The 114,326-nt window shown below is 72.0% G+C and carries 94 protein-coding genes, 1 tRNA gene and 5 pseudogenes (1 of these 100 running past the window's edge); 53 read left to right on the top strand and 47 right to left on the bottom strand.

Annotated features, from left to right (window positions below; translation table 11 throughout):
- The 3 genes from ACGF2V_RS09790 to metH form a co-directional block, all read right to left on the bottom strand.
- A protein-coding gene (locus tag ACGF2V_RS09790) for an ABC transporter substrate-binding protein (protein WP_362705043.1) crosses the window boundary here: on the bottom strand, positions 1–1,514 show its 5' portion. The gene continues 85 nt to the left of window position 1, outside the view; the window shows 1,514 of its 1,599 coding nt (coding positions 1–1,514); its start codon is at positions 1,512–1,514; its stop codon lies beyond the left edge, outside the window.
- 377 nt (positions 1,515–1,891) lie between these two features.
- Positions 1,892–2,584 (bottom strand): HAD family phosphatase, encoded by a 693-nt coding sequence (locus ACGF2V_RS09785; RefSeq protein WP_362705045.1) that lies wholly within the window; start codon positions 2,582–2,584, stop codon positions 1,892–1,894.
- A 120-nt stretch (positions 2,585–2,704) separates the two neighbouring features.
- Positions 2,705–6,217: a methionine synthase gene (gene metH, locus ACGF2V_RS09780; protein ID WP_362705047.1), complete on the bottom strand. Its 3,513-nt coding sequence runs from the start codon at positions 6,215–6,217 to the stop codon at positions 2,705–2,707.
- Positions 6,218–6,466: 249 nt separating this feature from the next.
- Between metH and ACGF2V_RS09775 the strand changes: the two genes are divergently transcribed.
- The 6 genes from ACGF2V_RS09775 to ACGF2V_RS09750 all read left to right on the top strand — a co-directional run bounded on the left by ACGF2V_RS09775 (position 6,467) and on the right by ACGF2V_RS09750 (position 13,633).
- Entirely contained in the window at positions 6,467–7,231 is a 765-nt protein-coding gene (locus tag ACGF2V_RS09775; RefSeq protein ID WP_362623238.1) for an IclR family transcriptional regulator, read from the top strand.
- A gap of 432 nt (positions 7,232–7,663) precedes the next feature.
- Positions 7,664–8,452 (top strand): MIP/aquaporin family protein, encoded by a 789-nt coding sequence (locus ACGF2V_RS09770; RefSeq protein WP_362623239.1) that lies wholly within the window; start codon positions 7,664–7,666, stop codon positions 8,450–8,452.
- 57 nt (positions 8,453–8,509) lie between these two features.
- A complete protein-coding gene (glpK, locus tag ACGF2V_RS09765) occupies positions 8,510–10,036 on the top strand; it encodes a glycerol kinase GlpK (RefSeq protein ID WP_362705051.1) in 1,527 nt (508 codons plus the stop codon).
- Between the two features lie 5 nt (positions 10,037–10,041).
- Positions 10,042–11,652 (top strand): glycerol-3-phosphate dehydrogenase/oxidase, encoded by a 1,611-nt coding sequence (locus ACGF2V_RS09760; protein ID WP_362705054.1) that lies wholly within the window; start codon positions 10,042–10,044, stop codon positions 11,650–11,652.
- Positions 11,653–11,813: 161 nt separating this feature from the next.
- A complete protein-coding gene (locus tag ACGF2V_RS09755; RefSeq protein ID WP_362705056.1) occupies positions 11,814–12,227 on the top strand; it encodes an LLM class flavin-dependent oxidoreductase in 414 nt (137 codons plus the stop codon).
- A 335-nt stretch (positions 12,228–12,562) separates the two neighbouring features.
- A complete protein-coding gene (locus tag ACGF2V_RS09750) occupies positions 12,563–13,633 on the top strand; it encodes a PAC2 family protein (RefSeq protein WP_362623245.1) in 1,071 nt (356 codons plus the stop codon).
- 177 nt (positions 13,634–13,810) lie between these two features.
- Here the strand turns inward: ACGF2V_RS09750 and mshC are convergent, their stop codons facing one another.
- The 4 genes from mshC to ACGF2V_RS09730 all read right to left on the bottom strand — a co-directional run bounded on the left by mshC (position 13,811) and on the right by ACGF2V_RS09730 (position 17,598).
- Positions 13,811–15,040, bottom strand: coding sequence for a cysteine--1-D-myo-inosityl 2-amino-2-deoxy-alpha-D-glucopyranoside ligase (mshC, locus tag ACGF2V_RS09745; protein WP_362623247.1), 1,230 nt, complete (start codon positions 15,038–15,040; stop codon positions 13,811–13,813).
- Positions 15,041–15,351: 311 nt separating this feature from the next.
- Positions 15,352–16,206 (bottom strand): SCO1664 family protein, encoded by an 855-nt coding sequence (locus ACGF2V_RS09740; RefSeq protein ID WP_362623250.1) that lies wholly within the window; start codon positions 16,204–16,206, stop codon positions 15,352–15,354.
- On the bottom strand, positions 16,170–16,760 hold the full coding sequence (locus ACGF2V_RS09735; protein ID WP_362623253.1) for a DUF3090 domain-containing protein: 591 nt from the start codon (positions 16,758–16,760) through the stop codon (positions 16,170–16,172). Before ACGF2V_RS09735 ends, ACGF2V_RS09740 begins: the two co-directional genes overlap by 37 nt.
- 115 nt (positions 16,761–16,875) lie before the next feature.
- Complete coding sequence (locus tag ACGF2V_RS09730; protein ID WP_362623255.1) at positions 16,876–17,598, bottom strand: histidine phosphatase family protein; 723 nt, start codon at positions 17,596–17,598, stop codon at positions 16,876–16,878.
- 127 nt (positions 17,599–17,725) lie between these two features.
- On the opposite strand from ACGF2V_RS09730, the gene corA reads away from it, so the two are divergent.
- A complete protein-coding gene (gene corA / locus ACGF2V_RS09725; RefSeq protein WP_362623257.1) occupies positions 17,726–18,721 on the top strand; it encodes a magnesium/cobalt transporter CorA in 996 nt (331 codons plus the stop codon).
- A 68-nt stretch (positions 18,722–18,789) separates the two neighbouring features.
- On the opposite strand, the gene ACGF2V_RS09720 is transcribed toward corA, so the two are convergent.
- Both ACGF2V_RS09720 and ACGF2V_RS09715 read right to left on the bottom strand, forming a co-directional pair.
- A complete protein-coding gene (locus ACGF2V_RS09720) occupies positions 18,790–19,578 on the bottom strand; it encodes a ferritin-like domain-containing protein (protein ID WP_362623260.1) in 789 nt (262 codons plus the stop codon).
- A 281-nt stretch (positions 19,579–19,859) separates the two neighbouring features.
- Positions 19,860–20,909: an LLM class F420-dependent oxidoreductase gene (locus ACGF2V_RS09715; protein ID WP_362623261.1), complete on the bottom strand. Its 1,050-nt coding sequence runs from the start codon at positions 20,907–20,909 to the stop codon at positions 19,860–19,862.
- 139 nt (positions 20,910–21,048) lie between these two features.
- Between ACGF2V_RS09715 and ACGF2V_RS09710 the strand changes: the two genes are divergently transcribed.
- Both ACGF2V_RS09710 and ACGF2V_RS09705 read left to right on the top strand, forming a co-directional pair.
- The gene (locus ACGF2V_RS09710) at positions 21,049–22,032 is read left to right on the top strand and encodes an aldo/keto reductase (protein ID WP_362623264.1); all 984 of its coding nucleotides are present in this window, start codon (positions 21,049–21,051) and stop codon (positions 22,030–22,032) included.
- Positions 22,029–24,380 (top strand): helix-hairpin-helix domain-containing protein, encoded by a 2,352-nt coding sequence (locus ACGF2V_RS09705; RefSeq protein WP_362705059.1) that lies wholly within the window; start codon positions 22,029–22,031, stop codon positions 24,378–24,380. The genes ACGF2V_RS09710 and ACGF2V_RS09705 overlap by 4 nt, the downstream gene beginning before the upstream one ends.
- Before the next feature lie 68 nt (positions 24,381–24,448).
- On the opposite strand, the gene ACGF2V_RS09700 is transcribed toward ACGF2V_RS09705, so the two are convergent.
- Positions 24,449–25,108 (bottom strand): hypothetical protein, encoded by a 660-nt coding sequence (locus ACGF2V_RS09700; protein ID WP_362623268.1) that lies wholly within the window; start codon positions 25,106–25,108, stop codon positions 24,449–24,451.
- Positions 25,109–25,155: 47 nt separating this feature from the next.
- Between ACGF2V_RS09700 and ACGF2V_RS09695 the strand changes: the two genes are divergently transcribed.
- Entirely contained in the window at positions 25,156–25,344 is a 189-nt protein-coding gene (locus ACGF2V_RS09695; RefSeq protein ID WP_072484370.1) for a DUF5703 family protein, read from the top strand.
- 57 nt (positions 25,345–25,401) lie between these two features.
- On the opposite strand, the gene ACGF2V_RS09690 is transcribed toward ACGF2V_RS09695, so the two are convergent.
- The 3 genes from ACGF2V_RS09690 to ACGF2V_RS09680 form a co-directional block, all read right to left on the bottom strand.
- Positions 25,402–26,160 carry a chaplin gene (locus ACGF2V_RS09690; RefSeq protein WP_362705061.1) on the bottom strand — a complete coding sequence of 253 codons (759 nt, stop codon included), beginning with the start codon at positions 26,158–26,160 and terminating at the stop codon, positions 25,402–25,404.
- A gap of 140 nt (positions 26,161–26,300) precedes the next feature.
- A complete protein-coding gene (locus ACGF2V_RS09685; RefSeq protein ID WP_362705063.1) occupies positions 26,301–26,534 on the bottom strand; it encodes a chaplin in 234 nt (77 codons plus the stop codon).
- A 186-nt stretch (positions 26,535–26,720) separates the two neighbouring features.
- Positions 26,721–28,046: a M20/M25/M40 family metallo-hydrolase gene (locus ACGF2V_RS09680; RefSeq protein WP_362623276.1), complete on the bottom strand. Its 1,326-nt coding sequence runs from the start codon at positions 28,044–28,046 to the stop codon at positions 26,721–26,723.
- A 180-nt stretch (positions 28,047–28,226) separates the two neighbouring features.
- Here ACGF2V_RS09680 and ACGF2V_RS09675 point away from each other — a divergent pair.
- Positions 28,227–28,314, top strand: a tRNA-Leu gene (locus tag ACGF2V_RS09675).
- 117 nt (positions 28,315–28,431) lie between these two features.
- Here ACGF2V_RS09675 and bla read toward each other — a convergent pair.
- Positions 28,432–29,352, bottom strand: a complete 921-nt coding sequence (gene bla / locus ACGF2V_RS09670) for a class A beta-lactamase (protein WP_362705065.1) — start codon at positions 29,350–29,352, stop codon at positions 28,432–28,434.
- A gap of 309 nt (positions 29,353–29,661) precedes the next feature.
- On the opposite strand from bla, the gene ACGF2V_RS09665 reads away from it, so the two are divergent.
- Positions 29,662–30,597, top strand: coding sequence for a pseudouridine synthase (locus tag ACGF2V_RS09665; RefSeq protein ID WP_362705067.1), 936 nt, complete (start codon positions 29,662–29,664; stop codon positions 30,595–30,597).
- 32 nt (positions 30,598–30,629) lie between these two features.
- Here ACGF2V_RS09665 and ACGF2V_RS09660 read toward each other — a convergent pair whose 3' ends face one another.
- Both ACGF2V_RS09660 and ACGF2V_RS09655 read right to left on the bottom strand, forming a co-directional pair.
- A complete protein-coding gene (locus ACGF2V_RS09660) occupies positions 30,630–31,259 on the bottom strand; it encodes an MBL fold metallo-hydrolase (protein ID WP_362623285.1) in 630 nt (209 codons plus the stop codon).
- Positions 31,259–32,344 carry an S-(hydroxymethyl)mycothiol dehydrogenase gene (locus tag ACGF2V_RS09655; protein ID WP_362623288.1) on the bottom strand — a complete coding sequence of 362 codons (1,086 nt, stop codon included), beginning with the start codon at positions 32,342–32,344 and terminating at the stop codon, positions 31,259–31,261. Before ACGF2V_RS09655 ends, ACGF2V_RS09660 begins: the two co-directional genes overlap by 1 nt.
- A gap of 229 nt (positions 32,345–32,573) precedes the next feature.
- On the opposite strand from ACGF2V_RS09655, the pseudogene ACGF2V_RS09650 reads away from it, so the two are divergent.
- Both ACGF2V_RS09650 and ACGF2V_RS09645 read left to right on the top strand, forming a co-directional pair.
- Positions 32,574–33,472 (top strand): annotated as a pseudogene (locus ACGF2V_RS09650) (multicopper oxidase domain-containing protein); the annotation flags it as partial.
- 81 nt (positions 33,473–33,553) lie between these two features.
- On the top strand, positions 33,554–34,003 hold the full coding sequence (locus ACGF2V_RS09645; RefSeq protein WP_362705071.1) for an ASCH domain-containing protein: 450 nt from the start codon (positions 33,554–33,556) through the stop codon (positions 34,001–34,003).
- A gap of 88 nt (positions 34,004–34,091) precedes the next feature.
- Here the strand turns inward: ACGF2V_RS09645 and ACGF2V_RS09640 are convergent, their stop codons facing one another.
- Together ACGF2V_RS09640 and ACGF2V_RS09635 are read right to left on the bottom strand one after the other, a co-directional pair.
- Positions 34,092–35,303 (bottom strand): carboxylesterase family protein, encoded by a 1,212-nt coding sequence (locus ACGF2V_RS09640; RefSeq protein WP_362705073.1) that lies wholly within the window; start codon positions 35,301–35,303, stop codon positions 34,092–34,094.
- Positions 35,300–36,649, bottom strand: coding sequence for an MFS transporter (locus ACGF2V_RS09635; protein ID WP_362705075.1), 1,350 nt, complete (start codon positions 36,647–36,649; stop codon positions 35,300–35,302). The genes ACGF2V_RS09640 and ACGF2V_RS09635 overlap by 4 nt, the downstream gene beginning before the upstream one ends.
- Positions 36,650–36,940: 291 nt before the next feature.
- Between ACGF2V_RS09635 and ACGF2V_RS09630 the strand changes: the two genes are divergently transcribed.
- From ACGF2V_RS09630 to ACGF2V_RS09605, 6 genes are all read left to right on the top strand, one after another.
- Positions 36,941–38,416 (top strand): 2-hydroxymuconic semialdehyde dehydrogenase, encoded by a 1,476-nt coding sequence (locus ACGF2V_RS09630; protein ID WP_362705077.1) that lies wholly within the window; start codon positions 36,941–36,943, stop codon positions 38,414–38,416.
- 118 nt (positions 38,417–38,534) lie between these two features.
- A complete protein-coding gene (locus tag ACGF2V_RS09625; RefSeq protein WP_389044902.1) occupies positions 38,535–39,296 on the top strand; it encodes a 2-keto-4-pentenoate hydratase in 762 nt (253 codons plus the stop codon).
- Positions 39,296–39,751 carry a RidA family protein gene (locus ACGF2V_RS09620; protein ID WP_362705081.1) on the top strand — a complete coding sequence of 152 codons (456 nt, stop codon included), beginning with the start codon at positions 39,296–39,298 and terminating at the stop codon, positions 39,749–39,751. The genes ACGF2V_RS09625 and ACGF2V_RS09620 overlap by 1 nt, the downstream gene beginning before the upstream one ends.
- A complete protein-coding gene (locus ACGF2V_RS09615) occupies positions 39,748–40,269 on the top strand; it encodes a 3-hydroxyanthranilate 3,4-dioxygenase (protein WP_362623307.1) in 522 nt (173 codons plus the stop codon). The genes ACGF2V_RS09620 and ACGF2V_RS09615 overlap by 4 nt, the downstream gene beginning before the upstream one ends.
- 2 nt (positions 40,270–40,271) lie before the next feature.
- A complete protein-coding gene (locus tag ACGF2V_RS09610) occupies positions 40,272–41,279 on the top strand; it encodes an amidohydrolase family protein (RefSeq protein ID WP_362623310.1) in 1,008 nt (335 codons plus the stop codon).
- A 212-nt stretch (positions 41,280–41,491) separates the two neighbouring features.
- Positions 41,492–43,312 (top strand): acyl-CoA dehydrogenase, encoded by a 1,821-nt coding sequence (locus ACGF2V_RS09605; protein WP_362705084.1) that lies wholly within the window; start codon positions 41,492–41,494, stop codon positions 43,310–43,312.
- Positions 43,313–43,400: 88 nt separating this feature from the next.
- Here ACGF2V_RS09605 and ACGF2V_RS09600 read toward each other — a convergent pair whose 3' ends face one another.
- Entirely contained in the window at positions 43,401–44,342 is a 942-nt protein-coding gene (locus tag ACGF2V_RS09600; protein WP_362623314.1) for a LysR substrate-binding domain-containing protein, read from the bottom strand.
- Positions 44,343–44,571: 229 nt separating this feature from the next.
- Entirely contained in the window at positions 44,572–46,227 is a 1,656-nt protein-coding gene (locus ACGF2V_RS09595) for an FAD-binding dehydrogenase (protein ID WP_362623316.1), read from the bottom strand.
- 432 nt (positions 46,228–46,659) lie between these two features.
- Here ACGF2V_RS09595 and ACGF2V_RS09590 point away from each other — a divergent pair, with 432 nt between their 5' ends.
- The 7 genes and pseudogenes from ACGF2V_RS09590 to ACGF2V_RS09560 all read left to right on the top strand — a co-directional run.
- A complete protein-coding gene (locus tag ACGF2V_RS09590; RefSeq protein ID WP_362623319.1) occupies positions 46,660–47,553 on the top strand; it encodes a DMT family transporter in 894 nt (297 codons plus the stop codon).
- Positions 47,554–47,606: 53 nt separating this feature from the next.
- Positions 47,607–47,700: pseudogene (locus ACGF2V_RS09585) on the top strand (3-alpha-hydroxysteroid dehydrogenase); the annotation flags it as partial.
- Positions 47,701–47,794: 94 nt separating this feature from the next.
- A pseudogene (locus tag ACGF2V_RS09580) lies at positions 47,795–47,908 on the top strand (3-alpha-hydroxysteroid dehydrogenase); the annotation flags it as partial.
- 33 nt (positions 47,909–47,941) lie between these two features.
- On the top strand, positions 47,942–48,538 hold the full coding sequence (locus ACGF2V_RS09575) for an NUDIX domain-containing protein (protein ID WP_362623324.1): 597 nt from the start codon (positions 47,942–47,944) through the stop codon (positions 48,536–48,538).
- A gap of 46 nt (positions 48,539–48,584) precedes the next feature.
- Positions 48,585–48,980 (top strand): DUF202 domain-containing protein, encoded by a 396-nt coding sequence (locus ACGF2V_RS09570; RefSeq protein ID WP_362623327.1) that lies wholly within the window; start codon positions 48,585–48,587, stop codon positions 48,978–48,980.
- Positions 48,977–49,303, top strand: coding sequence for a DUF202 domain-containing protein (locus ACGF2V_RS09565; RefSeq protein WP_362623330.1), 327 nt, complete (start codon positions 48,977–48,979; stop codon positions 49,301–49,303). The genes ACGF2V_RS09570 and ACGF2V_RS09565 overlap by 4 nt, the downstream gene beginning before the upstream one ends.
- Positions 49,304–49,436: 133 nt before the next feature.
- Positions 49,437–49,904: pseudogene (locus ACGF2V_RS09560) on the top strand (acyl-CoA dehydrogenase family protein); the annotation flags it as partial.
- Between the two features lie 54 nt (positions 49,905–49,958).
- Here the strand turns inward: ACGF2V_RS09560 and ACGF2V_RS09555 are convergent.
- The gene (locus tag ACGF2V_RS09555; protein WP_362705087.1) at positions 49,959–54,839 is read right to left on the bottom strand and encodes a HEAT repeat domain-containing protein; all 4,881 of its coding nucleotides are present in this window, start codon (positions 54,837–54,839) and stop codon (positions 49,959–49,961) included.
- A 148-nt stretch (positions 54,840–54,987) separates the two neighbouring features.
- On the bottom strand, positions 54,988–55,590 hold the full coding sequence (locus ACGF2V_RS09550; protein ID WP_362623336.1) for a TetR/AcrR family transcriptional regulator: 603 nt from the start codon (positions 55,588–55,590) through the stop codon (positions 54,988–54,990).
- 719 nt (positions 55,591–56,309) lie between these two features.
- On the opposite strand from ACGF2V_RS09550, the gene ACGF2V_RS09545 reads away from it, so the two are divergent.
- The 3 genes from ACGF2V_RS09545 to ACGF2V_RS09535 all read left to right on the top strand — a co-directional run bounded on the left by ACGF2V_RS09545 (position 56,310) and on the right by ACGF2V_RS09535 (position 58,706).
- Positions 56,310–57,584, top strand: a complete 1,275-nt coding sequence (locus ACGF2V_RS09545) for a DUF1343 domain-containing protein (protein ID WP_362623339.1) — start codon at positions 56,310–56,312, stop codon at positions 57,582–57,584.
- An 88-nt stretch (positions 57,585–57,672) separates the two neighbouring features.
- Positions 57,673–57,876: a hypothetical protein gene (locus tag ACGF2V_RS09540; protein ID WP_362623342.1), complete on the top strand. Its 204-nt coding sequence runs from the start codon at positions 57,673–57,675 to the stop codon at positions 57,874–57,876.
- 218 nt (positions 57,877–58,094) lie between these two features.
- On the top strand, positions 58,095–58,706 hold the full coding sequence (locus ACGF2V_RS09535) for a hypothetical protein (RefSeq protein WP_362705090.1): 612 nt from the start codon (positions 58,095–58,097) through the stop codon (positions 58,704–58,706).
- 221 nt (positions 58,707–58,927) lie between these two features.
- Here ACGF2V_RS09535 and soxR read toward each other — a convergent pair whose 3' ends face one another.
- Complete coding sequence (soxR, locus tag ACGF2V_RS09530) at positions 58,928–59,431, bottom strand: redox-sensitive transcriptional activator SoxR (RefSeq protein WP_362705092.1); 504 nt, start codon at positions 59,429–59,431, stop codon at positions 58,928–58,930.
- Positions 59,432–59,622: 191 nt separating this feature from the next.
- Here soxR and ACGF2V_RS09525 point away from each other — a divergent pair, with 191 nt between their 5' ends.
- Positions 59,623–60,084, top strand: coding sequence for a MaoC family dehydratase (locus ACGF2V_RS09525; protein WP_362705094.1), 462 nt, complete (start codon positions 59,623–59,625; stop codon positions 60,082–60,084).
- A 218-nt stretch (positions 60,085–60,302) separates the two neighbouring features.
- Here the strand turns inward: ACGF2V_RS09525 and ACGF2V_RS09520 are convergent, their stop codons facing one another.
- Positions 60,303–60,926 (bottom strand): TetR/AcrR family transcriptional regulator, encoded by a 624-nt coding sequence (locus tag ACGF2V_RS09520; protein WP_362623353.1) that lies wholly within the window; start codon positions 60,924–60,926, stop codon positions 60,303–60,305.
- Positions 60,927–61,022: 96 nt separating this feature from the next.
- Between ACGF2V_RS09520 and ACGF2V_RS09515 the strand changes: the two are divergent.
- Positions 61,023–61,222, top strand: a pseudogene (locus ACGF2V_RS09515) (ArsR/SmtB family transcription factor); the annotation flags it as partial.
- A gap of 322 nt (positions 61,223–61,544) precedes the next feature.
- On the opposite strand, the gene ACGF2V_RS09510 reads toward ACGF2V_RS09515, so the two are convergent.
- Entirely contained in the window at positions 61,545–63,476 is a 1,932-nt protein-coding gene (locus tag ACGF2V_RS09510; RefSeq protein WP_362705097.1) for an ABC transporter ATP-binding protein, read from the bottom strand.
- A 301-nt stretch (positions 63,477–63,777) separates the two neighbouring features.
- Here ACGF2V_RS09510 and hmgA point away from each other — a divergent pair, with 301 nt between their 5' ends.
- Positions 63,778–65,106, top strand: a complete 1,329-nt coding sequence (gene hmgA / locus ACGF2V_RS09505; protein WP_362623359.1) for a homogentisate 1,2-dioxygenase — start codon at positions 63,778–63,780, stop codon at positions 65,104–65,106.
- Between the two features lie 84 nt (positions 65,107–65,190).
- Positions 65,191–65,958, top strand: coding sequence for a GntR family transcriptional regulator (locus ACGF2V_RS09500; protein WP_362623360.1), 768 nt, complete (start codon positions 65,191–65,193; stop codon positions 65,956–65,958).
- A 138-nt stretch (positions 65,959–66,096) separates the two neighbouring features.
- On the opposite strand, the gene ACGF2V_RS09495 is transcribed toward ACGF2V_RS09500, so the two are convergent.
- Positions 66,097–66,804 (bottom strand): TetR/AcrR family transcriptional regulator, encoded by a 708-nt coding sequence (locus ACGF2V_RS09495; RefSeq protein WP_362705099.1) that lies wholly within the window; start codon positions 66,802–66,804, stop codon positions 66,097–66,099.
- Between the two features lie 65 nt (positions 66,805–66,869).
- Here ACGF2V_RS09495 and ACGF2V_RS09490 point away from each other — a divergent pair, with 65 nt between their 5' ends.
- Positions 66,870–67,847 (top strand): ATP-binding cassette domain-containing protein, encoded by a 978-nt coding sequence (locus ACGF2V_RS09490; RefSeq protein WP_362623364.1) that lies wholly within the window; start codon positions 66,870–66,872, stop codon positions 67,845–67,847.
- Positions 67,844–68,683, top strand: a complete 840-nt coding sequence (locus tag ACGF2V_RS09485; RefSeq protein ID WP_362705101.1) for an ABC transporter permease — start codon at positions 67,844–67,846, stop codon at positions 68,681–68,683. Before ACGF2V_RS09490 ends, ACGF2V_RS09485 begins: the two co-directional genes overlap by 4 nt.
- A 163-nt stretch (positions 68,684–68,846) precedes the next feature.
- On the opposite strand, the gene ACGF2V_RS09480 is transcribed toward ACGF2V_RS09485, so the two are convergent.
- The gene (locus ACGF2V_RS09480) at positions 68,847–69,110 is read right to left on the bottom strand and encodes a hypothetical protein (protein WP_362705104.1); all 264 of its coding nucleotides are present in this window, start codon (positions 69,108–69,110) and stop codon (positions 68,847–68,849) included.
- A 270-nt stretch (positions 69,111–69,380) separates the two neighbouring features.
- Positions 69,381–70,190: an SGNH/GDSL hydrolase family protein gene (locus tag ACGF2V_RS09475; protein ID WP_362705106.1), complete on the bottom strand. Its 810-nt coding sequence runs from the start codon at positions 70,188–70,190 to the stop codon at positions 69,381–69,383.
- A 225-nt stretch (positions 70,191–70,415) separates the two neighbouring features.
- Between ACGF2V_RS09475 and ACGF2V_RS09470 the strand changes: the two genes are divergently transcribed.
- The gene (locus ACGF2V_RS09470) at positions 70,416–71,510 is read left to right on the top strand and encodes a DUF5925 domain-containing protein (RefSeq protein ID WP_389044711.1); all 1,095 of its coding nucleotides are present in this window, start codon (positions 70,416–70,418) and stop codon (positions 71,508–71,510) included.
- Between the two features lie 199 nt (positions 71,511–71,709).
- On the opposite strand, the gene ACGF2V_RS09465 is transcribed toward ACGF2V_RS09470, so the two are convergent.
- On the bottom strand, positions 71,710–72,087 hold the full coding sequence (locus ACGF2V_RS09465; RefSeq protein WP_362705109.1) for a GntR family transcriptional regulator: 378 nt from the start codon (positions 72,085–72,087) through the stop codon (positions 71,710–71,712).
- An 80-nt stretch (positions 72,088–72,167) separates the two neighbouring features.
- Between ACGF2V_RS09465 and ACGF2V_RS09460 the strand changes: the two genes are divergently transcribed.
- The 3 genes from ACGF2V_RS09460 (at position 72,168) to htpG (ending at position 75,735) form a co-directional block, all read left to right on the top strand.
- The gene (locus ACGF2V_RS09460; RefSeq protein ID WP_362623380.1) at positions 72,168–73,088 is read left to right on the top strand and encodes a GNAT family N-acetyltransferase; all 921 of its coding nucleotides are present in this window, start codon (positions 72,168–72,170) and stop codon (positions 73,086–73,088) included.
- Positions 73,069–73,563: a DUF402 domain-containing protein gene (locus ACGF2V_RS09455; protein ID WP_362623382.1), complete on the top strand. Its 495-nt coding sequence runs from the start codon at positions 73,069–73,071 to the stop codon at positions 73,561–73,563. Before ACGF2V_RS09460 ends, ACGF2V_RS09455 begins: the two co-directional genes overlap by 20 nt.
- A 228-nt stretch (positions 73,564–73,791) precedes the next feature.
- On the top strand, positions 73,792–75,735 hold the full coding sequence (gene htpG, locus ACGF2V_RS09450; protein ID WP_362623384.1) for a molecular chaperone HtpG: 1,944 nt from the start codon (positions 73,792–73,794) through the stop codon (positions 75,733–75,735).
- A gap of 91 nt (positions 75,736–75,826) precedes the next feature.
- On the opposite strand, the gene ACGF2V_RS09445 is transcribed toward htpG, so the two are convergent.
- A complete protein-coding gene (locus ACGF2V_RS09445) occupies positions 75,827–77,374 on the bottom strand; it encodes a trifunctional class I SAM-dependent methyltransferase/NUDIX hydrolase/VOC family protein (RefSeq protein ID WP_362623387.1) in 1,548 nt (515 codons plus the stop codon).
- A gap of 9 nt (positions 77,375–77,383) precedes the next feature.
- Between ACGF2V_RS09445 and ACGF2V_RS09440 the strand changes: the two genes are divergently transcribed.
- Positions 77,384–77,581, top strand: a complete 198-nt coding sequence (locus ACGF2V_RS09440) for a hypothetical protein (protein WP_362623440.1) — start codon at positions 77,384–77,386, stop codon at positions 77,579–77,581.
- Between the two features lie 158 nt (positions 77,582–77,739).
- Here ACGF2V_RS09440 and ACGF2V_RS09435 read toward each other — a convergent pair whose 3' ends face one another.
- The 3 genes from ACGF2V_RS09435 to ACGF2V_RS09425 form a co-directional block, all read right to left on the bottom strand.
- Complete coding sequence (locus tag ACGF2V_RS09435) at positions 77,740–78,645, bottom strand: alpha/beta fold hydrolase (RefSeq protein ID WP_362623388.1); 906 nt, start codon at positions 78,643–78,645, stop codon at positions 77,740–77,742.
- 296 nt (positions 78,646–78,941) lie between these two features.
- On the bottom strand, positions 78,942–79,979 hold the full coding sequence (locus ACGF2V_RS09430) for a hypothetical protein (protein WP_362623391.1): 1,038 nt from the start codon (positions 79,977–79,979) through the stop codon (positions 78,942–78,944).
- On the bottom strand, positions 79,976–83,620 hold the full coding sequence (locus tag ACGF2V_RS09425; RefSeq protein ID WP_362705112.1) for a DNA polymerase III subunit alpha: 3,645 nt from the start codon (positions 83,618–83,620) through the stop codon (positions 79,976–79,978). Before ACGF2V_RS09425 ends, ACGF2V_RS09430 begins: the two co-directional genes overlap by 4 nt.
- 194 nt (positions 83,621–83,814) lie before the next feature.
- Here ACGF2V_RS09425 and ACGF2V_RS09420 point away from each other — a divergent pair, with 194 nt between their 5' ends.
- From ACGF2V_RS09420 to ACGF2V_RS09405, 4 genes are all read left to right on the top strand, one after another.
- Positions 83,815–84,861 (top strand): ABC transporter permease, encoded by a 1,047-nt coding sequence (locus tag ACGF2V_RS09420; protein WP_362623396.1) that lies wholly within the window; start codon positions 83,815–83,817, stop codon positions 84,859–84,861.
- A gap of 308 nt (positions 84,862–85,169) precedes the next feature.
- Positions 85,170–85,727: a DUF2243 domain-containing protein gene (locus ACGF2V_RS09415; RefSeq protein WP_362705115.1), complete on the top strand. Its 558-nt coding sequence runs from the start codon at positions 85,170–85,172 to the stop codon at positions 85,725–85,727.
- A complete protein-coding gene (locus tag ACGF2V_RS09410; RefSeq protein ID WP_362705118.1) occupies positions 85,727–86,566 on the top strand; it encodes a cytochrome c oxidase assembly protein in 840 nt (279 codons plus the stop codon). The genes ACGF2V_RS09415 and ACGF2V_RS09410 overlap by 1 nt, the downstream gene beginning before the upstream one ends.
- 162 nt (positions 86,567–86,728) lie before the next feature.
- A complete protein-coding gene (locus ACGF2V_RS09405) occupies positions 86,729–87,244 on the top strand; it encodes a hypothetical protein (protein WP_362623405.1) in 516 nt (171 codons plus the stop codon).
- 45 nt (positions 87,245–87,289) lie between these two features.
- Here ACGF2V_RS09405 and ACGF2V_RS09400 read toward each other — a convergent pair whose 3' ends face one another.
- Positions 87,290–87,682 carry an ATP-binding protein gene (locus tag ACGF2V_RS09400; protein WP_362705121.1) on the bottom strand — a complete coding sequence of 131 codons (393 nt, stop codon included), beginning with the start codon at positions 87,680–87,682 and terminating at the stop codon, positions 87,290–87,292.
- A 307-nt stretch (positions 87,683–87,989) separates the two neighbouring features.
- On the opposite strand from ACGF2V_RS09400, the gene ACGF2V_RS09395 reads away from it, so the two are divergent.
- The 3 genes from ACGF2V_RS09395 to ACGF2V_RS09385 all read left to right on the top strand — a co-directional run bounded on the left by ACGF2V_RS09395 (position 87,990) and on the right by ACGF2V_RS09385 (position 90,067).
- Positions 87,990–88,835, top strand: a complete 846-nt coding sequence (locus tag ACGF2V_RS09395) for a helix-turn-helix transcriptional regulator (protein ID WP_362623409.1) — start codon at positions 87,990–87,992, stop codon at positions 88,833–88,835.
- A complete protein-coding gene (locus ACGF2V_RS09390; protein WP_362623411.1) occupies positions 88,832–89,038 on the top strand; it encodes a DUF397 domain-containing protein in 207 nt (68 codons plus the stop codon). The genes ACGF2V_RS09395 and ACGF2V_RS09390 overlap by 4 nt, the downstream gene beginning before the upstream one ends.
- 153 nt (positions 89,039–89,191) lie before the next feature.
- On the top strand, positions 89,192–90,067 hold the full coding sequence (locus ACGF2V_RS09385) for an alpha/beta fold hydrolase (protein WP_362623413.1): 876 nt from the start codon (positions 89,192–89,194) through the stop codon (positions 90,065–90,067).
- Between the two features lie 47 nt (positions 90,068–90,114).
- On the opposite strand, the gene fxsT is transcribed toward ACGF2V_RS09385, so the two are convergent.
- The 5 genes from fxsT to ACGF2V_RS09360 all read right to left on the bottom strand — a co-directional run bounded on the left by fxsT (position 90,115) and on the right by ACGF2V_RS09360 (position 99,142).
- On the bottom strand, positions 90,115–94,044 hold the full coding sequence (gene fxsT, locus ACGF2V_RS09380; RefSeq protein ID WP_362705124.1) for an FxSxx-COOH system tetratricopeptide repeat protein: 3,930 nt from the start codon (positions 94,042–94,044) through the stop codon (positions 90,115–90,117).
- Entirely contained in the window at positions 94,028–95,386 is a 1,359-nt protein-coding gene (gene fsxC / locus ACGF2V_RS09375) for an FxsC protein (RefSeq protein ID WP_362623418.1), read from the bottom strand. Before fsxC ends, fxsT begins: the two co-directional genes overlap by 17 nt.
- Positions 95,387–95,612: 226 nt before the next feature.
- Positions 95,613–97,898, bottom strand: coding sequence for a radical SAM/SPASM protein FxsBH, inactivated beta-hydroxylase extension form (locus ACGF2V_RS09370; RefSeq protein WP_362623421.1), 2,286 nt, complete (start codon positions 97,896–97,898; stop codon positions 95,613–95,615).
- Positions 97,899–97,928: 30 nt separating this feature from the next.
- On the bottom strand, positions 97,929–98,096 hold the full coding sequence (gene fxsA, locus ACGF2V_RS09365; RefSeq protein WP_362623424.1) for an FxSxx-COOH cyclophane-containing RiPP peptide: 168 nt from the start codon (positions 98,094–98,096) through the stop codon (positions 97,929–97,931).
- A gap of 323 nt (positions 98,097–98,419) precedes the next feature.
- Complete coding sequence (locus ACGF2V_RS09360; protein ID WP_362623426.1) at positions 98,420–99,142, bottom strand: hypothetical protein; 723 nt, start codon at positions 99,140–99,142, stop codon at positions 98,420–98,422.
- 295 nt (positions 99,143–99,437) lie between these two features.
- Between ACGF2V_RS09360 and ACGF2V_RS09355 the strand changes: the two genes are divergently transcribed.
- Entirely contained in the window at positions 99,438–100,361 is a 924-nt protein-coding gene (locus ACGF2V_RS09355; protein ID WP_362705126.1) for a DUF4231 domain-containing protein, read from the top strand.
- A 27-nt stretch (positions 100,362–100,388) separates the two neighbouring features.
- On the opposite strand, the gene ACGF2V_RS09350 is transcribed toward ACGF2V_RS09355, so the two are convergent.
- The gene (locus tag ACGF2V_RS09350; protein ID WP_362705128.1) at positions 100,389–100,868 is read right to left on the bottom strand and encodes a hypothetical protein; all 480 of its coding nucleotides are present in this window, start codon (positions 100,866–100,868) and stop codon (positions 100,389–100,391) included.
- A gap of 265 nt (positions 100,869–101,133) precedes the next feature.
- A complete protein-coding gene (locus ACGF2V_RS09345; RefSeq protein ID WP_389044673.1) occupies positions 101,134–102,387 on the bottom strand; it encodes a DUF5685 family protein in 1,254 nt (417 codons plus the stop codon).
- A gap of 372 nt (positions 102,388–102,759) precedes the next feature.
- Between ACGF2V_RS09345 and ACGF2V_RS09340 the strand changes: the two genes are divergently transcribed.
- Positions 102,760–103,200 (top strand): cell division protein SepF, encoded by a 441-nt coding sequence (locus ACGF2V_RS09340; protein ID WP_362705130.1) that lies wholly within the window; start codon positions 102,760–102,762, stop codon positions 103,198–103,200.
- A 22-nt stretch (positions 103,201–103,222) separates the two neighbouring features.
- Here ACGF2V_RS09340 and ACGF2V_RS09335 read toward each other — a convergent pair whose 3' ends face one another.
- Both ACGF2V_RS09335 and ACGF2V_RS09330 read right to left on the bottom strand, forming a co-directional pair.
- On the bottom strand, positions 103,223–104,434 hold the full coding sequence (locus tag ACGF2V_RS09335) for an acyl-CoA dehydrogenase family protein (protein WP_362705133.1): 1,212 nt from the start codon (positions 104,432–104,434) through the stop codon (positions 103,223–103,225).
- Between the two features lie 157 nt (positions 104,435–104,591).
- Complete coding sequence (locus tag ACGF2V_RS09330) at positions 104,592–106,319, bottom strand: MFS transporter (protein ID WP_362626976.1); 1,728 nt, start codon at positions 106,317–106,319, stop codon at positions 104,592–104,594.
- Between the two features lie 540 nt (positions 106,320–106,859).
- Between ACGF2V_RS09330 and ACGF2V_RS09325 the strand changes: the two genes are divergently transcribed.
- On the top strand, positions 106,860–107,897 hold the full coding sequence (locus ACGF2V_RS09325; protein ID WP_362626978.1) for a phosphatase PAP2 family protein: 1,038 nt from the start codon (positions 106,860–106,862) through the stop codon (positions 107,895–107,897).
- Positions 107,898–108,025: 128 nt separating this feature from the next.
- On the opposite strand, the gene ACGF2V_RS09320 is transcribed toward ACGF2V_RS09325, so the two are convergent.
- The 3 genes from ACGF2V_RS09320 to ACGF2V_RS09310 all read right to left on the bottom strand — a co-directional run bounded on the left by ACGF2V_RS09320 (position 108,026) and on the right by ACGF2V_RS09310 (position 110,977).
- Entirely contained in the window at positions 108,026–108,241 is a 216-nt protein-coding gene (locus ACGF2V_RS09320) for an I78 family peptidase inhibitor (protein WP_362626981.1), read from the bottom strand.
- Positions 108,242–108,731: 490 nt separating this feature from the next.
- Positions 108,732–109,697, bottom strand: coding sequence for a transferase (locus ACGF2V_RS09315; protein ID WP_362705136.1), 966 nt, complete (start codon positions 109,695–109,697; stop codon positions 108,732–108,734).
- Positions 109,694–110,977 (bottom strand): glycosyltransferase family 4 protein, encoded by a 1,284-nt coding sequence (locus ACGF2V_RS09310; protein WP_362626986.1) that lies wholly within the window; start codon positions 110,975–110,977, stop codon positions 109,694–109,696. Before ACGF2V_RS09310 ends, ACGF2V_RS09315 begins: the two co-directional genes overlap by 4 nt.
- A gap of 355 nt (positions 110,978–111,332) precedes the next feature.
- On the opposite strand from ACGF2V_RS09310, the gene ACGF2V_RS09305 reads away from it, so the two are divergent.
- Together ACGF2V_RS09305 and ACGF2V_RS09300 are read left to right on the top strand one after the other, a co-directional pair.
- Positions 111,333–112,133 carry a hypothetical protein gene (locus ACGF2V_RS09305; protein WP_362626989.1) on the top strand — a complete coding sequence of 267 codons (801 nt, stop codon included), beginning with the start codon at positions 111,333–111,335 and terminating at the stop codon, positions 112,131–112,133.
- A 134-nt stretch (positions 112,134–112,267) separates the two neighbouring features.
- Positions 112,268–112,639 (top strand): hypothetical protein, encoded by a 372-nt coding sequence (locus tag ACGF2V_RS09300; protein WP_362705138.1) that lies wholly within the window; start codon positions 112,268–112,270, stop codon positions 112,637–112,639.
- A gap of 64 nt (positions 112,640–112,703) precedes the next feature.
- Here the strand turns inward: ACGF2V_RS09300 and der are convergent, their stop codons facing one another.
- Positions 112,704–114,173 carry a ribosome biogenesis GTPase Der gene (gene der / locus ACGF2V_RS09295; protein WP_362626994.1) on the bottom strand — a complete coding sequence of 490 codons (1,470 nt, stop codon included), beginning with the start codon at positions 114,171–114,173 and terminating at the stop codon, positions 112,704–112,706.
- Positions 114,174–114,326 lie beyond the last annotated feature (153 nt).

The following is a 114,326-nucleotide window of genomic DNA, read 5'->3' as shown; positions in this document are numbered from 1 at the left end:
GAGGCGGCGTACTGCTCGCCCTGCCAGAGAGGCAGGACGGGTACGTCGTCGGCGACGATGTCCTGGAGCCGTCGGAAGGTCTTCGTCGCGGCGCTGCGGTCGGTCTCGCGGCGGGACTGTGGGATGAGCGTGTTCTGCGCCAGGGCCGACTCGTAGGGCGAGTTCAGGAAGTTGTTCCGGTCGAGGAACGGTGCCGTGTAGTTGTCCGGGTCGGGGAAGTCGGGGTACCAGCCGAATCCGTAGACGGCGTAGTCCCCGCGCACCTGCGCGGGCCGGAAATCGGACCAGGCCGTGCCCTTGATGCCGACATCGAACAGACCGGTGTCGTTGAACTGCTTCTGCAGGGCCTTGAACTCTGCTGCGGTGGTGGCGCCGAAGTGGTCGGTCGTGTAGTTCAGCGTGAGCTTCACCGGGGTGTGCACGCCTGCCGCCCGCAGGATCGCCGCGGCCCTCGCGGTGTCGGGTTCGCCGTACTTGCTGTAGAAGGAGTTGGTGTGCGCGGCGATGCCGGAGGGGATCAACGAGTACAGCGGTTCGGCCGTGGTGCCGTACACCTTGTCCGCGATCTCCTCGCGGTCGACGACCTGGGCCATGGCCTGGCGGACCGCCTTGTTCCGCACGGCCGGGTCGTCGGTGTCGAAGCCGAGGCAGCGGATGGCGAGGCCGGGCATCTCGGTGAGCCTGACGTCGTCGTCCGGGTTGTCGAGCAGCCGTCGGGACTGCTCGGGCGACATGGTGCGGGTCATCATGTCGATCTTCTTGTCGCCGAACGCCTTCCCCATCGCGTCCGCGCCCGGGAAGAGGTCCAGTTCGACCCGGTCGTTGCGCACGTGCAGGTCGCCCTTGTAGCGGGGATTCCGGGTGAAGACGACCTTGACCACCCGGTCGTGTTCGACCTGCGGCTTCATGGTGTACGGGCCGGAGCCGTCGACCTGGAAGCCGGTGCGCGGGGACTTCGCCGCGTACTTGTTCCGTGGCACGATGCCGGCGACCGGGGTGGCGAGTTTGTACGGGAAGGTGGCGTCCGGCGCACGGAGGTGGAAGACGATCCCCCGCTCACCCTGCGTCTCAACCGTGTCGATGCCGGCCAGCAGGGCCCCGGGGCCGTTGGCGGCATCGATGGCGGCGACGCGGTCGATGGAGTACTTCACGTCGTCCGGGGTGACGGGGGTGCCGTCGGCGAACGCGAGACCGGGGCGCAGCCTGCAGCGGTAGCTCTCGTTCTGGGTGTCCGTGAAGCCGCAGCTCTCCGCGGCCTCGGGCACCGGCGGGCCGCCACCGTGCGGCACGTGCAGGAGGGACTGCACGGTCTGCCGGAGTACGTTCCACACGCCCGCGTCGTACCCGACGGCGGGGTCGAAGGGCGCGGGGTCGTCCTCGGTGGCGACGAACCGGTCGGTGGTGCCGACGACGATGGCCGCCTGGCCACCATCGTCCTCGGACGCGCCGCACGCGGCGAGCACGGGCGTGAGCACGCACGCGACGGTGGGCAGCACCAGGGCCTTGCGGTTCATTTCGGTCGCTCTCCCTCGTCCGGGCGTTGAGAGAGCGACCTTAGCGGCCCCCGTCGACCATGCCCGGCCGCTGCCGAACGATGCGTGATCGGACGATGATCGGACGGTTACGGAGAATGACGGAGCGCCGATTTCCCGACCCCGAAATCCATCCCTCAGAACCGGATCAAACGGGACAATCCGAAGCGACAAAAGGGGCACTCGGGAGGATCCTGGGAGGCTTGGGTGAGGAATTCGGTGACCAACCTCACGCTCGCGCCTTTCCTCCCCCGTTCGTCCGTCCGGGTTCTCCCATGTGGACACGACAGAAAAAGCACGAACTCCAGCCGAGTTTTTCGATGTCGTTCACAGGAAATCCCGGCTGTCGGTCTTGGCACTCATCCGACCAGGCCGCGGAGGAATGCGAGGTCGACCTCCTCCAGCGAGCGCACGACCACCCGGCCGTTCGCCGGGGCGATCGGCGCGACGGACGGCACGGCGACCACCCGGCAGCCCGCGGCCTCCGCCGCCGCCACCCCGGTCGCGGTGTCCTCGATGACCGCGCAGCGTCCGGGCTCGGCCCCGAAGCCGGAGGCGGCGGTCAGATAGGGCTCCGGGTGCGGCTTGGTGCGGGTGACCTCGTCGCCCGCGATGCTCAGGGCGAAGTGGTGGTGCCCCACCGACTCCAGCACCCGGTCGATGATCCGCCGGTGCGAGGCGGAGACGAGGGCGGTGGGGATGTCGTGCCGGACCAGCTCCGCAAGCAGCCGCCGGGCGCCCGGCATCAGCGGTACGCCGTGGTCCAGGCGCTTCTCGAAGCGTTCGTTGAGCAGCACGGTGAGCTCGGCGATGGTGATGTCCGCGCCGGTCACGTCCATGAGGTAGCCCGCGCTGCGGGTCATCGGCCCGCCGACCACCACGTCGCGCCATGCGTCGTCGAGCTGGTGCCCGAGCTCGGCGAAGACCTCCACCTCGGCCTCCCACCAGAAGCCCTCGGTGTCGACGAGGGTGCCGTCCATGTCGAGCAGGACGGCCTGCAGTGCGGCGCCGTCGGCCGTGCGGGTCATGGACGCGGGGACCGTGCTGGTCATCCGGCACACCTTCCGTGAGGGACGAGAAGGCCGGCCGTCTTTTCCCGTGGGAAGGACGACCGGCCTGCGCTGGACCGACCAGTCTACGACGTGTGCCGCGACCGTGCAGTGAACGGCGCGCTACCGCGCGTTGAAGTACTTCGCCTCCGGGTGATGGATGACGATCGCGTCGGTGGACTGTTCCGGGTGCAGCTGGAACTCCTCCGAGAGGTGCACGCCGATCCTCTCCGGCCGGAGCAGTTCGGCGATCTTGGCCCGGTCCTCCAGGTCGGGGCAGGCTCCGTAGCCCAGGGAGAAGCGCGCGCCCCGGTACTTCAGCGCGAACATGTCCTCGACATCGGCGGGGTCCTCGCCGCCGAAGCCGAGCTCGGAACGGACCCGGGCGTGCCAGTACTCGGCGAGTGCCTCGGCCAGCTGGACGGACAGGCCGTGCAGCTCCAGGTAGTCGCGGTACGAGTCGGCCTCGAACAGCTTGGCGGTCTCGCCGCCGATCCTCGAACCGACGGTGACGACCTGGAGCCCGACCACATCCGTCTCGCCGGACTCCTCGGGGCGGAAGAAGTCCGCGAGGCACAGGCGGCGGCCCCGGCGCTGGCGCGGGAAGGTGAAGCGGGTGCGCTCGGAGCCGTCCTCGTGGAGCAGGATCAGGTCGTCGCCCTTGGAGACGCAGGGGAAGTAGCCGTAGACGACGGCCGCCTCCAGCAGGTTCTCGGTGTGGAGCTTGTCGAGCCAGCCGCGCAGGTGCGGGCGCCCCTCGGTCTCCACCAGTTCCTCGTACGTGGGCCCGTCGCCGACGCGGGCCTGCTTGAGGCCCCACTGGCCCTTGAAGAGCGCGCCCTCGTCCAGCCAGGAGGCGTACTCCTTGAGCTGGATGCCCTTGACGACGCGGGTGCCCCAGAACGGGGGCTCGGGGACCCGGTTGTCGACGGCGACGTCGGAGCGGACGCCCTCCTCGGGGTCGTCTACCTCCAGGACGGCGATGTCGCGCTTGGGCACCCGGCGCTGCTTGAGCTCGGGAAGGACCGCTCCGGGAACGCCCCGCTTGACCGCGATCAGCGCGTCCATCAGACGCAGCCCCTCGAACGCGTCCCGGGCGTAGCGGACCTCGCCCTCGTACAGCTCGTGCAGGTCCTGCTCGACGTAGGCCCGGGTGAGCGCGGCGCCGCCGAGGATCACCGGGTAGGCCGCGGCCAGCTTGCGCTGGTTCAGCTCCTCCAGGTTCTCCTTCATGATCACGGTGGACTTGACCAGGAGGCCGGACATGCCGATGACGTCGGCCTTGTGTTCCTCGGCCGCCTCCAGGATCGCGGAGACAGGCTGCTTGATGCCGAGGTTGACGACGTTGAAGCCGTTGTTGGACAGGATGATGTCGACGAGGTTCTTGCCGATGTCGTGGACGTCGCCGCGCACGGTGGCCAGCACGATGGTGCCCTTGCCCTCGGTGTCCGACTTCTCCATGTGCGGCTCCAGGTAGGCCACCGCCGACTTCATGACCTCGGCGGACTGGAGCACGAACGGCAGCTGCATCTGGCCGGAGCCGAAGAGGTCGCCGACCACCTTCATGCCGTCGAGCAGCGTGTCGTTGACGATGTCGAGCGCGGGCCGGGTGAGCAGGGCCTCGTCGAGGTCGGTCTCCAGGCCGTTCTTCTCGCCGTCGATGATGCGGCGCTTGAGGCGTTCGTCGAGCGGCAGGGCGGCCAGTTCCTCGGCCTTGCCCGCCTTCATCGACTTGGTGCTGACGCCCTCGAAGAGCTCCATGAGCTTCTGCAGGGGGTCGTAGCCCTCGGAGCGGCGGTCGTGGACGAGGTCGAGGGCGACCTTCACCTGCTCCTCGTCGAGGCGCGCGATCGGCAGGATCTTGGAGGCGTGCACGATCGCGGAGTCGAGACCGGCCTTGACGCACTCGTCGAGGAAGACCGAGTTGAGGACGGTGCGGGCGGCCGGGTTGAGCCCGAAGGAGATGTTGGACAGCCCGAGCGTGGTCTGCACCTCGGGGTGACGCTTCTTCAGCTCCCGGATGGCGCCGATGGTGGCGACGCCGTCGCCCCGGCTCTCCTCCTGACCGGTGCAGATGGTGAAGGTGAGGCAGTCGATCAGGATGTCCGACTCGCGGATGCCCCAGTTGCCGGTCAGGTCCGCGATCAGCCGTTCGGCGACGGCGACCTTGTGCTCGACCGTACGGGCCTGGCCCTTCTCGTCGATGGTCAGGGCGATCAGCGCGGCGCCGTGCTCGGCGGCCAGCGCGGCGACCTTGGCGAAGCGCGACTCGGGGCCGTCGCCGTCCTCGTAGTTGACGGAGTTGAGGACGGCCCGGCCGCCGAGCTTCTCCAGGCCCGCGCGCAGCACCGGCACCTCGGTGGAGTCCAGCACGATCGGGAGGGTGGAGGCGGTGGCGAAGCGTCCGGCCAGCTCCTCCATGTCCGCGACACCGTCGCGGCCGACGTAGTCCACGCACAGGTCGAGCATGTGCGCGCCCTCGCGGATCTGGTCGCGCGCCATCTCCACGCAGTCGTCCCAGCGCCCCTCCAGCATCGCCTCGCGGAACTTCTTGGAGCCGTTGGCGTTCGTGCGTTCGCCGATCGCGAGGTACGAGGTGTCCTGACGGAACGGGACGGCCTGGTAGAGGGAGGCGGCGCCCGGCTCGGGGCGGGGGTCGCGCGGGGCGGGGGCGGCACCGCGGACGCGCTCGACGAGCTGCCGCAGGTGCTCGGGGGTCGTCCCGCAGCAGCCGCCCACCAGCGAGAGCCCGTACTCCTGGACGAACGTCTCCTGGGCATCGGCGAGGCCCTCGGGGTCGAGCGGGAAGTGCGCGCCGTCCTTGGTGAGCACCGGCAGACCCGCGTTGGGCATGCAGAGCAGGGGGATGCGGGAGTGACGCGTGAGGTAGCGCAGGTGCTCGCTCATCTCGGCGGGGCCGGTGGAGCAGTTGAGGCCGATCATGTCGACACCCAGCGGCTCCAGCGCGGTGAGCGCGGCGCCGATCTCGGAGCCGAGCAGCATGGTGCCGGTGGTCTCGAACGCCAGGGAGACCAGGATCAGGAGGTCGCTGCCGGTGGCCTCCAGGGCACGCCGCGCGCCCAGCACGGCGGCCTTGGTCTGCAGGAGGTCCTGCGTCGTCTCGATGATGAGCGCGTCCGCACCGCCGGCGATCAAGCCCTCGGCATTGCGCTGGAAGCCGTCGCGCAGCGTCGTGTACGGGGCGTGGCCCAGGGTCGGCAGCTTGGTGCCGGGGCCCATGGAGCCGAGGACCCAGCGCTGCTGTCCCGTGGAGGCGGTGAACTCGTCGGCGACCTCGCGGGCGATGCGGGCGCCGGACTCGGAGAGTTCGTGGATGCGGTCGGCGATGTCGTACTCGCCCAGGGCGGAGGCGTTGGCCCCGAAGGTGTTCGTCTCGACGCAGTCCACACCGACCGCGAAGTACTCCCGGTGCACGGAGCGGACGATGTCGGGGCGCGTGGTGTTCAGGATCTCGTTGCAGCCCTCGAGGTTCTGGAAGTCCTCGAGCGTGGGGTCCTGCGCCTGGAGCATGGTGCCCATGGCACCGTCGGCCACCACCACCCGGGTGGCGAGGGCTTCGCGCAGCGCGTCTGCGCGGCGGCGGCTGTCGGCGGAAGGGGTCGGCAACGAGGCCATGGAGGTGCTCCCTGGGATGCGACGGCTGTCGGCTTTGCGGCTTCGGTGGAAGGCGCACCAGGCCAGCCTAGCCGGGAGGCGGCCGGGGCCGTCACTCCGTCCCACGGAACGGAGGCATGCTGTGCGGGACGGTGTCCGGATCCAGCGGGTGCGGAAGGATACGGCGGGTTCCCTCCGTGATCGAGCGCCGGTCGGCATCGGCCGATAGTGTTCAGCATTGTCGAACCATAGGTGGAGGAGTACGGCGCGATGGCCAAGAACATCCAGTCGCTGGAACGAGCGGCGGCGATGCTGCGCCTGCTGGCGGGCGGCGAGCGGCGGCTGGGACTGTCCGACATCGCCTCCTCGCTGGGCCTGGCCAAGGGGACCGCGCACGGCATCCTGCGCACGCTCCAGCACGAGGGCTTCGTCGAACAGGACGCCACGTCGGGCCGCTATCAGCTGGGCGCCGAACTGCTGCGCCTGGGCAACAGCTATCTGGACGTCCACGAACTGCGGGCCCGCGCGCTCGTCTGGACGGACGACCTGGCCCGCTCCAGCGGCGAGAGCGTCCACCTGGGGGTCCTGCACCAGCAGGGCGTCCTGGTCGTCCACCACGTCTTCCGGCCCGACGACAGCCGCCAGGTCCTGGAGGTCGGCGCCATGCAGCCCCTGCACTCCACAGCCCTGGGCAAGGTGCTCTCGGCCTACGATCCGGTGGCGCACACCGAGGCCATGGAGGCCGAGCGGCAGTCGTTCACTGCGCGGACCGTGACCGACGCGGAGGCGTTCGAGTCGATGCTCGACCTGGTCCGGGCGCGCGGCTGGGCGGCGGACGTGGAGGAGACCTGGGAGGGCGTGGCCGCGGCGGCCGCCCCGATCCACGACCGGCGGCGGATGCCGGTGGGCGCGGTGGCCGTGACGGGCGCGGTGGAGCGGGTCTGCGCGGACGGGGAGCTGCGGCCCGAGCTGATCGCGGCGGTGCGGGACTGCGCGCGGGCGGTCTCCCGGGATCTGGGCGCCGGACGCTTCTGACACGCGGCCCACCGCCGCACGGCACGGACGTTCCCGCCGACGGCCCTTCCCGCGCGGGCACATACCCCCGCCACCGGCCGCTCTCCGCGTCGCCGCCCCATGCCGTGGGCCGGGCTCCGCGGCCTCGCCCCACATCGACCGGACTCCGTCACCGCGTCCGCGCCTCACCGTCGGCCTCGCTCCCTCGCCGTGCCCCCGTCGGCGGACGGGCCGCGAGGGATAACGATCGAGTTTTGCGCCACACAACTCTTGACGACTGAACCACCTGAAGGAAGCATTGCCGTTCACCGGTCGGCATTGTCGAACAACTAACGAAAATAAACGTTATGGTGTGACAGCGCCCTGGGCCGGACAACGCCCTCGCACGAGGGCGCGGACCACCGGAGGGACCCGGGGTTCGGCTTACCTGGACCAAGGACAAAGGAGTCGCGGGTGTCCAGCTCCGACATCTTCATCGGCGAGACCATAGGTACCGCCGTGCTCATCCTCCTCGGCGGTGGTGTGTGCGCCGCCGTCACGCTCAAGCGCTCCAAGGCGCAGAACGCCGGATGGTCGGCGATCACCTTCGGGTGGGGTTTCGCCGTGCTGGCCGGCGCGTACCTGGCCGGGGGCGTGTCCGGCGCGCACCTCAACCCGGCGGTCACGATCGGTCTCGCGATCAAGGGCGGCACCGAGTGGAGCGACGTGCCGCTGTACATCGCCTCCCAGGTGCTCGGCGCGGCGATCGGCGCGGCGCTGGTCTGGCTGACGTACTACGGGCAGTTCCGCGCGCATCTGACGGATCCCGAGATCGTGGGCCGGACGGGTGAAGAGGGCATGGTCGACCAGACCACCGCCCCGAAGGCGGGCCCGGTGCTGGGCATCTTCTCGACCGGCCCCGAGATCCGGCACGTGGCGCAGAACCTGGTCACCGAGATCATCGCGACCGTGGTGCTCGTCCTGGTGATCCTCACCCAGGGGCTCAACGACGACGGCAACGGCCTGGGAACGCTCGGCGGGCTGGTCACCGCCCTGCTCGTGGTCGGCATCGGGCTCTCGCTCGGCGGCCCGACGGGTTACGCGATCAACCCGGCTCGCGACCTCGGTCCGCGTATCGTTCACGCGCTGCTGCCGCTGCCGAACAAGGGCGGATCGGACTGGGGCTACGCATGGATCCCGGTCGTCGGACCGCTCGTCGGCGGCGCGATCGCGGGCGGGCTCTACAACGTCGCCTTCGCCTGATCCATGACGCACAGAGCCCCGACCCTCCAAGACCACACAGACCTCCGGGAGCGCACCGTGACCGACGCACACACCACCGGCCCGTTCATCGCGGCCATCGACCAGGGCACCACCTCCAGCCGCTGCATCGTCTTCGACCGGGACGGCCGGATCGTCTCCGTCGACCAGAAGGAGCACGAGCAGATCTTCCCGAAGCCGGGCTGGGTCGAGCACGACGCGACCGAGATCTGGGAGAACGTCCAGGAGGTCGTCGCCGGTGCCGTCGTCAAGGCGGGCATCACCGCCGCCGACGTGAAGGCGATCGGCATCACCAACCAGCGCGAGACCACGCTGCTCTGGGACAAGAACACCGGTGAGCCCATCCACAACGCCCTGGTCTGGCAGGACACCCGTACCGACGCGCTCTGCAAGGAGCTCGAACGCAACGTGGGCCAGGACCGCTTCCGCCGCGAGACCGGCCTTCCGCTCGCCTCGTACTTCGCGGGCCCCAAGGTGCGCTGGCTGCTGGACAACGTCGAGGGGCTGCGCGAGCGCGCCGAGCGCGGCGACATCCTCTTCGGCACCATGGACTCCTGGGTCATCTGGAACCTGACCGGCGGCACGAACGGCGGCGTCCACGTCACCGACGTCACGAACGCCTCGCGCACCCTCCTGATGAACCTGCACACCATGGCGTGGGACGAGAAGATCCTCGCGTCCATGGAGATCCCGGCGGCCGTGCTGCCCGCGATCCGTTCGTCCGCCGAGGTGTACGGCACCGCGAAGGGCGGCGTCCTGGACGGGGTCCCGGTCGCCTCCGCGCTCGGCGACCAGCAGGCGGCCCTCTTCGGCCAGACCTGTTTCTCCGAGGGCGAGGCGAAGTCCACGTACGGCACCGGCACCTTCATGCTGATGAACACCGGTGAACGGCCCGTCAACTCGTACAACGGACTGCTGACGACCGTCGGGTACCGGATCGGCGACCAGAAGCCGGTCTACGCCCTGGAGGGCTCCATCGCCGTCACCGGTTCGCTCGTCCAGTGGATGCGCGACCAGATGGGGCTGATCAAGTCCGCGGCCGAGATCGAGACCTTGGCGTCCTCGGTCGAGGACAACGGCGGCGCGTACTTCGTTCCCGCCTTCTCGGGCCTGTTCGCCCCGTACTGGCGCTCCGACGCCCGCGGCGTCATCGCCGGCCTGACCCGGTACGTCACCAAGGCGCACATTGCCCGTGCCGTCCTGGAGGCCACCGCCTGGCAGACCCGCGAGATCACCGACGCCATGACCAAGGACTCCGGTGTCGAGCTGGCCGCCCTGAAGGTCGACGGCGGCATGACCTCCAACAACCTGCTGATGCAGACGCTCGCCGACTTCCTGGACGCGCCCGTGGTGCGGCCCATGGTCGCCGAGACGACCTGTCTCGGCGCCGCCTACGCCGCGGGTCTGGCCGTCGGCTTCTGGCCGGACACCGACGCCCTGCGCGCCAACTGGCGCCGGGCCGCCGAATGGACCCCCCGCATGGCCGCGGACACCCGCGACCGCGAGTACAAGAACTGGCTCAAGGCCGTGGAACGGACCATGGGCTGGATCGAGCACGAGGAGTGAGCGACATGACCACCCTGCAGAGCGTCCCGGCCCTCGGGACACACCCGGCCTCCGGCTCCCTCCCGAGCCGTGCCGAGACTCGGGAGCAGCTGTCCAAGGCTGCGTACGACCTCCTGGTGATCGGTGGCGGCATCCTGGGCATCTCCACGGCCTGGCACGCCGCGCAGTCCGGGCTGCGGGTGGCCCTGGTGGACGCCGGCGACTTCGCCGGCGCCACCTCCTCCGCCTCCTCGAAGCTGCTCCACGGCGGTCTGCGCTACCTGCAGACCGGTGCCGTGAAGCTGGTCGCGGAGAACCACTTCGAGCGCCGTGCGGTGTCCCGCGAGGTGGCGCCGCACCTGGCCAATCCGCTCACCTTCTACCTGCCGGTCTACAAGGGCGGCCCGCACGGCGCCGCGGTCCTCGGCGCGGGCGTGTTCGCGTACTCGGCGCTCTCCGCGTTCCGCGACGGGGTCGGGCACGTCATCAGCCCCGAGAAGGCGCAGCGCGACGTGCCGGAGCTGCGCACGGACAACCTGAGGGCCGTGGCGGTCTACGGCGACGGCCAGATGAACGACGCCCGGATGGCGCTGATGACGGTCCGCGCGGCCGTCGACGCGGGCGCCGTGGTCCTGAACCACGCGGCGGTCACCGGGCTGCGGTTCACCAAGGGCCGGGTGACGGGCGCCGATCTGCAAGACCGCCTGGACGGCACGGAGTTCGGCATCGACGCCCGGCTCGTGCTGAACGCCACCGGGCCGTGGGTCGACCACCTGCGCAGGATGGAGGACCCGAACGCGGCGCCGTCGGTGCGCCTGTCGAAGGGCGCGCACCTGGTGCTGAAGCGCACACGCCCGTGGAACGCCGCGCTCGCCACCCCGATCGACAAGTACCGCATCACGTTCGCCCTGCCCTGGGAGGACATGCTGCTGCTCGGTACGACGGACGAGGAGTACGAGGGCGACCCCGCGGATGTCGCGGTCGAGGAGAAGGACATCGCCCAGATCCTCGACGAGGCGGCGTTCTCCATCAAGGACCAGCAACTGTCGCGCGACCTGATCACGTACTCCTTCGCCGGTCTGCGGGTGCTGCCCGGCGGACCGGGCGACACCTCCAAGGCCAAGCGCGAGACGGTCGTCACGGAGGGCCGCGGCGGGATGCTGTCGGTCGCGGGCGGCAAGTGGACGACGTTCCGTCACATCGGCCGCACGGTGATGAACAAGCTGGCCACGCTCCCGGGGCGCCCCCTCGGAAGCGGCATGGAGCCGATATCGCAGCTGCCGAAGAAGCTCCCGCTGCCCGGCATCGCCAACCCGAACGCGGTGGCGCACCGGCTCCTGATCGACGGCGCCGCACCCGGGCCCCGGATGGCGGCCGACACCGCGCGGCACCTCGCCACGCACTACGGTTCGCTCGCCTTCGACATCGCGCGGCTGGCGAACGAGAACCCGGCGCTGGCCGAACGCATCCACCCGGACGCGCCGGAGATCTGGGCGCAGGTCGCCTACGCCCGCGACCACGAGTGGGCCGAGACGGCGGACGACGTGCTGCGCCGCCGGACGACCCTGACGATCCGGGGCCTGGCCACGGACGAGATCCGGGCCGGTGTCGAGTCCATGCTCGACGACCGCGGCTGACGGGACGCGCGCGAGGCGCGCAGGACGCGGACGGGGCGCCCCCACGGCGGGGCCCCGTCCGCGCCGCATCCGCGTCTGCTTCCACGCCCGTGTTCACGTCCACGTCCCCGTCCACGGGACGAACGGCGAACGCGCCACACGACTACCGATACGGGCCCACTATGACGCGCAGTCAGTCGAGGCATGAAGTTCTCGGCGCTTGCCCTCATCGGCCCTGCCCAGCATCCGCCCACCCCTCACCTCCCCTCCATCGCAAAGCGGTTCGAGGAGGTGATCGAGTCCGGGTCGTCGCGCAGCGGCCGGGCTTCGACGCGTACGCGATCGGCGAGCGGCACGCCGGGCCGTTCCGCTCGTCGAGCCCGAGCCCGAGCCCGAGCACGGTGCTCGGCGCGCTCGCCGCCCGCGCCTCCACCCTCCGGCTGACGACCGGTGTCACGGTCGTGGCGATCCTCGATCCGGTGCGGATGGCCGAAGTCTTCGCCACGCCCGACCAGGTGACCAGGAGCCGGACCGAACTGGCCGGCTCGACGGGCTCTCGGGTCCGACGCTCCGGGCGCGGGTCCGACGCGGCCTGACGCAGGAGGACGCGATCGGCCGGACGCTGTACGAGCACCGGGCGATCCTGTCCGCGCTGCGCGAACGGGACGCGGAGGCCGCGCGGTCCGGGCGACGGTGCATGTGGCGGGCGTGGAGCAGTGGTTGCGGTCGACGCCGCGGGAAGCGGGGCGGGGACCGGACCCCGCCCCCTGACACCGGCGGGGCGGGCGAGCGGCCGGACCGGCGCCGCGGACACCCCCTGCCCCGGGACCGTGACGGCGGGTTCACCCGGCCGTGCGCGAGGGCTGCGTCGAAGGTGGCCGGAAGCCGTAAGGTTGTTGCGTACGCAAGGGAACTTCGGAAGGAGGCCTGGGTGATCGAGCTCGAGGGGGTTCCCGAGCTGATCGACCCGGTCATGGTGGCCGCGTTCGAGGGATGGAACGACGCAGGTGACGCCGCCTCCACGGCGGTCGCGCACCTGGACCGGGAGTGGAAGGGAGAGGTGTTCGCGGCGCTGGACGCCGAGGACTACTACGACTTCCAGGTCAACCGGCCCACGATCTGGCTGGACGGCGGTACGCGCAAGGTCACCTGGCCCACCACCCGGCTCTCCGTGGTCCGCGTCGGCGGGGAGCAGCCCCGCGATCTCGTCCTGGTCCGCGGTATCGAGCCGTCCATGCGCTGGCGTTCGTTCTGCAACGAGCTTCTGGGCTTCGCCCACGAGCTGGGCGTGGAGATGGTGGTGATCCTGGGCGCACTGCTCGGAGACACCCCGCACACCCGCCCGGTACCGGTCAGCGGGGTCACCTCCGACCCCGATCTGGCCCGTTCCATGGACCTGGAGGAGACCAGGTACGAGGGCCCGACGGGCATCGTCGGCATCCTTCAGGAGGCGTGCACCCACGCGGGCGTGCCCGCGGTCAGTCTGTGGGCCGCGGTGCCGCACTACGTGTCGCAGCCGCCCAACCCGAAGGCCACCCTCGCGCTGCTCAACCGGCTGGAGGACCTGCTCGGTCTGCGCATCCCGCTGGGCGAACTGCCCGAGGACGCGCGCGCCTGGCAGCTCGGCGTCGACCAACTGGCCGCCGAGGACAGTGAGGTGGCGGAGTACGTGCAGACGCTGGAGGAGGCCCGGGACACCGCGGAGCTTCCGGAGGCGAGCGGCGAGGCCATCGCCCGCGAGTTCGAGCGCTATCTGCGCCGCCGGGACACCGGTCCGGGGCAGGGCCCCGGCGGACACGCCACGGAGAGCGGCGACAGCGCGTATCTGCGCGACACCTCCGGTGGCCGGAACCGTCCGCCGAAACCGACGCGGCCGGAGGGCGACGGCCGGACGTCACCCGGCACGCCGCCCACGAACGGGCCCGCCCGCCCGGGGGCCGTCGGCGACGACGAGGGCGACGACGGCCCGGCCCAGTCCTCGCGGGGCTCTTCCGAGGACTGAGCCGGACGGTGGGGCGACGGGTATCGCCCGGCGCCCCGTCGCCCTCGGCCGCAGCACGGGTGCCGGGCACATGCCCCGGCTTCCGGAACGAGACGGAACCGGCCCCGGACTTCGTCGAGAGGTCCGGGGCCGGTCCGCCGGATGGGGAACATCAGCGGGTCGTTGCCGCGTACGGCGCTACAGCGCGACGCCCAGCAACGCGTCGACGGTGCGCGAGACGAGTCCGGGCGCGCCCTCGTCCGTGCCGCCCTCGGCGTGCTGCCGCTCGGCCCAGCGGTCCACGGCGGCCAGTGCCGCCGGTGCGTCCAGATCGTCGGCGAGGGCGTCCCGGACCTCCTCGACCAGGGCCTCGGCGGACGGTCCGTCGGGCCGGGAAACGGCGGAACGCCAGCGTCCGAGCCGGGCGACCGCTTCGGCGAGCGCCTGATCGGTCCACTCCCAGTCGGACCGGTAGTGGTGCGCGAGCAGGGCGAGACGGATCGCCGCCGGGTCTACGCCGTCCCGGCGGAGCCGTGAGACGAAGACCAGGTTGCCCTTGGACTTGGACATCTTCTCGCCGTCCAGGGCGACCATGCCCGCGTGCACGTACGCCCGGGCGAACGGGTACTCGCCGGTCAGGACCTGGGCGTGCGAGGCGCCCATCTCGTGGTGCGGGAAGGCGAGGTCGGACCCGCCTCCCTGCACGTCGAAGCCCATGCCGAGGTGGTCCAGCGCGATGGCGACGCACTCGATGTGCCAGCCGGGCCGGCCGGGGCCGAGCGAGCCCCCGTCCCAGCTCGGCTCGCCCTCGCGGGCGGCCATCCAGAGCATCGGGTCGAGCGGGTTCTTCTTGCCGGGGCGCTCCGGGTCGCCGCCGCGCTCTGCGGACAACAGCCGCATCGCCTCGGCGTCGAGGCGGGAGACACCTCCGAAGTGCGGGTCGGCCTCGACGGAGAAGTACACGTCGCCGTCGAGTTCGTAGGCGGCACCGGCGTCCCGGAGCCGTTCGACGAGCGGGACGATGCCGGGTATCGCCTCCACCGCGCCGATGTAGTGCTGCGGCGGGAGCATGCGCAGGGCGGTCATGTCCTCGCGGAACAGGACCGTCTCGCGCTCGGCGAGCTCGGTCCAGTCCTGCCCGTCGCGCACGGCCCGCTCCAGCAGCGGGTCGTCCACGTCGGTGACGTTCTGCACGTAGTGGACCTGCCGCTTGGTATCGAGCCACACGCGCTGAACGAGGTCGAACGCGTTGTAGGTCGCCGCATGACCCATGTGGGTCGCGTCGTACGGCGTGATGCCGCAGACGTAGATGCGGGCGACGGGACCGGGGTCGAGAGTGATCCGTCCGCCGGTCGCGGTGTCGTGGATCCGAAGGTCGCGGCCCTTGCCGGGCAGGGCGGGGACCTCAGAAGCGGGCCAGGCATGCATGGCACGAGCCTAACCGGATGCACGTTCCGGATACGAACCGGATACCGGATCCCGACCGAAGAGGCGCTCTTGCGCGATGCGGTCCCGTCTGCTTCGGCCGGGAGGGGAGACGGCGCCGGGGAATGCGCGTGCCCCGGCGAGCGCGGGGGTCCCGCCCGTCGTCCAGCGCGCCGTCGCCGAAACGGCCTGTTCTCCCCGGGTGTCGCACCGGGCGTGCCTCCGCCCCGGGCCGTCCCGCGCGCCACGCACACAGGCACCGGGTCGCCGCCGGCGTCGGCGCCGCCGCTCACACCGCCGGCCCAGGGCACCGGCTACACCGGCGGCCAGGGAATCGAGGGCCACGCCCCGCTCGGTTCCGGGTGCCGCCCCGATGCCCTGAGCCCGGCCACACGCCCCCGCAGTGCCTCGATCTCGGCCGGGGTGATCAGCTCGCCCAGCCGGGTGACGAGCGGGGTCCCGGGAGCCAGGTCCGCGCCCAGCCGGTCCACCGCGTCGACGGCCTCGGCCGTCAGCGGCTCCCCCGCCCAACCCCACAGCAGGGTGCGCAGCTTGTCCTCGGCGTTGAAGGTCACGCCGTGGTCGATGCCGTACAGCCGGCCTCCGGGCGCGGACAGCAGATGACCACCCTTGCGGTCGCCGTTGTTGATCACGGCGTCGAGGACCGCCATCCGCCGCAGCGCCGGGTCGTCCGCGTGCACCAGCAGGGCCGTTCTGCCCTCCCCGACCTCGGCGCGGGCGACGGCCTTCCAGCCCTCGCCGGGCTCGTCGTCCTCGACCAGTGCCAGCAGCGGGCGCCGCCCGTCCGCGGCGTTCCCGTCGCCGTCCGGTCCGGCGTCGATCCACAGCTGGCACATGCCCTCGCCGTACGGCCCGTCCCGGAGCACGGTGGGGGGTATGAGCCCCCAGCCCGTCGCCTCGGAGATCTCATAGGCGGCCACCTCCCGCTGGGCGAGGGTGCCGTCGGGGAAGTCCCACAGCGGCCGTTCCCCGGCCACGGGCTTGTAGACGCAGGCCAGTTCCACGCCGTCGTAGGAGACCGCGCAGTGCAGCACCGCGTTGGACGCCCCGCGGACCTGTCCGCGGACGATGAGCCGGCCCTCGGTGAGCACCGTGACCAGCTCGGCGTCGGTCAGGCTCCGCGACGGTATCCGTTCTGGCGCGGGCACACGTGTCCTTCCGGGTCGAGCGGCAGGCTGCACAGCGGGCAGGGGGGGCGTCCGGCGTTCACGACGTCCAGGGCGCGCTTGGCGAAGGCCCGAGCCTGCGCGCCGCTGAGGCGGACGCGGAGGACCGGCGGACCGTTCTCCTCGTCCTGCAGCAGCCGTTCCTCGGCCTCCGCGAGGTCCTCGTCGGACTCCACGTCCAGTTCGACCAGCGCCTGCGCTTCGACGATCATGCGCTGTTCCTCGCCGTCCCAGGCGAGCGCCATCGTGCCGACCCGGAACTCCTCCTCGACGGGCACGTCGAGGGGGGCGGTGTCGGTGACGTCCTGGGGTGCGACGGCGGGCACCGGCGAGTTCCCGCCGGTCCGCCGCACCACTTCGTCGAGCAGTTCGTCGATGCGCTCGGCGAGTGCGGCGACCTGAGTCTTCTCCAGGGCCACGCTGGTGACGCGGCTGCCCGAGGTTGCCTGCAGGAAGAACGTACGACGTCCAGGCAACCCGACCGTGCCGGCCACGAAGCGGTCCGGGGGGTCATAGAGGAACACCTGACGGGACACGTCCTGTCTCCCTTGAAGATCGGCGGCTGATGGGGAAGGGAATGAGGGATGGCCGGGGCCGCCGGCTGTACCGCTGCGGGCGTCCACGGCGCGTCCACCCTACTGCGCGGAGCGATCACGGCGCCCCGGCGCCGCCGCCGACCTCCGCGTCGGCTTCGGTACCGGCGGCCGGGCGCGTGTCCGGGGCCGTCCCGTCCGTCTGCTCGCGCGGCGCCAGGGGAGCGAGGTCCCCCGTGTCGCCGAGCCGCAGCAGGAACGGCCGCAGGCTCGTGTAGCGGATCGCGGTGACCGAACAGGGGTCCACGTGGATCCGCTGGAAGAGGTCGAGGTGCATGCCGAGCGCGTCGGCGACGAGCGCCTTGATGACGTCGCCGTGCGAGCACATCACATAGGCGGCGTCGTCGCCGTGTTCGGCCCCGATCCGCGCGTTCCAGAACCGTACGGCGTCCACGGCGCGCGCCTGCATGGCGCGCAGGGACTCGCCGCCGGGGAACGCCGCCGCCGAGGGGTGGCGCTGCACGACGCTCATCAGCGGCTCGTCGGCGAGTTCGGCCAGCTTGCGCCCGGACCAGTCGCCGTAGTCGCACTCGTTGATCCGTTCCTCGGTGTGCGCCACCAGGTCCGGCCGGGCGTCGAGCAGCGGGCGCAGTGTCTCCCGGCAGCGCTGGAGGGGGCTGGTGACGGCGGCGGCGAGGGGCAGCGCGGCCAGCCGCCCGGGCAGCGCGGCGGCCTGTGCGGTGCCGCGCTCGTCGAGCGCGACGCCCGAAGAGCGGCCGGCGAGCACCCCGGCCGTGTTGGCGGTGGAGCGTCCATGGCGTACGAGGATCAGGGTGGGCATACGGGCCAGCGTAGGCCGCTGCCGGGTCGCGCGGGGGCGGGCCGGGATGCGCGGGAGTGCGGGGCGGGCCGGGATGCGCGGGAGTGTGGGGCGGGCCGGGATGCGCGGGAGTGTGGGGCAGGGAAGAATGCGCGCCGTGATTGTGGACTGTGCGATCTACCGGGCCGGGCGCCGTACCGAGCGCCCCGCCGACCTCTCCGACGCTCTCGCGGGGGCACGGGCCACCGGGGACGCGTTCCTCTGGATCGGGCTGTACGAGCCGACCGAGCAGGAGATCGAGCGCGTCAGCGACGAGTTCGGGCTCCACCCGCTGGCCGTGGAGGACGCCCTGAGCGCCCACCAGCGGCCCAAGCTGGAGGTGTACGACGACTCGCTGTTCGCGGTCATCAAGCCGGTGGTGTACGAGCACCTGAGCGACACGGTCACCACCGATGAGCTGATGGCCTTCATCGGCGATTCGTTCGTCGTGACGGTCCGGCACGGGGAGGGCGCGCCGCTCGCCGCGGTACGGCGCCGGCTGGAGGCGGAGCCGGAGGTGCTCAGGCACGGGCCGACCGCGGTGCTGTACGCGATCAGCGACGCCGTCGTCGACCACTACATCGAGGTGGCGGGCGAGCTCCAGAACGACCTGGAGGAGCTGGAGACCGAGGTGTTCGCGCCGACCGGCTCCGCGAACACCAAGAACACCGCGTCCCGCATCTACACCTTCAAGCGGCAGCTCATGGAGTTCCGCCGCGCCGCCGGTCCGCTGAGCGCCCCCATGGCCCGCCTGGCGGGCGCGGACGTGCCGTTCGTCCACGAGCACTCGCAACCGTTCTTCCGGGACGTGAGCGACCACCTGACGCGGGCCAACGAGTACGTGGAGGGGCTGGACCGGCTGCTCTCGGACATCCTTTCCGCCCATCTGGCCCAGGTGGGCGTGCGGCAGAACGACGACATGCGCAAGATCTCGGCCTGGGCGGCCATGGCCGCCGTTCCGACCATGGTGGCGGGGATCTACGGCATGAACTTCGAGCACATGCCGGAGCTCGGTCAGGTGTGGGCGTACCCGGCGGTGATCGTGCTGATGGCCGCGGCGGTCCTCGCGCTGCACCGGCTCTTCAAGCGCCGCGGCTGGCTCTGAGGCGCGCCCCGCCGCGCGGGGGGCGCCGGATCACGGGGACACCGGCGCCGAAGAGCGCGGGGCGCCGGTCAGACGGGCTCGGGTTCCCGCGGCGCGGGCCCGCCCAGCGCGTCGCGGCGCTCCGGCTGCTCCAGGCGCACCATGCGCCGCCATCCCACGAGCCGTTCGTAGACGTGGACCAGATGGATCCCCGCCGCCAGCACGGCCGCCCTGGTCCGGGACCAGCCGAGGATGCGGCCCATGTGATCCATCACGGCGAGGCTGACGTCGCGGTACACCCGGATCTCGGCGAGAGCGCACTCGCGCAGGAGGCGCTGGATCGTACGGCCGTGTCCCGCCCCGGCGAGGCGCAGCAGTTCCTCGTGGCAGTACGCCAGGTGGTTGTCCTCGTCGTCCGCGATCACCCGTACCGCGCGGCCGATGTCGGGGTCGTCGGCGAAATGCCTGCGCAGCAGCGCCATCTGCTCGGAGGCGCGCTGCTCGGTGACCCGGCTGTGGGCGAGGTAGGTGATGATGTCGCGCTCGGTGAGCGGTTCCCGGCCCCCCAGCCGTTCGTGGGCGAGGCCGATGCCCCGCCGTTCCAGCAGCATCGTGTAGTCGGTCTCGGGCGGGACCTCGACCGGACGCAGTCCGCGCTTCTTCAGCAGCGCCCCGAAGATCCGTCCGTGCTTGTCCTCGTCGGCGCCGTGCCGGGCGATCCTGGGCGCCAGGGCCCTTTGGCTCTCGGGGACGAGGGCCGCGATCCGGCCGTTCTCCCAGCCGCCCTGGGCCTCGCCGCCGGCCGCGATGGAGCAGAACAGCCGGAACGAGTCGTCCTCGTCGAGAATTTCCTGGAACAGGTTCCTTGCCGAGAGCACCACAGCCACCTCCGTACCCGCGTCGGCCCATCGCCAGTCAAATGCGGGTCGCCCACCCGGGCAACAGGAACGGCCTGCGGCTACGCCGGACGGGCTGCCCGGCCGGTCCGGCGACGATGGCTGAAACCTTTCGCCTCCGGTGGAACGGCGGACCGGGGGGAGTAACCGCGCGCCATCGGGCGCGTTGTTCCGCGTGACGGCCGTGGCGGGGAGACCCCCGAGCCCCCACCACGGCCGCGATGCCTACGGGAGCCCGTGGTCCCGGCGTCCGTGGATCCGCGTCACGCGAGGCCGGACCGCTCCAGCGCCTCCGTGCCGGCCCGCAGCGCCGCGATCCGCTCGTCGAGCGTGAATCCGGCCGGGGCGAGGGTGAGCGTCGTGACGCCCGCGGCGGCGTACGCCTGCATCCGCTCGGCGATCCGCTCGACGGGGCCGAGCAGCGTGGTCCGGTCGATCAGCTCGTGCGGGACGGCGGCGGCGGCGCCGTTCTTGTCGCCGGACAGGTACTTGTCCTGGATCTCGACGGCCTCCCTCTCGTAGCCCATGCGCCGCGCGAGCCGGTTGTAGAAGTTCTGGTCGCGGCTGCCCATGCCACCCACGTACAGCGCGGTGTACGGGCGGAACGTGTCCGCGAGCGCGTCGATGTCGTCGCCGACGGCGAGCGGCAGCGTCGGGCAGACGTCGAAGCCGTCCATGGTCAGCCCGGCCTTCTCCCGCCCCGCCCGCAGGTGCTTGACCGCGGTCTCCTCCAGGTGTTCGGCCGCGGGGAAGATCAGCAGGGCACCGTCGGCGATCTCGCCCGTCTGCTCCAGGTTCTTCGGGCCGATCGCGGCGATGTAGAGCGGAATGTGCTCGCGCTGCGGGTGGACGGTGAGCCGGAGGGGCTTGCCCGGGCCGTCCGGCAGCGGCAGCGTCCAGTGCTGCCCCTCGTACGTCAGCCGTTCCCGGGACATCGCCCGGCGGACGATCTCGACGTACTCCCGGGTGCGGGCCAGGGGCTTGTCGAACGTGACGCCGTACCAGCCCTCGGAGACCTGGGGCCCCGACACGCCGAGGCCGAGCCGGAAGCGGCCTTGGGAGAGCGAGTCGAGGGTGGCGGCGGTCATCGCCGTCATCGCGGGCTGACGGGCCGGGATCTGCATGATCGCGGAGCCCACGTCGATGGATTCGGTCCGGGCGGCCACCCAGGAGAGCACGGTCGGGGCGTCGGAGCCGTACGCCTCGGCCGCCCAACAGACGTCGTAGCCGAGCCGGTCGGCCTCCTGGGCCACGGCGAGGTTGTCGCCGTCCATTCCCGCGCCCCAGTAACCGAGATTGATGCCGAGCCGCATAGCCGCTCCCCTTACTGATCAGTAACGTCTCTCCGTCCCGGACTCTATCGCTCGGTGGCCCGTCGCGGCAGGGGCGACTCGGAGCCGGGTTGTCCACAGCCCTCCGCCCCGTGGGGTCTGACCAGTAATCTCAGCGCCCATGGAGCAGAGGCATCTCGGCCGCACCGGCCTTCGCGTGTCCAGGATCGGGCTCGGCACCCTCACCTGGGGCCGGGACACCGACGAGCACGACGCCGCCGAGCAGCTGAAGGCGTTCTGGGAGGCGGGCGGCACCCTGATCGACACGGCCGACGTGTACGGCGGCGGGGAGGCCGAGTACCTGCTCGGGCGGCTCGCTGACGGCCTGGTACCGCGGCACGAGCTGATCATCGCCACGAAGGCGGGCAGCGTCGCCGATCCGTACCGCAGGTTCAACGGCTCCCGCGGGCATCTGCTGGCGGCCCTGGACGCCTCTTTGGACCGGCTCGGTACCGATCACGTCGACCTGTGGCAGGTCCACGCCTTCGACCCGGCGACCCCGTTGGAGGAGACACTCCAGGCGGTGGACCTGGCGGTGTCCAGCGGCCGCGCCCGGTACGCGGGAGTGTCGAACTTCTGCGGCTGGCAACTGGCGAAGGCGGCGACCTGGCAGCTGGCCTCGCCCGGAATGCGCACCCGGCTGGCGAGCACGCAGATGGAGTACTCCCTGCTGCAGCGGGGCGTCGAGCGTGAGGTGCTGCCCGCCGCCCTCGACCTGGGCGTGGGGCTGCTCCCCTCCTCGCCGCTGGGCCGGGGGGTGCTGACCGGAAAGTACCGGACGGGCACTCCCGCGGACTCGCGCGGCGCCTCGGAACTGCTGGCTCCGTTCGTCGAGCCCTATCTGGACGACGCGGCGGCCCGCGTCGTGGACGCGGTGGCGACGGCGGCGGACGGTCTGGCCACGACGCCGCTCCAAGTGGCGCTCGCCTGGGTGCGGGACCGGCCGGGAGTGGTGGCCCCGATCGTCGGCGCGCGCAACGCGCACCAGCTCACGGAGGCATTGTCAGTGGAGACGCTTAGTCTTCCTGACGAGATCTGCCAGGCGCTCGACGACGTGTCGGCGCCCGTGCACCGCTATCCGGACCAGGACTGGAGCACGCTGTGACCGCGCTTCCCGGGGGAGACACCCCCGGCACCCCGGCCGCCGACGACGCAGGCGCCGTCGCGGACCCCGCCGCCGCTGCCGCCCCGTCCTCGCCACCCGCGCGGGGCGAGGACGGGGCTGCACACGAACAAGCGGCGCCGGTGGATGCCCCCGCCGCCGAGGGGGACGGCGACGGCTCCGCACCCGGCGCGACGGCCGCCGCGCCGGCGTCCCCGGACGGCACACCGTCCGCAGCGCCCTCGGACGAGGGGCCGACGGATGCCCCGGACGGCGACGAGGAGACCCCCGAGGACGGGAAGACCACGGGTGAGCAGGCCGCCGGGGGCGAGGGTGCCGCCGCCCCGCTCTCGGAGGCCGAGGCCGAGCTCGCCGCCCAGCGTGAGCTCAGGGAGCGGATCGAGAAGCGCAAGGCCGACAAGGCGGGCCCCATCCCGGCCGGCGGGAAGCTGAGCGGTACGGCGGCCGATCTGCTGGCCGCCGTACGCGCCGTCGAGAGCGGCGAGACGTCCGCCTCCGCGTTCTTCGACTCGCCCCTGCCCGCCGCCGCGCCCAGGCGGCCCGCTCCCGCCCCCGCGCGCCCCCGGCCGCCCGAGCCGGCGTCGGCACCCCGTGGCCCCTCCCCCCAGGCCGTGGCCGAGGTGGCCGCCGTGCTGGCCGAGGGCGGTGCCCCCGGAGCGCTCGCGGGGCCGACGGCCGAGGCGCTCGGCGCGCAGGCGGCCGGCGTCCTGCGCGAGGACCCGTGGCGGATGATGGCCGTGCCGGGCGTCGGGCCCGAGCAGGCCGACGGGTTCGCCCGGGCCCTCCTGGGTCCCGGCTGCGGTCCGGACGACGAGCGCAGGACCGCCGCCCTGGTCGGGTGGCTGCTGGAGCGGGCCGCGCTCCGGGGGCACACGGCGCTGGAGGCGGCGGCGGTCCGCGCCGCGCTCGCCGAGCACGCCGTGTCCGACCCGGAAGCGGCCGTGCGGCACGCCGTCGCCGCAGGCGTGGTCCTCGTGTTCCAGGAGGACGAGGACGGGAGCCCGGCCGCCGCGGAAGCCGACGAGGGCACGGGAGCGGACCACCCGGACCCGTCCGGGCGGGAACCGGTCAGGGTGCTGCTCGGGCTCGACCGGTACGCGCTCGCCGAGGAGAGCCTGGCCGACGGTCTGGCACGTCTGGTCCACGCCTGCGAGAAGGGCGCGGACTGGACGGAGGCGGCCTCGGCCGCAAGCTCCCCGTCGGCGGCCGAGCTGATCCGCGCGGTCGCGGCCCACGGCGTCGTGGCGCACACCGGCGGTGAGGAGGCCAGGGCCGAACCCGCCGCCCTCCTCACCGCGGCGCGTGCGCTGGGCCTGCGCGTCCTGGGCACCGCGCACAGCGTCGACGGCAGGCGCAGGCTGGCCGAGGCGGTCGGCGATCCGGCGGCGGCCGTCACCCTCGCCGGACTGCTCTCCGGCACGGAGGGCCCCGGACGGGACGGGGAGGGAGCGATCGCCGTCGACCTGCTCGTCGTGCTGGACGCCCCGCAGGTGGACGTCGAGGCCGCCGCGATGCTCGTGGAGTCCCTGGCCGACGGCACCCGGCTGGTGCTGAGCGGCGACCCGGGCGTCCTGGGCTCGGCCGGGGCCGGGCAGGTGTTCGCGGATGTGCTGGCGGCCCGTGCCTGCCCGCAGGTCGTCTCCCGCACACCGGATCCGGGACCGATCGGTGAACTGGTCTCCGGCATCGGCATCGGTGAGCTGAACCAGGTGGCGGCGCCGGGCAGGGAGGTGGTGATCGTCCCCGTGCGCGACGCGGGCGAGGCGGTGCACCGCACCGTGCAACTGGTCGCGGACTCGGTGCCGCGCGCTCTTGGCATCCCCTCGGCCGACACCCAGGTGATCACCGTCGGCCACGGCGGTTCGGCGGGCACCCGCGCGCTGAACGCGGCGCTCAAACAGCGGCTCAACCCCGGCCCTGGACGGTTCGGCGGATTCGACCCGGGCGACCGTGTCGTCCATGTCCCGGCGCCCGGCAGGACCGTGCCCGCCACGGTCGTCTCGGCCGACGCCGAGGGCCTGCACCTGGACCGCACGGGCGAGCGGATCGTCGTCCCCCCGCAGCGGGTGGCGTCGACCGTGCGCCACGGCTGGGCCCTCAGCGCCCACCAGGCGGCCGGAACGCGGTGGCCCGCGGTGGTCGTCGTCCTGCCGGGCGACGCGGCGCAGGGGTTGAGCCGCCCCTGGGTGTACACCGCGTTCGGCCGGGCCGAGCGGCACCTTTCCGTGGTGCACGGCGTGGACCAGGCACTCCCGCGCGCGGTCGCCGAGCCCCCGGCCCGGGACCGCACGACACGACTGCGCGGCCTTCTGGAGGCGGCGGCCCGCTGACCGGGCCGCGCGCCGTCCCGTACCCCGGCCGGAACCGGCCGGGGTACGGACCCGGCCGACGGCACGGGTCAGGAGCTGTCCGTCGCCAGCCCCACCGGTTCCTCGTCGGCGTCGTCCTCGTCGAAGACGGAACTCACGTCGAAGCGGCACACCACGAGGTGCGGATCCGCTTCATCGAACGGCGCGTCGAGCCACTCCCCTGCCTCCGGCAGCTCCTCCGCGGCCGTGACCCAGAGCGTGGAGTCCCCCTCCTCCAGCCCGAACTCGGCGCACCGGGAGGCGATCTCGTCCGGTTCGTACTCCCCGAACAGCACTCCGAGCGCCGCGTGGACGCTGGATCCGACGACTGCGTCGCTCCCGGTGCCCCGGTCGTCGGGATCGAGGCCGGCGATCCGCTGTGCCTGTGCGAACAGCCGCGGCGGCTCCACCACGGCGTAGTCCCGCCGGATCAGAACGCTGAGCGCGCTCGGTTCCTCGGGGCCGGCGTACGGGGGCAAGGAGCCGTCCGCACCCGGGATCTCGAAGGGGGTGACCTCGTCGTAGCGGTCGTAGAGCAGTTCGTCGTAGACCTCGGCGGCGGCGGCCAGTGCGTTGAACGCGTCGTAGACGGCGGGATCATCGTCCCCCGTCCGGCGTTCGACCGCGTCGAGGTGGCGGTCGAGCGCGGCTTTGATGGCTTCGGCGGCGGCGCGTACCTCGGCAGCGGTGGGCTGCGCAGCATCAGACATGGTGCAGACGCTATCCGTACCGGGCCTCTGCCCGCACAATGGATGCGATGCCGGAATACGAATTTGTCGATGTGTACGTACCGCGCGGGGTGTCCCGGAAGGAGACCGCACGCCTGCTGACCGACCATGCCGAGTACGGGCACTGGGAACTGGACCGACTGACGCTGCGCCACGACGGCAGCCGCAGGGTGCGGCTGCGACGGCGGATCATCCGCCAGCTCCGCGCCACTTGGTGAGACGGGGCGGGCCCCACGACCGCGGGGCCCGCCCTTCTCGCTTCGCCTGCCGGTCCGTTACGCGGACAGGCGTGCGCGGCGGTAGAACACCGCCCCCGCACCCGCCAGCAGCAGACCCGCGCCCACCGGGACCAGCAGTCCGGCACCGCCCGCCCCGGTGTGCGCGAGCTGCGGCACGTTCTGTGCCTCGGGCGCGTTCGGCACCTCCTGCGGGCCCGACGTCGGCGGCTTGTGCTCGGTGACCGGCGTCACCGGGGTGACCGGCGTGGCCGGGGTGACCGGGGTGCCGACCGGCGGTGTGACGACGTCCGTGTCGTTCCCGCATTCGTTGCCGAAGGTGGGATTGAGCAGTCCGCCGATGGTGACGCTGTTCCCGCAGACGTTCACGGGGATGTCGATCGGCGCGGAGATGCTGTTCCCGGACAGCACGCCCGACGAACCCTCCGCGACGCCCTGGGCCGTCGCCCCGCCGTCGATCGGGGCCCGGTGCTTGCCCGTTCCCGGGCGGCTCGCCTGGGTGAGGTCGCCGGACACCTGGCTGCCGGAGGCGTGCTTGCCCGAGGAAGCACCCTGCGAACCGTTTCCGCAGGTGTTCCCGAACGCGGGGTTGATCAGTGCCACGACGTCCACGGAGTTGCCGCAGACGTTGACCGGTACGTCGACCGGGATCTGGACGGAATTCCCTGAAAGCACCCCTGAGGAATTCGTCGCGCCGCCGGACGCCCCCGCGTCCGCGTGCGCGTACCCACCGCTCAGCGCGAGCGCGCCGCCCGCTGCCGCCACGGTGATCAGGCCCTTGCGCGTGACCTGTCGCATAACCACTTCCCTGCCTTCTGCCTGCCGGAATACCCCCGCACTCGACCGTGCGGAAGCGGAGTAACCCAGCAGCCCCGGAGCGCATGGCGTGCGCTCCGGGGCCGACCGGGTTCAAACCCTCTCGGGTTGACCCATCAACGTCAGTTGCTGGCGCATTCGTTGCCGAAGGCGGGGTTCAGCAGCCCGGCGGCGGTGATGGTGTTGCCGCACGAGTTGACCGGGGCGTGCACGGGAGCCTGGATGGTGTTGCCCGAGACGATGCCCGCGCTGCCGGCGGCAGTGCCCTGGGCACCGGAGTCCGCGACGGCCATGCCCGCACCCGAGAGCACCAGACCACCGGTCACGGCCGCAGCAGCGACGACCTTCTTGATCATTGTTTCCTCCTAGTTGGCAATGCGGTCCCAGCCGCGGACCGCACCACCTGTAACGAGGACGAGCTAATCGGGCTACGAGCGTATGGTTCCTTTCACTCCTTCCGGTCAAGTGCGCACACGCTGGCGATTCTTGGCGCGAAATGAATCGGAACGGCGGCACACATTGCTGATCGGGGAGTGGTGGGCTCAGCAGTGGTCGATGAACCGGTCGAGCACCCGCACACCGAACTTGAGGCCATCCACCGGCACCCGTTCGTCCACGCCGTGGAACATGCCCGCGAAGTCGAGTTCCGGGGGCAGTTGCAGTGGGGCGAAACCGAAGCACCGGATGCCGAGGTCGTCGAAGGACTTGGCGTCGGTACCGGCCGAGAGCATGTAAGGAACCGCCCGCGCGATCGGATCCTCGGCCTTGAGCGCGACCTGCATCGCGTCGACGAGCACGCCGTCGAAGCCGGTCTCCAGCGCCTTGTCCGCGTGCACGTCCTCCCGCTTCACCCGCGGTCCGAGGATCCGGTCCAGGTCGGCCAGGAACTCCTCCTCGAAGCCCGGCAGGAAGCGGCCGTCGACGTGTGCGACCGCCTGGCCGGGAATCACGTTCACCTTGTAGCCGGCGCCGAGCATGGTGGGAGCCGCGGAGTTGCGCAGCGTGGCGCCGACCATCTTGGCGATGCCGTTGAGCTTCGGAAGCGTGGCCTCCATGTCGTCCGGGTCGAGCGGGACGCCGAGCGCGTCGGACAGCTCGTCGAGGAACGAGCGCACGGTCCTGGTCACCCGGACCGGCCAGTTGTGCCGCCCGAGCCGCCCGACCGCCTCGCACAGCTCGGTGATCGCGTTGTCGTCATTGGTCATCGAGCCGTGCCCGGCCGTGCCGTCCACGGTGAGCCGCATCCAGTGCATGCCCTTCTGGGCCGTCTCGACGAGGTAGAGCCGCAGCTTCTCGTTCACCGTGAACGAGAAGCCGCCGACCTCGCCGATCGCCTCGGTGACGCCTTCGAAGAGGCCGGGATGCTTGTCCACGAGGTACCGGGCCCCGTACGTGCCGCCCGCCTCCTCGTCGGCGACGAAGGCCAGCACGATGTCGCGCGGGGGCTTGCGGCCGCTGCGCAGCCGGTCGCGGACGACCGCGAGGGTCATCGCGTCCATGTCCTTCATGTCGACGGCGCCCCGGCCCCACACGCAGCCGTCCGCCACCTCGCCCGAGAACGGGTGGTGGGTCCAGTCGTGGGCGTTGGCCGGCACCACGTCCGTGTGCCCGTGGATGAGCAGCGCCGGACGGGACGGATCCTCGCCCTCGATCCGGGCCACGGTCGAGGCCCGGCCCTTGTGGGACTCGATGATCTGCGGCTCCAGCCCGACCTCGGCCAGCTTCTGCGCGACGTACTCGGCGGCGCCCCGCTCCCCCGGTCCCGAGTGGTCCCCGTAGTTGCTGGTGTCGATGCGGATCAGCTCACGACAGAGGTCCACGACCTCGTCCTCGCCCGAGACGGTCCGGGCCGTGTTGGTCTCGCTCACACTGCTTCCTTCCACTGTCGCCGTGTCCCTCCGCCCATCCTCCCCCGCACCGTCCGCCCGCCCAAGGCCCCCGCCTCTCGTCGTGCGCCCTTCGCACTCCCCCGGAGTGATCGAGCACCCCCGGATGTTTGCTATTGTTTTCCACGTCGGAACGGGCGAGGCCCGCGAGACAGACACCTGGTCCGGGTGGCGGAATGGCAGACGCGCTAGCTTGAGGTGCTAGTGCCCTTTATCGGGCGTGGGGGTTCAAGTCCCCCCTCGGACACCACTGAAAACCCCAGCTGAGCTGGGGTTTTCTGCTGTTGCGGGCGGTGACGCGGCCCGGCCGCACGGCCCATTGGCCCGGCGCGCCGTCCGCTCGCGCCCCGGGCCCCGGGTTCCCTGGTTACGCGAGCACCTCGGCCAGCAGGGCCGCGGTCCCGGCCACCAGTGCGTTGTCGGCCGGCGCGTCCTCCTCGAACCTGGTCGTCAGGACGGCCATCACGATCGGAGCGTCGCCCGGCGGCCAGGTGATGCCCACGTCGTTGCTGCCGCCGTACCGGCCTCCGCCGGTCTTGTCGGCGACGGTCCAGTCGGCGGGCAGCCCGGCGCGGAACCGCTCGTCGCTGGTCGTGTTGCCGAGCAGCCAGCCGGTGAGACGGTGCCGGTCCGGGGGCGCGAGCACGTCGCCGAGCACGAGGTTCGCGTAGGTGCGCCCGATGGCGCGCGGGGTGGTGGTGTCGGTGACGCGCCACGGTTCCGCCGAGTTCAGCTCGGGCTCCCAGCGGTCGAGCCGGGTCCGGCCGTCCCCTGCCGAACGGCAGAAGCGGGTGATGGCGGTCGGTCCGCCCAGCTCGCGGAGCAGCAGGTTGCCCGCGGCGTTGTCGCTGTGGCGGATGGCGGCGTCGCACAGTTCCTCGACGGTCATGCCATGGGCGAGGTTCTCGTCCTCGCCGGTGATCGGACAATGGCCCGACCGCTCCGCGTACTCCCGGGTGTAGTGGACACGCTCGGCCAGGAACTCGCCGTCGTGGTCGAGGTCGCGCAGCACGGCCGCGGCGGCGAGCGTCTTGAACAGCGAGCACATCGGGAAGCGTTCGTCCGCCCGGTACGCCACCGTCTTCCGCGTGCGTGTGTGGTGGGCGTACACGCCGAGCCGGGCGGTGTGCTTCCGCTCCAGTTCTCTCAGGCGCGAGGCGATGCGGTCGTCGCCGGTCGCGGCGTACGCGGTGCCGCCCAGCACCGGGGGCAGGGCGGCGAAGAGCGCCGCACCGGCGCCGAGGGCGAGTGCGGTGCGGCGGGAGGGGCTTGATCCTGTGGTGTGCAATGCGTTCCCTTCTCAGGTGCTCACGGCATACCTGGGCACGCGGCCGGCCTGCGGAACGGTTCCATCCGGTCGGGTGCGGGGGGTGGTGGGCGCGGGCAGCGCCCCGCGGTACCGCGTGCGCGAAGTCCGACCGGTCGCGTCGACCTTCCTGGGCTGCGCGGGCCCGCTCCCCGTCTCGTGGGGGGCGGGCGCGGTGCCCCGGCGGGCCGGGGCGGGCGGGGATACTGTGCGGGCACCCAAGGACGAGGACACGACGAGGACGCGAGGAGTTGCTGCCATGCGTACGGCCGTACCGGACGGCGCACCCCGGTGAGGGGGCGCGCGAAGCCGCCGCCCGCGCCGTTGCCCCAGCGGGACGGGATCGATCCGGTCCGGGTGCGGCTTCCGGAGGACCCGGACGGGCGGTGGGAGACGGTCGGGGACCATCTGCGGGCGCGGTTCGCGGGCGCGATCGGGGCGGCGCGGGTGGACGCCATGTTCGCCGAGGGGCGGTTCGTGTCCGTACGCGGCGCGGTGTCCGCCGACGAGCCGTACGCCGCCGGGCGGTACCTCTGGTTCCACCGGGACTTCGCGCCGGAGGAGCCGGTGCCGTTCCCGGTCGGGGTCGTCCATCGCGACGCGCATCTCGTCGTCGCCGACAAGCCGCATTTCCTGGCGACGACGCCGCGCGGGCGCCATGTCACCGAGACGGCGGTGGCCCGGCTGCGCCGCGAGCTGGAGCTCCCCGCGCTGCAGCCCGCGCACCGGCTGGACCGGCTGACCGCGGGACTGGTCCTCTTCGTCGTGCGGCCCGAGGAGCGGGGCGCCTACCAGACGTTGTTCCGGGACCGTCTGGTGCGCAAGGAGTACGAGGCGGTGGCGCGGTACGACCCCGGTCTGCCGCTCCCCCGGACCGTGCGCAGCCGGATCGTGAAGGAGCGCGGGGTCGTCGCCGCGCGCGAGGAGCCGGGCGAGCCGAACAGCGAGAGCCGCGTCGAGCTGCTGGAGCACCGGGCGGGTCTCGGCCGCTACCGGCTGCTGCCCGCCACCGGGCGCACCCATCAGCTGCGGGTCCACATGAACGGGCTGGGGCTGCCGCTGGTCAACGACCCGGTCTATCCGGTGGTCGAGGCGGAGGGCGCGGCCGACGACTGGTCGCGTCCGCTTCAACTTCTCGCCCGCGTAATGGAGTTCACCGATCCGGTCACCGGCGAGCCGCGCCGCTTCGAGAGCGGGCTGCGGCTCTCCGCGTGGCCGGACCGGTGAGCGGCGACCCGGCCCCGTGTGCCGCCGTGGCCTCAGTGGCCGCGGGCGATCCACTCGTCGAGGTGCGGGGCCTCCGCGCCGATGGCCGTGGAGTCGCCGTGCCCGGTGCGGACGGTGGTCTCCGGGGGCAGGGCGAGCAGCCGCTCCCGGATCGACTCGATGATCGTCGGGAAGTCGGAGAAGGAGCGTCCGGTGGCTCCCGGCCCGCCCTGGAAGAGCGTGTCGCCGGTGAAGACGGTGCCCAGCCCGGGGGCGTACAGGCAGACGGCTCCGGGCGCGTGGCCCGGGGTGTGCAGGACCGTGAGCGTCGTGCCGGCGATCCTCAGTTCCTGCCCGTCGGTCAGTTCGCCGTCCGGGTCGCGGTCCGGGTGGGTGCGCTTCCACAGCGGCAGGTCGTCGGGGTGCAGCAGGATCGGTGCGCCGGTGGCGGCGGCGAGGGCCGGGGCCGCGTCGATGTGGTCGTTGTGCGCGTGCGTGCACACGATGGCGCGCAGGGCACGGCCGTTCAGCGCGGTCTCGATGGCGTCGGCGTCGTGGGCGGCGTCGATGACGATCGCCTCGGTGTCGTCGCCGACGATCCAGACGTTGTTGTCGACGTTCCACTCCCCGCCGTCGAGGGCGAAGATGCCGGAGGTGACGAGGTGGTCGATGCGGGCGGCCATCACAGGATCACCACCGAGCGCAGCACGTCGCCCTCGTGCATCCGGGCGAACGCCTGCTCCACGTCGCCGAGTCCGATGGTCTCGGTGACGAACGCGCCGAGGTCGATGCGGCCCTGCTGGTGCAGATCGACGAGCATCGGGAAGTCGCGCGAGGGCAGACAGTCGCCGTACCAGGAGGACTTGAGCGAGCCGCCGCGGCCGAAGACGTCGAGCAGCGGCAGTTCCAGACGCATCTCCGGGGTGGGGACGCCGACCAGGACGACGGTGCCCGCGAGGTCGCGGGCGTAGAACGCCTGCTGGTACGTCTCGGGGCGGCCGACCGCCTCGATGACGACGTCCGCGCCGTTGCCGTCGGTCAGCGAGCGGATCGCCTCGACCGGGTCGGTGGAGCGGGAGTCGACGGTGTGAGTGGCACCCATCGACTTCGCCGTCTCCAGCTTGCGGTCGTCGACGTCCACGGCGATGATCCTCGCCGCTCCGGCCAGCCGGGCGCCGACGATCGCCGCGTCGCCGACACCGCCGCAGCCGATCACGGCGACCGAGTCGCCGCGACCGACCTGGCCGGTGTTGAGGGCTGCGCCGATGCCCGCCATGACGCCGCAGCCGAGCAGCCCGGCGACGGCCGGGGAGACCTCCGGGTCGACCTTGGTGCACTGACCGGCGGCGACCAGGGTCTTCTCGGCGAACGCGCCGATGCCGAGGGCCGGGGACAGTTCCGTGCCGTCGAGCAGGGTCATCTTCTGCTTCGCATTGTGGGTGTCGAAGCAGTACCAGGGGCGCCCGCGCAGACACGCGCGGCACTGGCCGCACACCGCGCGCCAGTTCAGGATGACGAAGTCACCGGGCGCGACGTCCGTGACGCCCTCGCCGACGGACTCGACCACACCGGACGCCTCGTGTCCGAGGAGGAACGGGAACTCGTCGTTGATGCCGCCCTGCTTGTAGTGCAGATCGGTGTGGCAGACGCCGCACGCCTGGATCTTCACCACGGCCTCGCCGGGGCCCGGGTCCGGGATCACGATCGTCTCGACCCGTACCGGCTCGTTCTTCCCCGGTGCGATGACCCCTTGCACCTGCTGCGACATACCGCGGTCTCCTGTTTCCGTCATTTCGTGAAGATCGAACGCGAACAACCGTACGCCCCGAAAGGGTGTCACGACGGCGCGCCGCGTTGGCGCGAAATGGCCGCCGCCCACCCGGTGGGATGCATCGGTTCCGGTCAGATGGGGCGGAGCGGTGAACGCTGTCGCCCTCTCCGGGGCCTTCGATACAGAGGAGCCACGGGGGAAATACCTGCGGGTGCAGCAGTCCCACGAGGTGCGGCGCGGGGAACGGATCAGGATCGCTTGGACCAACCGGGTGCCCCGGGGGAGCGCGTACCCGGTGACCGCCGCGGAGGTCGGTCCGGTGGGGCCGGGCGAGACGGCCCCGCACAACCGGCCGGGACACGACGGCGTCGAGCCGGACGCGGACGTCGCCGCGCTGCCCGCCTGGACGGTGACCCATCTGCACGGCGCGCAGACCGGCGGCGGGAACGACGGCTGGGCGGACGACGCCGTCGGCTTCGGCGACGCTCAGCTGTCGGAGTACCCGAACGACCACCACGCCGCCCACTGGTGGTACCACGACCACGCCATGAACATCACCCGGTGGAACGCGTACGCCGGGCTCGTCGGCACGTACCTGGTCCGGGACGACGAGGAGGACGCGCTCGGCCCGCTGTCGGGCGAGCGGGAGGCGCCGCTGATCCTCGCCGACCGCAATCTGGACACCGACGAGGGCGGACGGCCGAACGGGCGGCTGCTGCACAAGACGACCGTGGTCGTGGCGGCCCAACCGGAGACCGGGAAACCGGTGTCGCTGCCGTTCCTGGGCCCGTACACGACGGTCAACGGCCGCATCTGGCCGCACTTCGACGTGGACGGCGCCTGGGTCGCGGCACCCGCTCGCCCGTGGCGTTCGACCACGGCACCAGGATCCCGGTGCCGGCGAACGAGCAGGGCTGGAAGGACGTCTTCCGTGTGCCGCAGGGGCAGTCGGTGAAGGTGCTCGGCAATTTCGACGGCGGGTACGGGCGGTTCATGTACCACTGCCACCTGCTGGAGCACGAGGACATGGGCATGATGCGACCGTTCGTCGTGATGCCGCCGGAGGCGCTGAAGTTCGACCACGGCGCCGGGCACGGCGGCCACGGCCGGGGGCACGACCGCTGACCCGGCCGCGACCCGCGGCCCCCGCGCGACCAGGCGCGCCGTCCGGCACCGGGTCCATGAGCGCGTGTCAGACTGGGGCCCATGCCGAACCGTGAACCCCTCAAGCCCTTTCTGCTGGCCGTCCCCGGCCCGCTGCGCGACCGGCTCGTGCGGGCGGTGCTCGACGGCGTGAAGGTGTCGACGACCGGGCTGCTCGCCGAGTACGAGGCGGAGAAGGAGGAGCTGCCGCCGGTCGGTGAGCGGTCCGCACTGATCGACTCGGACGGCCGTGAAATCGCGGTGCTGGAGGTGACGGACGTACGGGTGCGGCGCCTCGGCGACATCGATCTGCCGCACGTGGTCGACGAGGGCGAGGGCCACGCCTCGGTGGCCGAGTGGCGCGCGGACCACGAGAGGTTCTGGCACGGCGCGGAGATGCGCGAGGCGCTCGGCGACCCGGGGTTCACCGTGGACGACGACACCTTGGTCGTCGCCGAACGGTTCCGGGTCGTCGAGCTGTCGGCCCCCGTGGCGGGCGCGGCGCAGCGGTAGGGCGGCCGGACCGCGCCCACCGCCCCGCGGCCGCGACTCCGGCCCGCCCCCGGGACCGGTCCGGAACCGGGACCGGTCCTTCGGCGGGTCAGGAGATCTTCCGGCAGGCCAGGGGCGGCAAAACGGTCCCGGGGCGGCCGGTGCGGGCGAAGCCGGTCCAGGCGGCGCGCATCGCCCGGCCCAGTTCGTCCACCTCGTCCCAGCCGGTGTCCCCCAGCATCGGGGAGTTCCGCCAGGCGGCCCGGGTGCCCAGGAGCAGGGGCAGTTCCAGGCAATGGGTGGCGCCGTACGGCGAGCCGGCCGGACGCCAGTCCAGCCGGTAGGCATGGACCCGGGCCCCGGCGCGCACCAGGCGCTGTCCGAGGGCGGTCAGCGGTGCCTCGTACATCCGGCGCGTCGGTCCGGCCGGGTCGCCGTCCTCGTTCGGTTCGTCGGGGAAGGCGGTCATGTCGTCCGCGTTCCAGCCGTACAGGACGTCCATGCCCCGTACCCCCGCGTCGAGTTCCGCGCCGAGCGTCCGGACCGGTCCGAATGGTGGCTCCAGGGTGGAGCCGGAACGGGCGCGGTGGGCGAGGGCGGTGTCCCGTTGCGCGGCGAGCAGGGCGGCGGGGGCGGCGGTGCGCGGGTCGGCGCCGGGGGCGTGGACCGCGAGCCGTTCGACGAAGAGGCGTCCGAGTGCGGCCGCCTCCTCACGGGAGCGGGTCGTGATCGCCAGGGGGGCGCTCTGCAGGATCGCGCGGCGGAACAGCCCGCGGGCCTCGGGCAGTTCCATCAGCAGCCGGATGGAGAGGGCCCCGGCGGACTGCCCGAAGACGGTGACGTTCGCGCGGTCGCCGCCGTACCCTGCGATGTGCCGGTGCACCCACCGGAGCGCTTCGAGCTGGTCGTACAGGCCCAGGTCGCCCTCGCAGAGCCCGTCGAGGCAGAGGTAACCGAGCGCCCCCAGCCGGTAGTTGACGGACACCACGACGACGTCGCCCTCGGCGGCGAGCGCACCGCCGTCGTACCAGTCCATGAGGCCGCCGCCGCTGCTGAATCCGCCGCCGTGGAACCAGACCAGCACCGGCCGCGCCCGGTCGTCGCGGGTGGGTGTGGTGACCGTGAGATGCAGGCAGTCCTCGCCCTGCGGGCGCGGGTCGAGCGGGGGACCCATGACTGCGTCGAGCCTGGACGGCGGCTGCGGGCAGATCTCGCCGCTCGGCGGGCGGGTGTCGTGCCCGGCCGCCGGCCGCGGCCGGCGAAACCGCTCGGCCACGGCGTAGCGGACCGGGCCCGACCGGTAGACCCCGGCACCGGTCACGCGGCGCCGCCCGACAGCGACTCGGCCGGGACCCGCGCCCGTTCCGGCGCCCCTTCCGGCACCAGGCGGAACAGGGCTACGGCACCCGCCAGGCTCACGGAGCAGATCGCGACGAGGTACCAGGTCACCCCGGTCGAGGAGCCGCCCGAGTTGAGAAGCGCCGTCGAGATCATGGGGGCGAGACCGCCGCCGAGGATCGCGCCTGCCTGGAGGATGAGCGAGGTGCCCGAGTAGCGGACGTTGACGGGGAAGGTGTCGACGATGATGCTGCCCTGCACGCAGTGGGTGACCGGGATGATCAGGCCCATGCCGAGCAGCGCCACCACCGCGAGCGCGGAGTTCCCCGTGTTCAGCAGCGGGAAGAAGGCGACGCACCAGACGAGGATGGCGACGGATCCGCCGATGAACATCGTGCGCCGTCCGTGCCGGTCGGCGATCTTCGTCCACACCGGGATGGTCGCGAACCACAGGGCGGCGGCGACGGTGACGCTCACGATGAGGAACTGCTTGTCGTAGTCGAGGTGCTGGGAGCCGTACGACAGGGTGAAGACCATGAACACGTAGGCGACGGCCGAGTTCGCCACGACGGCGAACAGGGTCAGGGCCAGCCGGGGCAGGCCGACCTTGAAGGACTCGGCCAGGGGGAACCTGACCACCTCGTCGCGGGCACGCGCACGGTCGAAGGACGGGGACTCGGTCACCCGCAGCCGGATCAGCAGTCCCACGGCGACGAGCACGAAGCTGAGCAGGAACGGGACGCGCCATCCCCATGAGGTGAAGGCGCGGTCGCCGACGAGCGCGTTGGTGGTGAGGAAGACGACGTTGGCCAGGACCAGTCCGCCAGGCGTACCCATCTGCGGGAATCCGGCGTACAGGTTCTTCTTGCCCCGCGGTGCGTGTTCCATCGACATCAGTGTCGCTCCGGCGCCCTCGCCGCCGAGTCCGATGCCCTGGACGATGCGCAGGGCGACCAGGAGGACCGGGGCCCAGAAGCCGATGGTGTCGTAGTTCGGGATGGCGCCGATGAGGGTGGATCCGATGCCCATCAGGACGAGGGAGACGACCAGCGTCGCCTTGCGGCCGATGCGGTCCCCGTAGTGGCCGAAGACGAGTCCGCCGAGGGGGCGGGCGATGAAGCCGACGGCGAAGGTGCTGAACGCGGCGAGGGTGCCGGCGGCGGGGCTGAGCGACGGGAAGAACTGCTGGTTGAAGATGAGTGCCGCGGCCGTGCCGTAGAGAAAGAAGTCGTACCACTCCAGCGTCGTGCCCGCGAGCGTGGCGAGGGCGGTTCTGCCGGCGGTGGCTCGGGCTTCGCCCGGGTTTTCTTCGCGAGGTGAAGTGTTCACGGGGTGACCTATCACTTGGATGGCGGGCTGGGGCGGTTCGCTCCGGACAGCCGCTACGACGGCCTGGCTTCACCCGTCGTTAACGGTGGATCCTGATGCCCCTGAGACATGACGCACAAATAACCAATTGGGGACTCGGCATACCCGTTCGGGTATAGCGGAAGCGACCACACCGGCCCGGGCGCGACGACTCGACCACCTGCCGGCCACTGGGCCGGTATATCGATTCCGCTATAACTCCCCACAGGACGTGCATTTGTACGGCATGGCAGCGGCGATCACAGTGGGAGCATGACGGCAGAGACTGGGCGGTGGATCCGCAACTTCGTCGCCGGGCAGTTCGTGGAGCCCGACGAGAACCGCAGCTTCGAAAAGACCGACCCCGCCACCGGCCGGGCGTTCGCCCGGGTGCACGAGGCGGACCGGGAGCTCGTGGACCGTGCCGTGACGGCGGCCCGCCGTGCCCTGCACGACGGGTGGGCGTCCACACCGGTGCGCGAGCGCACGGCGCTGTTGCGGCGGGCGGCGGACCGGATCGAGGAGCGGTTCGAGGAGTTCGTCGCCGCGGAGATCGCGGACACCGGCAAGCCGGTCGTGCAAGCGCGGGAGCTGGACGTCGCACGCGCGCTGACGAACTTCCGTACGTTCGCCGACGTGGTGGCCGCCGCCGGGCAGGAGTCCTTCCTCACCGATCTGGCCGGCGGGCGCCGAGCGCTGAACTACGCGGTCCGCAAGCCGCTCGGCGTCGTCGGCGTCGTCGTCCCGTGGAACCTGCCCCTCCTGCTGCTGACGTGGAAGGTCGCCCCGGCCCTGGCCTGTGGCAACGCCGTCGTCGTCAAGCCCAGCGAGGAGACGCCGGCCACCGCCACGCTGTTGGCCGAGGTGCTCGCGGAGGTCGGGCTGCCGGCCGGGGTGTACAACGTGGTGCACGGTTTCGGGGGCGGCTCCGCCGGTGAGTACCTGACCTCGCACCCGGGGATCGACGGCGTGACCTTCACCGGCTCGTCCGCGACCGGCTCGCACGTCATGCGGACCGTCGCGCCCCGGGTCCGCCCGGTGTCGTTCGAGCTCGGAGGGAAGAACGCCGCCGTCGTCTTCGACGACGTGGACATCGACGAGGCGCTGGCCGGGCTGACCAGGTCGGTCTTCACCAACACCGGCCAGGTCTGCCTGTGCACCGAGCGGGTCTACGTCCAGCGCGGGATCTTCGACGACATCGCCCAGGGGCTCGCCGAGCGGGCCCGGGGCCTGCGGCTGGGCGACCCGCTGGACGGGTCGACGACCACCGGCCCGCTGATCTCACAGAGCCACCGGGAGAAGGTGCTGGGCTACTTCGAACTGGCCGAGCGGGACGGGGCGAAGGTGCTCACGGGTGGTGGAGTGCCCGAGCTCGGCCCCCGTCTGGCGGGCGGTTCCTGGATCGAGCCGACGCTGTGGACGGGCCTGGCCAACGCGCACCGGGCGGTGCGCGAGGAGATCTTCGGCCCGGTGGCCGCCCTGATCCCCTTCGACACGGAGGAGGAGGCGATCGCCCTGGCCAACGACACGGACTACGGCCTCGCGGCCTCGGTGTGGACCAACGACCTGCGGCGCGGGCACCGGGTGGCGCAGGCGATGAACGTCGGCATGGCCTGGGTCAACACCTGGTTCCTGCGCGATCTGCGCTCCCCGTTCGGCGGCACGGGGCTCTCGGGCATCGGCCGCGAGGGCGGCGCGTCCTCCCTGCACTTCTACACCGAGCCGACGAACGTGTGCGTGCAGCTGTGACCGGTCGACGTGGCCGATCGCCCGTGGGCGGTCGGCGCAGCCCAGTGACCGGTCGTCACGACCCCGGCCCGCGCCGAGCGGATACGGCACGGGCCCCGAAGGAAAGGAGCGACCAGTGATATCGGCGGAGCTGACCGGCGTCCTGGCGCAACGGCTGGACACGGCGCAGACGTCCCGCAGGGACACCCCGAGTCTCGCCGACGGCCATGAGCTGGACATCGACGACGCGTACGCGGTGCAGGCCGGGTTGCTGGCGCTGCGCAAGGCGCGCGGCGAGCGGATCGTGGGCGTGAAGCTGGGCTTCACCAGCAAGGCGAAGATGGCGCAGATGGGCGTCTGCGACGTGATCGTGGGACGGCTCACCGACGCGATGCGGATCGCGGACGGCGGCGAGGTGGAGCTGTCGGGCTTCATCCACCCGAAGGTCGAACCGGAGGTGGCGTACCGGATCTGCCGGGACGTCGACCTCGACGACCCGTCGGTGGACATCGAGTCGTGCGTGGACGCGATGGCCCCGGCCCTCGAGATCATCGACTCGCGTTACCGGGACTTCCGGTTCACGTACACCGATGTCGTCGCGGACAACACCTCCGCGGCCGGATTCGCGATCGGCCCGTGGCGCCCGGTGGAGGACGTCTGCGACCGGGCGGTGCGGCTGCGCGCCGGGGCCGAGGAGGCCGTGGGGTCGACCGCCGCGATCCTCGGGGATCCGGTGCGCGCGCTCCACGCGCTGCTGGACATGGCCCGGCGCCGCCGCATCCCGCTGTGCGCGGGCCAGGTGGTGCTGGCGGGCGCGGCCACGGCGGCGCTGCCGCTGGCGGCCGGGCTCACCGAGTGCGAGGTGGCGGGCCTCGGCTCCGTCACGGTCAAGGGGTACTGATGAGCGGCTCACGGGTGATCCGGGGCAAGGCCACCCCGCGCGGACGGTTCCCGCACGTGAAGGTCGTCGGGGACCTGGTGTTCGTCTCCGGCACCAGTTCACGCCGCCCCGACAACACGTTCGTGGGTGTCGAGGTCGACGAGTTCGGCACCACGAACCTGGACATCCGGGCGCAGACCCGGGCGGTGATCGAGAACATCCGCGACATCCTCGCCGGGGTGGGCGCCGGGCTCCCGGACATCGCGCAGATCACCACCTATCTGGTGTCCATGAACGACTTCGGCGGATACAACGAGGTCTACGGCGAGTTCTTCGACGAGCAGGGGCCGACCCGTACGACCGTCGCCGTGCACCAACTGCCGCATCCCCACCTGCTGATCGAGATCCAGGCCGTCGCGCATCTGCCGCGGCCCCGCACGACCATCACAGCGCACGGCACGGAGGTGTCCTCATGACCGTCATTCCCCCGGTCATCGATTTCCAGGGCTGGATCACCGAGCACGAGCACCTGCTCAAGCCCCCGGTGAACAACCGCACCATGTCCCTGGGCCAGGATTTCATCGTCCAGGTCGTCGGAGGCCCCAACCAGCGGACCGACTTCCACATCGACCCGTACGAGGAGTGGTTCTACCAGGTCAAGGGCGACATGCACGTCGACCTGATGACCGAGGAGGGTCCGCGGACCGTGCACGTCCGGCAGGGCGAGGCATGGCTGCTGCCCGGCCATGTGCCGCACTCCCCGCAGCGGCCCGACGCCGGTTCGATCGGACTGGTCATCGAGCGGGTGCGGGAGGAGGGGACCCTGGAGAAGTTCCAGTGGTACTGCCCCGGCTGCTCCGCGAGGATCCACGAGGTCGAGCTCCAGGTGCGGGACATCGTGGCCGATCTGCCCCCGGTCTTCGCCGAGTTCTACGCGGACGAGAAGGCGCGCACGTGCCCGGAGTGCGGTGCCCTGCACCCCGGGAAGGGCTGAGCGTGGACCGCACGATCGACATCCACACCCATTACGTCCCGCGCGGCTGGCCGGATCTGACGGCCGAGGCGGGACCGGAGGCGCCCTGGTTGCGGATCGAGTCCGAGTCGGACGCCGTGATCATGATGGGCTCCAAGGAGTTCCGGCGGATCCGGTCCGACGCCTGGGACGCCGGGACGCGGCTGCGGGACATGGACGCGGACGGGGTACACCGTCAGGTGGTCTCCCCCACCCCGGCGTTCTTCACCTACGGGCGCGACGGCGCCGAGGCGGCGAAGATAGCGCGCGTCTTCAACGACCTCGCGCTGGAGATCGTCGCTCCGGCGCCGGACCGGCTGATCCCGTTCTGCCAGGTGCCGTTGCAGGACCCCGACGCGGCCTGCCGCGAGCTGGAACGCAGCATCGCGGGCGGCCACCGGGGCGTGGAGATCGGCAATCACGTCGGTGACCAGGACCTGGACAGCGAAGGTGTCGTGACCTTCCTCCAGCACTGCGCCGCGCTCGACGTGCCGGTGTTCGTCCACCCCTGGGACATGGCGAGTTCGCCGCGTCTGGACCGGTGGATGGCGCAGTGGCTCACGGCCATGCCCGCCGAGACCCATCTGTCGATCCTCGCCCTGATCCTGGGTGGCGTCTTCGACCGGATCGACGAGCGTCTGAAGATCTGCTTCGCGCACGGCGGCGGGTCCTTCGCCTTCTGGCTCGGCCGGATGGAGAACGCCTGGTACGGCAGGAACGACGTGATCGGCACCTCGGAGCAACCGCCCTCGCACTACCTGGGCCGGTTCTACGTCGACTCGGTGGTCTTCGACGACCGTGCGCTGCGGCTCCTGGTCGACACGGTCGGCGCGGAGCGGGTGATGGTGGGCAGCGACTACCCGTACCCGCTGGGGGAGCGGCCGGTCGGCGAGGTGGTCCGCAAGAGCGCCTTCCTGGACGACCACAGCCGTGAGCTGATCACGTACGGCAACGCGGAACGGTTCCTGGGCCTGGACGGTTCGCGCGGCTGAACGATCACGGGACCGGCCGGTCCGGGGGGCGAGCGGCGCCTGGGACCGGCCGGTTTCCGATGTCGTCGCCCTCATGCGGGGTGCCGCGGGTCCTCCGCTTCCGAAGGGGACCGGCCGGACCCCAATATGACTACCTACCGTCATCCACTGGCCTCTAATCGTCATGATCATCACACTGTGCCCACCGAACATATGAGCTAGCGTTCCCCTTCATGATCAGCACCTCACCCCCTTCCGACCAGGTCGCTCCCACCGTCGCCGCCCTGACGCAGGCGCTCTTCGGCGAACAGCGGGAGAGTCTCCACGAGCCCTGGCGCAAGCTGCTGGGCACCGAACCGTTCCGCTTCCAGGAAGGGCTGTCGCCCGATGAACGCGCCGCGCTCTCCTACGAGCGCCTGCGTCTGATCAACGACACGCTCGACAGCCCCGAGGACTTCGTGGCCGACGTGGAACGACTCACGGCGCTGCACGAATGGGTCGGGCCGGTCGACGCGGGGCTGGGGACGGTCGCGAGCATCCATTACAACCTCTTCCTCGGCAGCCTCCTCGACCACCCCGCGGGCCCGGACCGCGAGCTCGGCGAGTTCGTCGACTTAAGGCGTACGGGAACCTTCCTGTGCACGGAGGCCGGTCACGGCAACAGCGCCGCGCAGCTGGAGACCACCGCCACGTACGAACCCGCCTCGCGCGAGTTCGTACTGCACACCCCCCACGCGGGCGCCCGCAAGTTCATGCCGAACACGAGTCCCACCGGCGGCCCCAAGACCGCCGTCGTCGCCGCCCGCCTCATCACGGACGGGCAGGACCGGGGCGTTTTCCTGTTCCTCACCCCGCTCGGCGACGAGAACGGCCTGCCGACACCGGGAGTCGACATCCGCAGGCTGCCGCAGACGGCCACCGCCCCCGTCGACCATTGCGTCACCTCCTTCGATCACGTCCGCCTGCCGTACGAGGCGCTGCTGCAGGCCGACCACGGGCGCCTCACGCCAGAAGGCGTCTTCACCAGCTCGATCGGCAGCCCCCGCAAGCGTTTCCTCCAGTCCATCGGCCGCGTCACCGCGGGCAAGCTCTGCATGAGCGCCTACAGCCTCGGGGTCACGCGCCACGCGCTCGCCGTGGCCGTACGGCACGCCCACACGAGGCGGACGTCCGGGGTGACCGCGGGCGCCGATGTCCCGTTGTTCGCCCACCGCAGCCACCACACCCCGCTCCTCGACGCCATCGCCACCACCTACGCCGCGACGTTCCTGCACCGCGCGGCCGTACGGCAGTGGGCGCGGGCCACCGGGCCCGAGCGGGAGAACGCGGAGCGGTTCGCGGCCATCGCCAAGGGGTGGATCACCTGGCGGGCCCGCGCCGTCATGACCGAGTGCCGCGAACGCTGCGGTGCGCAGGGGCTGTTCCTCGCCAACGGGATCGCGGGCCAGCTGGCCGCCAACGAGGGAACCATCACGGCGGAGGGCGACAACCTCGTCGTCTGGGTCAAGGCCGCCGGAGAGATGCTCCTCGGACACTTCACCCCGAAGGAGCCCCACGGCGCGCCGCCCGGGACCCGCGAACTCGACGATCCGCTCTTCCTCCAGGACCTGTTGGCGGACATCGAGCGCATATGGCACCTGCGCGCACGGACCCGCCTGCGGGGCGCGGCGGCGGGCAATCCCCTCAACCGGTGGAACGCCGCCGTCACACCGGCTCTGGAACTGGTCGACGCCCACGCGCACCACCAGGCCGCCCAGGCTCTCCAGGACGCCGCCGACCGGACCCCCCACCCCGAGGCGCAGCGTCAACTGCGCCTGCTGCACCGCCTGTTCACCCTGCGGCGCGTAGCGGCTCACAGCGGGGACCTGCTCGCCGAGGGGTACCTCACCGGCGAACAGGTACGACGGCTCCCGGACGCGGTCGAGTGCGTGGTCGAGGAGCTCGCGCCCCACGCCATGCCGCTCACGGACGGATTCGCCGCCATGGACGAGGTCCTCCTCGACCACCCCATCAACCGTCCGGACGCCTTCGAGGGGATCCTGCCGCCCCGGTGAGCGCCCCGGCCGGTGCGGTGCCCCGGTGGCGGATTCGGAGTCCTCCGTCCGCCGCCACCCCGGGGGCACCGCCGGGTGCCGGAGCGGTTCAGTCGCCGTCCACGCCCTGCGGGGACATGTGGGCGGCGATGCCCTCCAGGCTCCGGATCAGCGCCTGCGCCGACGGGCCCAACGCGCGGGCGGCCGACAGGGTCAGCCCGACGCTGTGACTGATGGGGTCCAGCAGTACCGACAGCCGGACGAGCCGCGGGTCGTCCTGGACGATCAGGCTGGGCAGCGCCGCGACGACGTCTGTCTCCAAAAGGAGTTGACGTACTGTCAGAAAAGAGGTGGTCTCGACCCGGTTCATCGGCAACTGCATGCCGTGCCGGGCGAAGAACTCCTCGATCTCCCGCCGCAGCGCGGTCTCGGCACCGGGAAGGATCCACGGGCGGTCCGCCAGGTCGGCGAGTTCCACCGGCGCCCGCCCGGCGAGCGGATGCCCGGCCCCGACCACGAGTTCGACCGACTCGTCGTAGAGCTTGCGGCGGACGATCCGCTCGTCGGAGGGGACGGTGAGCCGGCCGACGACGAAGTCGATGCGGCCGGCCTCCAGGTCCAGGAGCAGCGCTTCCGGCGACGCCTCCCGCACGACCACCGTGAGGTAGGGGCGCTCCTTCTTGACCTCGGCGATGGCCCTCGGGAGGAGCACGTTGGACCCGGCCAGGTGGGTGCCGACGATCACGGTGCCGCGGTCGGCGTCGGCCAGCTCCACGACGTGACGGCCCGCCTGGGCCAGTTGGGCCAGAACCGCCCGCGCGTGCTCGGTGAACGCCTCGCCGAACACGGTGGCGGTGATGCCCCGGGGACCGCGTTCGTACAGCGGGACGCCGAGGATCTCCTCCAGCTCGTGCAGGCTGCGGGTCGCGGCCGGCTGGGTGACGTGCAGCTCCGCGGCGGCGCCGACGACGGTTCCCTGCCGGGACAGCGCGTCGACGAGGACCAGGTGGCGGAGCTTCAGCCGCCCGTCGAGGAGGCGCGGGATCTTCACTCCCCGACTCTATCCGCGATACGCGCCGCCGCACCGGACGGGGACGGTTCCGGACACATCACGAGGGCAGGTGCGGTGCGCGGAGGCACCGGACGGGCTGGCCCGGACACGGTACGAGGACCGGGTCCGGGCCGGCCCGGGACGGCGTCGCTCGGGCCGGGCCCGGCGGCTGCCGCGCGTCGCCCTCGCACCGGCCCGGGCGCCTCCCCGCGGACACGGCCGTACGGTGCTATCCGACGGCCTTCGCCGCCGCCCGCCCCGCCGCCCGGCCGGAGAACAGGCAGCCGCCGAGGAAGGTCCCCTCCAGCGAGCGGTAGCCGTGCACCCCGCCGCCGCCGAATCCGGCCGCCTCCCCCGCCGCGTACACACCGGGCAGCGGGCCGCCGCCCTCGGTGAGCACCCGGGAGGACAGGTCCGTCTCCAGGCCGCCGAGCGACTTGCGGGTCAGGACGTTCAGCCGTACGGCGATCAGCGGGCCGGCCGCGGGATCGAGAATGCGGTGCGGCGCGGCCGTCCGGACCAGCCGGTCGCCGAGGTACGCACGGGCCCCGCGCATCGCGGTGATCTGGAGGTCCTTGGTGAAAGGGTTGGCGATCTCCCGGTCGCGGGCGAGGATCTCGCGGCGCAGTTCGGCCTCGTCGATCAGCGCCTCGCCGGTCAGCGCGTTCATCCCGCGCACCAGGGCGGACAGGTCCTTCTCGACGACGAAGTCCGCTCCGTTGTCCATGAACGCCCTCACCGGTGCGGGGACGTCCGCGCGGGCCCGGCCGATCACGTCCCGGACCGACTTGCCGGTCAGGTCGGGGTTCTGCTCGGAGCCGGAGAGCGCGAACTCCTTGCCGATGATCTTCCGGTCGAGGACGAACCAGGTGTACTCGTGGCCGGACCTCATGATGTGTTCGAGCGTGCCGAGGGTGTCGAAGCCCGGGAAGAGCGGCACGGGCAGCCGCCTGCCGCGGGCGTCCAGCCAGAGCGAGGAGGGACCGGGCAGGATTCGGATGCCGTGCCGGGCCCAGATCGGGTTCCAGTTCTCGATGCCCTCGGTGTAGTGCCACATCCGGTCGCGGTTGATGTGGCGGGCGCCCGCCTCCTCGGCGACGCCGAGCATCAGCCCGTCGACATGGGCGGGGACTCCGGAGAGCAGCTTGGCGGGCGGGGTGCCGAGCCGCCGGGGCCACTGCTTGCGTACGAGATCGTGGTTGCCGCCGATGCCGCCGGAGGTGACGATCACCGCCTGGGCCCGCAGCTCGAAGGCGCCGGTCACCACCCGGCTGCTCGCGGTGCCCCGCGCCGCCGCGCTCGGCTCAAGGATCTCGCCGGTCACGGTGTCGACGGTGCCCGCGGTGCGGCCGAGTCCGGTGACCCGGTGGCGGAACCGGAACCGTACGAGACCCTTGGCCGCGCCCGCGCGGACCCGGCGCTCGAAGGGGGCGACGACGCCGGGGCCGGTGCCCCAGGTGATGTGGAAGCGGGGTACGGAGTTCCCGTGGCCGGTCGCCTCGTAGCCGCCGCGCTCCGCCCAGCCGACGACCGGGAAGAGCCGCAGCCCCTGGGCGTGCAGCCAGGACCGCTTCTCACCGGCCGCGAAGTCGACGTACGCCTCGGCCCACTTTTGCGGCCAGTGGTCCTCCTCGCGGTCGAAACCGGCCGTGCCGAGCCAGTCCTGGAGGGCCAGCTCATGGCTGTCGCGGACCCGCAGCCGGCGCTGCTCGGGCGAGTCGACGAGGAAGAGCCCGCCCAGGGACCAGTGCGCCTGGCCGCCGATCGACTGCTCGGGCTCCTGGTCGAGCAGGATCACCGACCTGCCCGCGTCGACCAGCTCGGCCGTGGCCACCAGACCCGCGAGCCCTGCCCCGATCACGATCACATCAGCGTCGTACGCCATGGGTTCCATCCTTAGTCGGGCAGGTTCGGCCGGGCCTCAGTGGCGTCGTCGGCGGGATCCGCCGGGCCGCGTCGGTGTCCGGCCAGAACGCCGGGAGTCAGCGGAAGTTGCGACCTGGGGGCGACAGGGAGCGGGCCCGCGACTGCGCTTGCCGCGTCGTCGGTCTTCCCCAAGGTCTCGGCTTCGCTCGACCGGGGGGAACCCCATCCGCGCCGCATCGACTCCCTCCTCCACCGTGCCGTCGAAGCCGCACGGCGACGCTCCCTGATCCACCCCCCATCGCCCCCAGGCCGTTACTCGTGCGTCAGATCCTCTGCACCGGCCGCCGCGGCGTCAACCGCCCGGTCGGCGGCACTCCCGACCGCGCTCGGCGGTCACAGGCGCTATCGTCGAAACAAATCACCCATTTCCGGCCAGGCTTGGGGTAGGAGCGTGTCGGTGCTGGTTGTCGTGCTCGCCGTGAGTGCCGCCTGCTGCCTGGGCTTCGGTTTCGTCCTCCAGCAGGACGCCGCCTCGCACGCGCCGAGGAGCGACTACCTCTCCCCCCGGCTGCTGCTGGATCTGATGCGGGTGCCGAGCTGGCTGGCCGGGATCGGTCTGATGGTCTGCGGCATGGTGCTGGGCGCGCTGGCCCTGGGCAAGGGCGAGGTGTCCGTCGTCGAGCCGTTGCTGGCCACCAATCTGCTCTTCGCGATGACTCTCTCGCGCCACCGCACCGGCCAGCGCCTCGGCCGGCAGGGATGGTCCGGGCTCTGGCTGCTGGCCGGCGGGGTCACCGCGTTCCTGCTGGCGGGCCGACCGCAGGGCGGCGAGGCGGTGACCGATCCACTGCGGCACTGGCTGGTCATCGGCGCCGTCGTGGTCCCCGCTCTGCTGCTCACCTCCTTCGCCAAACGCCACCCCTCGGGGGCCGCCCCGGCGCTGCTCGCGGTGGCGGCCGGACTGCTGTACGGGCTACAGGACGCGCTCACCCGGCTCACCGGCCAACGGATCACCGAGGGCGGGTTCACGGCCGCACTGACGGCGTGGCAGCCGTACGGGGTGGTGGTCCTGGGGGTGACCGGCCTGCTCCTGGTCCAGAGCGCGTTCGAGACGGGCCCGCTGCGGGTCTCCCTCCCCCCACTGACCGCTTCCCAGCCACTGGCCGGGATCCTTTGCGGGGTCGGATTCCTCGGCGACCGCCTGCGCACCGATGCGGTCGCGCTGGCCTGGCAGGCATCGGGTCTGATGGCGATCGTCGCCGGGATCGTGCTGCTGGGACTGCATCCGGCCATGCCGGAGGGGCCGGTGGGCAGGCACCGGCACAAGAGCCTCCAGTCGAACTGAACGACGCGCCCGGGCCTCGGCCGCCGGTCCGATGCGCCCCGCCCCGACCGGGCGGGCGCGGCGCCTCGAAGTGGGGCGTGCGAGGACCGACCAGGATCGGCGCGCCGGAACCTGGCGCGGCCGGGGTACGAGTGAACTCCGTCGGGCGGCCGACGCCTGTGAAGCCGTCGGCGTCGCGCTTCTCGGCTGCACGGAAACCGTGGAGTGGGCACAGAGGCGGGCCGAACGGGAAGGCACGACCGAGGCGGTCGTCTTCCTCCTGCCGGACGCCGCCTCGTACCTCACCGGCGCCGAGTCGGCCGTGGACGGCGGCTGGACGACGGGGCCGGCCGTCGAGTACGTCGTGCGCCGGTGATCACGAAGGGGGATCTGTTGTTGAATGAGAGACATGGCTCCTTCCGACAAGGCCCCTTCCGGTTTCGAAGCGACCTCTTCCACCGGGACTTCTTTCCAGAACCCTTCCGACGAGATTCTCGACGAGATTCTGGACATCGTCGACGAGAACGACGAGGTCGTGGGGCAGGCCCCGCGCGGTGAGGCAACCGCTCGGGGCCTGCGCCACCGCTGTGTGTTCATCGAGGCCAGGGACGCCGCGGGCCGGCTCTTCGTGCACCGCAGGACCCCCACCAAGCTGGTCTTCCCGTCCCACTACGACATGTTCGTCGGCGGGGTCGTCGGGGCGGGCGAGTCGTACGACGACGCGGCCCTGCGGGAGGCCGAGGAGGAGCTGGGGGTGCGCGGGCTCCCCCGCCCCGAGCCGCTGTTCTCGTTCCTCTACACGAGCGCCGAGCATTCCTGGTGGAGCCGGGTGTACCAGGTACGGTGCGAGCTGCCGGTGAACCCGCAGGCCGAGGAGGTCGCCTGGCACGCCTTCCTCACCGACGCGGAGCTGGAGCACCGGCTCGGCGGCTGGGAGTGGGTGCCGGACGGCCTGGACGCGTACCACCGGCTGTGCGCCTTCCGGGCAGGCGGAGCGTCGTCTTGAACCGCCCGGGCGGGGCCATCCGCAAAAAGACGGACGGGCGGCGGGCATGAACGAGTTCGTACGGGGTCTGCGGCTGTGGTTCGCGCCGCAGCGCATCCGCGAGGAGGGCGAGACCCCCGACTACCGGTTCTCGCTCGCCAACGAGCGGACGTTCCTGGCCTGGCTCCGCACGGCCCTGGCGCTGATCGGCGGCGGTTTCGCCGTCGACCAGTTCCTTCCGGAGCTGGCGTGGGGCGTCCGCGCCGGTCTGGCACTGGCGCTGCTGGCGTCCGGTGTGCTGTGCGCGCTGCGGGCCATCAACCACTGGGTGCGCTGCGAGCGGGCGATGCGGCGCGGCGAGGATCTGCCGGTCTCCAGATTCCCGACGGTGCTGGGGCTCGCCGTCGCCGTGGTCGCCGTGGCGATGGTGCTGGTGGTGCTCTTCGGCTGGGAGAGCCGGTGACGGCCCATACGCGGACGGTCAGTGCGCGCGACCCCGGGCTACAGCCCGAGCGGACCCGGCTGGCGTGGCGGCGCACGACGCTGTCCTGCACGGTGGTGGCGCTGCTGGCGGTCCGGCAGGCACTGCACGCCGGGGCGGGCCCCGGGGCCCTCGTCGCCGTGGCGCTGAGCGCGCTGGCCTGGCTGGGCTTCCTGCTGGTGGCGCACCGGCGGGTGCTCCGGATGGCGGCCGCACGGCCCCGGCCACTGCCGACGCGAGGCGCGCTGGCCGCGACCGCGTGCGTGATCGCGCTGGCGGTTTTCGCCGCGGGCCTGCTGTTCTGAGGCCCGGCACGCGCACGCGCCTGGGGTCGTGGCCCGGGCGGCCCGTGCCGACCCCGCGCCTCCCCACCACCCCGTACCGCGCCACGCCTCCCCATCGCCTCGTGCCGGCTCCTCAGCACCTCCACGCACCGAGGGCGAAACCGCCGCCGCCCAGGCGCGGCTGGGGCCGGGCCGTATCCACCACTGCATGCGGCTGATCGGCATGGCCGAGCGGGCGATCGAGCTGATGTGCCGTCGCGCGGTGTCCCGTACGGCCTTCGGCAAGCCGCTCGCCGAGCAGGGCGTGGTGCAGAACTGGATCGCGGACGCGCGGGTGACGGTCGAGCAGCTGCGGCTGCTGGTACTGACGACGGCCTGGCTGATGGACACGGTCGGCAACCGGAGCGCGCACGCGGAGATCCAGGCCGTCAAGATCGCCACCCCGCGCGCGGTGGTCGGCATCCTCGACCGGGCGGTGCAGCTGCACGGGGCCGGAGGGATCGGCCAGGACTTCCCGCTGGCCGAGCTGTGGGCGGCGGCACGGACCCTGCGACTGGCGGACGGGCCGGACGAGGTGCACCAGCGGTCGTTGGCGCGGCGGGAGATCAAGGGGTACGTGTAGGCGTCGGTGATCCGGCGGGCCCGTGGCCGGGGGCCGCCGGGTGCCGTCGTGCCCTCAGTCGCCGGAGGGGCCCGGCTGCCGCCCCGCACGCGGCGCGGCCGTGATCCGGTCGAGCACGGAGGTGTAGAGAGCGCGTCGGTCGGGGCGTGCGTGGTCGGCGGCGTGACGGAGGGCGGGGACGGCCGCCTCGCCCATCCCTGCGAGGCCGTCGGCCGCCGCCTGGCGCACGACGGGCCGGGGGTGCGCGAGCAGGGCCGTCACGGCGGGGATCGCGGGCCGCCAGCGGGCTCGGCAGAGCGTACGGACCGCCGAGCGCACCACGTCGGGCCGGGGATCGTCCAGCAGGAGCGCGGTGTGGCGCAGATGGGTGTCGCGGTCGAGCATCGTCCGTGAGGCCCGGTGGGCGCGCAGCCGGACCCTGCCCCGGGACTGGAGCAGCAACTCTCCGAGCAGTTCGCGCAGTTCGGGGTCCTGGTCCGGTTCCGGTCCGGGGTGCGCGCCGGAGAGTTCCGTCAGGGCCCGGCACGCCTGGTCCGGGGTTCCGGTGCGGGCCAGCTCCAGCAGTTCCCGCCGGGAGGGGTGGCTCGGTGCCCCGCCGGGCGCGGCCGGTGTGCGGGTGCGGAGCGCCGCCCGCTCCGCCGCGTCCCGCTGTCCGGCGTCCGGGCCGCGCAGCGGGCCCTCCACGAGGACGAGCCGGTCCGCGAGCGCGTCGCGCCCTTCGGCGCGCAGCCGCTCATGGACGCGCGTCAGTGCCGGGGTGCGCAGCAGTCGACTGCCGGCGAGCAGGTCGAGGAAGCCCCAGGCTCCGGCGTCGAGGCGGTCTTCGAGGGCGCGGGCGAGCGCGTCGGCGGGGTGGCCGCGCAGGGTGGCCGCGAGCGCCGGTCGCAGGGAGGGCGGGGCCTGCTCCCACCATTCCAGCAGCAGCGGCACCAGCGGTTCCCGCTCCTGGGGGCCGAGTTTCGAGGCCACGAGGGCCACCCGGTCGCGCAGGATGCCGTCGCCGCGCAGTTCCGCCGTGCCGACCGCGGTCAGCGCACGGGCGAGGCCGTCGTCGACGGGCAGGTCGACTCGACCTCGGAGGAACGCGAGCAGCACGGGCAGCCGGGCATCGGGCTCGGGCCACGTCGCCAGTGCGCGGGCGGCGGTCGTCCTGCGGTCGGCGGCGGTGGACTCCAACAGGGCGAGCAGGCGTTCGCGCAGCGGCGTCGAGCGGGGCCCGTCGAGGTCGTCGCCCCGCACGCGGCGGGGCGCGGGGGACGGTGTGCGCGCGGTCTCGGCGATGGTCCAGGGCGGTGCGTCGAGCGGCTGGAGCAGCGTCATCCAGTCCAGCAGGTCTGCCCGGACCTCCGGGCCGGCCCCGTGGTGGGTCTCGACCAGCGCGGCCAGCCGGTCCCGGGAGCCGAGCGTGCCGTCGTCCCTCCGACGGAACTCCTCGAGCGCGGCCGGGGTGCGCGTCGCTTCGTGCAGCGCCGCCCGCCAGGCCCTGGATCTGTCGCCCTCGACGCTCTCGGCCCGGGTCCCGTCGTTCCGGACCGGGAGGAGCCCGGCCCGGAACGAGCCGGCGGACGCCGGGGACGAACCGGCCGGTCCGCCGTCCGTCGGGGGCGAACCGGCGTCCGGGACCGCGAACGCCTCGCGCAGCACGGCGGTCACCGCCTTCCAGGGGTCGGCGCCGAGCCGGGCCGCGTCGAGCGCCCGGTCGAGGTCGGCCCGGACCAGCACCGCGTCGAGCCTGCGCAGCAGCGTCAGCGTGGACCTGTGTGGGGTCGCGGGCGCGGGGCGCAGAGCCCGTACCGAGGCGACGACGGCCGGCCGGCCGGCCGGCGGCAGCGTGGGCGCGACCTCTTCGAGTACCGCGATCAGATCGTGCCGGTCCTCGTCCCGGGCGTCGGCGAGCGTGTCGAGCAGGACCGGGACGGACCGGGCGTACACCCTCAGCTCGTCGGCCGTCCGGGGCCCGGGGCAGGCACGCAGTGCCAGCCGCACCACGTCCTTCCGGGCCGCGGGGCGCGCGGAGGCCAGCCGGAGCAGGTCGCCGAGCATGGGCCGCAGTTCCGCCGCCCGTTCGGGGCGGGGGCGGCCCGGGCACCCGGCAAGGCGCAGCGCGATCGCGGGGTCCCAGCCCCTGGTGACCAGCGACGTGACGGCGCGGTCGGTCCCGTCGTCCGACGACGGCCTGCGTGCCCCGTCAGGGGCGGCGACCCCGTGCCGGGCCATGGATGCCGCGAGGTCCCGCACCGTCCCGGAGGCCAGGCCGACGCGCCGGGCCGCGACCAGTGCGAGCAGGGGGGCCGCCACCGGTGACCCCTGGTCGTCCAGGGCGAGGACCGCACGCGCCGTGAGGGTGCCGTGGAGTCCTTCCAGGAGCCGGTCCCGGCACCTCGCGTCGCCGCTGTGCTCGGCGGCGGCGAGGAGTGTCGCCGCGTACGCGTCACCGAGAACGGTACGCAGGGCCGCGACGAGCGCGTCGCGCAGCCCGGGGTTGTCGTGGTGCCCGAGCCCGTGCAGCAGCGGGGGCACGGCCGCCGGGGTGCCCGCGCGGACCAGCGCCTCGGCGGCCGTCTTCCTGATGTTCATGTTCCGATGGCCGAGACAGGCGGCGATCGCCTCGGACGCCCAGTGGGCCCGTGCCCGGCCCAGCGCGATCAGCGCCTGCCGGAGGGTCTGGATGTCCGGCGCGCGGGTCAGCGCGATCAGGGTCGCCGACAGCGCCTGCGCGTCCCCGCCGGTGGGCGGGTCCTCGGCGGTGGGCGCGTTCTTGCGGGTGGGCGTGTCCTCGCCAGGGGTCTCGCGGGCGAGCAGGGCGATGACGTGCTTGCGCACATGCCGGTCGCGGTGGCGCAGCAGTCGGTGGACCCGGGCCCGGGTGCCGGTCCAGGGTGCTCTGCGCAGCATCTCCAGCAGGATCACCCGCTCGCGGTCGGTGAGTCCGGGACGTTCCAGCAGGTCCAGGCCCGTGGTCGCGACGAGTGCGTGACCGGCCTGTGGCGCGTCCACCGCGTCGAGCAGGCAGACCGGCCGGATCGCGCCCCGCTCGTACAGCCGACGGCCCAGGCCGTGCAGGGCGTCCAGGACCTCCTGGGGCACCACGGGCTCGGCGCCCGGCGGGACCCGGTCGTGCGACCCGGTGACGGCGGTGGTCGGCCGGCCGTCCGCCAGGTCGGACACGATGCGCAGCAGCAGGTCGGCGACGGCCGGCAGGGTGCCCGCGCCGCCGTGCGCCGCCATCCGGCGCAGCGCCGCCACCGGCCCGGCCGGGTCCGGGCGGGAGCGCAGCAGGGCCATTTCCCGCTCGTCCGGCCCGCCGAGGTCCGCCGCCACACGGTCCGGCAGATCGAGCGGGTCGAGCCGTACCAGCAGGGCCTGCCGCAGTTCCGGGTCGCGGTTGAGCTGCCACAGCAGTTCGAGCGCACGGTGCCGCACGGGGTACAGGTGGGGGGCGGGCGGCGTCGCGGCCAGGCCCAGGCCGTCGCGCAGCGCCCGTACCGTCCGCCGCCCGCCGATGGCCTCCAGTGCGTCGAGAGCCGCGGCGGGCGCCGAGGGCAGCAGCGCGATCACGGCCTCCTCGGCCGGGCAGTGGCGCAGTTCGCGGATCGCGCGGAGGAACGGGCCGGGCTCGGGAGCCGACGGGAGCACGCGGGTGATCGTCTCCCCGACCGGAAGCTCGTCCGTTCCCTGCCCGGCCAGGGCCACCAGCAGGGCGAGCCGTCGCGGCCATCCGGGATCACCCGGGTCCGCTTCGGTCAGTGCCGGGAACGTCTCGGCCCGGCAGGTGAACAGGATCGTCGCGACCTCGTCGGGCGGTATCGAGTGGTCGGCCAGGGCCAGGCCGACGACGGCCCGTGCGTGCGGGTCGGCAACGAAGTGCCCGCGCCGGTGGAGGCCCCGCAGGCAGGCGACCGCGGGCCGCCCGAACAGCAGCGGATCCTCCGCGGCGACCGCCACGAGGTCACCGATGTCGTCGCGGCCCGCCAGTGCGCCGAGCAGTTCCATCGCCCGTCGGCGCGTGCCCGGCGGAAGGTCCGGGTCCCCGACGGCCCGCCGCAGCAGTTCCCCGTGGCCGTGGCGGGCGGCGACGGTGAGCGCCGCGTCGGCCGTCGCGGGCCGGGTCCGCGCCGCTTCGGCGGCGAGGAACGGGGAGAGGTGCCCCGGTGGCAGCGGTTGCGTCGCGGCCCAGGGCTCCCCGAGTTCGCGCAGCGCGTCGGCGACGACGGCACTCTCGGCGAGGGCCGCCGGACCGTCGCCGGGAACCGGAGCGGCATCGGCGGAAACCGGAGCGGCTTCGGTGGCGATCAGAGCGGCCAGGGTCCTGCGGACCCGTGCGGGGGCCAGGAGTCCGGCGCGCAGGCCCTGCCGGGCGAGCCGCAGCGCCTCGGTACGGAGCACCGGGTCGCCGCTGCCGGCGAGTTCGTCCACGAGCCGGGCCGGCCGGGGCGCGCGGGCGATGTCGATCGCCCGTACCGCCTGGTAGAGGAGTTCGCCGCGGGGCTCGTCGCGGATCACCGTCGGCTCGTCGAGGACGTCGACGCGCAGCCACGCGACCCGAACCCGGGCCGGGAGCCCCGCCGTGCGCCATGCCGGGCGGGGGCGGCCCCGAAGGTACGGGCCCAGGTGCCCGTGGAGTCCGGCGATAAGAAGGTCCGCCTCGGGCCGTCCCGTCGGCGTTCGGGGCAGCAGTCCGGCCAGCTCGGCTCCCTCCGCCCCGTCGGACGGGCCGGCGGACGTGACGCGCTCGGTGAGCAGGACGAGCCCCAGCTCGCACAGGCCGGGATCCTCGTGCCGGATCAGGCGTCCGAGCACGGCGGGCGGGCAGTCCCGGGCATCGATGAGCCCGGACAACCGGCCGACGTCGGCCCGGCGTACGGCGTCGTGGATCTGTTCCTGCATCCGTTCGTGGACTCGGTCCTGGACCTGTCCGTCGGTCGGCGTCCTCACCGTCGGATGCTAACGGCGGCGTTCCCGCCGCCGCCAACGAGATCTGGGCCTCACGGACGTGATTCCTGTGCCCGTACCGGTGCGCGGGGCGTGCCCCGGCCGCCGGGGACCGACGGACGGACGAGCGAACGGACGGGCGGACGGGCTGCTACGGACGCAGGGCGCGCAGCAGCAGGTCGGCGAGGTGGTCGGCGACCTCCTGCTGGCCGAGCGGGCCGTCGGGCCGGTACCAGGTGGACAGGTGGTGGACCGAGCCGAAGTGGTGGTCCACGATCAGGTCCGCGGGAGTGGCCGTGGAGAACACGCCGCTGCGCTGGCCCTCTTCGATCAGGGCCCGGAAGCGCTCGTGGTAGCGGCGCCGCTCCGCCCGTACCTGTTTGTTCTTCTCCGGGCTCAGATGATGCATGGAGCGGAAGAAGATCGCGGCGTCGTCGAGGTTCTCGATGGTGGTGACGACCACGTCCGCCGCGGCGTCGCGAAGGCGCTTCTCGACCGGGGCGTCGGCGTCCGCGAAGGCGTCGAGGCGCTCCTGCTGGAGGCGCAGCACCCGGGCGTACACCTCCTGGAGGAGGTCCTCCTTGGAGCCGAAGTAGTGGTAGAGCGCGCCCTTGGTGACGCCCGCCGCCTCGACGATCTCCTGGACGGAGGTGCGGTCGTAGCCCTTCTCGGCGAAGAGCCGGGTGGCGGCGGCCAGCAGCCGCCGGGGCACGGGGACCGGTTCCTCCGGTTTCCCGTCCGACACCTTGGTCATGGCCGTCACCTTCCTTCCGTCCTGTACGCGGATCCGCGCCGTGGGCGATCCGCGTGCCGTGTGCGAAGCGGTCCCCGGATGGGGACGCGGTCACCGCCCGAGGATCTTCCCACCCGCCGCCCCCGGGTGTCCGGTCAGCATCTCGGCCGCACGGCCCCGTGATATAGCCGCACGGACCCGGAGGACCCATAGGAGGCCCTCTGGCGCAAGCACCCTATGGACGCCCCTTCTCATAGCCGCCACATGTCTCACGGAGGGCCACGAACCGCGCGCCCTCCTCCGCGAAGCGACGGGCCGGCGCGGCCCCGACGCCGCCTGCGACGGCCCCGCGCCCCCCACACCCGCGCCCCCACACCCGCGCCCTGCGCCGTGGCGCTCGTCGGTCCCGCCTCTCCCCGCCTCTCCCCGCCGACCGCACGCGGCAGACTAACCAGTCGGTATGCCGGAGCGGAAGAGCCCGCCACCCGGCCCGGGGCCTCACGCGACGGGGGCCTTCATCGTGCCCAGCACACCCAACACACGCAGCACACTCAACACACGCAGCACGTCCTTACACACACAGCACATCCGTACACACGCAGCACGTCCGTACACACGCAACACGTCCGTACACACGCAACACGTCCGCCCCACCCGTCCCGTCCGGCTCGTTCCGTACGGCCTGATCACGCGCTAGCGTGCGTGGCCATGACAGACAGCGCGATCACGGAGGTAGCCGAATGAGCCTGTCCAGACGTGGATTGCTGGCCGCCGGCGGCGCGGTGGGCGCCCTCGCGGCGACGGCCGCAGGCAGTGGCGGGGCGGCCGCCGCCCCCGCGGCCGGCAAGGGACACGGCAGCGGCCGTGGGCGGGTCCGCACGGGATTCGACCGGCTGGCGGCGGACGGCTACGCGCTGCTGAAGGGCCAGAAGGTCGGAGTCGTCACCAACCCGACCGGGATCACCTCCGACGTGCGCCACATCATCGACGTGATGCACCCGGACGGCCGCGTGGACCTGACCGCCGTCTTCGGCCCCGAGCACGGCTTCCGCGGCACCGCGCAGGCGGGCGGCTCGGAGGGGCGGTACGACGACCCGGCGACCGGCCTCCCGGTCTACGACACGTACCTGAAGAGCGGTCAGCCGCTCGCGGACATCTTCACCGCGTCCGGCGTGGACACGGTCGTCTTCGACATCCAGGACGCGGGCGCCCGCTTCTACACGTACATCTGGACCCTGTACGACTGCATGGAGGCGGCGGCCCTCGCGGGCAAGCGGTTCGTGGTGCTGGACCGGCCGAACCCGGTGACCGGACGGGCGGCGCTCGGGCCGGTCCTCGACCCGGCGTTCGCCACGTTCGTGGGCCGTCGGGAGATCGCCCAGGCGCACGGCATGACGGTCGCCGAACTGGCGCTGCTGTTCAACCAGGAGTTCCTGGAACGGCCGGTGGATCTGCGGATCGTGAGGATGTCGGGGTGGCGGCGCTCGGACTTCTTCGACGCGACCGGCCTGCCGTGGGTGCCGCCGAGCCCCAACATGCCGACGCCGGACACGGCGCTGGTCTACGCGGGCACCTGCCTGTTCGAGGGCACGAACCTCTCCGAGGGGCGCGGCACGACCCGGCCTTTCGAACTGCTCGGCGCGGAGGGCATCGACCACCGGTGGGCGGCCGCGGCCAACGCGCTGGACCTGCCGGGGGTCGCTTTCCGCGAGGCGTACTTCGCGCCGACGTTCTCCAAGTTCCAGGGGAAGACGGTCGGCGGGGTGCAGTTGTACGTCCACGACCGTGCCGCCTTCGATCCGGTCCGCACGGGCATCGGACTGCTGGTGACGGCGAAGCGGACCTGGAGCGGGTTCGCGTGGCGCTCCGACAACTGGATCGACAAACTCACCGGCAACACCCGGGTCCGCACGATGATCGACGCGGGGGCCGGCACGGACGAGGTGGTGGGGGCCTGGTCGGCGGATCTCGCCGCGTTCCGGGCCGTCCGGAAGAAGTACCTCCAGTACCGGTGAGGCCGTGCCGGTGAGGCCGTGCCGGTGAGACGGGAGCGGGCGGGCCCGAGGGTTCGGGCCCGCCCGGCGGACGGTTCCGCTCTCGCCGATGGGCGGGGAACTCCACCAGGACCGCCTCGGGTCGTTGCCCCGACGGAACGACTCCCGGACCTTGGTCTCCCTCGACTTCTGCTGGGCGGAGATCAGCGAGAACGCCGCCTGCACCTCGCCGCCGAACTGTCCGCCGACCTCGGAGGCGAACGAGACCAGGTCGGTCGGCTCGAACGGCTTCATCTCGCCGACGCGTTGGTGATGGCGTCGACCCGATGGCCCGGAAGTCACCGGCGGTACGACCTGCCGGTGAGGTGAACAACGAACGCCTTTTCCGAATCGTCACATGCCGCTGTTGTCGCCCGCGTGACGGCCGCTCATCTCACTTTCCGGACACTCTTGCCCGTCGCGGGATCTCAAACGGGCGCCCGTTCGTCTATCTCTTGACGCCGAAGTACGAGCGACGGAGGTGAGGGCGCAGTGGCCGGATTCCGGAGTCTTGCGAGACAGGTACGCGATCCGGGGAGCGACCTGGCACTGCGGCGGTATTCGCTGCGCAAGTGCCTGGAACGGTTCGCCCCTTACGGACACCGGGCGACCTGGGACCATCTGTGCACGCGGCACGGGATCGAGCCGGAGGACCGTTCCCCCGATCCGGTGCGACTGGTGGGCGCGTTGGAGGAGTTGGAGGCAGGCCGGGCCGTCTGGCTCGGCTACGAGTCGTCCTTCGCCGCGCGCCGCAGACGCGAGAAGCACGACGGGCTGCGCAGGCCGGTCACGTTCGACGACTGGCACCGGCGCGCCTGGGGCGGGTACGGGGTCGTCCGCTGCGCGGATCCGGCCGTTCACCCCTCGGCGCCGCTCGCCGAGGTACTCGGCCTGCTGATCGCCGCCCTGGAGACGGGGCCGGGCACGGCCTGCCCGGTGTGCGGGTGCGACGCCATCGAGTGGCGGCCGGATCCGGTGTGCGAGCAGTGGACCGGCCCGGCCTGCCCGGGGTGCGGGATCCTGGTGCCCCGGCCTGTGCTCACGCCGGGAGCGCTGGCGAGGGCCCGGGGCGCACGGCGGCGGGACCTCGCGTCTGCGGCATGACCCGCGCCGCACACCCCTGGAACCTCCCCGAACGACTCGGGGCGCCCATGAACGGCACGGGGTGCGGTGCGCGAAAGACCTGATGCGGGGCACGAGGCCGTCGGGCGTCGGACCGGCGGGCGATCCGCCGCCGGGTGCCGCTGGGTCTCTGCCGCCAGTTGATGTCACGGGCGCTCCGCCGACAGGCGATCCGCTGCGCCCCCCTTCCACTCAGCGACCTCCTACGCCCCGTCCTTCCGGTTCCCGTCCTTCCGCTCGCCGTCGTCCGCCCGATGCTCCGGCATCAGGCGCGAGCCGCTGATCCGCTGACCGGAGACGTCGTCCGGGTTGGAGAGCACGCAGGTCTCCAACGACAGACAGCCACAGCCGATGCAGTCGGTGAGGTGGTCACGCAGCTGCGCCAACTGCGCGATGCGCTCGTCCAGTTCGAAGCGCCAGGCCGCCGAGAGCCGCGCCCAGTCGTCGCGGTTCGGGGTACGTTCGTCGGGCAGTTCGGCGAGCGCCTCCCTGACGGTGGCCAGCGGGATGCCCACCCGCTGCGCCGCGCGCACGAACGCGACCCTGCGCAGCGCGTCCCTGGTGTAGCGGCGCTGATTGCCGCTGGTGCGACGGCTCTTGATCAGCCCCTTGGCCTCGTAGAAGTGCAGGGCGGAGACGGCGGCGCCACTGCGCGCGGAGAGCTGGCCGACCGTGAGTTCCTGGAGTGTCTGTGGAATCTGGGGCACTCCCCCAACCCTACGTGCCCCCTCCCGGGGCCGGTCCGTCGTTGACAGGAACGCACCCGCCAACCATGCTGAGCAAGCGCTTGGACAGTCGGGGCGAAGGGTGCGCCCGTCGGCCCGGCTTCCTTCTCAGGGCGCGCGGCCCACGGGCGCGCGACGCCGGACGGCCGAGAGCGGAAGGCGGGACCAGGGACATGGCAGAGCCGAGGATCTTCACGTCCGCACAGGAGTTGCGCGACGCCGTGGGAGAGCAGCTCGGGCACAGCGCCTGGCTGGAGGTCGAGCAGAAGAGGATCGACCTCTTCGCCGACGCCACCGGCGACCACCAGTGGATCCACGTGGACCCGGAGCGGGCCGCGACCGGGCCCTTCGGCACGACGATCGCGCACGGCTACCTCACGCTCTCGCTGCTGCCGGCCCTCGTACCGCAGGTGATGCGGGTCGAGGGCATGAAGATGGGGATCAACTACGGCACGAACAAGGTCCGTTTCCCGGCCATCGTGCCCGTCGGCTCCCGGCTGCGCGCGACGGCCGTGCTGAAGAACGTTGAGGAGGCCGGGGGCGGCGTGCAGGTCACCGCCCTGGTCACGGTCGAGCGCGAGGGCGGCGACAAGCCGGTGTGCGTGGCCGAATCGGTGTCGCGCTACTACTTCTGAGCGTTCGCCGGCCCGTGACGGTCGGCATGCTTCCGGCGGGCCCGAGACGGTCGGCACGCTCCCGGCGGGCCCGAGACGGTCGGCACGCTCCCGGCCGTTCGCGGGCCTCCGGGCGTCGATCACGCTCCCGGCCGTTCACATGTCTCCGGTCACCCGGCCACGCGGGCGTCCCGGCGCCTGCACCGCTCCCTGCGGCGCCGACCGGTCCGTCCGGCCGCCTACGGCCCGACACCGACCATCCGCAGCACGAGACCGGCGTAGAACGCGCCGACCTCGTCGGGCGTCCGGCTGCCCCGCGCGTTGAACCAACGCGCCACGTCGATGCAGAGCGACAGCACGGCGAGGGCGGTGCCCGGGACATCGGGGACGTCGAACTCCCGCGCCTCCACGCCCTCGTCGATGATCCGGCGCACCACCGCTTCGGTCCTGCGACGCAGCCCGACGATCTCGGCGCGGTGCTCCTCGCCGAGCGCGTCGAGTTCGTACTGGACCACGCGGGCCGTGGTGTGCTGCTCGGCGTGCCAGCGGACGAAGGACCGTACGGCGTCGGCCAGCCGCTCGGCGGCGGTGCCGTCGCCGTCGGCTGCCGCCTCCAGGACGGAGAGGGCGCGGTCGTGGCCGATCCTGCTGATGCGGTGGAGCAGTTCTTCCTTCGTCTTGTAGTGGATGTAGAGCGCGGCGGGACTCATCCCGGCACGGCCGGCGATGTCCCGGGTGGTGGTGGCGTGGTATCCGCGCTCGGCGAAGGCGTCGACGGCGGCGACGAGGAGCCGCCTGGCAGCCTCGGGCGTCACCTCGGCCCACGGCGCGCCGTCGCCGTCGGTCTCCTCCGCCGTGCTCATGATCACTCGCCCCTCTCGTCAGCAGGACGAACACCATACCCCGAAGCTGAGCAAGCGCTTAGGCGCGTTCGTCCGGGGGCTCCGGGCGACGAAGTCCTGCTCGACGGCCGTGCCTGGACCGCGGGCGAGCTTGCCCGCCACGCCTCGGCGGCACCGTCCACCGCCGGCGAGCACCTCGGCAGGCTCGTCGCGGGCGGGCTGCCGGCCGAGGAGCGCCAGGCCGCCACCACCGTCTGCGGCTCGCCGACGAACGGGCGGCGCATCTCGTCGAGGATCTGGCGGCCCGGGTCGCCCCGTGGTGGACGCGGGCCACGGGAAGGCGGTGGGCGCGCGGCCGGTGGGCGGAACGCGGTCCGGAAGGGGCGGAACGCGGTCCGGAAGGGGCGGGACGGAGGACGCCCGGAGGCGGGAGGACGACACCTCGGCGCATCGGCCGGGAGCGATCCTCCAGAACCTGGGCGACTTGGCCCGAAGGTGCTCGGCGAGACCGCGCTTGCCGCGTACGCGCGGCAGCGGACCGCATGTGTCCGCCGGACGCGGCGAGGAAGTCGAACCGCCCGCCGTTGCTCTCGGCCTGCCCGGTGTCCGCCCGGCGGGCGAATGCCACCGCCTCACCGATCAGCCGAGACCGGCGGGCTCCGTACCCGGGCTCCCGATCCCGGAGCTCCCGGCACCCGGGTCCTCGGCCCCGGAACCCTCGAACTGGGTTCGGTACAGCTCCTCGTACCGGCCTCCGGCCGCGAGGAGTTCGTCGTGGGTGCCCCGCTCCACGATCCGCCCGTCCTCCACCACCAGGATGAGGTCGGCCGAGCGCACGGTGGACAGGCGGTGGGCGATCACGACGGCGGTGCGCCCGGCGAGTGCCTCGGTGAGGGCCTCCTGGACGGCCGCCTCGGAGGTGTTGTCCAGATGGGCGGTGGCCTCGTCGAGGATGACGACGCGTTGGCGGGCCAGCAGCAACCGGGCGATGGTCAGCCGCTGGCGTTCGCCGCCGGAGAGCCGGTAGCCGCGTTCGCCGACGACGGTGTCGAGCCCGTCGGGCAGCGAGGCGACCAGTCCGTCCAGACGCGAGCGGCGCAGCGCGTCCCAGAGGTCCTCCTCGTCGGCCCCGGGCCGGGCGAGCAGCAGGTTCGCACGGACCGACTCGTGGAAGAGGTGCCCGTCCTGGGTGACCATGCCGAGGGTGTCGCGCAGGCTCTCGGCGGAGAGGTCGCGCACGTCGATGCCGCCGATGCGCACCACGCCCTCGTCCGCGTCGTAGAGGCGCGGCAGCAGTTGCGCGATGGTCGACTTGCCCGCGCCGGACGAGCCGACGAGCGCCACCGTCCGACCGGGTTCGACCCGGAACGAGACTCCGCGCAGCACCTCCCCGCCACCCCGGGTGTCGAGGCTCGCGACGTCCTCCAGCGAGGCCAGGGAGACCTTGTCGGCGGACGGGTAGCCGAACCGTACCCGGTCGAACTCGACGGACACCGGCCCCTCGGGGACCGCCCGCGCGTCCGGCTTCTGTTCGATGAGCGGCTCGAGGTCGAGGACCTCGAAGACCCGCTCGAAACTGACGAGGGCGCTCATCACCTCGACGCGTGCCCCGGCGAGCGCGGTGAGCGGCGCGTACAGGCGGGTCAGCAGCAGGGCCAGTGCGACGACCGCGCCCGCGTCCAGCTGCCCGCGCAGCGCGTAGGACCCGCCGAGCCCGTAGACCAGGGCGAGAGCCAACGCCGACACGAGCGTGAGCGCGGTGATGAACGCGGACTGGGCCATGGCCGTGCGGATCCCGATGTCGCGCACCCGGCCCGCTCGGGCGGCGAACTCGGCGGACTCGTCGGCGGGCCGGCCGAACAGCTTGACCAGGGTGGCGCCGGGCGCGGAGAAGCGCTCGGTCATCCGCGTCCCCATCGCGGCGTTGTGCGCCGCGGCCTCCCGCTGGAGCCTCGCCATCCGGGCGCCCATGCGCCGTGCGGGCAGCACGAACACCGGCAGCAGCACCAGTGCCAGGACGGTGATCCGCCAGGAGAGGGAGAGCATGACGCCGAGGGTGAGGAGCAGCGTCACGATGTTGCCGACGACGCCGGACAGGGTGTTGCTGAAGGCGCGTTGGGCCCCGATGACATCGTTGTTGAGCCTGCTGACGAGCGCGCCGGTGCGGGTGCGGGTGAAGAACGCGACCGGCATACGCTGCACATGGTCGAAGACGGCGGTGCGCAGATCGAGGATCAGCCCCTCGCCGAGGTTGGCGGAGAGCCAGCGGCCGACCAGTCCGAGTGCCGCCTCCGCGAGGGCGATCGCGGCGATGAGCAGGGACAGCCGTGTGACAGTGCCGGTGTCCCCGCCGGTCACGATGGCGTTGACGACGCGACCGGCGAGTACCGGAGTGGCGACCGCGAGCAGCGCCGCCGCCACGCTCACGAGCAGAAAGAGGCCGACCCGGCGGCGGTGGGGGCGGGCGAAGGCGGCGATGCGCCGCAGGGTGGCGCGGTCGAAGGGACGCCGGTCCGCCTGCGCGTTCATGACGTTGCGGAGCTGTGTCCACGCGGTGGTTTCCATGCTCATGACTGGAACGTACGACCTCCAGCGGACTTGAGGTCAACGCCCGGCCGTGCGGCGGGCGTCACCGGTCCGGCACCCGTGCGGTGTCCGCGTGTCCAGGACCCGCACGAGACGGGCCCGGAGCAGGACGCGGGTCTCGGAGACAGGACGGGGGCGGGAGCGCCGAGGTCCACGTTCCCGTTCCGGGTCTCCCCCGGCACGGGTCTGCGCACGGAAGGTTCCTGGAGGTCACCGAATGACGTTGACGAGCCACGCTCCGATTCCTACGGTAGTCCATAGGATTTCTTCTGCACCGGGAGCGCGCATGAGTGGCATCGAGCAGGCGAGGAAGACGGCACAGGGGCTCGGGTATTCGCCCGGATTCGGCAATGAACACAGCTCGGAGGCGGTGCCGGGGGCGCTGCCGCACGGCCGCAACTCGCCCCAGCGCGCCCCTCTCGGGCTCTACGCGGAACAGTTGAGCGGCTCGGCCTTCACCGAACCGCGGGCGCACAACCGCCGTTCCTGGCTCTACCGGATCCGCCCTTCGGCCGCCCATCCCCCGTTCGTCCGCGTCGACAACGGCGCGATCCGCACCGCCCCGTTCACCGAGACCGTGCCCGACCCCAACCGGCTGCGCTGGGACCCGCTGCCCGAGCCCGCGGCCGGGACGGACTTCGTGGCCGGTCTGTGGACCCTCGGCGGCAACGGCGACGCGACGCGGCGCGCCGGCATGGCCGTGCACCTCTACCACGCCAACGCGTCCATGACCGACCGGGTGTTCAGCGACGCGGACGGCGAACTGCTGATCGTCCCGGAGCGCGGCGGCCTGCTGCTCCGTACCGAACTGGGCCTCCTACGCGCCGAGCCGGGGCATGTCGCGCTGATCCCGCGCGGGGTCCGCTTCCGGGTGGAGCTGCTCGACGCCACCGCCCGCGGCTACGTCTGCGAGAACTACGGACGCCCGTTCGTCCTCCCCGATCTCGGCCCGATCGGCGCCAACGGTCTGGCGAACGCGCGGGACTTCCTCGCGCCCGTCGCCGCGTACGAGGACGACGACCGCCCGGTGAAGGTGGTCAACAAGTTCTGCGGGAACCTCTGGTCCGCGACGTACGACCACTCCCCGCTCGACGTGGTCGCCTGGCACGGCAACCACACTCCGTACGTCTACGACCTGCACCGTTTCAACGTCATCGGGTCGATCAGCTACGACCACCCCGACCCGTCGATCTTCACGGTGCTGACCTCGCCCTCCGACACCCCCGGTCTGGCAGGCGTCGACTTCGTCGTCTTCGCGCCGCGCTGGCTGGTCGGCGAAGACACGTTCCGGCCGCCGTACTTCCACCGCAATGTGATGAGCGAGTACATGGGCCTGATCGAGGGCGCGTACGACGCCAAGACGGCCGGGGAGGGCGGGTTCGTGCCGGGTGGCGGTTCGCTGCACAACATGATGTCGGCGCACGGTCCGGACCGGGAGACCTTCGACCGGGCGAGCGCGGCGGAGCTGAAGCCGCAGAAGATCGACGACGGTCTCGCCTTCATGTTCGAGACCCGCTGGCCGGTGACGGCGACCGCGCAGGCGGCCGGCGCCGACCATCTGCAGCGCGGCTACGACGACGTGTGGCAGGGTCTGAGCCGCAACTTCAGGCCGTAGGCGACGACCGCGCCCACGCGGCCCACGCGTCGTCGCGTCCGCTGTGTCGCAGTACGGAGAGACCAGGTGACTCAGGTGCCCCAGATGCCCAAGACGCCCCCGGGGCCGGCGTTCGCCCCCGATTCGCTGGTCCTGAACCGCAAACTGCCGCTGTGGTACCAGGTCTCGCAGTCGCTGCGCGCCTCGATACTGGGGCGCGCGGCGGACGCCTCGCAGCGGCTGCCGACCGAGGAACAGCTCGCCGCGCACTACGGCGTCAGTGTGCTGACGATGCGGCAGGCGCTCAAGGAGCTGGAGACGGAGGGGCTGATCAGCCGGCACCGTCGGCGCGGCACGTTCATCGAACCGCGCGCCCGCCGGGTGTCCCCGGTCCGGCTGCTGGGTTCGATCGACGCGATCGTGGCCCAGCAGTCGGGCGAGCGGACCTCGCTGCTGGACCACGGCCCGGTGGCCGTGCCGTGCGAGCTCGGCGAGCACTTCCCCGACTGCTCCGAAGCGGTCGGTTATCGCAGGCTGCGCCGGGACGGGGAGAGCGACGAGCCCACCAACTGGGCGGAGAACGTGGTGCATCCCGAGGTGGCGGCGCGGCTCGACGTCGCCGACCTCGAGCGCTGGCCGATGACCAAGGTGCTGCGCGACCGCGTCGGCGTCCGGATCGCGCGCATCACCGACACGGTCGAGGCGCGCCTCGCCGATCCGGTCACCGCCGAACTCCTCCAGGTGCCGCTGCTCAGTCCGATCCTGTTCTACACGGGGGTGACGTACGAGGAGGGCGGCCGGGTGGTGGACGTGGCGCGGATCCGCTACCGGGGCGACCGGTTCTCCTTCTCGGTCACCGTGGAGGCGCACTGACGCACGGGCACGGCCGGTGCCGCCACCCGCGCGGGACGCACCGGGCCACCGGGCCACCGGGCCACCGGGCCACCGGGCCACCGGGCCACCGGGCCACCGGGCCACCGGGCCACCGGGCCACCGGGCCACCGGGCCAAGCTACCAGCCGAAGGAGTCCAGCACCCGCCCGAGCGCCCGGTCGAAGACCCCGTCCAGATCGATCGGACCGGGATCCTCGGCGAACCCGGCCGCCATCCGCGGGTACTTCCCGGTCGCTATCTGGCTGATCAGGTAGTTGGTGCGCACGGCCTGCTCCCGTTCCTCGGACCAGGGCAACGACCGGCTGCGCTCGGCCGTGGCGATCTCGTTGGACACATAGGTGGTGACGACGCCGTTGACCATGGCGATGAGTTCCATCTTCTCGCCGAACCGCGCGTCGACCCCGTCCAGACAGCTGAGCGCGTACTCCAGGTACCGCAGGACGTTCGGGCTGAAGCCGTAGACGGGTGACATCAGCCGGGGCATCCAGGTGTGGCGGTGCATCATCGCGCGTGCCTGATGGGCCAGCGCGATCAGGTCGCCGCGCCAGTCGCCGGACGGCTCCGGGTACGTGTACTCGCCGCTGACCGCGTCGAGCATCAGCTCGTACAGGTCTTCCTTGCGCGGCACGTAGTTGTAGAGGGACATCGTGCCGCAGCCGAGCTCGGCCGCCACCTTCCGCATGGACACCGCGTCGAGGCCCTCGGCGTCGGCGATGCGGACGGCCGCCGCCGCGATGTCGGCACGGCTGAACGCCGGCCTGGGGCCGCGGCCCGCACGCTCGGGGCGCGCCCAGATCACTTCGGGTACAGCGGGACGCCCCACCATCGATCATCACCTCGCACCCCCATCCTAGTTACGTACACCGTACGTAGTGCGGTACGGTGGGCCGCATGACAACTACGTACGCTGTACTTAGTGAAGGTCTGGAGAAGCGCTACGGCGATGTCCACGCCCTGCGCGGGCTCGATCTGGCCGTCGCCGAGGGCGCCGTCTGCGGGGTGCTCGGGCCGAACGGGGCGGGCAAGACCACCGCCGTCCGGGTCCTCGCCACGCTGGCGGTCCCGGACGGCGGAAGCGCCCGGGTCGCGGGCCACGACGTGCTGCGCGAGGCGCACGCGGTGCGCGCGGCGATCGGCGTCACCGGGCAGAACGCCTCGGTCGACGGCGAACTGACGGGGCGGCAGAACCTGCGGCTGTTCGCGAAGCTGCTCCGGTTCCGGGGCGCGGCCGTCCGCGCCCGCGCCGACGAACTGCTGGAGCGCTTCGGGCTGACCGAGGCCGCGGACCGCCCGGCCCGCACCTACTCGGGTGGCATGCGACGCCGGCTGGACCTCGCGGCCAGTCTGCTGACCCACCCCCGAGTGCTCTTCCTGGACGAGCCGACCACCGGCCTCGACCCGCACAGCCGCAACCAGATCTGGGCCGCGGTCCGGGAACTCACCGGCCAGGGAACGACCGTCCTGCTCACCACGCAGTATCTGGAGGAGGCCGATCAGCTGGCCGACGACATCGTGCTGATCGACCGGGGCCGCACCGCCCACCGCGGCACCCCCGCCGAACTGAAGGCGCTCATCGGCAACTACGTCGAGGTGGTCGTCGCCCATGAATCGGCACTGGTCCCGGCCGCGGGCGTCCTCGACCAGCTCACCGGCACCGAACCGGCGATCGACCGCGAGCACCGCACCGCCGGGGCCGTCGCCACCGACGGCACGCTCACCCTCCCCCGCGTCGTGCGCGAACTCGACGCAGCGGGCGTGCCCGTGATCGACGCGAGTCTGCGCCCGCCGACGCTCGACGAGGTCTTCCTCCGCCTGACCGCTCGCGGCGACGCCCGAACCGCCCCGCCACCGAAGGAGACAGCAGCATGAGCGGCATCACCGCACCGGCCCCCGGCCGGCACCTGCCGGCCACCCCGTCCGCCGCACACGCCCCGGTGGCCGACGCCCTGGCCGTTCTGGCCCGTCACCTCCAGCGGATCAAGGCCGCCCCCGGCGTCATGATCCTGACGCAGACCATGCCGATCACGATGCTGCTGTTCTTCGGCTACGTCTTCGGCAGCGCCCTGGCCGTGCCCGGGCAGGAGTACCGCGCGTTCCTCGTGCCCGGCCTCCTCGCGGCGACGGCGGCGAACGGCATCATGACCGGGATGTTCCAGGCGTCGCAGGACTGCCACCGCGGGGTGATGGACCGCTTCCGCACGCTACCGATGAGCCGGTTCGCCGTACCGTTCGGACAGACCGCGGCCGACCTGCTGACCACGGCCGTCGGCATGGTCCCGCTGATCCTGGTCGGCCTGGCGGTCGGCTGGCGGATCGAGGACGGCCCGCTCGGCGCCCTGGGGGCCTTCGGGCTGCTGTTGCTCTTCCGGTTCGCCACGTCCTGGCTGGGCTGCTGGCTGGGCCTGCTGATCCGCAACGAGGAGGCGGCCGGTCAGCTGGGCAGCGCCACGTTCGTCCTGCCTCTGCTGTCGAGCGCGTACATCCCGACCGACAACCTGCCCGGGTGGCTGCGCACGGTCGCGGAGTGGAATCCGATCAGCGCCATGGCCGCCGCCGCCCGTGATCTGTTCGGCAACGCGCCCCCCGCCGCCGACGCCGCCTGGCCGGTCGCCCACCCGGTGGCCGGGACGCTCGCCTGGTCGTTGGCGCTCCTCGCGGTCTTCGTGCCACTGACCGTACGGCGCCACGCTCGCGGCGGCGAATGACACCACTCGCCGCGCCGTCCGCACCGACGGCCGGTGAGTACGCCGATGCGCCGCTGCCGGCCCCGGGGATGACGGGAGGGTCGGCAACGGCGCACGGCCGGTACGAGATGGTCGCCCGAGCGGCCCGGGCGCGGCCGACGAGCGGTGGCGGCGGGCCTTCGGGTCAGTGGCGGCTGCCGAGGAGCGAGCGGCTCAGCCGACTCAGCGGCGCGAAGAGCGAGACCCGCGCGCTCCTGCTGCGACGGCTGTGTCCGGCCTCGCGCGCAGTCAGCTCGCGCATCAGCAGCGTCGCCTCGGCGACCTCCCGCCGCGGCGCGGCGGGGCCGCCGAGCACCGCGAGATGGCGGTCGAGGCGCGAACTGGTCGCACTGCTCCCGCATGTGATGGCAGGCACACGTGGCCTGCGGCGGACCATTATCTGTTCCATGTCACTCCCCACCCGTACGAGGGCACCCGGCCCGGGCAGGCTAACCCTAACCCCCCGCGAGGACACTCGTGTATCCCGCCCGGGGGATCGGGCGCGCCGTCCGCAAGGCCGATCACTCTCCACACCCGTCCGATTCCAGGGCGAGTTGAACGCGACGGAGCCGTCACCCCGTCCTGGATCGGTGGGCGGCCGGACAACGGCTCCGCGGACGGGGGCCTCCCGCCCGTCGGACGGGCCGACGGGCCCGGCGTGTCGCCGTCACGACGGGGATCAGGCCGCCGAGTTGAGAACGGGCAGGTAGCCGCCGGACTGTCCGGCCGCCGTGGGGTGGTACGACTCACCGATGTTGAGCCAGTTGACACTGTGCAGCCAGGCGTCCCCGGAGCAGATCTCGTGCCCGGAGAACCCGCCCGCGACATCGGCGAAGGTGAACCCGTGGTCGGCGGCACGCTTCGCCGTCGTCGTGTTGAGGTAGTCGGCGGCGTCGTTGATCGCGGTGCGCACCTTGTCGCTCAGACCGACGGCGCAGCTGCCGCCGATCTTGTAGAAGCGCGGGTAGCCGAGGACGACGACGCGGGCGGAGGGAGCCTTGGCGCGGATCGCCGAATACACCGAGTCGAGGTTGCCCGGAAGGGTCGTGCCGACGTAACTGCGAGCCGTGGCGATCCGGTCGAGACAGGTGGCCTCCGACTGGAGGACACAGGTCGTCATCACATCGGCGAAGCCCGCGTCGTTGCCGCCGATGGATATCGAGACGAGGTCGGTGGAGGAGGCCAGGGGGCCGAGCTGACCGGAGGTCACGTCACCGGTACGGGCGCCCGAGCAAGCGGTGAAGGCGAAGGACGACGGCGAGTGGGAGGCGGCCCAGAGGGCCGGATACGCCTTGGTGCTGCGCTTGCAGGACCCGCTGGCGCTGTCGTAGCTCCCGGCTCCGACACCCGAGGAGTACGAATCGCCGAGGGCCACGTAGTCGACCCCCTGGACGGACTGCGCGGCGGACGCGGTGGCCGCCCCGGTCAACGCGAGCACGGCACCGAGCAGGAGCGAGGACGAGAACGCCACGAGTCTGGACATCTTCATGGAACCTCCCTTGGACCGACCGGCAGGATCTCCGCCGTGGTCTGCCGTGTCCGTGGTAGCAGCACCAGCACGGTCTTTGGAAGTGCTCATGCCAACTTGCTCCAACGAGTTCGCCCACGCGCCGCCTTGATGTCGTGTCACCTCGCCGGACCGCCTGCCGGACACGGGGAGAAAGGTGTTGAAACCCGGGTGCGCCGGACCTGCCCTTGCCGGATCATGGGCGCCATGTCCTCCACCCCTGAGTCCGCGCTGCCGATCCGGCTCACCGTCGACGACGGCGACTCGCCGTCCGATGTCGTGGACGCGCTGTTCCTCGGCCGCTTCGCGACGGGCGAGCAGCCCTACTCGCACAGTTCCTCCCTCGACCGGGTCAGGGCCGACGCCACCCTGCTGCCCCCGGCCGCCACGGTGCTGCGCGTCGCCCGGGACGACGACCGCAGTGCCACGCTCGCCGAGGGCGACGGCTGGACCCTGCTCGTCTCCCGGTGGAACCGCGGCGCCGACGTCACGGTCACCGCGACCAGCCCGGAGCTGGCGCGCGAGATCCTCGCGCGGGCGACGGACGGCGTGCGGGACGAACCCGAACCGCAGCCCGAGAACGTGACGATGGGCTTCTGGTACGTGTCACCGCGCCGCGGCCCGTACCGCACCACCCGGCAGATCGCCGCCGGGGCCTGGGACGAGGTCCGGGACAACTACACGGCTCCGGTGGCCGATGCCATGGACCGGCTGATGAAGATCACCCCCGACGACATCGCGGGCCGGCTGCTCCTGCTGCACGGCCCGCCCGGCACCGGCAAGACCTCGGCGCTGCGCACGCTCGCGCGTTCGTGGCGGGACTGGTGCCAGGTCGACTGCGTGCTCGACCCGGAGCGGCTCTTCAACGACGTCGGCTATCTGATGGACATCGCGATCGGCGAGGACGAGGGCACGGCGAAGGGCCGCTGGCGGCTGCTGCTCCTGGAGGACTGCGACGAGTTGATCCGCGGCGAGGCCAAGCACACGGCGGGGCAGGCGCTCTCCCGCCTGCTGAACCTCACCGACGGACTGCTGGGCCAGGGGCGCAACGTGCTGGTCGGTGTCACCACCAACGAGGACCTGGAGCGGCTCCACCCGGCCGTGGTCCGGCCCGGCCGCTGCCTCGCCAGGATCGAGGTGGGCCCGCTGACCCGTGAGGAGGCGGTGGGCTGGCTGGGCACGGAGGAGGGAATCGGCCGCGAGGGCGCCACGCTCGCCGAGTTGTACGCACTGCGGCGCGGCAGCGGCCCCGCGTCGGTGCCCAGACAGGATTCCGGTGCCGACGCGGGCCTCTATCTCTGACACCTCCGATGCCTCTCGGTCGCGGCGGAGCCGGACGGAGCACGGCGGCCCGGGCCACGCCCGTATCGTTCCCCGGCCACGCCCGTGCCGTTCCCGTCCCGCGCCCGGACGGTTCCGGGCCCGCGTTCCGGCCGTTCGCGAACCGCCCGGGGCCGGTCCCGGGTCATGAGGCGGGGCAGGGTGCTCCCCGCACGCCGGCTCAGTGCGCCGCGTACGCTGCCCGCACCGCGTCCTCGGCCAGGGAAAGCGCCTCGGCCCGCGACAGACCCAGCCGCCGCGCCTGCTCGGCGTACTCCCGGGCCGCGGCCGCCGCGTGACGGTCCGCCGCCTCACCGGCCGCGGCGATGAACGTGCCGTTGCGGCCCCGGGTCTCGATCACCCCGTCGGTCTCCAGCGCCCGGTACGCCTTGGCGACGGTGTTCGCGGCGAGACCGAGTTCCTCGGCGAAACCGCGTACGGTCGGGAGTCTGAAACCGACGGGCAGGGCGCCGGAGCGGGCCAGTTCGGAGATCTGCGTGCGCAGTTGCTCGTACGGGGCGATGCCGGAGCCCGGATCAAGGACGATCTTGAGAGTCACCCGCCGATTGTCCCCCACCGCTGTCCCCGCCGCCGGAAAATCAGGGGCGGTCGTACGCGCCCACGCGTAACGTCCGGCCCATGACTGTCCTTGTTCGCGACTTCCTGCCCGCAGACGCCGCTGCCTGGGCGCGCGTCGGACATGCCGCGATGCCCTACCTCGTGACCACTCCCGAGCAGGTCGCCTTCGACCTCGCCTCCGCCCGGTCCGAGGAGCGCCGCCGACTACTGGTCGCCGAGGAGGACGGGGAGATCATCGCAATCGCCCGAACCGGACTCGTGCACGACAGCCCCGAACCCGGGCAGGCTTTCTGCGACCCGTACACGCACCCGGACCGCACCGGGCGTGGCGCGGGCGGGCTGCTGCTGCGGACGGCCGAGGAGCATCTGGCGATGGAGGGGGCACGCACCGTCCACACCTGGGTGCTCGACACCCCGTCGAACCGTGCCTTCGCGGAGCGGCGCGGCTACGCGCCGAGCCGTTCGGCGCACTTCCTCCGCCTCGGTCTGGCAAGCGGCTCGCTACCGCCTTGCCCGGCCGTCCCGGCGGGCGTCGAACTGCGCACGGGGGCGGACTTCGCGGACGACCCGCGCCCGCTCTTCGACGCGGACCGCGAGACCACGGCCGACGAACCGAGCGACACCCCCGTCGATCTGTCCGACTACGAGGACTGGCTCCGCAAGACCTGGCACCACCCCGCACTCGACCACGACCTCACGTCGGTCGTGATGGTGGACGGAGAGGTGGCGGCGTTCACCGCGGCGCGGACCGACGGCCGGACCCGCTACATGTCGGGAATGACCGGTACCCGCCGCGCGTACCGCGGCCGGGGCCTGGCGAAGCTCGCCAAGCACGACTCGCTGCGCCGGGCGCGCGCGGCCGGGTACACGGACGCGTACACCGGCAACGACGCGGGCAACGGCCCGATGCTGGCGATCAACCGCTGGTTCGGCTACGAGATCTGTGCCACGGAGGTGCGGCATGTCCGTGAGCTCGGCTGATTCCTCGCTCCTGGTCGCCCTGGTGAAGGCCGGGCGGACCAAGATCAGATACCCGGCGGACCTGGTCCGCGACGACGGCACGCGGATCACGGTGCGGGCGCCCTGGGCGGCGCCGGCGGTCCGGGACTTCGGCTTCGTACGGTTCGAGCCCGGGGACGTGTTCACCGAGCACTACTGGCGCGACCGCTGGTACGCCGTGAAGGAGGTCCGGACCGGGACGGGCGGGCTCAAGGGCTGGTACTGCGACATCACCCGGCCCGCCGTGCTGCGGGACGGGGAACTGGTGGTGGAGGACCTGGACCTCGATCTGTGGGTGTCGGCGGACGGCTCGTCCGTGCTGCGGCTGGACGAGGACGAGTTCGAGGCGAGCGGCCTCGCCGGCCGCGACCCGGCGGCGGCCGGCGCGGCCCGGCGGGCACTGGACGAGCTGGAACGGCTCGCCAGGACGGACGGTCCGGCCGCACTGCTCGGGTGACGCGTCCGGCGGCCGGGACGGCCTTTCGGTCCCCCGCCCCGGCCGGATGGGGCGGGGCGGATCGGCCGGGCGGATCGGCCGGGCGGATCGGCCGGGACGGACCTGCCGGGGCGGAGGACGAACGATCACGCACGGCCAACCTCGGAGAACCGACTCTCCGTGATGACCAGCTCAATTAAAGTGCTCAGGTCAGCTCCCCACCCGGTGACCTGAGAAGGAATCACGGATATGCCCACTGAGACGTTCGAGTTTCAGGTGGAAGCGCGCCAGCTTCTGCAGATGATGATCCACTCGATCTACTCGAACAAGGACGTGTTCCTGCGCGAACTCGTCTCCAACGCCTCCGACGCGCTCGACAAGCTGCGGCTCGAAGCGTTGCGCGACGACTCGCTCGGCGCGGACGTGTCGGACCTCCACATCGACATCGAGGCCGACAAGCAGGCCCGCACGCTGACCGTGCGGGACAACGGCATCGGCATGTCGCACGACGAAGTGGTCCAGCTCATCGGGACGATCGCGAATTCGGGCACCGCCGCGTTCCTGCGCGAACTCAAGGAGGCCAAGGAGTCCGAGGACGCCGCCGCGGCCGAAGGACTGATCGGCCAGTTCGGGGTCGGGTTCTACTCCAGCTTCATGGTGGCCGACGAGGTCACCCTGCTGACCCGGCGCGCGGGCGAGACCCGGGGCACCCGCTGGACGTCGACCGGCGAGGGCACGTACACGATTCTGACCGTCGACGACGCCCCGCAGGGCACCTCGGTCACGCTCCGACTCAAGCCGGAGGACACCGAGGACCGGCTCTACGACTACACCTCCCCGTGGAAGATCAGGGAGATCGTCAAGCGGTACTCGGACTTCATCACCTGGCCCATCAGGATGACCCCGGAGACCGGCGCCGACGCGACGGACACCGGGGAGGGCTCCGACGACGCCCCGCGCGAACCCGAGACCCTCAACTCGATGAAGGCCCTGTGGGCACGCTCGCGCGACGAGGTCTCGGACGACGAGTACCACGAGCTGTACAAGCACATCAGCCACGACTGGATCGATCCGCTCGAGACCATCCGGCTCCAGGCGGAGGGCACCTTCGAGTACCAGGCACTGCTCTTCATCCCGTCGCACGCGCCCCACGACCTGTTCATGCAGGGGTACAAGCGCGGCATCCAGCTCTACGTGAAGCGCGTCTTCATCATGGACGACTGCGAAGCGCTGATGCCGCCGTACCTGCGCTTCGTGAAGGGTGTCGTCGACGCGCAGGACCTGTCGCTCAACGTGTCGCGCGAGATCCTCCAGCAGGACCGTCAGATCCAGATGATGCACCGCCGCCTGGCGAAGAAGGTGCTGTCGACGGTCAAGGACATGATGACCGCCGCCCCGGAGCGCTACGCCACGTTCTGGCGGGAGTTCGGCCGCGTCGTCAAGGAAGGGCTGCTGAGCGACTTCGAGAACCGCGACGCCATCCTCAAGATCGCCTCCTTCGCCACGACCCACGACAAGGACGAGCCGACCACGCTGCGGCAGTACGTGGAACGGATGAAGGAGGGCCAGGAGCACATCTACTACCTGACGGGCGAGTCCCGGCAGGCCATCGAGAACTCCCCGCACATGGAGGCGTTCCGGGCCAAGGGCATCGAGGTGCTGCTGCTCACCGATCCGGTCGACGAGGTGTGGGTCGAGGCGGAGCCCGAGTTCGACGGCAAGAAGCTGCGGTCCGTCGCCAAGGGCGAGATCGACCTCGGTACCGAGGAGGAGAAGAAGGAGGCGGCGACCGAGCGGGAGAACCGTCAGCAGGAGTACGCGGATCTGCTCTCCTGGATGACGGAGCGGCTCGGCGAGACCGTCAAGGAGGTGCGTCTCTCCTCGCGCCTCACCGTCTCGCCCGCCTGCGTCGTCTCGGACACGCACGACGTGACGCCCGCCCTGCAGAACATGTATCGCGCGATGGGCCAGCCCGTTCCGGACGTCAAGCGCATCCTCGAACTCAACCCGGCGCACCCGCTGGTCGGCGGGCTGAACCGGGCTTACGCCGAGCGCGCCGAGCAGGACACCACGGGTCTGGAGGAGACGGCCGAGCTCCTGCACGACCTGGCGCTGCTGGCCGAGGGCGGGGAGCTGGGCGACCCGTCGCGCTTCGTGAAGCTGATGGCCGACCGCCTCGAACGCACCCTGTGACCGAGGGCCCGCCACACCACCGGCCGGGGACGCGTCCCCGGCCGGTTGCCGCTCCCCGGACGCCCGCCGGGACCGTGCCCCCAAGCGGCCGTCAGTCCCGGCCGCGCTCCCGCACGTCGGCGTGCGGATCCGGCTCCTGCGGTGCCGGGCGGGCCTGTGCGATCCCGGCGACCAGCTCCACCTCGTACCCCGCCGCGTCCTCCAGATAGGCGGCGACGTGCTCCTCCCCGCCCGCGTGCGGGTAGCGGTCCGGGAAGAGCTGCCGCCAGCCGTGTGCCGGAGCCTCGGCCACCAGCGCGTCGAGGGTGGCCCGGTCCCGGACGTGGAACGCCAGATGGTTGAGCCCGGGGCGGCACCGGTCGTGCACCTGACCGGTCAGATCGGGCGACTGCTCGGCCACCACGTAGCTGTCGCCGCGTCGCCAGCTCCGCCCGTGCTCCCAGTGCTGGTACGGGACATGGCCCAGCTCACCGAGCAGCCAGCCCCAGCCGCGCTCGGCCGTCGCCAGATCGGGCACCCACAGCTCGATGTGGTGAACCCCTCCGGTGCCCGTCCCTCCGGCCGGCAACGGGACGGCGCGGCGGGCGCCGTGCGGCTGGTACGCCACGGGGTCGCCGTCCTCGTGCCAGTGGATCAGGAAGTGCTCCCCCGCCCGGTAGCCGTCGAGCCCCGCGCGGCAGTAGGCGACGCTGTCGTCCGGGAGCGCGTCCAGCGGGAACCACTCCAGCTCGGAGCACTTGTCCGGTTCGCGGTTGCAGGGCGGGCGGGCGGGATCGTACTCGGCCTCGAAGAACCAGCCGGTCCTGGGACTGCCGCCGGGGCCCCGGTGCTGCATGACCAGCGCGACCCGCAGCTCGTCCAAACCGAGCTCGACACCGATCTCCTCGGCGGCCTCGCGGATCATCGCCTCGCGGACGTCCTCGCCGTCCTCGACGTGCCCGGACGGACAGTGCAACAGCCCGTCGGCGTATCCCGTGCCGGCCCGGCGGGCGAGCAGCACGTCCGGGCCGCGGCGCAGGATCAGGTGCACGTCGACGACCTCGGTGTGCCGCCGCGGCGGTTCGGCACGGGCCACCAGTGCGTAACGCTCGTCGTCGACCGGCCCGCCCCACAGGTCCGGGTCGCCGGAGAGCGGCTCGTGGTGGACGCGCTCGGTGAACTCCGAGAGCAGCCCGGTCAGTCGACCGGCGGGCAGACCGACCCCGCCCCACACGCCCTCGATCAGGATCAGCCGGCCGCCGGGCCGCAGCAGGTCGAACCAGTGACGCAGGGCCGCCGCCGGATCGGGCAGCAGCCACACCACGTGCCGCACCATGACCACGTCGAACCGCTGTCCACCGACCGGGGGCCGTGCCGCGTCCCCGAGGAGCACCTCGGCCCCCGTCCCGGCGAGCTTGGCCCGCGCCCGCTCCGCCATGCGCGGGGACCGGTCGACCGCGGTGACCCGGTGCCCCTGCCCGGCGGCGAGCAGCGCGAGGCTCCCGGTGCCGCACCCCAGGTCGAGCACCTCGGAGCGGGCGCCGGGCAGCCAGCTCTCCAGCCGCCGCGCCCAGGCGTGCCGGACCACCGGGTCGAGCAGCCCGTGGTCGGGCTCCTCGTCGAAGGAGTCGGCCGCGGAGTCCCAGTCGATCGTCGTCATGGTCCGATCGTGCCATCCACCACCGACAACGGCGTGCGCGTACGGGCGGGCGCGACCGCCCCGTTCCCGTGGCAGAACGACCCCCGGCACACCGTCGCGCACATGGTCGCCTGGGTGAACGCGGAACTGATGAAGAACGCCGCGGAAATCGGCCAGCTCCGCCTCCAGCGGGTGGCCGACGGGCCGTCGGCCACCCACCGGACCTGACGGACGCACGGGTCACCCGCAACCTGCGCCGACACGACCGCCCACGGCCGGGATCAGCGTGCACGGCAACCCCGGTGTCCTGGCCGTGACCTCCGCGGAACGTCCCGGACCAGGCCCGCGCCCGCCGCTCCCGGTCCGGACCGGGAGCGGTCACCGTGCTAACCGATGACCGAGGCGCAGGTGGTCGGTGTGGCGCGGGCGGGGTCGAGGGCGTTCGCCACCTCGTGGTAGGCGATCCGGTCGAGGGTGCCGATCGCCACGTGCTCGGAGACGTCGAGCGGGCACAGGTCCTGGACCACGACGTTGCGGACGTTCGGCCCGTCCAGGAACTGCGTGCGGTACGGGGTCACGACCTCGTCGTACTTGGTCGCGATGACCGTGTACCGGACTCCGGGCACGGTGTCGCCGCCCGCGTTGAGCTTGGTGAGGAAGGGGGAGCCCGCCACCTGGTCGGCGAGGGCGGGGGTGTTGGTGTTGAGCAGGTGCTCCACGCCCGGGAAGTACGGCAGGAGTTTCGTCAGGCCGAGGAGGGTGGTGCCGTGGTTGTCGGGGGCGATCCCGATCAGGGCGTTCACCTTGGCGGCTCCGCCGAGGAACTTCAGGTAGTAGTTCGGCATCATCCCGCCCTGGGAGTGGCCGACGAGGTCGGCCTCGGGCGCTCCGGTGGCGGCGAGCACCTTGTCGACGAAGGCGGCGAGCTGGCCGGCCGACTTGTCGATCGGGCCGAGGCCGTTGAAGAGCGGGACGCCGGGCAACTGCCCGTAGTCAAGGGAGTAGACGCAGTATCCGCGGTTGACGAGGTAGGGGGCGAGGGCCAGCCAGTTGTCGATCGAGTTCCCGAAGGTTCCGTGGACCAGGACGACGGGCCGGGGGTGGGCCGTGGAGGGCTTGCAGGAGTAGTCGTTCCAGCCGCGGGACGTGGCGGCGGTGGACGTGAGCGTGGCGGGTTCGGCGGCGGCCGTGGCCGTGGCCGTGGGGGCGGCGACTGCGGCGACGGCGAGGAGCAGCGCGGCGAGGGTTCTCCGGGCACGGAGGACGCGCGACGCACGGGTCCGGGGCAGCATCGTGTGGTCTCCTTGCGGCTCAAGGGAGTTGCGATGGGTGTACGCCCTGCGGCCCGGACCACAAGTTCTGACGGTCTGATCTTCCGTGTGCTCAGGCCAAATTACGCATGGGCAGGGAGGCATGGGAAGTTACGCGTCGGTAAAAACTGATGACTCAGCGGATATGACGCGGCGTCACGCCCAGCGGGCGGCGCGGAATTCGACGGCCCAAAGGGTCGGAACGGGCGGCACGGGCCCCTCGTGGACAGTGCGCAGGGGCCAGCGGACAGCACGGGAGCCGACGGGCAGCGCGGGGATCAGTCGTCCGCGAGGCGCCCCGGCATCACGGCCCGTGGGCCGTACTTGTCCCGCAGCCGGTCCGCCACCGCCTCGATCCGGCGCGCCCGTTCGTCCGCCGGATCGAGCGACAGCTGGTGCGCGGCCCGTTCGGCGTCCGTCAGCCCCTCCGCGCGCAGCGCGATCCCCCGGACCCGGGCTCGTTGCAGTCCGAGCGAGTCGTGGATCCGGTACGCGAGGTCGGTGAGCGCCGCGGAGTGGGCGGTGGGTTCCGGGAGCGTACGGCTGCGGCTCAGCGTGGCGTACCCGGTCCGGGTGGCATGGCGCACGAGGACCGTGAGCCCCCTGCACACCTGCCCGTCCCCGCGCATCCCCGCGCCCAGTTCCTCGGTGAGCGAAAGGAGCGCGCGGCGCTGCCGCTCCTGGTCCAACTCGTCGTACGGAAAGGTCCGTTCGGCGGTGACGGACCGGGCGGGCGCACCCGGCGCGACCGCTGTGCGGTCGATGCCTCGCGACCGCTCCCACAGGTCCCGCCCGGTCCGCACGCCGGTGATCCGTTGCAGGGTGCCGAGCGGGGTCGCCGCGATCCGGCCGACGGAGTCGAGCCCGTAGCCGCGCAGGGTGCGGGCCGTCGCCGCCCCGACGCCGTCCAGCGCCGTGGCCGGCTCGGCGGCGATGAACCCGGCTCCCGCGCCCCGGGGCACCACGAAGGTCGTTCCGGGGGCCGCCCGGCGGGCCGCCGCCCGGGCCAGCATCGGATTCTCCCCCGCCCCGATCGCGCAGTCCACGCCGTGCAGGGCGAGCGCCCGGACCCGGATCACCGAGGCCAGCCCCCTCGCGTCCTGGCCGAAGTACCGCAGCGCGCCGCGCACGTCGGCGAGCGCCCCGTCGGGCCGGACCGCCTCGACCATCGGGGTGAACGTGCCGAGCAGGGCGAGCAGTTCCTCGTAACGGACGGCGTCCGGGGGGCCGCCACCGACCATGCGGAAACGCAGGTACAGGATGCCCAGCGCCTCGGTCCCCGGTACTCCCGGCACATCCCGGTCGATGCCGCTCATCCCGCGCTCCCCGGGCTCTGGTGCCACAGCTTCCTGCCGGTGGCGACGCCCTCGCCGGGCGGCTGGAGGTCCGACCAGGGGTTCATCTCGTACCCCGTCGGCAGCCGGACGCGGCGGCCCTCGCCGTCGGGCACGCGAGTCCCGGCTGCGGGCTCCCCGGGCGAAGGCTTCCCGGCCCGGGGCTCTCCGGCCGGGGGCTCCTCGGCCGGGGGCTCCTCGGCCAGACGGGCGGCGACCGCGTCGAGCCCGCCGGTGCGCCGCAGTTCGGCCAGTTCCGCCAGGTTCCAGGCGGCCGAGCCGACCACGCTCAGGCTCCGCGGTCCGCGCCGCTGCACCACTCCGCGCACCAGCAGCAGCCAGGAGTGGAAGACGGTGTGCGCGCAGGCCGCGTGGCTGTCGTCGAAGAAGGCCAGGTCGACCAGGCCGGTGCCGTCGTCCAGGGTGGTGAAGACGACCCGGCGGCCGGAGCGGACCGGCGGGGTCTGGGTGGCTGCCTTGGCCCCCGCGACCAGCACGGTCTGCCCGTGCCGTGCCTCGCGCAGCCGCTTGGCGCAGACCGCTCCGAGCTCCTTCAGGAACGCGTGGTGATCCTCCATCAGGTGACGGGAGACGTCCATGCTCAGGACGCCCAGTTCGGCACTGAGGCGTTCGGCCTCGTTGAGGTCCGGCAGCCCGACCGAACCGGTCCGGTGGCCCCCGCCGAGCGGAAGCTGCTCACCGGCGCCTGAACCGGAACCGGCGCCCCGCTGGACGTGGCGCAGCTCGGACAGGTGCAGCAGCAGATCACGCCGGTTGGCACCGAACGCGTCCAACGCACCCACCTGGGCGAGTCGTTCGGCGACCGGCCTGCCCGGCCTGGCCCGCTGCCAGAAGTCCAGCAGTGAGGTGTAGGGCTGCCCGGCCTCGATCCGGGCGACCTCGGCTCTGCTGATGCCATGGACGTCCGAGAGCGCGAGCCGCACCCCCCAGACCCCGGAGCCCTCCCCTGAGCCCCCGGCACCCTTCCCGCCAGCAGGCACCAGTTCGATTCGATGAGTGGCCGCCGAGCGGTTCACGTCCAGCCCCAGCACCGGCACCCCGCGCCGTCGCGCGTCCGCGAGCAGCAGCCGCTTCGGGTACATCCCCGGGTCATGGGTGAGCAGCCCGGCATAGAAGGCCGCCGGGTGGTGCGCCTTGAGCCACGCCGACTGGTACGTCGGTACGGCGAAGGCGACCGCGTGCGCCTTGCAGAAGCCGTAACTGCCGAACGCCTCGACGATCTCCCAGGTCCGGGCGATCACTTCGGCGTCGTACCTCCGCTCCGCCGCCCGCTGCGCGAACCACACCCTGATCCGGTCCTGCGAGGCGGGGTCGGAGAGTCCGCGCCGCACCCGGTCGGCCTCGTCCCGTCCGCAGCCGGTCATGATGTCGAGGATCTCGATGATCTGCTCGTGGAAGACGACCACTCCGTACGTCTCGCGCAGCGGCTTTTCCAGATCGGGGTGCGGGTAGCGGGCGGGCGCCCGGCCGTGCCGTGCCGCGATGAACGGCCGCACCATGTCGGCGGCGACCGGACCCGGCCGGAACAGCGAGATGTCGACCACCAGGTCGTGGAAGCCGGTGGGCTGGAGCCGGCCGACGAGATCGCGCTGGCCCGGCGACTCGATCTGGAAGCAGCCCAGCGTCTCGGCGCTCCTGATCAGCCGGTACGTCTCCGGGTCGCCCGGCGGCACGGCGTCCAGGTCCACGTCCTGCCCCGAGGCCCGCTTGATCTCGGCGACCGCGTGCGCCATCGCCGACTGCATCCGTACGCCCAGTACGTCGAGCTTGAGCAGCCCCAGGTCCTCCACGTCCTCCTTGTCGAACTGCGCCATCGGGAAGTGCTCCCCGCTGGTGGGCACGACGGGCACCCGGCGCGGCAGGGACGCGTCCGAGAGGAGCACCCCGCACGGGTGCATGGCGATGCCGCGCGGCAGGCCGTCCAGCGCCTCGACCAGTTCCCAGAGCCGCCCGTAGCGGTCCTTCTCCCGTGCCACGTCGCGCAGTTCGGGCAGTTCCGCCAGGGCCGCGCGGGCGTCTCGGGCCCGGATGTGCGGGAATGCCTTGGCGAGCCGGTCGGTCTCGGCCGGGTCCATGGAGAGCGCGGCGCCGACGTCCCGGATGGCGTGGCGCACCCGGTAGGTCTCGGGCATGGAGACGGTCGCGACCCGTTCGGCGCCGAAGCGTTCGAAGATCGCGCGGTACACGTCGAGCCGCCGGGCGGACTCGACGTCGATGTCGATGTCGGGCAGCACGGCGCGGCGCTTGGAGAGGAAGCGCTCCATCAACAGCCCGTTCTCGACCGGATCGGCGTGCGCGACCCCGAGGAGGTGGTTGACGAGGGAGCCCGCTCCGGACCCCCGGGCGGCCACCCTGACCTTCATCTCCCGTACGTCGTCTACTACTTGAGCGACCGTCAGGAAGTATGAGGCGAAACCGTGATGGGCGATGATGTCCAGTTCCCGGCGCAACCGCTCCCAGTAGTCGCGCCTGCGGTCGTAGCCGCGCAGCACCATTCCGGCGGCGGCGCGGGAGGCCAGCACCCGCTGGGCGGTGCGGTGGGCGGCGCCGACGAGGTGCGGTTCGGGGAAGTGGACGGCACCGAGGCCGAGGTCGCCGTGGGGGTCGACGACGCAGGCGTCGGCGGTGCGCCGGGTCTCCGCGAGCAGCCGCGCCCCGGCGCCCTGCCCGAGCCCGGCGGCGGAGGCGATCCGCTCGGCCGTCTCGGCCATCGCGCGGGCGTCCTTCAGCCAGCGCTCGCCGCTGTCCAGCGGGGCGCGGCGGGGATCGACGGGCACCAGCAGGCGCGCCGCGTCGAGCACGTCGGCGACCGGCCCCTGCCCGGGGTCGGCGTACCGGACGGCGTTGGTCAGCACGGCCCCTACCCCCTGCTCGGCGGCGAAGCCGACGGTACGCGCGGCGAGCCGCAACGATCCGGGGCCGGTGCCCTCGCGCCCGTCGTGGTGGACGGCTTCGAGGCGCAGGTCGTCGCCATGGATCTCCCGCCAGGCGGCGAGCAGCGCGGCGGCCCGGTCCGGACGGCCGGCGGCCAGCGCCCTGCCGACGTCGGAGGCGGGGCCGAGCAGCACGACGAGCCCTTCGCCGGGCAGCGCGGACCGGTCGACGAGGGGCTGCCTCGCCCTCGCGCCCGTACCCCCGTCCGCACCGGGCGCAGGTCCGGTTTCGGCGTACGCGGCACCTCCGGCTCCGGCGTACGCGCCCCCGACCCCGGAGTGCGCGGCGGTGACGAGGCGGCACAGTTCCGCCCAGCCCCGCGCCCCGTCCCGGGCGAGGAAGGTGACTCGGGGAGCCGATTCGTCGACAAAGGCACCGCCCCGGACCGGTGTCCGCTGCCGATGCGCGCCCCCGCCCTCTCCGGCACGCTCCGCCCGCGCGGCCCCCGCCGCGGCTCCCACCGCGAGCTCCACCCCGAAGATCGGCCGCACCCCGGCCCGCTCGCACGCCTTGGCGAAGCGGACCGTTCCCGCGAGCGTGTCGCGGTCGGTCAGCGCGAGTGCGTCCATCCCCCGCTCCGCGGCGCACCCCACCAGCCGCTCCGGGTGCGAGGCCCCGTACCGCAGGGAGAACCCGGAAACAGTATGCAGATGCGTGAACCCTGGCATCCGCACCTCCTGGACCGATCCGCACTCACCACCATCCCCTCGCTCTCCACCATAAACCACTTTTCGAACATTCGTACGACACTCAAGGGGGTACGAGCGGGGACAGGGCGCACCCAGCGCCCATGCCCGTGTACCGTTCAACCGTTTGGCCCACTTTTCCCGCACTAACGGCCGATACTCCGGATTGTGAGGACATGACTTTCGTCGACGAGGTGAAGAACGCCGTCACTCCACGAGCCGCAGTGCTCGTCATCGGTGTACTCGCACTGCAACTCCTCTTCATCGCCTCCTACGTCGGGGCCCTGCACAAACCGAAACCGACGCAGATCCCCTTCGGGGTCGTCGCTCCCCAGCAGATGTCCACGCAGCTCCTGACCGAGTTGGAGAACCTCCCGGGCGGCCCGCTGGACCCCCGCGCGGTCGCCGACGAGGCCACGGCCCGTGAGCACATCCTGAATCGCGAGATCGACGGCGCCCTGATCGTCGACCCCACCGGCACCACCGACACCGTCCTCGTCGCCTCCGGCGGCGGCACCGCCATGGCCGACACCCTGACCAAGACCCTCACGAAGGTGGAGCAGGCCCAGCAGCGCACGGTGCGGTCCGTGGACCTGGCCCCCGCCTCCGCTCAGGACTTCAACGGGATCTCGTCCTTCTACCTGGTGGTGGGCTGGTGCGTGGGCGGTTATCTCTGCGCCTCGATCCTGGCGATCAGCGCCGGCGCCAAACCCGCCAACGGGAAGCGCGCGCTGATCCGTACCGGCGTCATGGCGCTCTACTCCGTACTGGGCGGAATCGGCGGCGCGCTCATCATCGGCCCGATTCTCGGCGCCCTGCCCGGAAGTTTCTGGGGCCTGTCGGGGCTGGGGGCGCTGACCGTCTTCGCGGTCGGCATGCTCACCCTCGCCCTCCAGGCCCTCACCGGCATCGTCGGTATCGGCCTGGCCGTCCTGATCGTGGTGATCGCGGGCAACCCGAGCGCCGGCGGCGCCTTCCCGCTGCCGATGCTCCCGGACTTCTGGCGGACGATCGGCCCCGCACTGCCGCCCGGAGCCGGTACCTGGGTGGCCCGCTCGATCGCCTACTTCAAGGGCAACGCGATCACCGGACCGCTGCTGGTGCTGTCCGCCTGGGCGGCGGTGAGCACGCTGGTCACCTTCCTGGTCGCCATGCGCCGCACCCCGCAGGACATCGCCGACGCCCCGCCGCCGTTCGGCTCGGTGGTCGACGCCGACGACTGATCCGCCCCGCGCGGCTCGGCGACCAGCCGTTCTCCCGCGGTTCGCGGTTCGTCGCGATCTCGTCGGCACCGGGCACGCCGCATCGCGTCATGCCGGCGGACCTCACCCGTTCGGAGCCTGCACGGCGCGGACTCCGGCGACGAGCGTCGACCACGCGCACCGGGCGGCCCGCCGCCGCGGACGGCGCGGCGGGCCGCGGCCTGGGCGATTCGGCTGAAGTACCGCACACATGAGTGATCGAGGTGAGCCCGGCGGGAAACCGTGTCCGGAAAGTCCGCGCGTACCGCCGACAGGACGGAGAACGGGTCATGGCCACCACGGCCGGCACGGCCACGGAAGAGCCGAGCAGCCTCCGGATGCCGGGCCTCGCCCTCGGCGTGGGGCTCGGCGGGTTCCTCGACGGCATCCTGCTGCACCAGCTCCTGCGCTGGCACCACATGCTCAGCAGCACCAACCACGACCGCATCGGGGTGAAGTTCTACAACCCGAGAACGGTGTCCGGGCTCCAGATGAACACCCTGTGGGACGGCATCTTCCACACCGTGTGCTGGATCGCCGTCCTGCTGGGCCTGGCCCTCCTGTACTCCCGGATCACCCACAACCGGCGGGCGGTATGGACCTCGCGGGTGCTGTGGGGCTGGATCCTGGTCGGCTGGGGTCTGTTCAACCTGGTCGAGGGGCTCCTGGACCACCAGATCCTGGGCATCCACCACGTCCACGACGGCCCCCACCAGGTGTGGTGGGACGCAGGCTTCCTCGCCCTGGGCGCCCTGCTCGTCGTCTGCGGCCACCTGCTCCAGCGCAGCGGCCGCCCCTTCGTCCCCGGCGCCCCCCGTGGCGCCGAGCGGGCCGGGAGCCGCGTCTGATGGGCGACATGCACCCCGCCCACCACGGGGCCGGCGCCATCGGCGCGGGGACGGCGCTGACCGCGCTGGTCCTGCTCGCCGCCGCGGTCGGCTGTCTGCTCGCCGCGCGCCTGGCCCGGCGCCGCAACCCCGCCCAGGGCTGGAACCCCTGGCGGACGGCCTCCTTCCTGGCCGGGCTGGCCCTGCTCGCCGTCGCTCTGCTGCCGCCGCTGGCCACGGCGGCGCACGGCGACTTCCGCCTGCACATGGCCCAGCACATGCTGATCGGCATGTACGCGCCGACGGCACTGGCGCTGGCGGCGCCGGTGACCCTCCTGCTGCGTACCCTGCCGCCTGCCGCGGCCCGACGAGTGACGGCGGTCCTGCACAGCCCGCTCGCCCGGCCGGCCACGCACCCCGCGGTGGCACTGGCGCTCAGCACCGGCACCCTGGGGCTGCTGTACTTCACACCGCTGTACAACACCGCTGCCGACCACCCGGCGGGGCACTGGCTGATGCACGCCCACTTCCTCGCGTCCGGATACCTTTTCGCCTCCGTCGTCGCCGGCCCCGACCCCCTTCCCACCCGGCCCGGCGTGCGGGCGCGGCTGGTGTACCTGGGCGCCGCGATCGCCGTCCACGCCCTGATCGCCCAGGCCATGTACGGCGGAATCTTCGTCGACGTCCGCGCCCCCGTCGACCAGGTCCAGCAGGCAGCGGAGATCATGTACTACGGCGGTGACATCGCCGAGCTGCTGCTGGCCGCCGCGCTGGTCGCCACCTGGCGGCCCGAGCGCCGCACCTCGGCAGCCGTGCCGTCGCCCCCACGCCCGAAGCCGCATGCGGCGGGAGCACACTGAACCGACGGGCCGGCTCCCGCCGCTCGCGGAGCCCCCGCCCCGGGATACTGTCCGCCAGGCCCTGTCGTCGAACTGCCGCCGGCCGAACGACAGCACTTCGACGACAGAGCACGGTTCGGATCAGGCCCCGGGGCGAGGGGCCGCACGTGGGAGGGGTGCGTCATGAGTGGTACCGGTTCGGCGGACGGTACGTGGAAGCCGAGCGACGCGGAGGGCGGGGAGCTCTCGGGCCGATGGTGGACGTGGGCCCTGTCCGCCCCCGACGACCGCAGCCCGGTCAAGGACACGACCGGCGAGTACGCCGACTGGAACCAGCCGGACGACCTCTGGTTCCTGGCGGGCACGTACGGCGGCCGCGTGGTGCGGCGCTGCGCGGTCCCCTCGGACCGGCCGCTCTTCTTCCCCGTGCTCAACATGCAGCACCCACGGTCGTACTCCAGGGTGCCCCTGTCCATGGCCGTGGCGGAGGCCACCGCGTCGCTCAACGGCCTTCCGCTGCCGCTGCGCGAGTTCACCGCATCGTTCAGGACGGAGTCGACCCAGCGCTACACATGGGGTCTCTGGGGAGGCATCGCGCCCCTGCTCCCCGGAGAGTACGTTCTGGAGATCAGGGCCAGGGCCACGAACGGTTTCTGGGTCGACACGACGTACCACCTGGAGTCGACGCCCGCCGTCTGATCCCGCGCGCTCCACGGACGGCCCGGCCGTCGGGCCGGTTGCTGCTCACCTCTCCGGGAGCGCCACTTCCGCCCAGACGGTCTTGGTCAGGCCGTCGCGCACGGTGAAGCCCCAGCGGCTCGCGCAGGCGCCGACCAGAAGAAGACCACGACCCGAGTCGGCGTCGGCCGAGACGGGGCCAGGTGGTGACTGGGGCGGGAGGTGGTCCGGGCGGGTGTCCGTCACCTCGATACGGACTGCCCCGCGCAGGAGATGGAGCGTCAACCGAAAATCACGACCGGGCAGGTGGCCGTGGGTGATGGCGTTGGACGCCAACTCAGCCGTGACCAGGGCGACGGTCCGGACCGACTCCGAATCGTACGGAACTCCCCACCACTCGGTGAGCTGCTGCACGGCGAGAGTGCGCGCCAGCCGTGCGCCGCGCCTGGTGCTGCTCAACTGGATCCTGAACTCGGCTGTGGACGTGCTTGGTTCTTGGGTACTTGCGTGTTGCGTCACCGGACCATCGTGAGCGGGTGATCACCCCGCTGACCAGGTACGACGGCCGTACGGGACAGCGGCGGTACGAGCACGGCGCGGAAGGGCCGCCCAGATTTGTACGGGCCCTGTACGGGTGCCGTACGGGACGGTCACCGTATCCCCGGAAAAGGCCGTTCCGTTGAACCTTTCCCAGACGTAGTGGAGTTGAGGAACGCTACGGGTGCCTGGGACCGGCGGAACGGTCACGGAAGGAGTGGTGACGGCCATGCGCGACGTACGCAACAGCCGTGCAGCGAAGACCAAGGAGGACAGCGACCTGCCGGGGGTGTGGGTGGCCTACGGCAAACTCCTCCAGCACCTGCGCAAACGAGCCGGGATGAACCAGCAGGCGCTCGGCGATGCCATCGGCTACTCCCAGGAACAGGTCGCCTCCGTCGAACAGGGACGACGCCCCGCGAAGGAGGCGTTCACCGTAGCGGCGGACCAGACTCTCGCCTCGGGCGGGCTGTTGCAGGTCCTTCAGGCCGACGTGGACCGAGCGAAGCTGCCGCAATTCTTCCGCAACTTCGCGCTCATCGAGGCAGAGGTACTGAGCCGGTTCTCGTACGACCCGCTGCTGGTGCCTGGCCTGTTGCAGACGGAACCATACGCACGGGCCGTGTTCGCCGGGCACTGCCCGCCGCTGAGCGAGGAGATCACCGATCAGCGTACCGAGGCACGACTGGCACGCCAGAAGCTGCTGACTCGGGACCCACTTGCGGAACTGTCGTTCATCATCGGTGAAGAGGCACTGCGCGACCCGGTGGGCAACCCGGAAGTAATGCACAGACAGTGGCAGCACCTGTTGGAAGTAGGTGCTTTGCGCAACGTAGAGATTCAGGTGATGCCCGCCAAGCGCGGGTTCCATCCGGGTAAGAACGGGCCCTTCGTGACGGTACAGACGAAGGAGCTTCGACACCTCGGGTACTTCGAATCACAAGGCATCGGCTGCGTCGTCAGCGATCCGACGGAGGTCAGCACGTTCGGTTTGCGGTATGGCAAGCTTCGCTCGCAGGCCCTGAATGTCGAGGAGTCTGCGCGGCTCATCGAACGGCTGGCGGGAGAGGCATGAGCACGAAGCAGGTAACCAGGAGCACGGACGAGCTGCGCTGGTTCAAGAGCAGCTACAGCGGATCGGACGGCGGCGACTGCGTAGAGGTGGCCGTCGACCACAGCACCGTGTGCGTACGGGACTCGAAGGCGGCGGACGCCGGACTCGTGCTCCGGATCGAACGGGGCGAATGGGCGGCATTCGTCACGTTCGCCCGCGGGTAGCCCGGCGAGGCACCGGCAGTAGGGTGAACGCACTCCCCAAAGACCTCCCTCGTTTCCCAACGCGCCGTCCCCATAAGGACTCTGATGGGCCATCATCGATTCGGGGCGGGAAGCCGGGCACGCCGTGCCCGCACCACACAAAGGAGGCGCGGAGTGCGAAGTCGGGTGCACGCGAAGGACGGGCGGCATCTGATGGTGGAGCGCCTGGGCGATCCGCACGGCAGACCGGTCTTCCTGCTGCACGGGATGCCCGGCAGCAGGCTCGGTCCGGCCCCGCGCGGCATGGTGCTGTACCAGCGCAAGACACAACTCATCGCCTACGACCGGCCGGGCTACGGGAGCTCCGACCGGCTGCCGGGCCGCTGCGTCGCCGATGCCGTGCAGGACGTACGGGCTATCGCGGACCACCTCGGGCTCGAACGGTTCGCCGTGGTGGGGCGGTCCGGGGGTGCTCCGCACGCGCTGGCCTGCGCCGCGCTGATGCCCGAGCGGGTGACCCGTACCGCCGCGCTGGTCGGGCTGGCGCCCTGGGGCGCCGACGGGCTCGACTGGTTCGAGGGGATGGCCGCCTCCAACGTGCTGGCGTACTCCACCGCGGCGACCGATCCGGACGGTCTCGCGGAGTCGTTCATCTCACGGTCCGCGGTGATCAGGAAGAACCCGGTCCGGCTCATCGACGACTTGCGCCGGGAGCTGACCGAATCCGACCGGATGGTGGTCAACGACGCCGGGGTCCGCAGCATGCTGCTGCGCAACTACCGTGAGGCGTTGCGCACCTCGGCATGGGGGTGGATCGACGACGCGATCGCGTTCAGCCGGCCGTGGGGGTTCGATCCCGCTGACATCCCCGGCCCGGTGATGCTGTGGCACGGCGAGAAGGACGTGTTCACACCGGTGGGCCACTCCCGCTGGCTGGCCGAGCGCATCCCGAACTCGACCGTCGTGGTGGAACCGGCCGCCGCGCACTTCGACGCCCTGCATGCCCTGCCCCGGATCCTCAACTGGCTGCTGGAGCCGGTCACGGGATGAGAGCGAAGCCCGGGGGCGCCCGACGGTCGCCGGACACCCCCGGACGGTCACACCTGCATCGGTTCCAGCTCGCGTTCGAACCGGCGCTCGTCCCGCGCGATCCGGGTCATCGGGTGGTCGTCGCCGAGTTGCCGGGCCAGTTCGTCGCCCGTCTCCGCCCGCAGCCGCGCCGCCTCCTCGCCGTTCCCCATCGCGTCGAGCGTGACCGCCATGTTCGACATCATGGCCAGGGTCTCCGGGTGATGCGCCCCGAGTACGTCCTTGAGCTGTCCGGCCAGCTTCCGCTCGGTCCTCAGCACCAGCTCCAGATCGCCCCGTTCGGCCGTTGCGTTGGCGAGGTTCATCACGCAGAACAACGTGTTGGGGTGCTCATGCCCGTACACCTCCCGCATCATCGCCACCGCCCGGGTCAGCGCCCGCTCCGACTCCTCCACCTGGCCGACCCCCAGCTGGTAGACGGCGAGGTTGTTCATCGCCGCCAAAGTGGTCGGATGCTTCTCCCCCGGCACCTTGACGTACTGGTCGACGACCTCCTGCGCGGTGTCCCTCGCCTCGGCGGGCTCCCCCGCCGCGTACAGGTCGGCCGCCATGTTGAGGTCGCAGGCGAGCCATTCCGGGTTGGCCGCCGTGAACTTGGCCCGGTACCGGGCGCGGGTGGCGACCGTGAGCCGGCGGGCGTCCTCCAGTCTGCCCGCCCTGCGCAGCGAGACCGCCAAGCTCTTCGCCGCGCTCAGCGTGCCGGGGAACATGCGCCCGAGCGTGGCCTTGTAACTGTCGTACGTACGACTGAGGATGTTGACGGAGTCCTCGTACCGCCCGACATCGCGCAGGTCGCGGGCCAGGTTCATGGCCGAGGACAGGCTGTACGGGTGCTCCGCCCCCAGCACCTCGACCCTCTGGTCGAAGACGTCCTGGTCGATCTCCCGGGCCCGCGCGTACTGCCCCACGGACCGCAGGATGAACGCCAGGTTGTTCGCCGCCGCCAGGGTCCTGGGGTGCGACTCGTGGAAGATCTGGTTGAACCCCTCGGTGGCCTCGGTGGCCAGCTCGATCGCCCTGGTGTACTCGCCGAGCGTGCCCAGGTCCGTCGCCAGGCCGCTGATGCTCATGTACGTGTGCGGGTGCTCCGGGCCCAGCACTTCCTGCTGGACCGCCAAGGTGGTCTCGTCCAGCTCCCGCGCCTCCACGTAACGGCCGCGCGAGCGGTAGATGTTGGCGAGGTGGAAGCAGAGGTAGAGGTACTGGATGTCCCGCTCGCCCAGGGTCTCCTTCCATATGGCGCGCAGTTCCTCGCACAGGGCCATCGCGGTCCTGAACTCCCCGCGCTTCCAGAGGTATCGGACCCGGTCGATCAGCAGCCTGCGAGCCTCGGGCTCCTTGCAGTTGCGGGCGTCGGAGGGTGCCAAGTGCGGCCAGATGGTCGCGAACTGCGGCCAGGTCGCGGGGTTGTCGATGGGTTCGTCGTCGTCGGGCCGGGCGCCTGCGAGGATGCGGTGGACCGCGTGCCGGGCGTTGCGCCGCTCCTCCTCGCTGAGTTGCGCCCGGATGACGGCCTGGACGAGGCGGTGCACCTGGATGGAGTTGGACACCTGGTCGACCTTGGCGAGGGCGAAGCGACCGATCTCCCGGATGACCCGGCCCAGCACCAGCTTTTCCTGGAGCGAGGGATCGTACGGTTTCAGCGCCTCGATCATCTCCTTGCTGTAGAGAAGGTTGCTGGAGATCGGCTCCGGGGCGAAGAAGGCGCAGAGCTGGAGCAGCCGCACTGCGGCGGGCGAGCGCTCCTTGAGCCGTTCGATGGAGATGTTCCAGGTCGCGGCGACCGGCTGCGGGTAGCCGGCCGGCTGGTTGAGGGCCAGGACCTCGGCGGCCTGTTGGGCCAGCTGTTCGAGATACGTGCCGACCGGGGTGGCGGTCTCCGCGATCCAGGCCGCCGCCTGCTCGACGGCGAGCGGCAGGTCGCCGACTGCGGTAGCCACCTGGTCGGCGTCCTCGACACTCAGCCCGGGGGCCCGGCGCTGGAGGTGCTCGACGGACTCCTCGCGCAGGAAGACGTCGACGGGCAGCGCGTCACCGTGCTGCGACCACGACTGGTTCCGCGAGGTGACCAGGATGTGCCCGGAACCGCCCTGCGGGAAGTACCGCCTGAGCCGCTCGGGGTCGTCGGCGTTGTCGAAGACCAGCAGCCAGCGGTCCGTGGGCACGCCGCGCCGCAGCAGGTCCACCGCCTCGCGCGAGGCGGCGGCCATGTCGTCGCCGCCCTGGGCGCCGATCCGCGCGGCCAGCTCGGCGAGCGAGGCCACCACGTCGTCGGTCTGCTCCGACGATATCCACCAGACCAGGTCGTAGTCGGCCATGAAGCGGTGCACGTACTCCAGGGCCACCTGGGTCTTGCCGACGCCGCCGAGGCCGTACAGGGTCTGCGGCTGGGGCAGCACGACGGCCAGGCCGCCGCCCAACTGGTCGCGCATCCGCTCCAGGACCAGGGAGCGGCCGGTGAAGCCGGGGTTGCGCGGCGGCGCGTTCCAGATCCTGGGGACGGTTCCGGGAAAGCGCGGTCCGGGCGCCACCCCGTCGGTGAGCTGCACGGGCCTGTCCAGGGCGCGCAGCAGGGCTGCCGTCGCGTGCACCTCGTCGAGCCGGAAGAGGTCCACGGGGTTGCGGTCGATGTAGGGCGCCGACAGCCGCACGTCACCCACCCTGACCGGCAGCAGATGGCGCCGACCGCCACCGGGGTCCTCGGCCGCGGCCCGGTTCCAGGCGCTCACGGCGCGCTGCGACTTGAGGTACGCGTTGGAGAGCAGCACCATGGTGCGGGCCGAGTTGTCCGCAGCCGTATGCTCCACGCCCTCCCGCTCGGCGGACATGTCACGCGGCACGACCCGGAATCCGGCCCGGGTGAGCACGGACTCGATCCAGTCGGCCCACATCCGGTTCTCCGCCACGTAGTTGAGGAAGAGATCGGCGGGCAGGGTCGGCCTGCGCCGGGTGAACGCGTCGCGGATACGCAGCCGCACCTCCTCGGCTACCGGCGGCATCGAGGTGATCCGCCGGTCCGTGATGACGGCGGTGAGCCGCTCGAAGGCGGAGAGCAGCGAGTTGGTGAGACCGGCCTCGTCACCGAAGGTGGCGAGCGTCTCCTCGTACGCGTAGTAAGGACGGTACGGAATCTCCACCGCGCCCCAGTAGGCGGTGAGTTCGTCCCCGGACAGATCGCGCGGCAGCCGGTCGAACTTCAGCCGCGCCAGGGCCCGTCCGGCGTCGGCCTTCTCCTTCTCGCCCTCGTCGATGCGCATCGGGACGGGGTAGATGGCGATGGGGCGGCCGGTGTAGCGCTCGGAGATCTGCCGGGCGACGGAGGCGGCGCCGTCGATGGACTGGTCGCTGAGGGTGAAGCAGTCGACGAGGATGTCGGGCAGGTGGACGGTGCAGATGTCGGCGATGTCGCTGAGGCCGGTCCGGCTGTCGATGAGGACGTAGTCGTAGTTGGTCTTCATGTCGTCGCGCAGGGCGTCGAAGAAGTGACCGCCGCCGAGCCGGTCGTAGAAGTTGTCCCAGTCGAAGGTGGAGACCGTCGCGGAGTACTCGCGGTTCTGGCGCCCCGCGGAGACGAAGTCGAGCGTGCCTCCGTGCGGGAACTCCCAGCCGAGCGCCTCGGGCGTGAGGGACACGGCGTGCGGCTGGATGCGGGCGTAGTCGCGGTGCCAGTCGTCGGCGCGCTGGGCGGGGCTGGTCGCGGCCCACGCGTACTCGGTGATCAGGTCGATGACGCCGGTGGTGGCGCCGAGTGTCGAGGGGTCGAGGAAGGGGTGGAAGAACCGGTGGAGCCCGGGCGCCTCCAGGTCCCAGTCGACGGCCAGTACCCGTTGCCCGTTGGCCGCGAGTATCCAGGCGGTGTTGGCGAGGGCCATGGTGCGCCCGGTGCCGCCCTTGTACGAGTAGAAGGTGACGATGCGCCCGTCACGACCGGCCGTCATCCGTGTCCTCCGCATCCGTCGCAGGGTCGTGTGTCTCGGGGACGTGGTGCGTCTGCGCCATCGGCCCCGTCAAGCGTGTCCGTTCGGGCTGTCCGCCACCGGCGGCGGGCGGGTAGACCGCCGCATGCCGCAAATACTGCTGGGCGGCCACCTCCACCACCTGCGGCAGGAGTTGCCCGAACGCCTCCATGCTGGGTACGCCCTTGGCGGCCGCGCGGCAGAAGGCCCGGCCCTGGCGCATCTTGGTCGGCATGGTCCGTTCGAGCTTCTCGGTCAGTTCGGCCTCGGCCGCCCGGCTCTCGCCGTCCTCCCGGTTCCACGGCACGACCATCGTCACCCAGGGGCGGTTCTCGGCGTCGAAGGCGGCGAGCCGCCGGCGCCGGTCCTCGTCCTGGAGGGCCCAGCGGTCGACGAGCAGGATCTCCGGCCTGCTGGGCGCCTGCTTGCCCTCCGGATGCCCCGACTGCTCGTCGAACGAGGAAATGGTCGCCTGGTAGTTGAGGGAGCGGACCAGGTCCTCGGCGACGTAGGCCAGCGGCCGGACGGCGGCGGGGTGATAAGGGTTCCAGTCCTGCGGGGTGTCGCCGTAGTAGTCGGCACTGCGCCCCTCGGGCAGGTCGTGCCGGGTCGGTGCGGCTATGGTCACCTGCATCGGACGGGGGGCGACCGTACTGTTCGGCGGACCGAAGGCACTGGGAGCCATGCGGTAGTCGACGGGGCGCCCGGTGCCGAGCCGTATGGTGTCCGCCACGTTGACTATGCGCTTGGCGAGTTCGTACACCGCGCGCTCGTACTCCTCCGCGAAAAGCCTGAGTTTGATGAGCCCGTACAGCCCGTCGCTGACGTAGCGGTCCCCGAAGTCGCGGTGATTGAACTGCAACCGCTCTGCGGGGCCCGGCAGTTGGCTGGGCGGCACCGGAACCCAGAGCGCCGGGACGATCGCCTCGGCGCGCTGGTTGGAGCGGGCGTGGTGGTGAATGGTGCGCTGTGCGAAGGCGTACCACTCCTTGCCGCACATCTCGCTGGCGAAATAGCGCGGCGAGAACAGCGGAACGAACACCCGGCAGGTGGCGAGCACTTCGCCCAGTCGCTCCGACCAGCCCTCACCGGCGCCTATCTCCCGGTCGATGAACCCGGCGGACGCTCCGGCGGGCAGATCGGTCATGGCCATCACATGGCCGCAGAGATCCTGGAAGAGCCGCTCGACCCACATGTCGGGGTCGGTTCCACGGCCGTACCCCGGTGTATGGGCATAGCTCAGGAAGAAGTACGGCCGATGGTCCGCCGCTCGCTGTTGTGTTGTTGCGTGCACACGACCCCCGTCCTGTGTGAGCACCCGCATCCGAGGTGAGAGATGAATGCGAGCGAATTCATCATTCCGGAGCGGACGTTGCTCCACCCCCATGGCGTTCGGTCATTCAACGCCGTTTTCCGGTCATAGGTTCCCGGATTCAGCCGATCTTTTCCTTGATCGAATTCGGTCTGTGAGCCTTTCTCCCACTTGTCCCGTGTGTACCGGTGTTGCGCAGGAACACCGAACTCTAACGGAATATCGGCGCCGAATTCTCTCAGATCTCTTTTCGCATCAGATCCAACAGCCGTTTCCCGTGGACGGTCAGTTCCGCGGCCCCCTCCAACGTGTCAAGTGCCTCCGGTACGCCTTCCAGCCATCGTGACCCGAAAGCCCCCAATGCGATCCGTTCGTAGGTTTCGGACAGCAACCGGGAAAATGGAACGAATTCTTCCTTCCAGGGCATTCGATGGTCCCAGGAGCCGTCTGCCGCGTAAAGATCCGTGACATCGCGAAGCGCCCGCAATTCGGCGCGCCGGAAACCGCGGAGCATCCCGAACGCCAGCTCCTCGGGCCCGCCGTCCACGGGGATCCCCAGGGCACCCTGTCCGTGCCGCCCGACGCAGCTCTCCGCCGGGCCCAGCCCGGTCAGCGGGGTGAGGGTGGTGAGGAAACCCGCCATCTCCCGGACGCGTCCCGGGGCCTTCGCCCCGATCACGGCCCACGCCTCGTCGATCCTGGCCGCCAGACCGGCGGCGGCGCGGTCGTCGAGCGCGGACGCCGCGGGCGAGGAGAAGCAGTCGCGGAACGGGTCGAGGTCGTCGAGCACCAGCCCTGGGACCGAGCCGGGCACGCGGCCGGACGTCGAGACACCGGGCTCCGCACCCGGTACCGGGCCGGGCGCGGCCAGCCGGCGCAGCGGCCGCCACGCGGACGTCGCCTCCCGCAGCCGCACGACGTCCGTACCGGCCGCGCCGGCCCCCTCGCGCCGCACGACGAAGCCGTCCCCGGCGCCGCGCACCAGAGCCGTGCCGCGCTCCCCCGCGTCCCCGATCCGCGCCTCGCCGAGGCCGGGAAGGAAGAGACGGCCGTCCGAGAACGTCACCCGGACGGGCACGTCCAGTCCGGCCCGCACGACGGCCGCCGCAAGGTACGCCGGCAGCCCTCGCGCCACCCGGGCGGCCCCGGGCCGCTCATGGACCAGCTCCAGCGCGTGGAGCAGCCAGCCGCGGGTGTACGGCAGGGCCAGCACCTCGTCCAGACCTCGGGCGCCCTCCTCGGACTTCTCGATGGCGGCGGCCAGCTCCCAGGCGCTCGCCCACTCCTCGCCGCCACGCCGCCCGATGTCGGCGTTCAGTCGGGCGAGGAGGGTGCGGGTCAGGTCGTGCTGGACGGCGGCCAGCTCGGCGGGATCGGTCACCGCGGGTGCGACGAGGGACTGCGCCGTGCGCGCCTCGACGCCGCGCACCAGGGCCTCCAGGTCCGCGCAGTACACGGACGGGTTGGCGAAGGGGCCGTCCGGTCCCGTGGGGTCGTAGCGGTGGGTGTAGAGGCCGCCTCCGCACGACCGTACGACCGGGCATCGCCGGCAGGTCTCGCCGACGCCTGCCAGCCCCAGCTGACGGGCCCGTACCCCGGGGTGGGCGGCCACCTCGTCGAAGGCGTGGCCGAAGACGTCGAATCCGGTGGCCGCCGCGCCCTCGTAGGCGCTCTTGAGCGAATCGACCTGCTCCAGCCGTCCGTCTGTCTCCACCACGACGAGATCGGTGGGCGCGAGTCCCAGGGACTCGGTGAGGCTGGGGCCGCCGCTCAGGGTGGAGAACACCGAGGAGAACATCCGCACCGGTGCCGGACGCCCCCGCTCCTCCCAGCGGTCGAAGACCGCGAGGAGCCAGTCGGCGTAGGCCGTGGGTGATCCGTCCGGGCGCAGCGGCGGCCGGTCCCATGTGGCGTGCGGTAGCAGGAAGTCGATGAGCGGCGGTTCGAGTTCGAGGAGGGCGTCCAGGACCGCGTGCGGGTCGTTGCGGATGTCGACGGTGCACAGCAGGCCGAGGTCGAGGTGGCGGTAGCGCTCCTGCCGCAGCAGTTCGACGGCCTTGAGGACCAGGGGGTGGCTGCTGCGTCCGTCGGCATAGCGGCGGTGCCGGTCGTTGGCGGCGCGGTCGCCGTCGAGGGAGATGCCGACCCTGACGCCGAACTCGTCGAAGAGGTCGAGATAACGCGGGCTGAGCTGGGTCCCGTTGGTGTGGATGCGGAGATCGAGCTCCGCGACGCCTTCGAAGGCGGAAGTGAGCGCTTCGCAGACGCGGCGCAATCGGGCGGGGCCCGCCAGTAGGGGCTCCCCTCCGTGCAGGATCACTGACACGGAGGGCAACGCATGCGCTGTGGCATGCTCGGCCAGGCGCTGAGCTGTCTGGAAGATGACTTCGTCAGAGATTGTTCTGGGGCGGGTACGCCAACTCTGATCTGCATGTTCGTAGACGTAGCAATGGTCGCAGGCAAGATCGCACCTGCTGTGCACTTTGAGCACGAATTCGCGGAATGGGACCAGGGGTCCTGTCATTCCCTCAGTCTAGCCAGCATGCGGCGCGAATCAGAGCGCGGAACTGAAGGTGGACGCCTGGGTGTGGCGGTCGGCGGGGGCCGAGAACACTCGGCCGAGTTTGCGGTTGGCTTCTGCGCCGCGGGTGTCGATCTCGGCGAGCGACGTGCGGCCCTTCTTCGCGACAGCGAAGGCACGAGGGGATTCTGAGGTCTTCACGGCCATCCTTGAGGGGGAGTGTTGCGGATCACGAACAAAGCAGCCGGTTTCCGCATCATCACAGTGTCCGGCGAAACGACTTTACTCCCCTCAACGGGCTTGGCAACCGCGGAGATCCACTCGTCACACGAGTGGCATACAGAACGCATCAGGCGTCACGGAAGGCGTTCGCGTACGCGCCCACGACCGGGGGGAATGCGCCGGTGGAACGGGTGCGCGACCCGGCTTCCGCCATGGACCACCGGCGTCCCGGAATGCCTCTGGCCGACGCGTGCGCGGCAGGCGGCGCACGCACGTGTCGCGGCGGGCGGAACGCTCCGGCGTCACAGTGGGCGGGGCGCCCCGTCGGCCGGTGGGGCTCCGGTCGCCCGTACGCCCTTCATGCAGTCCATGATCCGCTCGTGGGTGTCGCCCACGACATCCGTGATCCTGGCGCGGACGTACACGGACTCGACCTGCGCCACGAAGTGTTCCGAGAACGCCCCCACCAGCACCGTCTCATGGCTCCCGGCCCCCACGAGGGGGAACCCCGCCCCGAAGTCGATGAGCCGGAAGTCCTCACCGGCGACCAGCCCCGCCCCGGTCAGCTCGTCGCAGGCGGCGGGGACGCTGCACCACGGCGTCAGGTCCCGCGCGTCCCTCATCACCACCCTGCAGTCCCAGGACTCGACGACGGCGAGGTGCTGGCCGCCGTTCATGACCCCGACCCGCCACGCGGGCACGCCCCGCGCGAGTTCACCGGTCGACCAGGTGGCCCTCCAGCCCAGGTACGGCCGCACCGTGCGGGCGTACTGCGCGCGGGCCAGCACGGCGCCCGCCGCGACCGCGAGCAGACTGCCCAGCGCCTCTGCGTCGAGGAGTTGCAGTCGCCACGGCCACTCGGTCCGCGCCCCGGCCGACACATTGGCCCGGACCATTTCCCAGACGAGCACGGCCACCAGCAGGACAAGGAGGGCCATCGGCACGGCGAACAGCAAAATGCTCCTGCGGATCCGCCGTTGGGCGTCGGACCATGGATCCGCGTCGCCGCGGCCTGCCTGGCTCATGCTCGAAATCTCCCCCGGGACGATGGGCAGCGAGAGGTGCACCATCGGTAACAGCCCTTGGAATACTGTCAGTTGACCCGACACCCCGCAATGCTCCGGGTCGCACGAGAGGGCGCGGACGGGCAGGCACCGGGCACGACGGGACCGAGAACGACCGGGCGGAACCGAAATCGGCCGGGCGGGGCCGAAAACGGTTGCAGGCACGGTCGCGGCCGTTGCCGCACCCGACCGGGCCACCTACCCTCATGCCTCCACCACCGCAGAACGCCTCCACCACCACAGACGGGGAGTGAACATGACGGCGATTCCCGGACCGCTCCGGAGCATGGTGTTCAGGAACGCCGACCTGCCGGAGCTCTTCCACCACACGGACGCGATCGCCGTCGCGAGCCAGCGGGAGGCCGTGAACACCACCCGCGTGCAGCTGATCCTGCTGGTCCTGGGCACGGTACCGGCGGCCCTGCCCTGGCGCGCCGAGCTGGGTGACACGTTCCAACTCGTCGATGCCATCGGTGTGTTGGCCTATACCGGCGTGCTGATCACGACCTACGTCGCCACCCGGCGCAGAGCGAAGTCGCAATGGCAGCTCAACCGCTCGGCGGCGGAGTTCATCAAGTCGATGTGCTGGCGCTACTCGGTGCACGGCGCCCCCTTCGACTCAAGTGCGCCGCACCCGGAGGCGTTGTTCGCGAACCGCCTCGAAGAGGGGCTTCAGGAGCTGTGCAAGGTGGGCTGGACCGATCCCCGTGACCTGACGGCGGACTCGGGCGGGCTGATCACCGATTCCATGCGGGAGTTACGCAACAAGGCGTTCACCGTGCGCAAGGAGACGTATGTCCGCGACCGGCTGATCGAGCAGCGTACGTGGTACCGCAGGCGCCAGGAGATGTCACGGCGGGCCACCCTGCTCTGGTCGAGCACGATCGCCGTACTGACCGCGCTGGCGCTGTTGTTCGCTCTGCTGCGGACGTTCTCCGTCATGCAGTCCTTCGCCGTGACCGGGGTCCTGTCGGCCGCCGCGGCGGCCTGCCTGGCGTGGAGCGAGATCCGCCGCCACCACCCGCTGATCTCGGCCCACTCGCTGGTGGAGCAGGATCTGGAGTCGATGCAGGTGGCGATGGAGACCACGCTGACCGAACGACAGTGGCCACGTGCCGTGTTCGAGACCGAGCGCATCGTCTCCCCGCAGCACACCGACTGGCTCGCCCGCCACCAGTGAGGCGCCGTCGGGGGAGGCGGACCGCGGTCAGTCGCGTTCCACGCCGTCGCGCCAGATCACGGTGACCGGGCGGCCCAGGCGGCGGGCGTAGGTCACGATGTCGCCCGTGCCGCCGAGACCACGGGCCGGCCTGCCGTCCCACACGGCGAGCAGCCGGTCGCAGTGGTCGGCGATGTACGCGCCCGCCGCGTAGTACGCCTCGTCCGTGGAGTGCGGGAAGTCCAGCCGGACCTCGCGGGCCGCACGTTTCTTGAGGGCCCGGTAGCGGCCGAGTTCGGCCGCGTCGGCGAAGGAGGACTCGTAGTCGCCGCTGGGAACGACCACGGTCAGGTCCGCGCCTCGGGCCAGGGCGAGATCGGCGAAGAGCTGGTCCGCGCCCACCGCCAGGCTGGACAGCGCCTCCAGGGAGCCCTCCAGGCCGCGCAGGGCCGCCTGGATCCCAGCCAGCACGTGCGCGTGGGCCTCTCGCGGAATGCTGCGATGGCCGGTCACTCCGATGCGATTCACGGATCCGCAACCCCCTGAGGTGTCTGCCGGGGGTTCCCCGGAGGGCTCCTCCGGGAGGCACAGCATCCGCCCCCGTTCGCTCCTGCATGACCGACCTGCCCCACATCCTCTCAAAAGGCTCGGGGCGAGCGGGAGCCCCTGCCCAGGATTCGGGCAGGGGCGAGCGGGGCCGCCGGGGCCGTTGTTCCCGAAGCGAATCGGCGGGGCGTCACCGGTTCGGGCCCGCCGCACCCGCTGAGGCCGACCACCTCGTCGGAGAAACGTCTCAGCCGCCGCAGTCGCAGTCGCAGCAGTCACAGGACTCGCAACAGCTCCCGCAGTTGCTGCAGCAGTCGCACGCATCGCAGCAGCTGCCGCAGTCGCACTGCTGGCACAGACCCTCACGGCGCTGATGGGTCCACGGGTCCTCGAAGGTGCCGCAGCACATCTGGCAGGTGCAGGCCAGCCCCGCCCACACCAGGCAGCCTGCGATCAGCCCGCGTCGGTCGCGCGGCGGCTCGGGCGGCGGCAGCGGCGGGCCACCGGGACCTCCTGGACCCGGGGCGTACGGGTTGTCCGGGCTCGGGGCGTACGGGTTGCCGGGCGGCGGCCCGTATGCTCCCCCAGGCCCGGCGCCCGGCGCGGAGAAGGTCCCGCCCGGGACCGTGCCGTGAAGGCTCTCGTCCGGAAGCACGCCGTGAAGGGTCCCGGACGGCGCCACGCCGTCGGTCCGGTGCGAGCACGTCGTGGTGCCGAAGGACCGGTCCACCGACTGCCGGAGCTCATGGACCAGCAGCACGTGGGCCAGCCTGCCGTCGGTGAACTCGGCGTCCCGCAGCGCCAGCCGTACGCCGCGCACGGCGTCGTCGCACAGCCGCCGGGCCTCGGCCCGGGAGGTGCCGGTCGCGGTGAGCGGGTTCCAGGCACCCGACGTCGCGTCAGCTTTCTGGTCCTCCACGGCGTCAAGCAGGTGCGCCAGGCGTCCGAAGAGGCGCCCCGCCTCGGCCAGCGGCTCCGCGTTCAGCGGCCGGCCGGCGAGCATCGCGGTGTGGGCGAAGGCCGCGGCGGTGGCGGTCTCGGTCGGCTCGGTGACCGTGAGCAGCGGTGTTCCGGGCCCGGCGAGCAGTTCGATGCCGCTCTGCCGGTCGACCGCGTCGACGAGGAGCGTCGTGTCGAAACCGAGTTGCGCGCCGGTGCGCGCGCCCGCGCGGTCCCACCCCGCGGCGACCCGGCGCGCGGCGGCTGCGATCGGACGGCGCCTCATCCAGCCGTCCCCGTCCGCGACGTGGTCCCGTACCTTCGCGGACGCCAGCACCAGCGAGACGGCGGCGGCCAGCCGGGCCCCCTCGCCGCGGGCGACCGGAGCGGTCCGCATGGCGCGCAGCGGGCAGGGCCCCGCAGTCCGGCGCCATCCCGTGGTGCGCTCGGACTGAGCCTCCGTCAGAACCGAGACGATCAGGCCGTCATAGTTCGTGACGATGCGGGCGAACTGTCCGTGGTCCTTGCGAAGTGCGAGGCAGAGCCCGCAGAGATGGGCCATCCACTCGGTCCGCATCCCTTCGGACAGCCGATGGGCACACGGCCTGACCATTCCGAACACGACGATCCCCCGAGTGTCGTCCGCTGCTGTCGCGCCGGGCTGGTGCACATGCGCGACGTGCATCGTAATCGAGCCATCCGTTCACCCGGACGCGCTCCGCGTCACCCGTACGGACCGGTGCATCACATTTTCTTTCTTTCAGACCATCAATGTGGGACAAACCCTGACGAACCGCCATATCTTCTGCACCAGTACCGTCACGAATCCCCTGCGCGCCGACTATCCACTTGGCGCACGATCCGCATCATGGACGACCATAGGGATACGAAAGAGATGCGGAGCAACACGGAACCGCGGTGAGAGGAGGCGTCCATGGGATCGGTGCGCAGGGCGAGTGCCTGGCTGGGCCTCGTAGAGGACAACGACGAGCGGTACTACGACGACGAGTACGCCGAGGTCGCGCACACCGGGACCGGTCAGGTGTGGGTGACCGACCCCCGGGTGCAGGCGGCCCCCGGGAAGGCCGAGGAGACGGACCGTCGGATCGCCACCGTCACCCCGGACAGCTTCCGGGACGCGCGGGCCGTCGGGGAGCTGTTCCGGGACGGCGTTCCGGTGATCGTGAACCTCACGGCCATGGACCCCACGGACGCCAAGCGCGTCGTGGACTTCGCCGCCGGGCTGACCTTCGGACTGCGCGGTTCGATCGAGCGGGTGGCCACCCGCGTCTTCCTGCTGACCCCGGCCGACACCCAGGTGCTCAGCGGCGAAGCCGCCGGCCGGCCGGCCGACGGCTTCTTCAACCAGAGCTGAGCGGGGCGCTCCCCCGACCGTCCTACCGGAACGCGTCGAGACCGGTGAGCGCCTTGCCCAGCACCAGCTGGTGCATCTCCACGGTCCCCTCGTAGGTGAGCACCGACTCCAGATTCGTCGCATGGCGCATCACGGGGTACTCCAGCGAGATCCCGTTGGCGCCGAGGACCGTGCGCGCGGTACGGCAGATCTCGATCGCCTCCCGCACGTTGTTGAGCTTCCCGAAACTGACCTGCTCCGGGCGGAGCGTGCCCGCGTCCATCCGCCGCCCCAGGTGGTGGGCGAGCAGGATCCCCTTGTGCAGTTCCACGGCCATGTCCGCGAGCTTGGCCTGGGTGAGCTGGAAGCCGCCGATGGGCCGGCCGAACTGCTCCCGCGTCCGCGCGTAGTCGAGCGCCGCCTCGAAACTGGCGCGCGCCGCGCCCATGGCACCCCAGACGATGCCGTAGCGGGCATGACCGAGGCAGCCGAGCGGCCCGCGCAGTCCGGTCACCCCGGGAAGCACGGCATCGGCCGGCAGCCGCACGTCGTCGAGGACCAGTTCGCTGGTGACCGAGGCGCGCAGGGACCATTTGTGCCTGATCTCGGGCGCGGAGAAGCCGGGGGCGTCGGTCGGCACGACGAACCCGCGGACCCCGGCGCCCGGCCGGCCCTCGTCGGTCTGCGCCCAGACGACGGCCACCCCGGCGACCGAGCCATTGGTGATCCACATCTTGCGGCCGGTGAGCACCCAGTCCTCGCCGTCGCGCCTGGCGTACGTCCGCATCCCGGCCGGGTCGGAGCCGTGGTCCGGCTCGGTGAGGCCGAAGCAGCCGATGATCTCCCCGGCGGCCATCCCGGGCAGCCACCGACGCCGCTGCTCCTCGGAGCCGTAGCGGTGGATGGCGTACATGGCGAGCGACCCCTGCACGGAGACCAGCGAGCGGATCCCCGAGTCCGCCGCTTCGAGTTCGAGGCAGGCCAGCCCGTACTGGACGGCGGTGGCGCCCGCGCAGCCGTAGCCGCTCAGGGACATCCCCAGGGCGCCGAGCGAACCGAGTTCGCGGGCGAGTTCGCGGATCCCGGGCAGTTCGCCGTTCTCGTACCACTCGGCGATGTGCGGCAGGATCCGGTCGGCCGCCCAGTCGCGGACGGTGTCGCGGATGTCCAGGTCCTCGGTGCCGAGCAGATCGTCGATGCCGATGGGGTCGGCGGGGTCGAAGGGCGGGAGCTTCGAGGACGGGGTGGTGGACATGGGAGTGCCTCCGGGCGGCTCGCGCGTTGCCGGGCCGGACGGCACGGGCGGTGTCACGGAGCCGGGTACGCACCCGGCCGGTCCCGCTCCCCGCGCCGTGGGGCCGGCCGACCCGGAACCAGCAGTGTCGGTCACGGCGTCGTGCCGACGTTACGGCTCAGTGCCCCGCCCGTCCAGAGCCGGTCGCCTCCGCGGGGCGGCGGTCGGCGGGCGCCGGGGACGAGCGTCGCGCGGAGCCCTCGCCGGGGGCCTGACGCGCCGCGGGAATCCCCTCGCCCGCACCGGTCCCCTCCGGGGCGGAACAGGCCGGACCCGGGCCCTCCGGTTCGACGGGGACCGGAGCCGGCTCCTCCGTCCTGCGCGGCAGCCGCAGCGCGGCGAGCGCCCCCAGCAGCAGGAGGGCCGCGCTGACCAACAGCGTGACGTGCAGTCCGGTGATGAAGGAGCCGCAGGCCGTGGTTCGCACCGTCTCCCCCAAAGAACCGCCGATCCGGTCGGCCACCTGGTACGCCTCGCCGAGGGAGTGCGCGGCGGCCTCGCTGTCGGCGGCGGAGACGCCCATGTCGGGGAGCTTCGCGAGTCCGGGGGCGTACGCGGCGTTCATGACGCTGCCGAGAAAGGCGATCCCGATGCCCGCGCCGAGTTGGTAGGAGGTCTCGCCGATGGCCGCCGCGCCGCCCGCCCGGTCGGCGGGGGCGTCGCTGAGCATGGATTCGTATGCCGCGAAGAGCGTGGTCTGGAGCCCGAAGCCGAGTGCCACGAAGGCCGCGGTCAGCAGGGCGGGCCTGTCGTGCCGGCCCATAGCGGTCAGGACCAGCACCGAGGCGGCGGTGAGCACGAACCCCCAGACGACCATCCTGCGCGGCCCGACGCGGTGCAGCGTGTACGAGCCGGTGGCGCCCGCCGCCATGGCGGCGAACGTGAGCGGCAGCAGCCGCAGACCGGTCTCCAGCGGGCTCAGGCCGAGGACGAGTTGGAGGTACTGCACGGCGATCAGTTGCAGCCCGACCAGGGCCAGCATCGCGACGACGATGCAGCCCACCGCGGTGGAGAAGGCGGGCCTGGCGAACATCCCGATGTCGATCAGCGGATGCGTACGCCGTTTCTGACGGCGCGCGAACAGGGCGAGCAGCACTGCCCCGACGAGCAGCGGGACCAGCGCGGTCGGGCTGAGCAGCGCCTCCCCGGCACCTGCCCGCTTCACCCCGAGCACCACCCCGAGCACCCCTGCCGCGGCCATCAGCGCGCCGAACACGTCCCACGGGCCGTCGCCACCGCCGCGGGACTCGGGCAGCAGCAGGCGGCCGACGGGCAGCACCAGGGCCATCAGCGGGATGTTGATCAGGAAGACCGAGCCCCACCAGAAGTGCTCGACGAGAAAGCCGCCGACCACGGGCCCGGTCGCGGCCCCGACGGCGGCGACCGCCGACCAGACGCCGATCGCGACGGCCCGCTCGCGGCGGTCAGGAAAGACCTGACGGACGATCGACAGCGTGGCGGGCATGATCATCGCCCCGCCGACGCCGAGCAGGGCGCGCGCCGCTATGAGCACGCCGGGGGAGCCGGCCAGCGCGGCAATCGCCGAGGCGATCCCGAAGAGCGCGTAACCGAGCAGCAGGACGCGGCGGCGGCCGACCCGGTCGCCGAGCGTCCCGAAGAGGATCAGCAGCGAGGCACAGACCAGCGGGTAGGCGTCCACGATCCACAGGAGATCGACGGCACTGGGCCGCAGGTCCTCGGTGAGGGAGGGAACCGCGACGTGGAGCACGGTCGCGTCGAGCGCCACGAGCAGCAGGCTGAGGCAGAGGACGACGAGGACGACCCATCGATTGGCACCGCCGGCCACCGGGCGTGACCGGGCTCGGGCTTTGGTCGTCCCGGACATGCATGTACCTCCCAAAAGGTCCCTCGCCCTCGGCGGGCCGGCCGGGTACGCGGCGGACGCACCGCCCCTCGGGGCCCGGCATTCGACGGGCGAGTGGTCCGTCAGCGTACGCGAGTTCGGAGAACTCACACGTGGCCCATCTCATACCTCGACGCGCCGTGGAGTGCGGCCCGCGTCACGCGGCGGGTCGCGCTCGCCGCCCCGGCCTGCGCGAACGATCTCCGCGCCCGGCACAGAAGGTACTCGCCCCGCCCCGCGGAGCGATCGCCGGGCCCGCCACCGGAGCGTTCGGTGACCGGGCGGGCACCGTCCGTCCTCCCCCTCGGTTCCGTTTGTTTTCGTACCGACACCTCCTGGGATTTTCCGGCCGCGTTAAACACCCTTCCGAAATAAGTGCGAAATGAATGATGTAAAAGCGCTCCGATGCGCTTCTTCGGATCCGGAATTAAGGCATCGGCGAGACATAGCCCACATCACATCGTCATCACAAAGAGACCTGAACGCCCTGGTCGCGCACTCACTCGCTGTAACGTCGATTGGGTGCGTACCGACATCTTTGCCCGCCTGGACCGGGAGCCGGAGCCGCCGAAGATAGAGCCGCCGCGGATGAGCCGCCACCGCGTCGCCCTCTTCGGCGGGACGTTGGCGTTCTACGTCGCCATCGTCGTCGCCGTGCTGACCTCCTCCTGGCTGGTGGCGCTGGACTGGAAGGTCATGCTCTTCCGGCCGTATCAGCAATGGCCGGAAATCCATGCGTTCCTCGACTACTACGTCGTGCTCGGCCAGCGCGGTCCCACCGCCACCATGGTCGCCTGCTGGCTCGGCTGGCGCTCCTGGCGGCAGCACACGCTGCGGCCCCTGCTGACGCTCGGCGCGGCGCTGCTGCTGCTGAACGCGACGGTCGGCGCGGTCAAGATCGGCCTGGGACGCCTCGGCCCGCACTACGCCACGCAGATCGGTTCCGCGGAACTCTTCGCCGGCGGCGACATATTTCCCTCGGGTCACACCGCCAACGCGGTGGTGACCTGGGGAATCCTCGCCTATCTGGCCACCACTCCGAGGGCCAGGCGCTACTTGTCGGCCCTTTCGGCGATCGTCTCGCTCGGCGTCGGGCTCACCACCGTCTACCTCGGCACGCACTGGCTCAGCGATGTGCTGCTGGGCTGGGCCGCAGGACTGCTGATCCTGCTGGGACTGCCCTGGGTCGAGCCGCTGATCGCCCGGACCGAGACGTGGATCTTCGCGCAGCGCGAGAGCCTGCGGGGACTCGGCCGTCCCGCGCCCTCCGCGCCCGTCACGGTCTCGGGTCCCCGGACCGAGTCGTTCCCGCTGCCGGACGGCGAGGACGCCCCGGCCGCAGGCACGGTCCCGGAACCGGTCGCCGTGGGCGGCCCCACGGCGACCGCCACGGTCACGGGCCCCCGTCCGCACGCCCATCCGGCCCCGCCGTCGCACCCGCTGCATCTGCCGCGCTCGGAGCGGACCCCGGTCACCCCCACCGGCAGCCGCCGGACGTCGACCCCGGACCGGGCGCCGCGCGGCGGAGCGGCGTCGGCCCGGCCGGTGACCGGCGGCTGACCCCCGGGAACGGTGAGCCCGGTACGGGTCCCCGCTTCCCGACATGTGTGAAGGCCCCGACCTGCCTGAGGTCGGGGCCTTCGCACATGTCTTGAGGTCGGGGCCTTCGCACATGTCAGGAGCCGGGCTCAGCCCACCCAGCAGCGGGTGACGACCGAGTCCGCGACCTCGAAGTTGATCCGCCCGGCCCGGAACTCCATGGTGATGACCGTGCCCGGCGGCAGGGATCTGACGGTGGTCCAGCCACGGTCGCGGGCCCGCCGCTCGGCCGCGTCCGCGGCGAGGCCGACGTACGAGCCGGGTGAGTCCTGGGGCTGGACGGGACGGTTCGGCACAGGCTCCATACCCCTCACCGTAGGTGGCCGGGGACCGCGGGGAAAGCCGGGACCGGGTCCGTCGCACGGCGTCCCCACATCCCTCGCCGGTCACACTTGTGTCACAGGATCACGACATCGGTTCCCTCGCGGTCACCCGCCCCGAACACACCGTCCACGCCTCGACGGACAGTAATCGGAAAAACTCGCGGACGATCGCGTGAAGAGCCCGGAAAACCAAGCCGAATACCTCGTTCCGAAAGGCTGGAATTTCCCTGCCCAATATCCGGCGGGAACGCTCGCGCCGCCGAGAATTCACGCTTCCTTATGGCACCCTTATCGTCTGGTCACAAATTCGCGTCACGCGGGACGGAAGGACGCACGATCCCCGGACGGCGGGACGCGGACGGGTGCGCGTACACCGCCCGCGCGGCGGCCGGGGCCCGCGCCGGTGTTTCGACGCCACCGGCCGCGCGGTGCCCGGTTTTGGGGCCGGACCGGGTCCGCCGGCCGTCGCCGGTCAGGCTCCGGGCCCGGGTCCGACCCGTACGCAGAGGCCGTTGTCGCCCGTGTAGCAGCAAGTGGCCCGGGCCCCTCCCCCGATGTCACGGCCCGGGTAGACGAAGACGTTCTTGCGGTCCCACACGTCGTCGAGGAGGCGGGAGATCCGTACCGCACCGGCCTGTTCATCGGCGACGGCCCCGGGCACCAGCCAGAGCGTCCACAGCCGCTCGTCCCCCACCGGCCCGTCCGTCAGCCGGCCGAGCGGCAGCGTGAAGGCGAACGCGCCCTGCCTCCCGGTGACCGGCACCCGGCACACCCGGTCGGGGGCGTCGGCCCTCCTCGCCTCGACATGGGCGCCGTCGCCGAGCCGGACCCCGTACAGGGTGCCCTCGACGGTCATCCCGCTCCCGTCGAAGGTCACCGGCCCGGCCTCGGCGTGCGGTGAGCGGATCCAGCAGCGCAGGGCGAGCCGGCCGTCGACGGTCGGGTACGGGATGCGCACCACGACCCGCCCGTCCTCCGGTACACGATCGATGAGCAACCGCAGGTCCCTGATCCCGGGCTCGACCGCCGTCTCCGCGTCCTTGCCCGTGCCCGGCCGTCGCACATGGACGTCCCAGCGGCCCTCGGCGGGCTCCACCGTGCTCGGCAGCACCGCCCGGAACCGCCCCTTCCCGGCCGGGTCCAGGGGAAGCCGGAGGGTGGCACCGTCGCCCCTGCCACCGCGCAGCCGGAGGAGCAGTTCGAGTGCCTCCCCGTCGCCACGGCCCGGGCCGGAACCGTCGTGACCGGAGCCGGGACCGTCGGGGCCGGGGCCGTCATGGCCGTCCGGACCGTCGGGGCCGTCGGGGCCGTCGGGGCCGGATCCGGCGGCGGGAACGTCGACTTCGAAGGTGATCGTCCCGTCCGGGCCCGCGACGCAGTCGGCCCGTGGTGTCCGCCGCTCCGCGGCGACGGTCGTGCGTTCTGCGGGTACGGTCATGCGGACTTCCTCCTGCGGATGACATCGGCGGCCGTGTGACGCAGGGCGTACGCCCCGTCCAGCACGGTGCTCCGGGCCCGGTGCAGCGTGCTGCGCAGCGCGCCGTGCGCGCGCTCGCGCGGGGGCCGGGAGACGAGTTCGGTGAAGAGCCGCTCGTGGCGTTCGGCGATCCGCGCCGGGTCGAAGCGCTCGGACGCGGCCAGCGCGGCGCGTCCGAAGCGCTCCCGGGCCTCGTCGTCCTCGATCAGGCCGAGGAGGGCGTCCTTCAACGCCGCCGGGTCGCCGACGGGCACCAGCCGTCCGTCGGTGCCGTCCCCGATGATCTCGCGCGGGCCGTGCGGGCAGTCGGTGGCGACGACCGGCAGGCCGCAGCGCATCGCCTCGACGATGGTCATGCCGAAGGACTCGCGGTCCGACGTGACCGCGGCGATCGACCCCTTGGGCCATTCGGCCTCCAGGGGATTGACCGCGCCCATCAGGAACACGTGGTTGTGCAGGCCGAGTTCGCCGATGAGCGCGAGCAGCGCCCGGCGTTCGTTCCCGGTCGCGTCACCGGATCCGTAGATGCGCAGCCGCCAGTCCGGGCGGACGGCGACCACGTCGGCGAACGCGCGGACGAGCAGGTCGTACCGCTTGACCCTGTGCAGCCGGCCCGCGGCGACGACCCACTTGCCGGTGCCGTCGGCGGGTGCGATCCGCGGCTCGGGCACGCTGTTGGGGATGGCCTCGATGCGCACGCCGGGCAGCTTGAACCCGGCCCGGTAGGCGCGGGCGTCGGCCTCGGTGACGGTGGTGATCGCGTCGAGCAGGGCGTAGCGGTGCCCGATCTCGCGGCGCAGGCGGTAGCCGTGGCTGTCGAGAGTGAGGTGCTCCTGCCCGATCCGCACCGGGCCGCGCCGGGTCTGCCTGCTGATCTGCACATTGAGCCCGGGGCGGGTGCCGACGACGACGTCCGCGTCCAGGGAGCGCAGATGGTTCGCCACCCGGGCGTCGGTCAGCCGGCTGTACTGCCGGTACCTGCTGTCACCGCGCGGGAACACGGACGCGGGACGGGCGTGCTCGGCGGCGTCGCCGTCGTACGCCGGGCTCTTCTTCCGCAGGTCGACGAGGTGGCCGAGTCGGACGCCCGCCGGGGCTCCCAGCACCGGAACGTCCCGGTGCCGGAAGACGGACACGATCTCCACGTCATGGTGCTCGGCCAGCGTCGCGGCGAGGTTGAACGTCGTGCGGATCGTGCCCCCGACCCCGTAGGCGTTGTGGAGCAGGAAAGAGATGTGCATGAAGTGCCATGGCTCCTGGTTCGACTGATCAACAACGGGCCGCACTTGCCAGGACGGGCCGGACCAGCCGCCGGTTCACTCCACCCCTGGACCAGTTTCAGCCATTTTCGCGTTCACCTGTTTTCCTGACTTATCGACGTATCAGTGAACCGCTGCACAGCAGATTGGCCCACTCCCTGCGGCGCCAATCTCTACATATGGGGTGTAACAGCCCTTCGGATCGAGAGATTCACTCTCTACGTCAGATGGTTCGATTACGTTCCCTTTCTCGCGTGACTCCAGCCGCGGATCGCCCGTTGTCCTTTTCATGAGCCGGGAAGCGCCCGGCGCACGCACCGAGTTCGAGGAGCCACCCGTGCCGCGCATGCTCGACGTCAGCGAGGACGTACGCGCCGAGATCGGCGACGCCGAAGCCGACCGACTGCTCGTCGGCGACAACACCCCGGGCAGCTACGACTGCACCTCGTGCCGCACCCCCGGCGACTGCGCACACGAACGCACCAGCACGGTCCTCTTCGTCGGCGAGGAAACCGCCGTCCTGGCCTTCGCCCACGCGAGCTGCATCCCCTCGCAGGTCGTCAGGGTCGCGGAGGAGCAGTTGCAGGGCGCGGTGCGCAGCATCACGGGCGGGCAGGCCGAGGAGCAGGGGCGGCAGGTGCTTCCGGAGGGCATCGGCGCCGAGCAGGCCGTCCTCGGGATCACGAGTGGACTCGTGCTGATCGACGACGATCTCCACCCGGCGCTCGTCGTCGAGCCGACGGGCACGATCGTCCGCCCGGGCACGGACGGCGGCCAGGGCGACGAATTCCTCCAGCTGCTCCTGGAACAGGGATTCCAGCCGGTCCACCGGATGGAGCAGGTGCCCTCGGCCCTGCCCGGCTGGTCGATCCTTCTCGCCATGGGCCGGCTGCACGCCGTGCTCCAGCCGGGCACCGACGGCGGGCCCCAGGTCGCCTGGTGGCAGGCGCACGCACCGCTCCAGGTCACCGAGGGCTGGCGGACCGCCGCCAACAAGACGCGGACGGTGCTCGTCTACGCCGCCCCGGCCGGGGCGATCGGCCAGCAGCCCCGCGAGGACCTGCTGCGCGACGCCCTGGACAAGGCCGCCGCGAACGGACTCCTGGTCGCCGCGGCGATGCCGCTGGCCGGTACCTGATCACGTCCGTCGGGCCAGAGCTGTGGCGAACAGTTATTTCTCGGCCGGGCCCGCATCCGAAGTACCGCGGGGTCGTTGGCAGATACGTGCACTCATACGACTCCTCCCATCAGCGCCCGAGCCCGATCCCTGCCATGCGCCCCTCTCGGGTGCCCTCGGGCGGTCAGTCCCAGACCCCGATCTACGACGCGCTGTACTCCGAGTACCGGCGGTCGTTCCGGGCGCTGCCGGGTGATCGTAGCGGTGAGGAGAATCTCGGCTTCGTGGCCTTCGGCCTCGGGCTGTCCGGCGGGCGCGCCCCGCTGAGCGGTCACTCCTCCGGTCACCCGGCGGGCCTCTCCACCGGCCTGTCCGTGCACGGCTCGTCCGCCGCGCACGTCGGGTCGCCCGGACGCCATGGCGCCGGCCCGGCCGCTCACACCGGCAGTCCCACCGCCTGGCAGCGTGTGGGACGGCACTCCGGGCGGGCCCAGGCGGCTCTCCCGCCGGGCTCGCGCACCACCTGAACCGCGTGACGGAGCCCCGGACCACGTCGAACCGGTCCGGGGCTCCGTCACGCGCGCGGGGACGTCACTTGTTGCGGCCGCGCTTCTCGCGGACCCGCACCGAGATGTGGATCGGCGTGCCCTCGAAGCCGAACTCCTCGCGCAGCCGGCGCTCGACGAAACGCCGGTAGCCGTGCTCCAGGAAGCCGGAGGCGAACAGCACGAACCGCGGCGGCTTGGTGCCCGCCTGGGTACCGAAGAGGATCCGGGGCTGCTTGCCGCCGCGGACCGGGTGCGGGTGGGAGGCGATGAGTTCGCCGAGGAACGCGTTCAGCCGTCCGGTGGGAACACGGGTCTCCCAGCCGGCGAGCGCGGTCTCGATCGCCGGGACCAGCTTCTCCATGTGGCGGCCGGTGGCGGCCGAGATATTGACCCGCGGAGCCCACGCGACCTGCGCCAGCTCCGTCTCGATCTCGCGCTCCAGGTAGTAGCGCCGCTCCTCGTCGAGGGTGTCCCACTTGTTGTACGCGATCACCAGGGCGCGCCCGGCCTCCACGGCCATGGTGATGATGCGCTGGTCCTGGACGCTGACGGACTCGCCCGCGTCGATCAGGACGACGGCGACCTCGGCCTTCTCCACGGCGGCGGCGGTGCGCAGCGACGCGTAGTAGTCCGCGCCCTCCTGGAGGTGGACGCGGCGGCGGATACCGGCCGTGTCGATGAACTTCCAGGTGACACCGCCGAGTTCGATCAGCTCGTCGACCGGGTCGCGCGTGGTGCCCGCGAGTTCGTTGACCACGACGCGGTCCTCGTTGGCCACCTTGTTGAGCAGCGAGGACTTACCGACGTTCGGACGGCCGATGAGGGCGATCCGCCGGGGGCCGCCGACCGCGGTGCCGAAGCGCTGTGCCGGCGCCTCGGGCAGTGCTTCGAGCACGGCGTCGAGGAGGTCGCCGGTGCCGCGGCCGTGCAGCGAGGAGACCGGGTGCGGTTCGCCGAGGCCCAGCGACCAGAGCATGGCGGCGTCCGCCTCGCCGCTCTGTCCGTCGACCTTGTTGGCGCACAGCACGACGGGCTTGCCTGCCCGGCGCAGCAGCTTGACGACGGCCTCGTCGGTGTCGGTGGCACCGACCTTCGCGTCGACCACGAAGACGACCGCGTCGGCCGCCTCGATCGCGTACTCGGCCTGGGCGGCGACGGAGGCGTCGATGCCCAGCACGTCCTGCTCCCAGCCGCCGGTGTCGACGACCTTGAAACGGCGGCCCGCCCACTCGGCCTCGTAGGTGACGCGGTCGCGGGTGACGCCGGGCCGGTCCTCGACGACCGCCTCACGGCGGCCGATGATCCGGTTCACCAGGGTCGACTTGCCGACATTGGGGCGGCCGACGACGGCGAGCACGGGCAGGGGTCCGTGCCCCGCCTCGTCGATCGCGCCCTCGATCTCCTCGGCGTCGAAGCCCTCCTCCGCGGCGAGCTCCATGAACTCCGCGTACTCGGCGTCGCCAAGCGCTCCGTGCTCGTGGCCCGAGCCCCCGGAGTGAATCTGGTCGTTCATGAAGTCCGTTCCTCTTTGCCTCATCGTCGAGGGGGCGCCCGCGCGCGGCCCCCAAAACAAATAATAAGCAACGAGTCCCCCGGTGCCGCGGCGGGGGCCCCGCCGGCCCCCCACCCCCCCGGGGAAACCCCGGGCGCCACCCCCGGGGGGGTG

Origin of the sequence: Streptomyces sp. NPDC047982 (assembly GCF_043204165.1) — a bacterium.
In the GTDB taxonomy this organism is placed as follows: Bacteria; Actinomycetota; Actinomycetes; order Streptomycetales; family Streptomycetaceae; genus Streptomyces.
The sequence above is the reverse complement of the archived record's forward strand: the minus strand, read 5'-3'. Positions and strand labels throughout refer to the sequence as shown.

Bases quoted from the DNA above. Each gene is read 5' to 3' on its own strand.
- fxsT (WP_362705124.1), bottom strand. From the start codon at position 94,044: ATGACGGCCGGTCGTGACGGGCGCATCGTCACCTTCTACTCGTACAAG.
- ACGF2V_RS09390 (WP_362623411.1), top strand. From the start codon at position 88,832: ATGAGCACGAAGCAGGTAACCAGGAGCACGGACGAGCTGCGCTGGTTC.
- der (WP_362626994.1), bottom strand. From the start codon at position 114,173: ATGAACGACCAGATTCACTCCGGGGGCTCGGGCCACGAGCACGGAGCG.
- ACGF2V_RS09475 (WP_362705106.1), bottom strand. From the start codon at position 70,190: ATGAAGATGTCCAGACTCGTGGCGTTCTCGTCCTCGCTCCTGCTCGGT.
- fsxC (WP_362623418.1), bottom strand. From the start codon at position 95,386: ATGCGGGTGCTCACACAGGACGGGGGTCGTGTGCACGCAACAACACAA.
- ACGF2V_RS09615 (WP_362623307.1), top strand. From the start codon at position 39,748: ATGACCGTCATTCCCCCGGTCATCGATTTCCAGGGCTGGATCACCGAG.
- ACGF2V_RS09435 (WP_362623388.1), bottom strand. From the start codon at position 78,645: ATGCTGCCCCGGACCCGTGCGTCGCGCGTCCTCCGTGCCCGGAGAACC.
- ACGF2V_RS09575 (WP_362623324.1), top strand. From the start codon at position 47,942: ATGGCTCCTTCCGACAAGGCCCCTTCCGGTTTCGAAGCGACCTCTTCC.
- ACGF2V_RS09360 (WP_362623426.1), bottom strand. From the start codon at position 99,142: ATGAGCCAGGCAGGCCGCGGCGACGCGGATCCATGGTCCGACGCCCAA.
- ACGF2V_RS09415 (WP_362705115.1), top strand. From the start codon at position 85,170: ATGGCCACCACGGCCGGCACGGCCACGGAAGAGCCGAGCAGCCTCCGG.
- ACGF2V_RS09500 (WP_362623360.1), top strand. From the start codon at position 65,191: ATGCCCAAGACGCCCCCGGGGCCGGCGTTCGCCCCCGATTCGCTGGTC.
- metH (WP_362705047.1), bottom strand. From the start codon at position 6,217: ATGGCCTCGTTGCCGACCCCTTCCGCCGACAGCCGCCGCCGCGCAGAC.
- ACGF2V_RS09710 (WP_362623264.1), top strand. From the start codon at position 21,049: ATGGAGCAGAGGCATCTCGGCCGCACCGGCCTTCGCGTGTCCAGGATC.
- ACGF2V_RS09595 (WP_362623316.1), bottom strand. From the start codon at position 46,227: ATGGCGTACGACGCTGATGTGATCGTGATCGGGGCAGGGCTCGCGGGT.
- ACGF2V_RS09395 (WP_362623409.1), top strand. From the start codon at position 87,990: ATGCGCGACGTACGCAACAGCCGTGCAGCGAAGACCAAGGAGGACAGC.
- ACGF2V_RS09525 (WP_362705094.1), top strand. From the start codon at position 59,623: ATGGCAGAGCCGAGGATCTTCACGTCCGCACAGGAGTTGCGCGACGCC.
- ACGF2V_RS09510 (WP_362705097.1), bottom strand. From the start codon at position 63,476: ATGAGCATGGAAACCACCGCGTGGACACAGCTCCGCAACGTCATGAAC.
- ACGF2V_RS09345 (WP_389044673.1), bottom strand. From the start codon at position 102,387: ATGGCCCATCTCTGCGGGCTCTGCCTCGCACTTCGCAAGGACCACGGA.
- ACGF2V_RS09785 (WP_362705045.1), bottom strand. From the start codon at position 2,584: ATGACCAGCACGGTCCCCGCGTCCATGACCCGCACGGCCGACGGCGCC.
- ACGF2V_RS09660 (WP_362623285.1), bottom strand. From the start codon at position 31,259: ATGGCCGCCCGCATCGACCACCTCGTCACCTCCGGCATCTTCGCCCTC.
- ACGF2V_RS09605 (WP_362705084.1), top strand. From the start codon at position 41,492: ATGATCAGCACCTCACCCCCTTCCGACCAGGTCGCTCCCACCGTCGCC.
- ACGF2V_RS09420 (WP_362623396.1), top strand. From the start codon at position 83,815: ATGACTTTCGTCGACGAGGTGAAGAACGCCGTCACTCCACGAGCCGCA.
- ACGF2V_RS09490 (WP_362623364.1), top strand. From the start codon at position 66,870: ATGACAACTACGTACGCTGTACTTAGTGAAGGTCTGGAGAAGCGCTAC.
- ACGF2V_RS09455 (WP_362623382.1), top strand. From the start codon at position 73,069: ATGTCCGTGAGCTCGGCTGATTCCTCGCTCCTGGTCGCCCTGGTGAAG.
- ACGF2V_RS09445 (WP_362623387.1), bottom strand. From the start codon at position 77,374: ATGACGACGATCGACTGGGACTCCGCGGCCGACTCCTTCGACGAGGAG.
- htpG (WP_362623384.1), top strand. From the start codon at position 73,792: ATGCCCACTGAGACGTTCGAGTTTCAGGTGGAAGCGCGCCAGCTTCTG.
- ACGF2V_RS09620 (WP_362705081.1), top strand. From the start codon at position 39,296: ATGAGCGGCTCACGGGTGATCCGGGGCAAGGCCACCCCGCGCGGACGG.
- ACGF2V_RS09550 (WP_362623336.1), bottom strand. From the start codon at position 55,590: ATGACCAAGGTGTCGGACGGGAAACCGGAGGAACCGGTCCCCGTGCCC.
- ACGF2V_RS09690 (WP_362705061.1), bottom strand. From the start codon at position 26,160: ATGCGACAGGTCACGCGCAAGGGCCTGATCACCGTGGCGGCAGCGGGC.
- ACGF2V_RS09370 (WP_362623421.1), bottom strand. From the start codon at position 97,898: ATGACAGGACCCCTGGTCCCATTCCGCGAATTCGTGCTCAAAGTGCAC.
- ACGF2V_RS09775 (WP_362623238.1), top strand. From the start codon at position 6,467: ATGGCCAAGAACATCCAGTCGCTGGAACGAGCGGCGGCGATGCTGCGC.
- ACGF2V_RS09755 (WP_362705056.1), top strand. From the start codon at position 11,814: ATGACGCGCAGTCAGTCGAGGCATGAAGTTCTCGGCGCTTGCCCTCAT.
- ACGF2V_RS09460 (WP_362623380.1), top strand. From the start codon at position 72,168: ATGACTGTCCTTGTTCGCGACTTCCTGCCCGCAGACGCCGCTGCCTGG.
- ACGF2V_RS09485 (WP_362705101.1), top strand. From the start codon at position 67,844: ATGAGCGGCATCACCGCACCGGCCCCCGGCCGGCACCTGCCGGCCACC.
- ACGF2V_RS09730 (WP_362623255.1), bottom strand. From the start codon at position 17,598: ATGCCCACCCTGATCCTCGTACGCCATGGACGCTCCACCGCCAACACG.
- ACGF2V_RS09405 (WP_362623405.1), top strand. From the start codon at position 86,729: ATGAGTGGTACCGGTTCGGCGGACGGTACGTGGAAGCCGAGCGACGCG.
- corA (WP_362623257.1), top strand. From the start codon at position 17,726: ATGCGCGCCGTGATTGTGGACTGTGCGATCTACCGGGCCGGGCGCCGT.
- ACGF2V_RS09355 (WP_362705126.1), top strand. From the start codon at position 99,438: ATGACGGCGATTCCCGGACCGCTCCGGAGCATGGTGTTCAGGAACGCC.
- hmgA (WP_362623359.1), top strand. From the start codon at position 63,778: ATGAGTGGCATCGAGCAGGCGAGGAAGACGGCACAGGGGCTCGGGTAT.
- ACGF2V_RS09495 (WP_362705099.1), bottom strand. From the start codon at position 66,804: ATGGTGGGGCGTCCCGCTGTACCCGAAGTGATCTGGGCGCGCCCCGAG.
- ACGF2V_RS09410 (WP_362705118.1), top strand. From the start codon at position 85,727: ATGGGCGACATGCACCCCGCCCACCACGGGGCCGGCGCCATCGGCGCG.
- ACGF2V_RS09480 (WP_362705104.1), bottom strand. From the start codon at position 69,110: ATGGAACAGATAATGGTCCGCCGCAGGCCACGTGTGCCTGCCATCACA.
- ACGF2V_RS09685 (WP_362705063.1), bottom strand. From the start codon at position 26,534: ATGATCAAGAAGGTCGTCGCTGCTGCGGCCGTGACCGGTGGTCTGGTG.
- ACGF2V_RS09645 (WP_362705071.1), top strand. From the start codon at position 33,554: ATGCCGAACCGTGAACCCCTCAAGCCCTTTCTGCTGGCCGTCCCCGGC.
- ACGF2V_RS09310 (WP_362626986.1), bottom strand. From the start codon at position 110,977: ATGCACATCTCTTTCCTGCTCCACAACGCCTACGGGGTCGGGGGCACG.
- ACGF2V_RS09540 (WP_362623342.1), top strand. From the start codon at position 57,673: ATGGGCGGGGAACTCCACCAGGACCGCCTCGGGTCGTTGCCCCGACGG.
- ACGF2V_RS09320 (WP_362626981.1), bottom strand. From the start codon at position 108,241: ATGGAGCCTGTGCCGAACCGTCCCGTCCAGCCCCAGGACTCACCCGGC.
- ACGF2V_RS09700 (WP_362623268.1), bottom strand. From the start codon at position 25,108: ATGTCTGATGCTGCGCAGCCCACCGCTGCCGAGGTACGCGCCGCCGCC.
- ACGF2V_RS09655 (WP_362623288.1), bottom strand. From the start codon at position 32,344: ATGTCGCAGCAGGTGCAAGGGGTCATCGCACCGGGGAAGAACGAGCCG.
- ACGF2V_RS09300 (WP_362705138.1), top strand. From the start codon at position 112,268: ATGCGCCCCTCTCGGGTGCCCTCGGGCGGTCAGTCCCAGACCCCGATC.
- ACGF2V_RS09570 (WP_362623327.1), top strand. From the start codon at position 48,585: ATGAACGAGTTCGTACGGGGTCTGCGGCTGTGGTTCGCGCCGCAGCGC.
- ACGF2V_RS09630 (WP_362705077.1), top strand. From the start codon at position 36,941: ATGACGGCAGAGACTGGGCGGTGGATCCGCAACTTCGTCGCCGGGCAG.
- ACGF2V_RS09545 (WP_362623339.1), top strand. From the start codon at position 56,310: ATGAGCCTGTCCAGACGTGGATTGCTGGCCGCCGGCGGCGCGGTGGGC.
- mshC (WP_362623247.1), bottom strand. From the start codon at position 15,040: ATGCATGCCTGGCCCGCTTCTGAGGTCCCCGCCCTGCCCGGCAAGGGC.
- ACGF2V_RS09695 (WP_072484370.1), top strand. From the start codon at position 25,156: ATGCCGGAATACGAATTTGTCGATGTGTACGTACCGCGCGGGGTGTCC.
- ACGF2V_RS09335 (WP_362705133.1), bottom strand. From the start codon at position 104,434: ATGTCCACCACCCCGTCCTCGAAGCTCCCGCCCTTCGACCCCGCCGAC.
- ACGF2V_RS09330 (WP_362626976.1), bottom strand. From the start codon at position 106,319: ATGTCCGGGACGACCAAAGCCCGAGCCCGGTCACGCCCGGTGGCCGGC.
- ACGF2V_RS09315 (WP_362705136.1), bottom strand. From the start codon at position 109,697: ATGACCGTACCCGCAGAACGCACGACCGTCGCCGCGGAGCGGCGGACA.
- ACGF2V_RS09760 (WP_362705054.1), top strand. From the start codon at position 10,042: ATGACCACCCTGCAGAGCGTCCCGGCCCTCGGGACACACCCGGCCTCC.
- ACGF2V_RS09425 (WP_362705112.1), bottom strand. From the start codon at position 83,620: ATGCCAGGGTTCACGCATCTGCATACTGTTTCCGGGTTCTCCCTGCGG.
- ACGF2V_RS09520 (WP_362623353.1), bottom strand. From the start codon at position 60,926: ATGAGCACGGCGGAGGAGACCGACGGCGACGGCGCGCCGTGGGCCGAG.
- ACGF2V_RS09715 (WP_362623261.1), bottom strand. From the start codon at position 20,909: ATGCGGCTCGGCATCAATCTCGGTTACTGGGGCGCGGGAATGGACGGC.
- ACGF2V_RS09430 (WP_362623391.1), bottom strand. From the start codon at position 79,979: ATGAGCGGCATCGACCGGGATGTGCCGGGAGTACCGGGGACCGAGGCG.
- ACGF2V_RS09340 (WP_362705130.1), top strand. From the start codon at position 102,760: ATGGGATCGGTGCGCAGGGCGAGTGCCTGGCTGGGCCTCGTAGAGGAC.
- ACGF2V_RS09470 (WP_389044711.1), top strand. From the start codon at position 70,416: ATGTCCTCCACCCCTGAGTCCGCGCTGCCGATCCGGCTCACCGTCGAC.